Here is a 114,069-nt window from a genome sequence, read left to right as displayed (position 1 = left end):
ATCACGGGCAGCCCGGCGGCGAGCGCCTGGACGGCGGTCAGGCCCCCGGCGTTGTCCACCAGTGCCCGCGCGGCTCCCATCAGGCCGGGCATGTCGTCCTGCCAGCCGAGCGGCAGGACACCGGCGAAGCCGGTCAGCGAGGCGCGCAGCCGCTCGTTGCGGCCGCACAGCACCACGGGCAGGTAGCCGTCGCGGGCCAGGCGGCGGGCGGTGGTGACCGGGCGGGACGCGACGCCCCAGGCGCCGGCGGACATCAGGACGGGCGTCCGGCCGGGGTGGAAGTCCTCGAAGAACCGGCGCCACCGCTCGGCTCCGGAGGCGGGTGCGGTGAAGCGTGGCGCGACCACCGGGCCGGTGACGTCGGCGGGCCGGCCGGTGGCCAGGCGCACCTCTTGGGCAGCCCGCTCGGTGAGGCACAGGAAACGGTCGTTGCCGGGGTGCAGCCAGTGCCGGTGGGCGCCGAACTCGATCATGTAGACCACGCTCGGCACGGGCAGGAGCCGGTTCGCCCTGAGGTGGCCGGTGAGCTGGGCGGCGAGGTGGAAGACGGGGACCACCACGTCCACCCGGTCCCGTTCGACCAGTTCGCGCAGCCGGTCAGCGGCGAGCCGGGCCAGCGGGACACCGCTGGGGCGCGGCCCCCGTCCGGGGCGCAGGAACGCCCGGTACACCAAGCCGTAGGTCCAGGGAGCGTGCCGGACCGAGACCCGGTAGCCGCGCCGCAGCCATCCGCCGAGGCCGCGGGGCAGCAGCGAGAGGATGTCCACGGTGCTTGCCCGGTGACCGGACTCGGTGGCCCGGCGGACGAGTTCGGTGGCCACCGTGTCATGGCCGGCTCCCATGCTCGCGCTCACGACCAGCAGACGCGCGCGAGGCGGGGCCGGGCTCGTGAGGGTGCCGTGTACCTCAGTCATGGCGTGCGCGGGCGGCGAAGAAAGCGATGAATGACCGCATGGCAGATGCTATTTCCCGGTTCCTTCCTGGTGAACCGGGTGGGCGGTCCGGGTCCCCCGAAGGGGGTGCCGGCGCGGGTTCGTCACCGGTCCGGTCCATCGCCGCACCGCTGTCTGTCGTGCGGTGGCAGTCGCGCTGGGCCGTACGGGTGGAGACGGGCGTGTCGGGTCCGGGGCCGGCGGAGGCCGAGGCATAGATGGCAGGGGCGGGCCGGGAGCGTGAACGGCCCGCCGGCCCCAGTGCCCGGTCCGGAGCGAGGAGGATCCTGCTGTGCCTGTTCCCGTGGAGATCGATCAGCGTTCGACGGACTACAGCCTCGAACGCGCCTACTGGCTGGCGCTGGCCGCGGACCTCGCCTACAAGGACGAAGCCACCATCGAGGCGCAGGCGAGGCAGTGGGGGTTCGACACCGTCCGGCACCACGAGACACGGTTCACTCCGCCGTTCCCGCTCCAGGACACCCAGGCCTACACCATGGCCGGCGACAACATGATCGTGACCGCGTTCCGCGGGACCGAACCGCGGCAGATCAAGGACTGGCTCTCCGACGCCACGACCCCGCCCCGGCAGGGACCGGCGGGCACCGGGCACGTCCACGACGGCTTCGGCGAGGCGCTGGAGTCGATCTGGCCGGACGTGAAGAACACCCACGCCGAACTGCGCACCAACGGCCAGACCGTCTGGTTCACCGGACACAGTCTGGGCGGGGCGCTCGCCATGCTGGCCGGCGCCCGCATGTACCTGGAGGACCCGCGCCTGGCCGCCGACGGCGTGTACACCTACGGCCAGCCCCGCACCTGCGACGCCGCCCTGGCCAGGGCCTACAACAAGGGCTACAAGGGCCGGATGTACCGGTTCGTGAACAACAACGACGTCGTCCCCCAGATGCCGCCCGCACCCCCCTACTCCCATGTCGACGCGCTGCGCTACATCGACTCCCACGGCAAGGTCCGCGACGAGATGCCGGTGATCGGCGGACTGTTCGACCACGCGGCGGGACTGACCGCCGACCCGCTGGCACCCGCGAGCGACGGTCTGCGCGACCACTTCATGCGCAGCTACCTCACCGCGCTGGAGAAGAACCTCTCCTGATCCCGGCCCGCGCAGGCGAGGCCCGCGCCCTACGGGTCGGTCGGCTCCCACCCGTGACCGCGGCCGTCGTACGGCAGTGTCGTGCCCGGCAGCGTGTACTCGTCGCGGTGTCCGCACATGCCGAATCCGGCGGGCCGGGTGGGCGCGGCCCGGTACGCGGTCGCGTCGCCGAGGCAGGCGGGCTCGCCGGTCTCCAGCGCGTCGAGCTGGGCGCCGGTGCGCTCGGTGGTGGCCAGGGCGCCGCGCGCCACAGCTCGCGCCGGCGGGGCACCTCGGCGCGGACCTGGCGGGCGGCGGCGCGCTGGAAGTCCGGACAGGGCCCGGTGTCCCCGGCGGCGAGGGCCTCGCGCAGCACCAGGTAGCCCTCGACCGCGAGGTCCCTGCGCCGCCGGGCCGCCGCCTCCGTCCGGGGGCCGGTGCCCGGTGGCAGCGCGGCCGCCGCCGCGTACCGCTCGGGATCGGCGAGCACCTCGGGCGGGAAGGTGAACACCGCGTCCCCGGCCTCGGGCAGGCCGCTGTTCTGCATCAGCACGGTGACGCGCAGCCCGCCGCCCCGCACCATGCGGTGCACGGTGCCCGGGGTGAACCAGGCGACCGTGTCCGGCCGGAGGGGGATGTCCCGGTAGCCGTCGGGGCCGAGGGTCTGCACCGCTCCCCGGCCGCCGGTGACGACGTACGCCTCGGTGCACACCAGGTGCAGATGCGGGCTGCCGCCGCACACACCGTCGGCGGCCTCCCGGTCGTAGGCGCCGAGGTGGGACAGGCCGACCGCCCCGGGCAGCGGGCGGGGCAGCCGGGGGTCCGGCCCGGTCACCACGGCAGGGCCGCCAGGTGGGCGGCGATCCGGTCCCGGTCCCAGGCGCCGTCGGCGATCACGAGCCGGTAGCGGTAGCCGAAGGACTCCCCCGGTTCCAGGGTGAACTCCTCGAAGAACGCCCAGGAGAAGGCGACCGTGGGGATGGGTTCGGCGCGGACGAACCAGTGGGACTCGTGGATCGCCGACGCCTCGTCCAGGTTCTCCGGCGCGTGCGCGAAGACCAGCGTGGAGTGCCCGTCGGTTTCGTCGTGCTCGGCGGTGAAGGCGAGCCAGGGACTGCGACTGCCCATCAGTTCGGCCGCGCCGGCGTCTCCGGTGCCGGGGGCGAGGACCCGGCCGCCGGTGAAGTCCCGCGGGCCGCGCCACTGGAGACCGGTGTACCCGGCCAGTGCGCGGCCCGCGGTGGTCGGGGAGCCGAACACCAGGGGCTGCTTACGGATGTTGGTGAGCCGGATCGACCAGTCCAGGGCCCAGGCGCCGGCCTCCTCGTCGAGGGAGTGCACCACGATGCCGCGCTCCTCACGGGCCCACTCCTGCCCGCCGTGCGCGACCCAGGTCAGCTCCTCGGCGACGGTGAGCCGTTCGGGCTCGGCGGTGAGGGAGGTGAAGCCGTCGTGACGCATGGAGCCGACCCGGTCGGGCAGCGCCAGGTAACCCCGGCCGGGTACATAGCTGTTGCCGCCCCAGAAGTTGTGCCCGGAGAGGTGACTGGCCGTCATCTGTACGCCCTTGTGCCAGCGGTGGTCGCTCGGGCGGTACCCGGTGACCGTGCGTCCGGACAGGGTGCGGACCGGGTGGGCGTAGGGCTTGGGGGACTCGAAGGGGTCCGGGTCGGGGCGGTAGACGTAGCGGAGGATCTCGGTGCCGTCCGGCGCCCGGACCGCGAGGTGCTCGCCGTGGACGTGGCTGACGCGGATGCTCACGCGCGCTCCTTCGGGGCCCAGTCGGGGTGGCCGCCGTGCATGGCCGTGTAGTAGGGATCGCCGGGGCCGATCTCGCCGGCGCGCACGGGCTGCCCGGTGAACGCCGCCTTGTACAGGGCGGCGGCGAACTCCACGGCGGCGCGGGCGTCCCGTCCGCTGCCGGGCGGCCGCACCCCCTGGTCGTAGGCGTCGAGGAAGGCGCCGAGCTGCGCGGTGTGCGAGCTGGGCACGTTGCGCGCGGGGGCGCGCCAGGCGGTGACGCGCTCGGGGTCGACGTGCGGGGCCGGTGTGTAGACCCAGTCGTCGTTGCCGTGACCGTACAGGTGGGTCAACTCCACGGTCGCGTCGGCGCAGTCGACGCGGATGCGGCTCACCTCCTGGGGGGAGAGCACGCTGTTGACGACGGTGGCGAGCGCGCCGTCGCGGAAGCGGACCAGGGCGGTGGAGACGTCCTCGCTCTCGATGTCGTGGACCAGGCGGGCCGCCATGGCCCGGACCTCCTCCCACTCGCCGAGCAGGTGCAGCAGCAGGTCGTACTGGTGGATGCCGTGGCCCATGGTCGGCCCGCCGCCCTCGGTGGCCCAACGGCCGCGCCACGGCTCGGCGTAGTACGCGGCGTCCCGGTGCCAGGTGGTCTGGCAGTGCGCCACCAGCGGGGCACCCAGCTCGCCGCGCGCGATGAGGTCGCGGGCGTGTACGGCGCCCGAGCCGTACCGGTGCTGGAAGACGACCGCGGCGTAGGCGCCGGACGCCTCCTCGGCGGCGGCGATGTCGTCCAGTTCGGCCTGGGACAGACAGAGCGGTTTCTCGCACAGCACCCAGGCGCCCGCCTTGAGCGCGGCCACGGTCTGCCCCCGGTGCAGCGCGGGCGGGGTGCCGATCAGCACCAGGTCCGGCCGGGCCTCGTCCAGCATGGCCTGGGTCGAGGTGAACCCGGCGATCCGCGCGCCCGCGAGCTGCCGGAAGGCGTCCAGCCTGCCCTCGTCCAGGTCGACGGCGGCGACCAGTTCGACCCGCTCCGCGTGGGCTCTGAGCGCGGGCAGATGGCCGCCGGTGACGATGGCACCGGTGCCGATCACGGCGACGCGGCGGCGGGGTGCGGGCAGGGGCATGCGGCGCTCCTCGGAGGGATCGGCAAGACGCGGGCAGCCATGGAAAGCGCTTGCTGTCGTACGAGGACGACCCTAGGGGCGAGGAGCGGTCAGGACAAGCCCCGGACGGAGAGCCCGTACGGGCGGCGATCGGGCGCCTTGGTGCCGATGCCGTTCCATACCCTCCGGGGTCGCGGTCCGGCCCTTACGCGTGGGCATTCCTCAGGAACACGCATGCGGCCGGGGCGACTCGCGCTCCGTACGAAGGTTCACACGCGTCGAGAAGACGGCGGCCGACGACGGCCGGCCGCCGTCAGGAACGCACCAGGCGCGCGATCGCGTCGGACGCCTCCTTCAGCTTCCGCTCGCGCTCCTCGCCGCCCTCCGCGACCGCGTTGCTCACGCAGGTGGCCATGTGTTCGTCGAGCATCTGCAGCGCGAACGACTGCAGCGCGCGGGTCACCGCCGACACCTGGGTGAGGATGTCGATGCAGTAGGTGTCCTCGGCCACCAGGCGCTGGAGACCGCGGACCTGGCCCTCGATGCGCCGGAGCCGCATCATCACGTCGTCCTTGTGCTTCTTCTGCCCCGCCATGACTCCGCTTCCCTTCCCTCTCCCGAGGGATGCCCCGCACCGCGGCGAGCTCCCTCCAGAAAGATACCCGCGGCCCGTATGAAGCACCCACGACCGACCGGCCCCGCCCGGCGCGCCACGCGAAGTCGGCGGCCTCAGCGGCGTCTTGAGCGGGCGTCAGGACGCGGATGAACCCCTGATGGGCATACCCCCCGGCTGTATACGGCCAATGATCCTTCCCCGCCTTGCTTCTGTGCGGGCGCGAGGGTATACATAGCTTCACCGATACCCCGTAGGGGTATGCAACCGGCCGCGGGCCGCCACCTGGTCCGCCGGCTCCGCAGTCCCCTGCCGAGGAGCATGATGGCAACAACCACCCCAGACCTGGCCCAAGTCGAGCTGACCATCGGCGGGATGACGTGCGCCTCGTGCGCCGCCCGGATCGAGAAGAAGCTCAACCGCATGGAGGGAGTCGAGGCCACCGTCAACTACGCCACCGAGAAGGCCAGGATCACCTACTCCCCCGTCCTGCAGGTGGCGGATCTGATCGCCACCGTCGAGGCCGTCGGCTACACCGCGGCGCCGCCCGCGCCGGCCGTCCCGGAGGGCGGCGAGGCGGACGGGACCGGCGGCCGGGCGGACGACGAACTGCGCTCGCTGCGCGAGCGTCTGATCACCGCCGTGGTGCTGGCCGTGCCGGTCATCGTCCTGGCCATGGTGCCCGCCTGGCAGTTCGACTACTGGCAATGGCTCTCCCTCACCCTGACGGCGCCGGTGGTCACCTACGCCGCCTGGCCCTTCCACCGCGCGGCCTTCACCAACCTGCGGCACGGCGCCGTCACCATGGACACCCTGATCTCGGTCGGCACCGCCGCCGCGTTCCTGTGGTCCCTGTGGGCGCTGTTCTTCGGCTCGGCCGGCACCCCGGGGATGACCCACGGCTTCGAGCTGACCATCTCCCCCTCGGACGGCGGCGGGAACCTCTATCTGGAGACCGCGGCCGGGGTGACGGCCTTCCTCCTGGCGGGCCGGTACTTCGAGGCGCGCTCCAAGCGCATGGCGGGCGCCGCCCTGCGGGCCCTGATGGAGCTGGGTGCCAAGGAGGTCACCGTACTGCGCGGGGGCCGCGAGGAGCGGATCCGGATCGAGGACCTGGCCGTGGGCGACCGGTTCATCGTCCGGCCGGGCGAGAAGATCGCGACCGACGGCACCGTGGTCGAGGGCAGTTCGGCGGTCGACGCCTCCATGCTGACCGGCGAGTCGGTGCCCGTGGAGGTCGGCGAGGGCGACGCCGTCACCGGCGCGACCCTGAACGCCGGCGGCCGGCTCGTCGTCCAGGCGACCCGGGTCGGCTCCGACACCCAACTGGCCCGGATGGCACAGATGGTGGAGGACGCGCAGAACGGCAAGGCCGCCGCGCAGCGGCTCGCCGACCGGATCTCCGCCGTCTTCGTGCCCATCGTGATCGGGCTGGCCGTGGCCACCCTCGGCTTCTGGCTCGGCAACGGCGCGGGCGCCACGGCCGCGTTCACCGCGGCCGTGGCGGTGCTCATCATCGCCTGCCCCTGCGCCCTGGGCCTGGCCACCCCGACGGCCCTGCTGGTCGGCACCGGCCGCGGTGCCCAGCTCGGCATCCTCATCAAGGGGCCGGAGGTGCTGGAGACCACCCGGAAGGTCGACACCATCGTGCTGGACAAGACCGGCACCGTGACCACCGGCCGGATGAGCCTGCTGGCCGTGCACCCGGCCGAGGGCGTGGACGAGCGCGAGGTGCTGCGGCTGGCGGGCGCGCTGGAGCACGCCTCCGAACACCCCATCGCCCAGGCCGTCGCCGCCGGTGCCGCCGACCGGGTCGGCACGCTGCCGGCCCCGCGGGACTTCCGGAACCTGCCGGGGCTCGGTGTGGAGGGCGTCGTGGACGGGCACCGCGTCCTCGTCGGCCGGCAGAAGCTGCTCGCCGAGCGGTCCATGGAACTGCCCGCCGGCCTGGCGCGGGCCGGTGCCGACGCCGAGGCCGCGGGCCGTACGGTCATCACGGTGGCCTGGGACGGTGAGCCCCGCGCCGTCCTGGAGGTCGCCGACGCCATCAAGGAGACCAGCGCCGAGGCGATCCAGCGGCTGCGGGCGCTCGGGCTGACCCCGATCCTGCTCACCGGGGACAACGAGACCGTCGCCCGGTCCGTGGCCGCCGAGGCGGGCATCGACCAGGTGATAGCGGAGGTCATGCCCGAGGACAAGGTGGACGTGGTCAAGCGCCTCCAGGACGAGGGGCACTCCGTCGCGATGGTCGGGGACGGTGTCAACGACGCCGCGGCGCTGGCCCAGGCCGACCTGGGCCTGGCCATGGGCACCGGCACGGACGCGGCCATCGAGGCGGGCGACCTCACCCTGGTCCGGGGGGACCTGCGGGTCGCGGCGGACGCCATCCGGCTCGCCCGGCGCACCCTCGGCACCATCAAGGGCAATCTGTTCTGGGCGTTCGCCTACAACGTCGCCGCCCTGCCGCTCGCCGCGACGGGACTGCTCAACCCCATGATCGCGGGTGCCGCGATGGCGTTCTCGTCGGTGTTCGTCGTCAGCAACAGCCTGCGGCTGCGCCGGTTCCGGGCCGACGCCTGAACCACGGCACGGCGGCGGGGCGGTCCGGCACGGGCCGCCCCGCCGCCGTCGTATGTCCGCGGGTGTGTCAGGTCAGGGACTCCCGGATCCGGCGCAGGATGTCCTCCAGGATGCCCCGGGAGGTGGCGAAGTTGAGGCGTACGAAGCCCTCACCGCCCGGTCCGAAGGCGCGGCCGTCGCTGAGCAGGACCCGCGCCTCGTCCCGGAAGAAGGTGTACGGGTCGGGCTCCAGCCCCAGTTCCCGGCAGTCCAGCCAGGCGAGGAACGTGGCCTGCGGCATCCGGTAGCGCACCCCGGCCGGGAGCCCGTCCCGCACCAGCGCGGCGTTGCGGGCCAGGACCTGCCGCAGCCGCGCCAGCCAGTCCTCCCCGTGCCGCCAGGCGGCCAGGGTGGCGGCGACCCCGAAGGTGTTGGGCTCGCCGTACAGATGGGTGGGTCGGGCCAGCGCCTCGCGCACCCCGGCCGCGCCGACATGGGCGACGGCGCAGCGCACACCGGGCACGTTGAACGCCTTCGTGGCCGAGGTCAGGGTCACCGTCCGGGCGGCCACCTCGTCGGCGAGGGAGGCGAACGGGATGTGCCGGTGCGGGTCGTGGACCAGGTCGGCGTGGACCTCGTCGGCGACCACCAGCAGATCGTGGCGCAGCGCGAGCCGGGCCAGCGCCCGAAGTTCCTCGCGGCCGAGCACCCGCCCCGTCGGGTTGTGCGGGTTGACCAGCAGCAGCAGCCGGGAACCGCCCGCGCGCAGTTCCCGGTCCAGCCGGTCGGCGTCGAACGTCCAGCCGTCGCCGTCCGGCGTGCAGGGCACCGCGTGGGCGCGCCGGCCCATGCTCGTGATGGTCTCCAGGAACGGCGGGTAGGCCGGGGTGTGCACCACGACGCCGTCGCCCGGTCGCGTGGCGACGTTCAGCACTGCTTGCAGGCCCTGGTCGATGTCGGTGAACTCCCGTATGTGGGCGGGGTCGAGTCGCCAGTCGTGGCGTGTGCGCATGCGCTCGGCGAAGGCGGTCCGCAGCGGGTTCTCCGCGGGCCGTCCGTCCCAGGAGGGGTAGCCGAGGTCCTCCTCCGCGCACCGCAGCAGGGCCTCGCGCACGGCCGGGGCGGGTGGGAAGTCCATCTCCGCGATCCAGGCCGGAAGGACGTCCGGCTCGGCACGGCTCCACTTGGCGCCCGGGCGGCGGGACAGAGCGCGGACGTCGAGGTCGTCGAAGTCATCGAGGTCGTCGGACATGAGGGGCCTTTCTGTTGCCGTGCGTCGTTCCGAGCGGGGGTGCTGGTGGGTGGTGCCGCCCGGCCCCCGTGCCACGTCGGAGGGGCGGGCGGCGGCGGAGTCGCGCGCGGAAGCGGTCCTCGATCGGACCGTCCCGGGGCGGTGCGTGGCTCATGGCGTTCTCCGGATGCGGCCGGACATCACCGGACCGGTGGCCGGCGTCGGTGCGGTGGCGGCGGACGCGGCACGGCCGACGCGGCACGGCGGACGCGGCACGGCGGACGCGGCACGGGAGTAACGGGCCGGCCCATGGATATCGCGGCCAACGCCCGGAATGTCGCGGATAATCGCCGGTTAACGGGACGTCAATGCCCGGGCGACGCCGACGGCGGCCTCGTCCCGGCATTTCGGAAATCGCAGCGGGACACGGCCGGCCCGGGCCGGTTCGGAGAAGTCGCCCAAAAGCCGCTCCCGCCTGCGGATTGGAGTCCCGTTCCGCACCACTTATACCCATACCCCCTAGGGGAAGCAAGGTGTTTGAGCACGGAGAAGGGCCCGGCCCGCCCTCGGTGACGCATCGGATTACCGCTCGATAAGCGGCCCCCGACCTTCTGTGCCCGGCGCGGGTGTGAGCGGCTTCACTCCTCTCTTTTCCCCGCGCGACCTCCTCTCCGCCCCTCGTTCCACTCTCCGGAAAAGAAATCTTCCCCCGTTGACAACGCCTACCCCCGTAGGGTTTCCTCGGCACGGTCGCAACAGAGCACAGTCGGCGCCAGGTCGAGTACCGAGGCACAGAAACTGACGTTCGGTTGAAGATGGGGGACGGCAACGATGGAGACATCGACGACGCACGAACCGGGCGCGACCGCACACCGCTGTCTGTGACGGCGCCGGAGCACACCGACACCTCCGCGGCCGACCGACCGGGCCACCCGCTGTCCCCGAGCCGGCTGATCCCCTCGCGTGTGGCCACCGAGCCGCACCCGCGCGCCCGCCATGTGCCGGGCGCGGTGACTTCTTCCTTCTGATTCCCGCCCACAGCCAACGGATTCACTGCACCCCGGCACACCGGCCTGCCGCCGTTCACCCAGGGCCGGCGCAATCCCAGGCACGAGTCCGCCGTGCGCTCACGCGCGTCGGCGGACGGTCAGCGTTCTCATACCCGCACTGGACGAGAGGACTCATGGACATCATCGGGAAGCCGTACGCACACGAGCGCTTCGCCGCGGTGGCGGCGGCTCGTGGCGAGGCGACAGCGGTGGAACACGACGGCCACCGGATCAGCTACGCCGAACTCGACGCGGACGCGAGCCGGTTAGCCCGGCGGTTGCGCTCGCGCGGAGTGGGGCGCGGATCGGTGGTCCTGGTCCACCTGGAGCGCTCGATCGACCTCGTCGTGTCGTTCCTCGCGGCACTCAAGGCGGGGGCCGCCTATCTTCCGGTGGACCCGGACGTGCCCGACGACCGGCTCGCCGCCTACGTCAAGGAGACGGGCTGCGCGGTCGCCGTCACCCGCCCCGAGCACGCCGGCCGGTTCACCGGGCTGCCGGTGACGGCCCTGGATCCGCGGGCCGCCGGCGCCGAGGACTCCCCCGGCGCCGCTCCGGCCGCCGCGGTCGAGCCGACGGACACCGCCTACATCATCTACACCTCGGGCTCCACCGGCTCCCCCAAGGCCGTACGGGTGTCCCACGCCTCCCTCGCCTATCTGTGCCACAACGTCAACGAGCGGTACGGCGTCACACAGCGGGACCGGGTGCTGCAGTTCGCCGCGCTCTCCTTCGACACCTCCATCGAGCAGATCCTCAACACCCTGCTCAACGGCGCGACCCTCGTCCTGCCCGAGTACGCCTGGGCACCGAGCGAACTGCCCGGGCGGCTGAGGTCGCTCGGCATCACGGTCATGGACCTGACCCCGCCGTACTGGCGCGCCTTCCTCGCCGAACTGGCCCGTGACCCCGGGGAGTTGCCGGTGCGGCTCACCATCGTGGGCGGCAGCGCGGTGCACGCCGAGGACTGCCGGACCGCCCTGCGGCTGATGCCCGGCTCCCGCCTCGTCAACGCCTACGGGCTGACCGAGACGACGATCACCTCCTGCACGATGGAGATCACCCCCGAGGTGCTGCCGGCCCAGGGCCCGGCGCCCGTCGGACGGCCGCTGCCGGGGACCGTCGTACGGGTCCTGGACGAGCGGCTGGCCCCGGTCCCGCCCGGGCGGCACGGCGAGATCCACCTCGGCGGTCCCGGCGTCGCCCAGGGCTACCTCGGTGACGAGGCGCAGAGCCGGAAGCGGTTCGTGACCCTGCCGGACGGGGCGGACGGCCCGGGGACCGTGTACCGCACCGGCGACCTGGGCGGCTGGACGGCCGACGGCAACCTGGAGATCGTGGGGCGGGCCGACCGGCAGATCAAGATCCGCGGCTTCCGCATCGAACCGGCCGAGATCGAGGCGACCTTGTCGGCGCACGACCTCGTCGACGACGCCGCGGTCATCTCCTTCACCCACCGGGGGGAAGACCAGCTCGTCGCCTATTTCACCGCCCGGCGCGCCCCGGGCGCCCTCGATCCCGGGGAGCTGCGCGCCTTCACCGCCCGCCATCTGCCCGCCTATATGGTCCCGGCCCGGTTCGTCCAGCTCGACGCGATGCCGACGACCGCGCACGGCAAGACCGACCTCGCCGCGCTGCCCGATCCGTCCGAGCTGCCCGCGGCCCCTCCGGCGGCCGGTGCCGGGGCGTCCCCGGCGAGCCTGGTCGAGCGCGCCGTCGCCGGCCTGTGGTGCCAGGTGCTCGGTGTGGAGTCGGTGGAGCCGGACGACAACTTCTTCGACCTGGGCGGGAATTCGATCCTCGCGGCCGAGCTGATGGCGAAGGTGCGGGCCTCGCTCGGCGTCCTGATCACCCAGGTGCGCCCCCTGATCCGGCTGCTGCTCGACGACGCCACCCTGCGCGGCTTCGCCACGGCGGTGGAGTCGGCCCGGGCCGGCACGCTCAGCGCGGACGGCGCGGCCCCGGCCGATCTGTGGGCGGACACCGCCGTCGGCGTGCCGGTCCAGGCACGGCCCACCGAGACCGCCTGGGCGGACCCGGCCCATGTCCTCCTCACCGGGGCCACCGGCTTCCTGGGCGTCTACCTGCTGCGCGACCTGCTGCGGAGCACCGGCGCCACCGTGCACTGCCTGGTGCGGGCCCGCGACGCCCGGCATGCCGTCGAGCGCCTCCAGGGCACCGCGCGGCGCTATCTCGCCGAGGACCTGGCCGAGTACGTGGCGTCCGGGCGGATCTCGGTCGTGCCGGGCGACCTGGCCCAGCCCCTGCTCGGGCTGACGGAGGCGGAGTTCGACCACTTCGCCAGGACGGTCGACGTCATCCACCACCCGGGCGGGCTGGTCAACTTCATCTACCCGTACTCCCATATGCGCCCGGCCAACGTCGAGGGCACCCGGGAGATCATCCGGATGGCCGGACGCCACCGGAACATCCCCGTGCACTACGTCTCCACCATGGCCGTGGTCTCCGGCTTCGGCACCGCCGGTGTCCGGCACGTCACCGAGGAGACTCCGCCCGGCCACCCGGAGCGGCTGTCGGTGGGGTACGTCGAGAGCAAGTGGGTCGCCGAGGGGCTGCTGCTGAACGCGGCCGCGCAGGGTCTGCCGGTCGCCGTCTACCGGGCCGCCGACATCTCCGGCGACCGCGTGACCGGCGCCTGGAACACGGCCACCGAGATGTGCGCGATGAAGAAGTTCATCGTGGACACCGGGACCTCCCCCATCGCCGAACTCCCCCTGGACTACACGCCGGTGGACTGCTACTCCGCCGCGCTGCTGCACATCGCTTCGAGCAGGCTCCCGGCCGGCGAGATCTACCACCTGACCAATCCCGGGAAGGTGAACGTCTCCCTGCTGGCCGACCGGCTGCGGGCACACGGGCACACCATCCGCGAGATCCCCTGGGAGGAGTGGGTCGACGGGATCGTCAGGATGGCCGTCGAGCGGCCCGACCACCCCATGACCCCGTTCGCCCCGCTGTTCATCGACCGCTGCTCCACCGGCGAGATGAGCGTGGCCGAGATGTACCTGGAGACGACGTTCCCCGTGTTCACCCGGGACAACGTCGACAACGCGCTGCGCGGCAGCGGTATCGAGATCCCGCCCGTGGACGCGGACCTGCTCGACCGCTACATCCGGTACCTGACCTCCATCGACTTCCTGTGAGGTGGACGTGTTCATCCGTACGCTGGCGCGTGCCGGCGGTTCATGGGAGTCGCTGGACGTCCTCGGCGGCCCGGCGGACGGGCCCGTCGCCTTCGGGGGCGACCTCGGCCCCCAGTCCCTGCTCGCCGCCTACCGGCGCGGCCTGTACCCGTTCCCGGCGGCGACGGCCGAGCAGCGGATCGTCAACGAGCTGATGTACGAGGCCGATGTCGAGGCCGGTGCGGTGAAGGTGCTGCCCGGCCGCGACGACCCCTTCTCCATCGCCTGGTGCTCCCCCGACCCGCGTCCGGTCATCCACGTCGGCCAGGCCCGCCTCCAGCGCAGCCTGCGCCGGCAGCTGCGCAGCGCGCCGGACTGGACCACCACGGCGGACGTGTGCTTCGAGCGGGTGGTCCGCCAGTGCCGCGCCGGACGCACCGAGCAGTGGCTCACCGACGACCTGCTGCGCGGCCTGTGCGTGCTGCACGAACTCGGCCACGCGCACAGCGTCGAGGTGTGGGAGGGCAACGAGCTGATCGGCGGCACCTTCGGCGTCCGGATCGGCCGCGTGTTCAGCGCCGACTCCCAGTTCACCCGGCGCAGTGGCGCGGGCAAGACGGCGGTCGCCGACCTGACCCGGCGCTTCGCCGCGGCCGGCGGGCTGGCCGTCGACGTCCAGCGCGACGGCGACCACGTCCGGCTCCTGGGCGCGCGGCCCGTCCCCCGGGCGCGCTATCTCGCCCTGCTCGCCGGCCGGCACACGGCCCGGCCGCTGCCCACCGAGCGGCTGCCCGCCCGCCGGCTCGCCGGATGAGGACCTCGCCGACCACCGTGCCCGCACCCACCGACGGGAGAGACGCCATGAGCACCACCGGCACCGGCCTGCGCGCGGTCAGCCTCGCCGAGCGACCCGACCTGGAAGAGGCGATGCTCACCATGGAGTCGTCGTGGCCCGCCTACATCCGCCCCGATCCGCTCCTCGTGGACTGGGCGCTGCGCCGCCACGCCGGGCACCAGTTCGTCGTACTCGACGAGGAGGACCACGTCGTCGCCCGGGCGGCCAGCGTGCCCTTCGCCTGGGACGGCGACCCGGACGGACTGCCCGACACCGGCTGGGACGAGGCGTTGCGCCAGTGCCTGTCCGACACCGTCGCCGGCCGCGACCTGACCACGCTGTGCGCGCTGGAGGTCGCCGTCGTCCCGGACCGCCTCGCGCGGAACCTGTCCGGGTACACGCTGCGCGCCCTGCTCGACCACGCCCGCGCCGCCGGGTTCCACGACGTGGTGGTGCCGCTGCGGCCCAGCGGCAAGCACCGGCATCCGTGGCTGCCGCTGGCCGAGTACGTAGCGCTGCGCCGGCCCGACGGGCTGCCCGAGGATCCCTGGCTGCGGGTGCATGTGCGGGCGGGCGGCGAGGTGCTGCGGGTGTGCCCGGCGTCGATGACGATCTCGGGGAGCCTCGCCCAGTGGCGGGAGTGGACGGGCCTTCCCCTGGACACCGACGGCCCGGTGGAGCTGCCCGGCGCGCTGACCCCGCTCACCGTGAACACCGTCCACGACCACGCCGTGTACGTCGAACCGAACGTCTGGGTCCGGCACCGCCTCACCGGCGGGCGCCCCTGACCGTCCGGCACACACGCGCCGGCCTCCCGTACCGATGCGGGAAACCGGCCGGCCTTCCCCCGAGCGACACCCACGACAAAAGGAGTACGACCATGAGCACGACTCCCCAGGACGTCCTCGCCACCGGCAAACTGGATCTCCGGGCCGCCCTGATCGAGCGGATCGGCGGCTACATGACGGCGCACGGCATCGGTGTGGCCGCCGAACTGGGCCTCGCGGACCTGATCGGCACCGGTTCGCGCACCAGCCGGGAGCTGGCCGACGCGACCGCCACGCACGAGCCCTCGCTGCGGCGGCTGCTGCGCATGCTGGTCGCCGTCGGCATCGCCGAGGAGCCCGAGCCGGGCCGCTTCGCGCTGACCGACATCGGCTCCCAGCTGCGCTCCGACTCCCCGGACTCGCTGCACAAGTTCGCCAAGATGTTCTGCCACCCCATCTTCTTCACGTCCTGGCAGAGCCTGCGCCACACCGTCACCACCGGTGAGCGCGCCTTCGACCACGTCCACGAGACGGGCATCTACGACTGGCTGGCCCGGCACGGCGAGACCAGCACCCTGTTCAACGAGGCGATGAGCGAGGAGTCCCGGCTCTCGGCCGCGCAGCTCGCCGCGGGCTACGACTTCCCGGCGACCGGCACGGTGGTGGACCTCGGCGGCGGCGACGGCACCCTGCTCACCGCGATCCTCCAGGCCCGGCCGGGGCTGCGGGGCATCGTCTTCGACAGCCCGAGCGGTGTCGCCGAGGCGCCCGCCACCCTGGGCAAGGCCGGAGTCGCCGACCGGTGCGAGGTCCGCTCCGGGGACTTCTTCCAGTCCGTGCCGGACGACGGCGACCTGTACATCATCAAGAGCGTGTTCCAGGACTGGGGCGACGACGAGGCACGCGCGATCCTGCGCACGGTCCGGGCCCGCATACCCGCCTCCGCCACCTTGCTGATCGTCGGCACGGTGCTGCCCGAGACCGCCGACACCTCCGCCCCCGTCGCGTACTTCACCGACGTCAACATGATGGTCACGACCGGCGGCCAGGAACGTACCGAAGGGGAGTTCCGGGCGCTGCTGGAGGAGACCGGGTTCACCGTGCGGTCGGTCGGGGTGGGGCAGGCCGGGCCGCTGTCGGTCATCGAGGCCGTCCCCGCCTCCGCGGCATGACGGCGCGGGAGACGCCGGAGCAGGGCACCCCGGCCGGCGCACGGCGGCCGGGGTTCGCCACGGGGCTGTTCCTCGGCCGGCCGGACACGGATCTCCTCACCGGGCCCGCGGGTGACGCCCGGCGGCCGGCACCGGCGGAGGAGCGCTTCCTCGCCCGCCTGCGCGACTTCTGCGAGAAGGAGGTCGACAGCGCCGCGATCGAGCGCGCGGACCGTGTCCCGGACGAGGTGGTCGAGGGGCTGAAGGACATCGGCGCGCTCGCCATCCGGCTGCCGCGCCGGTACGGAGGGCTGGGCCTGTCCACCCACTGTTACCTGCGCGCGCTGATGCTCACCAGTACGACGCATCCGGCGCTGAGCGAGCTGCTCGCGGCCCACCAGGCGATCGGGCTGATCCAGCCGCTGCTGCTGTTCGGGACCGACGAGCAGAAACGCGCGTTCCTGCCGCGGTGCGTGCGGGAGATCTCCGCCTTCGCCCTCACCGAGGCCGACATCGGCAACGACCCGTTCCGCATGCACACCACGGCCGTGTACGACCCGGCCATGGACGGCTATGTGCTCGACGGGGTGAAGACATGGACCACCAACGGGGTGATCGCGGACCTGCTCGTGGTCATGGCCGTCGTACCCGCCGGGGAGCGCGGCGAGGGAGGGATGACGGCGTTCGTCGTGGAGGCGGACGCGCCCGGGGTGACGGTGGAGCGGCGCAACTCCTTCCTCGGGCTGCGCGGTCTGGAGAACGGCTGTATCCGGCTGCACCGGGTCGCCGTCCCGGCGGGCAACCGGATCGGGGCGGAGGGCGAGGGGCTCGCGATCGCCCTCGCCGCGCAGGACACCGGGCGGCTGTCGCTCCCGGCGGTGAGCGCAGCCGCGGCCAAGTGGAGCCTGAGGATCGCCCGGCAGTGGAGCGCGGCCCGGGTGCAGTTCGGGCGGCCCATCGCCCGGCACGACGCGGTGGCCGGGAAGGTGTCCTTCATCGCCGCGACCGCCTTCGCGCTGGAGGCGCTGGTCGAGGTCATCGCCCGGCGCGCGGCGGCCGGCGGCACCGACACGCGGCTGGACGCGGAACTGGCCAAGCTGTTCGCGTCGGAACAGGCCTGGGTCATCGCGGACGAACTGGTGCAGCTCCGGGGCGGCCGCGGCTACGAGACGGCCGAGTCGGCCGTCGCCCGGGGCGAACGCGGCCTCCCGGTCGAGCAGCTGCTGCGAGACGTCCGGGTCGGCCGCATCTTCGACGGCTCCAGCGAGGCCCTCAGGGCTTTCCTGGCCCACGACTTGATCGAGGCCCACCGGGCCGCGGCCGGCGAGCGGGATACGGCGCCTGGCCGGGGAACGGCACAAGCCGGGAAGACCACGCACGCCGGAGAAACGGCAGCAGTCGGAGGCACCGCACGCGCCGAGGACACCTCTCGAGCCGGAGGCACCGCCCGCGCCGAAGACACTCCCAGTACCGGAGACACCACGCCGGCCGGAGACATGGCCCGAGTCGGGTACACGGCCCGAACCGGAGACACCGCGCGGGCCGAAGACACCGGGCGAACCGGTGGCACCACGCCAGCCGGGCACACCGCCCGAACCGGAGACCCAGCAGCCGCGACGCGGGCCGCAGGTGCCGGGATGCCGGCCGGACCGGACGCTTCGGCGGGCCGGCTCGACGCTGTCCTGGACGGCCACCTGGAGTTCGTCGCCCGGACCAGCCGGCGGATCGCCGGTGAACTCGCGGTGGTCGCCGCCGAGTCCGGGCCGGAGGGCGAGGGTCTGGACGGGCGGCAGCGGTTCCTCGGGCGGATCGTCGACATCGGGGCCGAGCTGTACGCGATGAGCGCGAGCTGTGTCCACGCCCGGGCGCTCGGCGGCGCCGACGGCTCCCCGGCCGAACTCGCCGACGCCTTCTGCCGTCAGGCGCGGCTGCGGGTGGCCGAGTCGCTGGCCCGGCTCGGGGAGAACACCGACGCCGCTGACCGCGCGGTGACGGGACAGGTCCTGGAGGGCCGCTACGCCTGGCTGGAGGAGGGGGTGGTGGACGTCTCCGTCGACGGGCCCTGGATCGCCGAGCAGCGGCCCGGGCCGGCGACGGGCCCGAATCTACGGCGCGTCATCCGGCCGGCGGCGACGCCGAGGACCACCCGGCCGTCGACCGACGAAACCACGAGGAGGACCCCGTGAACACCGTGACGGACGTCCTGGAGGCGGCGCGGCTGCGGATCGCCGAGGACGTCGAGCCCAACCGTTTCCTGGAGGTTCTGGAACAGGGCCGGATGCCCGGGGAACGGCTCAAGTGGCTCGCCGGGGAGCTGTACCACCTGGTGAGCAGCGACCGCCGCAGCTTCGCGCTGCTCGCGTCGCGCTTCCCCGGCGCACCGGCCGGAGACCTGTTCCTGGCCATGGCCCAGGGCGAGGCCCAGGCCCTGGACCTGCTCGGGGGCTTCGCCGCGGCGCTCGGCCTCACGACTCAGGAGCTGCGGGCCTACGAACCGCAGCCGCTCGCCCAGGCATATCCGGCCTATCTGGCGCGTGCGGCGCTGTTCGGCACGGCGAGCGACACCGCGCTGGCGCTGCTGGCGAACGTGGCAGAGTCCACCGGGACCTATGCCCGGGTGGCCGACGCCCTGGTGGCGCGGTACGGCTTCGAGGAGGGCGCGCTGGAGCACTTCCGCTACTTCGCCGACACCCCGCAGGCCCTGCTGGACCAGGCGACGGCGACCCTGGCGGACGGCCTGGCCGGCGGGGACGACCCGGTGGCCGCCGTGCGCTGCGCGTGGACCGTGCACGGGCTGGAGGCCGCGTTCTGGAGCTGTCTGGCACGCGGCCTCGGCACGGGCTGAACGCACCCGTCCGCAGGCTCTCCACCCGGCTTGACACCCATACCCCCCACCCGTATTTTCACTGCAATACCCGGTAGGGGTATTCCTGTGTGCCCGGTGGCCGTGCCACGGCGCGGCACGGTCTTGCCGCAGGTCTCGACGAGGAGAGGAGTGCTGATGTCTTCGACAGGAAGTCCGCAGTTACGAGCAGGGGGCAGGCAGTGGGCCGCGTTGGGCCTGCTGGTTCTTCCCGCGCTCCTGCTGTTCATGATGCTGACCATCCTGTTCCTGGCCATCCCCTATCTCGCGGCGGATCTGCGGCCCAGCAGCACGCAGACACTGTGGATCCTGGACATCTACGGCTTCCTGATGGCCAGCCTGCTGGTGCTGATGGGCACGGTGGCCGACCGCTTCGGCCACCGGAACCTCCTGATCACCGGGGCACTGCTGTTCGGGCTGGTCTCGGCGGCGGCGGCCTTCACGGACTCGCCCGAGCTGATGATCGTCTGGCGTGCGCTGCTCGGCGTGGCGGCGGCCATGCAGATGCCGACCACGCTCGGCCTGATCTTCACGATGTTCCAGGACCCCAGGCAGCGGGGCGTCGCCATCGGCACCTGGGCGGCGGCCATCTCGGCCGGTGTCGCGCTCGGCCCGCTGCTCAGCGGTCTGCTGCTGGAGGCGTTCTCGTGGCGGGCGACGTTCTTCGTCGCCGTACCGGTGATGGCGGTCGTGGTGATCGGCGCGCCCCTGCTGCTGCCGGGCCGGCAGGGCCCGAGCGCGGGCCGGCTGGACCTGTTCAGTGCGCTGCTCATGCTGCTGACGCTGCTGCCGCTGATCTACGGCGTGAAGGCGTTCGCCACCAGCGACTCACCGCTGGTGCCGGCCCTGGCCGTGGTGGTGGGCCTGCTCTTCGGTGTGGTGTTCGTGGTCCGCCAACTGCGCTCCGCCGAGCCGCTGCTGGACGTCCGGCTGTTCAAGAACCGGACGGTCAGCGGGGCGCTGGGCGTCTTCATCCTCTCGGCCATGGGCCTGGGCGGCGTGTATCTGATGTTCACCCAGTACCTCCAGCTGGTGAAGGCCCTCTCGCCGCTGAAGACCGGGTTCGCGATCCTCCCCGCGGCCCTCGTCCTGATCGTGGTCGCGATGCGCTCCCCGGTCCTCGCCCGGCGCGTCCGGCCGGGGTATGTCATCGCCACGGGGCTGGCCGTGCAGGTCGTCGGCTACATCCTGTTCACCCTCGTCGACAGCACCACCGCACTGCCGTGGGTGATCGTCGGCTTCATCGTGCTCTACCCGGCGGTCTCCCCGTCCATGGCGCTGACCACGGACCTCGTGGTCGGCTCGGTGCCGCCGGAGAAGGCGGGCGCGGCCGGCGGCCTGGCGTCGACCGTCAACGACCTCGGCATCTCGCTGGGCGTGGCCGTCATCGGCAGCATCGGCACCGCCGTCTACCGCGCCGGCGTCGACGACAAGCTGCCCGCCGGCCTGTCGGACCCGGCGGCCTCCGCCGCCCGGGAGAACCTCGACGGCGCCGTGGCCGCCGCCCGGGAACTGCCCGGACAGGTCGGAGACCAGTTGCTGGTCGTGGCGCGGGACGCCTTCACCAGCGGGCTCAACGTCGCCGCCGGCACGGCCGCGGTGATCGCGGCGGCGGGTGCCGTCGCCGCGGCGCTCTCGCTGCGCCACGTACCGCCGACCGGCTCGGCGGTGCCCGACGCCGGGCCCGCCGAGGCGAGCCCCGCCCCGTCGGTCCCCGCCGCCGACTCCGACTGACCGGCGGCGCCCGGACGAACCGACCGGAACGACGGAACGGCACCAACAGACCCGTACCTACAGCGATTTCCAGTGAACACCGCCGGACGAGGCGGCCGGAGCGGTCCGACACCCGCGCCGGCCGCCGCGTCCGGCCCCCTCGTCAGGAGGCACGCAGTGTCAGTGATTCCCTTCAGCGCAACCCCCACCGAGACGCTCGACAACAAGGGCGGCCGGTGCATGTACGCGCAGGTCGAACGCCTGCGGTCGCTGGGGCCCGCCGTCCCCGTGCGGCTGCCGGAGGGGGTGGCGGCCTGGTCGGTGTCCCGGGGGGACGTCGTACGGATGCTCCTGACCCACCCCGGTGTGTCCCGCGACCTGAAGAAGACCGTGCCGGCTTATCAGCCCGGATCCGTGCCGTGGCTGTCGCCGTGGGTCGACCTGGACTCGATGGCCACGGCGGACGGGCGGGAGCACGCGCGGCTGCGCAAGCTGATCACCCCGGCCTTCACCCCGCGCCGGGTGGAGCGGCTGCGCTCGCACATCGAGGCGGACGTCACCATGCTGCTGGACCAGCTGGCCACCCGGCCCGGCGACGAACCGGTGGACCTGCACGAGGAGTTCTCCTACAGCGTGCCGACCCAGGTGATCTGCGACCTCTTCGGCATCCCGGACGACCAGCGGCCCGAGGTGCTGCGGGTGTTCCGGGAGGTCGCCCGGACCGGCCTGTCCGAGGAGGAGTCGGTCGCGCTGTACAACGACCTGGTGGCCGCGATGCACCTACTGATCACCACCAAGCGGACCGCCCCGGCGGACGACCTCACCAGCTTCCTGCTCGCCGCGCGCGAGGAGGGCGAGGAGTCGCTGAACGAGCACGAACTGGTGTCGACGCTGCTGCTGATGATCGGCGGCGGCAGCCAGACGACCATCAACCTCCTGGACCACACCATCCGCGAACTCCTGGCCCACCCCGACCAGTTGAGCATCCTCCGGGCACACCCGGAGCGCTGGGCCGACGCCGTCGAGGAGTCGCTGCGCCTGCACTGCCCGGTGATGCACCTGCCGATGCGCTGGGCCAAGGAGGACATCGATCTCGGCGAGGGCGTGGTGATACGCGCCGGGGACGCCATCCTGATCTGCTACGGCGCCCACGGCCGGGACCCGGGGGTGCACCGCGACCCGGAGACCTTCGACATCGACCGGGAGGACAAGGACCACATCGCCTTCGGTCTCGGCGCGCACTTCTGCCCGGGTTCGCACCTCGCCCGGCTGGAGGCCCGTATCGCGCTGCCCGCCCTGTTCGACCGGTTCCCGCGGCTGGCCCTGGCCGTCGACCCGGAGGACGTGCCGCCCGGGCAGACCTTCATCGGCAACGACGTCTCGTCCCTGCCGGTCTTCCTGCGGCACAAGTGAGCACGCGCCACGACACCGAGAGAACGAGAACGGGAGGTCCCGCATGGCGATCGACGAGAGCCTGCTCGAGCGGACGGCACACCTGCTGAACCGGGCCCGCTATCTGAACCTGGCCACCGCGCGGGACGGAGCCCCCTGGGTGGCCACCCTGGAATACGTCTGGTTCGCCGGTCCGTTGCGCTTCGTCTTCGGTTCGTCCACCGGCGCCCGGCACAGCGGGGACATCCGCGCCGACCCCCGGGTGAGCGGTTCGCTGTTCGTGCCCGAGGGGGCCGCCGGGGTGGCCGTCGCGTCCGTCGACGGCGCCCAGTTCACCGGCCGCTGCGCGGAGATCGGCCCGGAGCAGCTGGAGGCGTACCACGCACCCTTCTACGAGACGGTGTTCCCCGACGCCGGGGAGCGTGCCCGGTGGCAGCTGGCGCCGGAGCGGCTGCGGGGGGCCGCGCCGCACCGCCTGTACCGGGTCGATGTCGACCGCTGGTGGCTGATCGACACCCGGCACTGGGAGGAGGACCGTATCGACCGCCGGATCGAACTGCCCCTGGACGCCGGCGCCCAGGCCCGGCTGTCCGCCCACGCGCGCGTGCACGCGGTGTCCCCCTGAGCGGGGTGAACATGATCCGGCCGGGCCCGCCGACGGGGGTGGGCGAGCCCGGCCGGATCGCTCCCCGCACCGCGACGGGGAGCGTCCCGGGGACCGGCCTCAGGCGGCGCGGCCGGACAGCGCGTAGCCGGCGTCGTCGACGGCCCGGGCGATCAGGGCGTCGTCGGGGTTGTCCTTGGCGACCACGGTGACCCGGCCCGTCTTCACGTCCACCTCGACCGACAGCACGCCGTCGACCCCGCTGACGGCCTTGGTGACCGCGGCCTCGCAGTGGCCGCAGGTCATCCCCGTCACGGCGTAGACGGTGGTGGTGGCGTCGGTGGTGATCTGGGTGGTGGCCGAGCCGGAGTGGCAGCTGCCGTCGGGGCTGCAGCAGGACGACATGGACTTCCTCCTGAGGGTGGTGATGAATGGAGCGCGTCAAATACCCCTAGAGGGTTGGGGTATTGGCATGCGCTGACGAAGCACAGGTATACCCCCTACCCCTATCCAGCGGCAAGTCGTCCGGCCGCCGGAACGGGCGGCGCGGCCAGGTGTCCGGCCCGGTGCAGCCGCGCGACCAGGGCGGCGCAGCCGAAGCCGGTCGCGGCCAGCACCACCCACGGCAGCCAGCGCAGCCCGGTGTCGAACAGCGCCCCGACGGCCAGGTTGCCGAGCGCGACCGCGATGCCGGAGGCGGTGTTGTAGGCGCCGTAGTAGGTGGCGACGAGCCGGTCACCGGAGAGCCGGACCACGGTGTCCATCTCGAACGGGTAGAGCAGGGCGCCGCCCCAGGCCAGCAGCACCGCGCACCCCGTCAGGGCGGCCACCCCGGCCACGGGGGCATGCGTGCGGGGCAGCAGGGGCAGGAAGGCGGCGCCCATGACCGTCAGGCCGTGGACGACGGCTCGCGGACCGGACAGGGCGCGCTGCGCCCACGCGGTCAGCTTCGCCTGCCCGGCCAGCGCGGCCAGCGCCGAGACGGCGAACACCGCGCCCGTCACCACGCCGGTCCGGGCGCCGAACAGGTCCCGGGCGTGCAACGGCAGGGCGAGATACACCTGGAAGGCCAGCACGTAGGAGCCGCTCATGGCGGCGGCGAACAGCAGGAAGGCCCGGTTGCCGGCCACGGTGCGCCAGTCGGCGGCGACCGCCCGCCAGGCGGGTCCGGCGCTCCGGCCGGCCGGGGGCCGGGCCGGCAGGGCCCGGGCCTGGAGTACGGCCAGGGCGCCGAAGACGACCGCCGCGACCGTGCACACGGCGCCGAAGTCCCAGGCCAGCAGGGCCAGTCCGGCGAGCGGGCCGATCAGGATGCCCGCCTGGTAGAAGACGTTGAAGGCGGCGAACGCCGCGACTCTCCGTTCCTCGCCGGCGTCGGCCGCGAGATAGGCGCGCACCGCCGGGTTGAACAGCGCGCCCGCCAGGCCGGTCAGCGCCGAGGCCGCCACCAGGACGGGCAGCGATTCCGCCACCGCCAGCAGGGCGAACGCGGCCGCGCGCAGGGCGCATCCGGCGAGGATCGGCGGCTTGCAGCCGTAGCGGTCGGCCAGGGTGCCACCGAGGAGGAACATGCCCTGCTGGGAGACGTTGCGCACGCCCAGCACCAGCCCGACGGCCCAGGCCGCCAGGCCGAGACCGTGGGCCAGGTGGTCGGCCAGGTAGGGCATCAGCATGTAGAAGCCGAGGTTGATGCCGAACTGGTTCACCATCAGCAGCCGGGCCGGCCGCCCGAAGCCGGCCGTCCGGGCCCACGGCCCCCTCACCGGGCACCAGCCTTCGCCGGGACATCGGCCTTCACCGCGGCATCGGCCTTCGCCGGGGCACCGGCCTTCGCCAGGGCGCGGGCGAGCGGATCGCGGACCCGGGCGCACCTGGTCCAGCGCGTCACCACCCGCGCGTCGGGCTCGGCGATCTCGTCGGGTTCCGTCGGCGGGGCCGGCCCGAGGAGCCCGTGCTCCCGGCACCAGTCGTCGTCGTAGACGGTGTGAAGGTAGCGGTGCGGGCCGTCGGGGAAGACGGCGGCGATCCGGGTCCCGGCGGGGTGGTTCCGGGCCGCCCAGCCCGCCACCAGCGCCACCGCCCCGACGCTCCAGCCGCCGGAGACGCCGTACCGGCGGGCGAGGCTCCGGCAGGCCCGGACGGCTTCGGCCGGGCCCACCCAGTGGACCTCCGAGAAGGCCGCGTAGTCGACGTTGTCCGGGTGGATGCTGGAGCCGAGCCCGCGCATCAGCCGTGGCCCGGCCGGCTGGCCGAAGATCGCCGAGCCGACGGCGTCCACGCCGACGAGCGTCAGCCCGGGGCAGCTCTCGCGCAGCGCGGCGAAGATCCCGGCGGAGTGTCCGCCCGTGCCGACCGCCGCCACCAGCACGTCGACGCGGCCGAGTTGGGCGATCAGTTCGGCCGCGAGGGGCCGGTAGGCGGCGGGGTTGTCGGGGTTGCGGTACTGGTCCGGGCAGTACCCGCCCGGGGTGCGGGCCAGCAGTTCGGCGACCCGCGCGCGGCGGGCCTCCTGCCAGCCGCCCTCGGGGTGCGGCGCGGTGACCCGGACGACCCGTGCGCCGAGCGCGGTGAGCAGGCGGGCGACGGGGGGTTCGAGGCCGGGGTCGGTGACGACGGTGACGGGGTGGCCGTAGGTCAGCCCGGCCAGGGCGAGGCCGAGGCCGAGGGTGCCGCTGGAGGACTCGACGACCGGCGCGCCCGGCGCGAGGTCGCCACGGCGCCGGGCCTCGCGGAGCATGTGCAGGGCCGGCCGGTCCTTGAGGCCGCCGGGGTTGGCTCCTTCCAGCTTGGCGTGGAAGCCCCGGCCGGGCGGGGCGAAGGGTTCGCCGATCCACAGGACCGGGGTGTCGCCGACGAGTTGGGCGGGGTGCCGGGCGGCCGGCGGGCGGGGTGTGCGCGTGCGGAGCGGCGCGAGCGGGGAGAGGGGCATGAGGGTACGGCTCCTTCGCGCCCGGCCTCGGTACGGCGGGCGCTGTGCAGAGTGGGGGGCATGGCGCGCGGGCACTCCCCGGCCCGCCTGACGGGTCCGGGGGTGCGGGGGCCGCCCTATTGCCGCAGCACTCGGACGACCGCTAGCGAGGGGCCGTTGGCGCGGTCGATCGGGACACCGGGGGGCCTGCGCCGGCCGGGGTGCGTCGCCCGCCCGCGCGGCACGGCGGGCAGTGCCGGCGGGGGCTGCCCGCCGTCGCGCCCGGTGTCGTCCAGGGCCGCGCGCGGCCGGTCCGCCGTGTGGTCCAGATGACCGTCCGCCGTGTGCCGGTGCCGGGGCGGGCCGGTCGGATCCGTGCCGTCGGCGGTGTCCGCCGGGTGCGCAAGCTCCCCCGCCGCCACGGCACTCGGGCCGGAACCGGCGAAGGAGCAGGCGTGCACCGAACCGGTGAGATGGGCGGCGATCACCAGGACCAGCCCGATCAGCAGGGCGGCGCGGCGCAAGCGCCCCGCGCTCCCGTCGCCGCCCCACGTTCCGATCACATGCGCAGGGTAGTGGTGAAGTGACCCCCTGTCACATCGCGGCGCGCCCGCCGGCCCCCCGGCAGCCGCAGAGCCGGCCGGGGTCCGCTTGACCGAGATGGGCGGCCAGGGCCTGGAGGAGGGCGATCGCCGCCATGCGGGTCACGGGGTGCCCGGCCCCCTTGCGGAGCACGGTCCATACGGCCGGTCCGCCGCCCTCCGGCGCTCGCCGTCCGGAGGTGTTCAGCCTGGTGGTCATCCTGAGGGTCCTCTCGTCGCGCACTGGCGGTGACACGACCCAACGCATACCCCCGGCCCGTATCGAGAGGCAAGACGTTCCCCGACTTGACTCTGTACCCCCCTGGGGTATGTTGAAGGTCATCGGGCCGCCTGTGGGCAGCGAACAGACGAGGAGTCACCATGAACACCGGGCTGCGGATCACCGCCTACGCCGCCGCGCTCGCCGCCGCGTTCGGCATCGCCTACGGCGTCGGCGGCGGCGTCGGCGAGATCTCTCTCCGGACCGAGGGCGCGGCACACGACGGCCACACGGGCGCCACACCGGGCGGGAAGACCGCCGCGGGTCCCGGCCCGGCGGCGGCCCCCGGCGGACTGCAGACCTCGGAGCGGGGCTACACCCTCGACCTGCGGACCCCGGCCGTCACGGCCGGCCGGAAGACCGACCTGCGGTTCGCGGTCGTACGGGACGCCACCGGGCGCCCGCTCACCGCCTACCAGGAGGAGCACACCAAGGAACTGCACCTGATCATCGCCTCCCGGGACCTGACCCACTATCAGCACCTGCACCCGACGCGCGCCGCCGACGGCACCTGGTCCGCGCCCCTGACGCTGCCCAGGGCCGGGGTCTACCGGGTCTTCGCCGACTTCACCCCGGACGGCGGCGAGGGACTGACCCTCGGCGCCGACCTCACCGCCTCCGGTGCCTACGCGCCCACGCCCCTCCCCGCCCCCGCCGCCACGGCCGAGGTCGACGGGTACCAGGTCAGCCTCCGCGGCCGGCTCTCCCCCGGCCGGGACAGCGAACTGACGCTCGGCGTGACCCGCGGCGGCAAGCCGGTACGTGACCTCCAGCCCTACCTCGGCGCCTACGGCCACCTGGTGGCGCTGCGCTCCGGAGACCTCGGCTATCTGCACGTGCACCCGAACGGCGAGCCCGGGGACGGCAGGACGCGGCCGGGACCGGACATCTCGTTCACCACGACGGCGCCCAGCACCGGCACCTACCGGCTGTTCCTGGACTTCAAGCACGCCGGCCGGGTCCACACCGCCGCGTTCACCGTGCGGGCCGGCCGGCCCGCCGAGCGGCCGGACACCCCGGCGACGCCCGCTCCGGAGTCCGGGGAGCACTCCGGGCACCGTCACTGAGCACGGGCTGTCACACGGTCCGGACCGTGTGACAGCCGTGGCACAACTGGGCCACGTGATCGTCAACTGCCGCCCGCTCCCTGCCTGTTGCCGCCTAGCATGAGGTCCGACGCATGACGGCCGGGCGACCCGCGGGGGGACTTCGTGGAGCTGGGAGGGTCGGCGGCGCGCCTCGGCTGCGCCGTCGCGATGTGCGGCTTACTGCTGGCCGGCTGTACCTCCGGCGGGGACGGTCCCGGCCGGCCGCCGGCCGGGACGAGGAGCGGCGGGGGCGCCGGCACCGGCCCGTCGCCGACCGCCGTGGTCGACGCCGACCCGGCCAGACTGCCCCGGACCCGGGACCAGGCCGCCGCCCTGGTCCGCGGCATCATGCCGGGGCCCTCCGCGTTCGGGCCCGGCACCGTCCGCCATGAGCCGTACGAGAGCGACCCGCGGCGGTGGGCGGTGCTCGGGGATTCCTGCGTCTGGGAGCAGCGCCCGCTCCCGGACGACGTGCTCGCCACTCTGACCCGCCACTACGAGATTCCGGCGCGCGGCGGCAGGGGGCCGCTGCGTCTGAGTGCCGTGGTCACGGTGCACCGCTCGGCCGAGCAGGCCGACTGGGAGAACGCCGAGGTGCTGGAGGAGATGATGCGCTGTCCCTCCCAACTGCTGCGCCCCGGTGAGGTGCTCCGGGACCTGACCGACGTGCCGAACGCCCTCGGCGACTCGGGCAACGGTTTCGCCGACGACGTCCTGGCCGAGTCCGGCACCTACACCGGCGACGATGTCGGCGGCCCGCACCCGTACGTCTGGGAGCAGACCCGCGTCGGCCAGTTCACCCTCGCGGTCTCCGCCCGGGGCGCCAAGGGCTGGACCCGGCGCGGCCTGCTGGACCTGCTGCGCGAGCCGTACGCCACGATGCGCGGCAGCCTCCGCGGCGCGATCGAACGCCGAACGCCGGCCGGGTCGGTCCCGCCTCCGGCGACAGGGACCGACACCCCGAGGACGACCGGACCCACCGGCCCGGAGGCGACCGGGTCCACCGCCCCCGAGGCCGCCGGGATCGCGCGACCGACGGCAGCCAGGGCGACCGGGGCAACCGGCCGGGCGGCAACCGGGACCACCGCCTCCGAAGAACCCGGACCAGCCGCCCCCGAAGGCGGTCGCCGATGACCGAGAAGCTCAGGCCCTCCGACCCCTCCCGCATCGGTGGTCACCGGCTGCTCGCGCGGCTCGGCGCCGGCGGCATGGGGGTCGTCTACCTCGGCCGGGCGCCGTCCGGGGAGCTGGCCGCCGTCAAGGTGATCCTGCCGGAGTACGCCGACCAGCCCGAGTTCCGCGCCCGGTTCCGCCGCGAGGTCGCCGCGGCCCGCCGGGTGGACAGCCCCTGCGCCGTGCCGGTGACCGGCGCCGACCCGGACGCGCCCGCGCCCTGGCTGGCCACCGCCTTCGTACCGGGCCCCTCGCTCGCCGAGGCGGTCGCCGCCCGCGGGCCGCTGCCGCCGGCCGCGGTGCGCGTGCTCGGCCGGATGCTGGCCCGGGCGCTGAGCGCCGTGCACGACGCGGGACTGGTGCACCGCGACGTCAAGCCCGGCAACGTCCTCCTCGCCCTGGACGGCCCCCGCCTGATCGACTTCGGTATCGCCCGCGCCGCCGAGGAGACGGCCCTCACCTCGGACGGCATGGTCGTCGGAACCCCCGGCTTCCTGGCACCGGAACAGGCACGGGCCCGCCCCGCCACCCCCGCCAGTGATGTCTTCGCCCTCGGCTGCCTCCTCTCCTACGCCGCCACCGGGCGCCCGCCCTTCGGCACCGGGGCCGTGGACGCCCTGCTGTACCGCACCGTCCACGACGAGCCCGACCTGGAAGGTCTCCCCGACGGTCTGCGCGAGCCGCTGGAGCGCTGTCTCGCCAAGGACCCGGCCGCCCGGCCCACCGCCCGCGAGGTGGACGAGGCGCTCGGCGGGGACACGCCCTCCGGCGCCGCCGACTGGCTGCCCGACGACGTCGTACGGCTCGTGGCGGACCGGTCCGCCGCGCTGCTCGCCCTGCCGGACATCGAGGCGACGGCCCTCGACGCGGGGACGGACGAGCCGCCGGCGGAGGTTCCCGGGGACGCGGCCTCGTCGTCGCGCCCCGGCGGCCGCCGCCGCTTCCTGCTCCTCGGCGGCGCGGCCCTGCTCGCGGCGGGCGGCGGCGCCGCCTTCTGGGCGAGCCGCCGCGACGACGCGCCCGCCCCCGCCGCGCGCCGCGTGCTGCTGGGCGTCCAGGCCGATCTGACGGGGCCGCAGAAAGCCGTCGGACAGGCGCAGGAACGCGGTGTACGGCTGGCCGTCGAGCAGTTCAACGCGCGGAAGGACAAGCCGTTCACGCTCACCCTCACGGTCGCCGACGACGGCGGCGACGAGACGCGCGCGGTACGGGCCGCCCGGTCCCTGGCCGCCGACCCCGACCTGCTCGCCGTCATAGGCTCGACCGGTGACCGGACCACCGGCGCGAGCCTGGACGCCTACGACGCCCGGCTCGTTCCCCAGCTGACGGCGTCCTCCGCGCAGGCGGTGTACGGCGTGTCGCAGCCGCGCCGCTTCCTCCAGGCCGTGCCCGGGTACATGGTGTCGCCCGCGCTGATCGCCGTTCACCTCGCCAAGGCCGGCGCCCGGCGGGCGGGCCTCCTGATCGACCGCGACGGCGGCATCCCGTCCTGGGAGATCGGCCACACCGCGTTCCAGGCCCTCGGCACCCTCAGGATCCCGGCCGAACCACGGGTCGTGCCCCGGCTCGCCGGGGATCTCGCCCCGGTGGTCGCGGAGATGCTCGCGCACGAGCCGGACGCATTCCTCTACACGGGCACCCCGGCGCGTGCGGCGGCCGTCGCCCGCGCGCTCGCCGAGCGGCGCTTCACCGGCGTGCGCGCCCTCGGCTACCCGGCCGCCGGCCAGGAGTTCCTGACCGCCGCGGGTCCGGCCGCCGAGGGCTGGCAGGTCTTCGCGCCGTACATCGACCCGTCGGCCGCGCGGGTGCGCGGCTTCGCCGACGCCTACCGCGGGCGCTACGGCTCCGCTCCCCCGTACTGGGCGGCGGAGGCCTACGACGTGGCCCGCATGGTCGTCGCCCGGCTCGCCGGGGCGGGCGGCCGGGCCTCCCGGACCAGGCTGTACGGCCTGCTGGCGAAGGGCACGTACAAGGGGCTGGTGCGCACCTATGCGTTCGACGACAGCCGGCAGCTCAAGGGATACGGCCTGTTCCGCTACGAGGTGAGGGGCGGCCGGTACGCCTACGCGGGCGAGGCGGCGTTGTGATGCGCCCGCTCGCCGCGGACGACCCGGAGGACATCGGCGGGCACCGGCTGCTGGCCCGGCTCGGCGCCGGCGGCATGGGCGTCGTCTATCTCGCCCGCAGCGGGGGCGGGGCGCTGGTCGCGCTGAAGGTGATCCGCGCCGAGCACGCGGCGGATCCCGCCTTCCGGGCCCGGTTCCGGCGCGAGGTGACGGCCGTACGAGGGCTGTCGGGGCGGTGGCTGGTGCCGGTCGTGGCCGCCGACCCGGAGACCCGTTCGCCCTGGCTGGCCACGGAGTTCGTGCCGGGCCCGGCCCTGGCGGAAGCGGTCGACGGGCATGGACCGCTGCCCGTGGCCGCGGTGCGTGCGCTGGGCTCCCGGCTGGCCGAGGCGCTGACCGCCGTGCACGCGGCGGGTCTGGTGCACCGCGATGTGAAGCCGGGCAACGTGCTGCTGGGCCTCGACGGTCCCCGCCTCATCGACTTCGGCATCGCCCTCGCCGCCGGGGCCACCGCGCTGACCGCGCCCGACGCCGTCGTGGGCACCCCGGGCTTCCTGTCACCGGAACAGGCCCGCGCCCGCGCCGAGGGGGTCGGCCCGCCGAGCGACGTGTTCTCCCTCGGGTGCGTGCTGGCGTACGCGGCCTCGGCCCGGCGTCCGTTCGGCACCGGACACGCGGCGGCGGTGCTGTTCCGCACGGTGCACGAGGACCCGGACCTCACGGACGTGCCCGCCGGACTGCGCCCGCTGATCGAGAGCTGCCTCGCCAAGGACCCCGCGCGCCGTCCGACCGCCGCGCGGGTCCGGGCGGCGCTCCAGGACCCCCGGACGCGGCTGGCGCGGGACGCCGGTCCCGCCGGCGGCGGGACCGAGGCCTGGCTGCCGCCCGCCGTGCTGCGCCTGGTCGCCGAACGCTCCGCCCGCGCACTGGACATACCCGCCCCTCGCCGGGCGGCACCCGAGGAGGCGGTCACCGGCCCGGCGCCGACGGCCCCGGCCGGGCAGCGCGCGCCGGGCCGGCGGCGGGTGCTGGCGGCGGGGGGCGCGGCGGCCTCGGTGCTGGCGCTCGGCGGCGGGACCGCCGCGTATCTGACGCTCGGCCAGAGGTCCGGTGCCGAACTGCCCGTGTACACCCTGGGCTTCCAGGCCGACCTGAGCGGTGCGGACAAGATGGACGGCGTGGCCCGGGAGCGCGGCGCGCGGCTCGCCGTGGCGCACCACAACGCGCGCGCGGGCATCGCCTTCCGGCTGGCCCTCGACACCTTCGACGACCGGGGCGACGCCAACCGGGCCCGGCAGGCCGCCGAGCGCTTCACCAAGGCCGCCGTGCGCGCGGTCCTCGGACCGGACACCCCGACCGCGGCACGGGCCGCCGCGCCGCGCTATCAGACCGCGCGCACCGCCATGGTCCTGGTGTCCCTGGACGATGCCCGGCTGGACGAGGACGACACCCTGCGGACCCTGCGCGTCACCCGCGCCCCGGAGCGGTTCCTGGCGGTTCCGCTGGCCGCGTACCTGACCTCCGTACGGCCGGTCGGCCGTACCGCCGTGATCGACGACAGGGCGGCGGGCCGCGTGGGCTCCGACCTGGCCGACTCGCTCACCCAGCGTCCGCCGAACGAGGGCACGACCCGCGTGTACCCCGTGCCGGCCGAGAGCGACGACTTCTCCCCCGCCGTCCGCGCCGCGCTCGCCGACCGGGCCCAGGCCGTCGTCTTCACCGGGACATCGGCGGACCGCGCCGCGCGCTGCGCCCGTGCCCTCGCGGAGGCCGGCTTCACCGGGCCGCGCCTCGGCACCTGGCACATCATGCGACCGGACTTCCTCCGGGCGGGCGGCGCGGCGGCACAAGGGTGGGTGTTCGGCGCCCCGTTCACCGATCCCGGCAGCGTGTCCGGCGCCTTCCGGACCGCCCACCGCGCGGCCTACGGCACCGCGCCCGGCCGCTGGGCCCCGGAGGCGTACGACGCGGTGGGTCTGGTCGCCCGGGCCCTGGAGTCGCTGGGCGGCCGGGCCGGCGTCACCGCCGGGGCGGTCGCCGAGCGACTGTCGGACCTCACCTACCAGGGACTCGCCAAACCCCTCCGCTTCACCGCCGGCAGCATCGACGCACCGCAGGGCGAGGGGTACTTCCTGTATCAGGCGGAAGGGAACGTCTTCCGGTTCCTCGGGCGGTCCGACCGGTTCACCAAGCAGGGATAAAAAATCGAATGCAACCTTGTGCGCGGGCTGTGAGTCTTCTCATCGATCACACCGTGGTCGCGTCTACAAGGAGACCATCATCAGCGCCATACGCAAGACCCTCACCGCCACCGCCGTCGTCGGTGCCGTCCTCGCGGGCTCCGCCGCCTGCGGAACGGTGGAGCAGCTCTCCGCCGGCCAGAAGCTCGACAAGGCCTTCGACAAGCTCGGCGAGAAGAAGACGCTCTCCTTCGAGCTGGACCTGGACACCGATGCCGCGACCCTGAAGGCGCTGGACGCCAAGTCCGAGCCGGAGCCCGGCGACGAGATCCCCGACGAGGCCGCGAAGCTGCTCAGCGACGCGAAGATCACGCTCACCGTGGAGTCGAAGAAGCCGCTCGCCGAGTCCGGTGAGAAGGACCTCGTAGGCATGGCCATGAAGGTCAGCAGCCCGGACGGCGACCTCGCCGAGTACCGGATGATCGGTGACTTCATCTACCTCCGCGCCGACGCCGACACCCTCGGCAAGCTGTCGGGCAGCCCCGTCCCGTCCGCCGACGAACTGCCGCCGGAGGCCGGCGCCCTCAAGGACGTCCTGCAGGGCAAGTGGGTGAAGTTCAGCGTCAAGGAGATGGAGAAGGCCGGCCTCGGCGGCGGAGAGGACGAGGACGCTCCCTCGCCCGCCCCGTCCCTGGACGCCAAGACGCAGAAGAAGCTCATGAAGTCCCTGCGCGAGGTCGTCGCCCGCGAGGTGAAGCTGAAGACGGCCGACGGCGACGGTGACACCGAGCATGTCACCGCGACGGCCCCGTTCCGTACGCTGATGACCAAGATGATCGGTGAGATCCGCCCGCTGGCGAAGGACCTGCCGCCGGGCATGGACCTGCCGACGGAGAAGGACCTGAAGGACGCCCCCAACGCCAAGGTGACGGCGGACTTCACGCTGAAGAACGGTGAGCTGTCCGAGGTGAACGTGGACCTCGCCAAGCTGGCCGAGACCGCCAAGGTCAAGAAGCTGGGCCTGGTTCTGCGGATGAGCGACGGCATCAAGCCCACCGCGCCGGCCGACGCCAAGGTGCTGGACATGAAGCAGATCATGCAGGGCATCTTCTCCCCGCCCGGCATGAGCGAGGAGGAGTTCGGCGACGAGGACTTCGGCGACGAGGAGTTCTGATCCCGCCGGGCGTACGGGGAGGGTGCCCGGGCGGACACCCTCCCGCCCTCGTCGCGGGGGCGCCGGCCCTCAGACCAACAGGCCGCGCGTGTCGACGCCGTGGAGTTCCATCCAGGCGTTCAGCCGCACGGGAGTCTCCGTGTAGACGGAGCGCTGCATCATCGAGTACGGGGTGTCGACCGGCTTGGCGAGGTGGGAACGGATCGCCTCGAGGTTCAGCAGCGGCAGTGCCGGCGCGTCGGGGTCGGCGACGATCCGGCCCAGTTCCCGGTTGACCGCCTCGTCGTACCCGGGGTCCTGGGTCGAGGGGTAGGGCGCCTTGCGGCGCCGGACGATCGACTCCGGCAGCAGGTCCTTGGCCGCGTGCCGCAGGAGGCTCTTCTCCCGCCCGTCGAACGTCTTCACCGACCAGGGCGCGTTGTAGACGTACTCGACGAGCCGGTGGTCGCACAGCGGGACCCTGACCTCCAGGCCGGTCGCCATGCTCATCCGGTCCTTGCGGTCCAGCATCATCTGCAGGAAGCGGGTGATGTTGAGGTAACTCGCCAGTCTCATCCGCCGTTCGTCCGGGCTGTCACCGGGCAGGTGGGTGACCTCGCCGGCGGCGCTGTGGTACTGGTCGGCGATGTACTCGGCGAGACTCAGCTCCTTGACCAGGGCGGGGTCCAGGAAGCTCGTGGCCTGCTCGCTCACCGGCACCTTGTTGATCGCGTGCCAGGGGTAGGTGTCGGCCTGCGAGGCGACCGGGTCGTGGAACCACAGATAGCCCCCGAAGACCTCGTCGGCGGACTCCCCCGACAGTGCCACGGTCGAGTTCTCGCGGACGGCCTTGAACAGCAGGTAGAGGGACGGGTCGTGGTCCCCGATCCCGTACGGGAGGTCCCAGGCCCGCAGGACCGCGTCACGCACGCCGGGCTCGACGAGCCGGGCGGTGTCGAGCAGGATCTCCCGGTGGTCGGTGCCCACGTGCCGGACGAGTTCGGTGACGAACGGGGCGTCGGGCGCCTCCCGGAACGGCTCGGGCCGGAAGTTCTCGGCGAGCCCGGCGAAGTCGACGGAGAACGTGCGGACCCGTCCCCCGCCGTCGGCGTCCAGCGAACGCTGGGCGAGCGCGGTCAGCGCGCTGGAGTCCAGGCCGCCCGACAGCAGCGTGCACAGCGGCACGTCGGAGACCATCTGCCGGGTGACCGCGTCCTCGAGGATCTCCCGCACCTTCGCGACGCTGGCGGGGATGTCGTCGGTGTGCGGGCGGGTCTCGAGTCTCCAGTACGCCTCCTGGCGCAGCCCCGTGCGGCTGACGCGGACGATGTGGCCCGGCCGTACCTCGTACAGGTTCCGCAGCGGGGTCCGTCCGGGCACCCGGGCCAGCGCGAGCGCGTCGCGCAGGCCGTCGAGGTCCATGACCGCGCTGCTGAGCGGGTTCGCCAGGATCGCCTTGGGCTCCGAGCCGAAGAGCACTCCGGCGGGGGTGGGGTAGTAGAAGAGCGGCTTGATCCCGAGGCGGTCCCGGACCAGGAGGAGTTCCTCGGTCCGGGTGTCCCACAGGGCGAAGGCGTACATCCCGTTGAAGCGGTCGACGAAGGCACTGCCCCACTGGAGGTAGGCGCGGAGCACGACCTCGGTGTCGCTCCTGGTGCGGAACCGGTGCCCCAGGAGGACCAGTTCCTCGCGGATCTCCTTGAAGTTGTACACCTCGCCGCTGTAGCTGACGACCACGAGCGGCTCCCCGTCCGGGCCGGTCTCCGGGGTGCGCATCGGCTGCCGGCCGCCCTCGATGTCGATCACCGCGAGCCGGCGGTGTCCGAGCGTCACGTGCCCGGCGCTCCAGATCCCCTCGTCGTCGGGGCCCCGGCAGGCCATCGTCCTGGTCATGGTCTGTGCCGCGGCGACCTCCCTGACGAGGTCGCGTTCGAAGTCCACCCATCCAGCGATTCCGCACATAGGAACGCCCTTCACTACGGGTTGAATGACACGTCGGCCGGCTACGCGGTGACCTTGGCCGTTCGCGCCGGCGAGGTCTTGGCCAGCCGGTGCCCCAGTTCGGACAGGCCCAGCGCGAGCACGGCCACGGCGGCGCCGATCAGGCTGATGTTCCGGGCCCCGATGGTGCTGATGCCCACCGCGCCGATGACGCCGGACAGGGCGATGGCGAGGTAGAGGAACGCGGCGTTGAGGGAGATCAGGAGGGGAGCCGACTCCGGGTTGAGGGTGATCAGGCGCGACTGCTGCGGCGCGGTGATGCCCCACGCCGCGACGCCGTACACCACGATGACGACGGTCGCCGCGGCGAACGAGCCGGTGGCGAGCGGCAGCACGAGGAGGCTGGCCGCCAGCAGGGTGACCGCGCCGCCCACCACCACCCGTGCCCCGAACCGGTCGGCGAGCGTCCCGGCGTAGAAGTTGCCGACCATGCCCGTCAGGCCGAAGGCGAACATCAGGATGGCCAGTTTCCTGCCGTCGCCGCCGGTGGCGGGGGCGAACACCTCGGCCATGTAGGTGTAGACGATGTACGCCGCGGTGAAGGCGACGAGCGTCGCGGCGAGCACGGCCACCGCACGGCGGTCGCCGAGCGGCGCGAGGCGCTGGCGCAGACCTCCCGGAGCCCCGACGACCACCGCCGGCACGAGGGTGAACACGCCGGACAGGCTCAGCACGGTGAGGAGGGCGATGAACCACATCGTGGCCCGCCAGTCGAGGACGCTGCCCACGACGGTCCCGATCGGAGCGCCCAGTGCGGTGGCGGCGGTGAGTCCGGTGGTGACGGCGGCGATGGCCCGGCCGCGGCGTTCGGGCCCCATCAGCGCCGAGGCGGTGACACTGGCCGCCGGGATGTAGAGGCCGGCACCGACGGCGGCGACCACCTGGGCCGCCAGGACCACGGGGAACGACGGTGCGAGACCGGTCCCCACGACGCCGAGCAGGTAGACCAGCACGGACAGCTTGAGCACCTTGTGGCGTGGCCAGGCGGCGGTGAGCGTGCCCAGGATCGGTGCCATCACCGCGCAGGTCAGCGCGAACACGGTGACCACCTGTCCGGCGGTGGTGATGCTGACGGACAGGGAGTCGCTCAGCTCGGGCAGGACACCGGCGAGCACGAACTCGTCCGTACCGATGGCGAAGGCACCGAATGCCAGGACGAGGACTCCCCGCCACGGCGCGGCGGACTCTCCCTCGTCGGTCTTCCCCTCAGGCGTCCCGCTCTTGTGGTCCGGGACGGACTTACTCACGATGCACCCTCCTCGATTTCGGTACCGATCGGTACCATATTGGCGGACGGTATCGGTCGGTACCGTTTAGCGTCAAGGGCGACTACCCTGGTCACATGCCGACTCGCGCACGTGACCGCCTTCTCCAGGCAGCCGATGAGCTCTTCTACGAGGAGGGCATCAACGGCGTGGGCCTGGAGCGCCTTCTGAGCCACTCCGGGGTCGGCCGCGCCTCCCTCTACCGGCACTTCGACGGCAAGGACGATCTGGTGTCCGCGGTCCTGCAGCGCCGGGACGAGCAGTGGAGGCAGTGGCTGCGGGAGCGGGTGGAGGCCCGCGGCGGCACACCCCTGGCCGTCTTCGACGCCCTGGCCGAGGGGGCTGAGGACAGCGCGTTCCGCGGCTGCGCCTTCATCAACGCCATGGCGGAGAAGGCGAAGGAACCCGGCAGCGCCGTCCACCGGCTCGCGGTCGAGCACAAGCGCAAGGTGGCCGACTATGTGCGCGGCGTGATCGAGGACGCCGGTCACGCCGGGGCGGCGGAGCTGGCGGAACAGTTCACGCTGCTCATGGACGGGGCCGTGGTCACCGCGATGAGCGAGCGCAGCGTCGAACCCTTCCGGCGGGCGCGGCAGATGGCACAGAGACTGCTGTCCTGACCGCCGTACCGCTTCGCACGCGGTGCCCGTCCGGCCGTCGGTCACATACTCCAGAGTTTGATTCGCATCGAAAGTGACGATGCTCATCGAAGGAGGATGCGACAGCCGCTGCGGCGGCCGGGATCGCGGGAGGTGCGGGTGCGCTCATGACGGAGACCGTGCGGACCACCGAGACGCCATGTCCGGCCTCACCCCTTGCCGTGGCGGCGGCCTCGCGGTGGCCGTGGCGCGCCACGCCGCCCCCGGTACGGGCCCCTTCAAGACCCTCGCGCGGCCCCTGGGCCGCCGGCCGACGATGTCGGCCGTCACCGGTCCCGCCCTCCCGGCGGCGCCCGCCGTCGCGGCTCGGCTGACCGACCGGGGCCGCCCCGGGCGGCCGGCCGGAGCCACTCGCCGGTCTCCGGCCCGCGGGTGAATACGGATGATTCCGAACCGGATTGCCCATGGTCCCGCACTCCTCAAAAGAGGTTGCTCTCCCTGGAATGGAGCGGGCCACCCGAAAGGGTCCGCCCGGTGAATTCCTCCGTTTCGTCAAAAAACTTCACCTGCCACACGCCACTCACGATACCCGCAGGAAACACCGTTGACATATGACGCGACCGTCAGTAGCGTGACCAGCACGGCATGACATGAAATTCGCCCGCACCGGCGGTGCGCTATTCTCGGGCAATTCCTGCGACCGATCCGGTACGACCCCCCTCCGGGGGCACACGGAAGGTGACATGGCCGTCCAACCCCTCGACAAGAGAAGCGAGTGGATCCGGAGTGCGGTACCCCGGGTGAACCCCCGGATCCGCCTGGTGTGCTGTCCCTACGCCGGCGCTTCGGCCAGTGCCTACAACGCGCTGTCCGCGGCCCTGCCCGAAGAGGTGGAGGCGCTCTCCGTCCAGTACCCGGGCCGCCCGGGCAACCGTGGCGAGCCGCCGGTCAGGGACGTCGGCGCACTCGCCGACCGCATAGCCGCAGAGGTCCGCCCCTGGCTCGACAGACCGGTGGCCGTCTTCGGCCACAGTTTCGGCTCGGTCGTGGCCTTCGAGGTCACCCGGCGCCTGGAGGCCGCCGGCGCCGCCCCCCGGCAGCTCATCGTGTCCGGGCGCCGCTCGCCCTCGGACGGGCTCGGCAGCCACACACCGCACGACGACCAGGAGATCATCGCCGAACTCAAGGAGCTGGGCGGCATTCCTCCCCGGTTCTTCGAGAAACAGAAGTTCCTGGAGCCGATTCTGGCGGTCGTGAAGAACGACTATCACGCCAATTCGACCTATCTCGCCCCCGAAAACGCGTCGGTCGGCTGTCCCATATCCTTCCTGTCCGCCGACGCGGATCCGTATCTGACCGGCGGCGGGGAGCAGGGATGGGAACGGCACACATCTGCGGGTTTCCGGATCAGACGCTTCTCCGGTGGCCATTTCTTCCTGAACGAAAAGGTAGCGGAGGTCGCCGAGGAGATCGCCGGGATCCTCCGCAACGAACCTCTTTGACCGTCTGACTCGGGATGGTGAGCGCAGTGGAGAACATGCTCGCGTACGCAGGCTTATCCGAGCTGTCGGCCGAGGACAACGAGAGAACTCGTCGCGAGCCGACGGCACGCGGTCAGGACGTCGGCGAGGACCTGCTTCTCGGGGTGTACGACCACGTCCTGTCGTACCACGCGGCGACCACGACGGAGATCGCCACGGCGCTCGGGGTGGCGAGCGCCGCCGTCGACCGGGCGATGCGGGAACTGCTGCGGCTGAGACTCGTCCGGCACTGCAAGGAGCAGGACACCTTCCTGGCGGCCGACCCCGACGCCGCCGAGACGGAACTCGTCCTGCCCCTGGAATCCGCCATACACGAGAAACGGCGCGAACTGGTCGCCATCCACCACCAGCTGGAACGTTTCTCCAAATCTTTCAAGCGGCATCAGCGCACCCAGCGGACAAGCCGGCTGGTGGCGACACTGGAGAACCAGCGCGAGATCTCCCTGAGGCTGATGGACTCCATCCGCCAGTCCTCGGGGGAGATCCTCACGATGTGGCCGGTGTGCAGCTATGAGACACAGATCCTGAAGGACACCCTCCGGCTCTCCTACGAAGCGGTACGGCGCGGGGTGCGGCTGCGCACGCTGTACCCCCACTCGGCCAGGTCCCATCCCAGTTTCCGGGCGATCCTCCAGCAGGACCTGGACTCGGGCGCGGAGGTCCGCACGTCGGACGAGGTGCAGCACTTCGTCATCATCGTCGACCAGGAGACGGCGTTCCTGCCCACCGACTCCTCCGACGGGGCAGCCTCCGCGGTCACCGCCGTCTACGAACCGGCGATCGTGAAGGTGCTGTGCGGCATCTACCGGAACACCTGGCAGCCGGCCTGCGTCTTCGACGGCAACGCCTCCAACGGCACCTCGCTCAACAACGTCCGCAACGCCATCCTGAAGATGCTCGCCTGCGGTCTCAAGGACGACGTCATCGCCCGCCGGGTGGGGATATCCTCCCGCACCCTGCGGCGCCATATCGCGGCGATCATGGAGGAGCTTGGGGCGGAGAGCCGCTTCCAGGCCGGCGCGGCGGCCGCGAGCGCCGGCCTGATCGGCACCCTCGGCGGCGGCTGACGGCATCCGGCCGGCGGGCTCTCGCGCGTCCGGACGGGGCCCGGTGCGGGGTGACGCCCCGCACCGGGCCCCGGGGCCGTCAGAGCACCTCCCACAGGCGCGTACGGATCCGGGCGGCCGCGGTCCTGCCGTAGGTCTCCTCGATCCTGATCGCCAGGTCGGCCGCGGAGAGCTTGTACTCCTGCGTGCCGACCGACTCCAGGACGACGGTGGCCAGCGCGCAGCCGAGCTGGGCCGAGCGCTCCGGCGGCCAGTCCCAGGCCGCGCCGGCCAGGAAGCCGGCCCGGAAGGCGTCGCCGACACCGGTGGGGTCCTGGGCGCGGTCCGTCGGCACGGCCCGGACCGCGTGCCGCGGCCCTCCCTTCCCGGTGATGGTCACGCCGTCGGCGCCGGCCGTGACGATCCAGGTCCCCACGCGTTCCAGGATCTCCTCGTGCGTCCAGCCGGTCCGCTGCCGGAGCAGGGCGGCCTCGTACTCGTTGGTGAACAGGTAGCGGGCGCCGTCGATCAGCCGCCTGGCCTCCTCGGCTGTGACGCGGGCGAGTTGCTGGGAGGGGTCGGCGGCGAACGGGACGCCGAGCGCGCGGCACTCGTCGGTGTGGCGGAGCATCGCCTCGGGGTCGTTGGGTCCGACCACCACCAGGTCCAGCCCGCCGGGCTGCCGGGCGGCCGGTTCGAGCCGGATGACACGGGCCTGCGCCATGGCTCCCGCGTAGAAGGTGGCGATCTGGTTCTGGTCGGTGTCCGTCGTGCACACGAAGCGGGCGGTGTGCAGGGTGTCGCTCACGTGGACGAGCCGGGTGTCCACGCCGTTCGTCTCCAGCCACCGGCGGTACTCGGCGAAGTCGGTGCCCACGGCTCCCGCCAGCAGCGGGCGCAGGCCCAGCCGTCCCAGTGCCAGGGCGATGTTCGCGGCCACTCCCCCGCGTCTGATCTCCAGGGTGTCCGCCAGGAAGGAGAGCGAGACCCGCTCCAGGTGGCCGTCGACCAGCTGGTCGGCGAACCGGCCCGGGTAGACCATCAGATGGTCGGTGGCGATGGATCCGGTCACGGCGATACGCACGGTGCTTCCTCCTTCGGCCCGCCCGGGCGCACGAGCGCCGGGGGGCGGTTCGGACCGTCCGCAACACGGTGCGCGGACGGTCCGTCAGGGGTCAGTCCAGGCCGGCGGCGGCGCGGAGGGCGTCCACCCGGTCGGTGCGCTCCCAGGTGAACTCGGGCAGCTCGCGGCCGAAGTGCCCGTACGCGGCGGTCCGGCCGTAGACCGGGCGCAGCAGGTCCAGGTCACGGATGATCGCGGCGGGCCGCAGGTCGAACACCTCGCCGATGGCCTGTTCGATCCGTCCCGCGTCCACGGTGTGGGTGCCGAAGGTCTCCACGAAGAGGCCGACGGGCTCGGCCTTGCCGATGGCGTAGGCGACCTGGACCTCGCAGCGGGAGGCCAGGCCGGCCGCCACGACGTTCTTGGCGACCCAGCGCATCGCGTACGCAGCCGAGCGGTCCACCTTGGACGGGTCCTTGCCGGAGAAGGCGCCGCCACCGTGCCGGGCCATGCCGCCGTAGGTGTCGATGATGATCTTGCGGCCGGTCAGGCCCGCGTCACCCATCGGGCCGCCGATCTCGAAGCGGCCGGTCGGGTTGACCAGCAGGCGGTAGCCCTCGATGTCGAGCTTGATGTCCTCCGCCAGCAGGGCCTTCAGCTCCGGTTCCACGACGAACTCGCGGATGTCGGGGGCGAGCAGGGTCTCCAGGTCGATGTCGGAGGCGTGCTGGGAGGAGACGACCACCGTGTCCAGACGGACGGCCTTGTCACCGTCGTACTCGATGGTGACCTGCGTCTTGCCGTCGGGACGCAGGTAGGGGACGGCACCGTTCTTGCGGACCTCGGAGAGCCGGTGGGACAGGCGGTGGGCGAGGCGGATCGGCAGGGGCATCAGCTCGGGCGTCTCGTCGGTGGCGTAGCCGAACATCAGGCCCTGGTCGCCCGCGCCGCCGGTGTCGACGCCCTGCGCGATGTCCGGGGACTGCGCGCCGATCGACACCGAGACACCGCAGGAGGCGCCGTCGAAGCCCTTCTTGGAGGAGTCGTAGCCGATGTCGAGGATCCTGCCCCGCACCAGCGCGGGGATGTCCGCGTACGCGGCGGTGGTGACCTCGCCGGCCACATGCACCTGACCGGTGGTGATCAGGGTCTCCACCGCGACCCGGGAGGACGGATCCTGTTCCAGCAGCGCGTCGAGAATGGTGTCACTGATCTGGTCGGCGATCTTGTCGGGGTGGCCCTCGGTCACGGACTCCGAGGTGAACAGGCGACGGGACACATCGCTCCCTGTGAGGGGTGGGCCGGTGCGCGGGGCGCACCGGCGGCGGATACGGGCACGGCGGGCGGGAGGAGACGGGGCGGGGTCAGTCGTCCGGCCGGTCGCGGTGGTGCCCGCACGGGGCGGGCACCCCGATGGCCGCGGCGACGACGAAGCCCTTCTTGTGGGTGATGGACAGATTGAGGGCGCCGATGCCCCGTTCCCGCGCGCGCTGGGCGGCGGTCCCCGACAGCCGTACCACGGGGGCCCCGTCGTCCGCGCGCAGGATGGCCACCTGGCGGGGGGTCACTCCCGCCCCGACGCCGGTGCCGATGACCTTGAGCGCGGCCTCCTTGCCGGCGAAGCGGCCGGTGAGGAACTCGCGGGCACGCTCGGCGCCGAAGGAGTCCGCGAGGGCGAGTTCGTCGGCGTCGTAGACGTAACGGCGGAACCAGGGCCGGCCGAGCAGGTCGCCGAGTTCGTCCTCGGTCATCACGTCGATGCCGATCCACATGGCTCGCTCCCTGTCTCCTGCCCCGGCCCCGGTGCGGGGACCGGGGTCATGCGAGGAAAGTGTGTTTGGCAACGCCCTGGAAGACCGCCAGCCGCTGGATGTGGCCGGTGCCCTCCATGAACTCGAAGGCCCGCGCGTCGCGGTACAGCTTGCCGAGCCACGGGTCCTCGAGGAGGGAGGCGGGTCCGAGGAGGTCGGCGGCGGCGAGGGTGGCGCGTTCGGCCAGTTCGGCGGCGCGTGTCTTGACGCCCGCGATGCGGTCGGAGCGCACCTTTCCCGCGTCGATCGCGGACGCGATGTCGTAGTTCTGCCGCCGGGTGGCCTCCAGCCGGTCCCGCAGGTCCTCCAGCCGGCCGCGGGCCGTTCCGGTGAGGGCGGGGCGTTCGCGGCGGACGTGGTCCAGGACGGCGCGGGTCAGGCCGAGGGCGGTGCCGGCGAGGACCGGGCGGAAGCGCTGGAGGGTGCGGATGGCGCCCACCAGTCCGCGGCGGCTGGGCCTGAGCGTGTCGTAGCCGAGGACCTGCTCCCGTTCGATCCGTACGCCGTCGAGCGTGATGGCGGAGATGCGCGCGCCGCGCATCCCGACGGTCGGGATCAGCTCGGCCCGGAAGCCGGGGTCCCGGGTGTCGACGAGCACGGCCTCGATGCCCAGCGGTCCGGGCGCCCGGCGGCAGAACACCACGCCCAGCCGGGCGAAGGCGGCGTTGCCCACATAGCGCTTGGCTCCGCTGAGGCGGAAGCCGTCGCCGTCGGGGGTCAGGGCGGTCTCCAGCTCGGTGGCCGCGGATCCCTTCGCGGGCTCGGTGAGCCCGAAGAACGTCCAGGTCGCCTCGGGGCGGCTCAGCCGCTCGTAGTAGGCATGCCGCTGTTTGTCGTCGCCGAGCGCGTCCACCGCGACCCCGGACATCAGCGGGCCGGGGCAGGCGAGCATGAAGCCGGCGTCGCCGTAGCTCAGTTCCTCGATGGTGACGGTGTGCTCCAGGCAGGAGCGCATGTCGTAGGTGTGCCCGTCGATGCGCAGCGGAGCGTCCAGGTACTCCACGGGGATGGTGCTCAGGCGCATGAGATCGGCCGCGGGGAGGTGCAGCCACCGGTCGATGGCCGTGGGATCGCGGTCGATCTCCATGCCGGGGTCCCGCAGCTGCGCGGCCGCGTCCCTGACATGGGAGCGCAGCACCTCCGTCCGGCGGGGCAGCGGGGGCTCACTCACGGCCGGCTCCCTCCTCGGGCTCTCCCGTGTGCAGATAGGTGTTGCCCAGCAGTTCGGCCGCGTACAGGAGCCGGCCCGGTCCCTCGGCCGCGAAGCTGCTCGCGCCGTACAGCACGAGCGCGGTGCGGCCGGCGGCGACCAGGTCCCGGTGGATCCGGCGGCGGCGCCCGGCGGTGGGCCGGGGCAGGTCGAGGAGGTCCCGGGTCTCGGACAGGGCCAGGGCCACGTCCGCGACCGTGCCCCGTACGAGCTGGCGGCCGAGCAGCGGGGCGCCTTCCGAGGTGCGCCCGTCGAGGCGGCTGACGGCGCCGTCGAGGACGTCGCGCAGCAGCCGCCAGTGCAGCCGCACCAGCGCGTCGGAGAAGACCCGCGCCGCCGGGTCGCCGGCCGGTGGTGCGTCGCGTACGGCGGCGAGGGTGCCCGAGGTGCCGGGGACCGGGGTGCCCGCGGGCAGGCGCTGTGCGGAGGCGATGGTCCAGCCGGCCGGGGAGGACACCGTGCCGCCCGGCGCGGCCTGTTCGTGGCAGTCGTCCAGTTCCCCGGCGAACGCCTCCAGCCACCCGATGACCGGGGCGGGAAGCGTGGTGTCCGTCGTCGTCATCGCTCCTCCCGCGCCGCGTCCCGGGCCCGGTCCGAGTGCAGTACCGCGATGTGGGTGCCGCCGGAGAGCGGGTCGGTGTCGCACAGCAGCACGGTGCCGTAGCGCTCCCGCCAGTCGGTCCAGTGCCGGGCCAGCGCCAGCCAGACGCTGGTGCAGTAGGTGCCCGGGTTGCAGCGGAAGGAGGGGACGTCCTGGCCGAGGGGGTCGCGGTCCAGCCAGGGGCCGGTGACCAGCAGCGTGCCGTCGGGGTCCTTCGCGGTCAGCTCGCCGAGCCGGGTGGCGGCGGACTCGGTCGCCGCGACGGACTCCACCCGGGCGATCCGCGGGCCGCCGTCGGTGCCGAGGACCAGCAGGACCCCGGAGTCGACGAGGTGGTTGTCGTGGACCAGGGGGAACCGGGTGGGCAGGGTGGTCTGTTCCAGGACGGCGAGCACGGCCCGCCGGGAGCGGCCCGCCCGCTGGAAGGCCGAGACGACGCGCAGCGCGGTGAACGGCGCGGCCAGTCCCTGCTGGTGGATGCCGAAGTTGACGGCCCGGCCGCCCAGCAGCCGGTCCAGGTAGGGCGCCATGGCGGTGAACGGGGTGATGTCCGGCAGCGCGTGCGCCACGATCACCAGGTCGGGTTCGCTGTCGCGGACGTCGGAGGCGGCCACCAGCCGGTCGACCAGGTCGCGGTGGCTGACGTGGGGCGCGGAGCGCAGCAGCGTCTCGTCCACCTCCAGGCCGAAGGGCTCGACCAGGTCACGGTAGTAGGAGAGGTTCGACAGGGTCGCTTCGGGGGACCTGCGGGGCGGTGCCACCACCCCGCAGGCCGCAAGGAGGGCCGGCATGCGCGATCCGCCTCAGACTCCGCTGGTGGTCTGCTGGGACAGGACGTAGTCGGTGAGGGTGCCGACCGATTTGAAGTCGTCCATGTCGAGGTTCTCCGGGTCCACGGACACGTCGATGGCGTCCTCCAGCGCCATCAGCATCTCCAGGACCGAGGTGGAGTCCAGGTGCAGGTCCTCGAAGAGCCGGACCTCTTCGGTCAGGCCGGTGACGGGCTGCTCCAGCACCTCGCTGAGCGCCTTCTCGACGGCGTTGACCACGTCGTGACGTTCCATTGCCGATGTTCTCCTTCGGTGCCGGGTTCCTTCAGTGGCGGGTGAAGTCCACGAGGCGCTGCCTGTCGAGCAGGTCCTCCTTGCGGTCCCGTTCGCGGACGAGGTGGGCTCTCCCGCCGTGCACGAGGACCTCGGCGGGGAACCCGTGGCTGAGGAAGAGCCCGGGTGAGGCGGTCGGCCCGTAGGCGCCGGAGAGTTCGACGCCGATCAGGTCGCCGGGCTCGACCGGCGGCAGCTGGACCTTCTTGCCGATGACGTCGTTGGGCGTGCACAGCGGTCCGGTGACCGTGTAGGTGTCCGCGGCCTCGTCGCCGTGCCGGCTCAGCGACCGGATCGGGAAGTTGCGCTTGACGAAGCTGCCGATGCCCACCGCGGCCATGTGGTGGTTGGTGCCCCCGTCGGCGATCACGAACTTCTCGCCCAGGGACTCCTTGACGTACAGCGCGCGCACCACGTAGGTGCCGCAGGCCGCGACGAGGTAGCGCCCCAGCTCGTTGATCAGGCGGCAGCGGGGGTACTTGGCGGTGAACGAGGCGACGGCCTCGTTGATGCCGGCCACCGTGGTCTCGATGTCGAGGCTCTTCTCGTTGTCGAAGTAGGCGACGCCGAATCCGCCGCCGAAGTCCACGGTCTCGGGGACGATGCCCAGCCGGTCGGACAGCTCGGCCGCCAGGGCGAGGATCTCGCGGGTGTTGTGCACGAGGTCGTCGGCGTTCAGGAAGCGCGTCCCCATGTACGCGTGGAAGCCGCGCACCCGCACCCGGCGCAGTGCGGCGATCAGCTCCCTCGAGCCGCGCAGTGTGTCGGCGTCGATGCCGAACTGCCGCGGCTTGCCGCCCATGGCCAGGCCGGAGCCCTTGGTGTGGAAGTCGGGGTTGATGCGCAGCAGCGCGGTGACGTCGTCGCGCCCCAGCTCGCCCGCGATCTCCTCCAGGAGCGTGACCTCCTCCAGGGACTCGCACACCACCGCGTGGATGCCGGCGGTGACGCACGCCTCCAGCTCGGCGCGGGTCTTGCCCGGTCCCAGGAAGATGACGTTCTCGGGCGCGATGCCGGCCCGCCGTACCGTCATCAGCTCGACCATCGAGGAGATCTCGGCCCCGGCGCCCAGCGAGGCGAGGTAGCCGCACACGCTGACGTTGGGGTTGGCCTTGAGGGAGTAGAAGATGTCGACGGCGGGGTGCAGCCGCTCCCTCAGCGAGGTGTAGACGGAGTGCAGTACGTCGGCGTCGTAGAGGAACAGCGGGGTGCCGAACTCCTCCGCGATCCGTGACACCGGTATGCCCTGTACGTGGAGTTCCCGACTGCTCATGGCGTCCTCCCGGCTGTGTTCAGTCGGTCGAGCGCGGCCTCGACCCGGCGGTCCAGCGCGTCGAGTCCCTCGCGGTCCCCGGCGAACAGCATGGTGTAGAGCCGGCCGTTGAAGTGGGGTGCCGGCGTGGTCGGTCGGCCGGCGAGCACGTCGCCGGCCTGGGCGTTGACCGTCCCGAAGCAGGTGATGACGAGCCCGTCCCCGTCGTGGGGCGGTTCGGCGAGGGTGCCGAGCGCGTCGGTGACCGCCTCGAACGGCAGGGGTTCGGCGAGCCGCAGCGGGTAGTGCCTGGCCAGTGCCGCTCCTCCGGGGCGGCCGAAGCGCTCGGTGACCCGTCCCTGGTAACTGGACATGTTCAGCCGGGCGTTGATCTCCAGGACCGGGTAGACCAGGTCGTCGGCCCCGAGCAGGGCGTCCACGCCGACGACACCGAAGAAGCCGTCCGCGTACAGGCGTCCGCCCAGTGCCACGGCCGCCGTCGCCAGCTCGTCCTGCTGGGCCGGGGTGAGGTCCGCGGGCATGACGTGGCCGAGGTGCACACCGCCGGAGGTGAGGGCCTGCTTGACGAAGTCCAGGCGCACCCGGCCGCGGCGGTCGACGGTGAACTGGTAGTTGAGGTCGAAGCGTTTGGGCAGGAACGCCTCCACGACGACGTGCAGCGCGTCGTCACCGCGGTTCGCGGCCCTGCGCTCGACCATGCGCAGCAGCCGGTCGGCCTTCCTGCGGCTGTCCAGGACCAGCAGGCCCTTGCCCGAGACGCCGTAGGCGTCCTTGACGATCACCGGCCGGTCCTCGCCCAGTTGCCCCTCGAGGGCGTGCCGCAGCTGCCCCACCGTCTCGCAGCAGTGGCCGGGGATGGTGCGCAGCCCCAGCTCCTCGGCCACGCGCCGGCTGTAGATCTTGCTGTTGACGCGTTCGTAGGTGGCGGCGTCGGGCACCGCGGGGCGCAGCCCGGTCAGCTCGCCGATGCGCTCCTCCTGGACGGAGTTGCCCATGGGCATCAGATAGGCGCCGTCCCGGGCGATCCGGCGCAGCCGCTCCAGGAGTTCCGGGGAGTCCAGCACGGCCGCGCCGGTGCCGCCGGCCGCGGCGGGCGCGGCGGTGACCAGCTCGGTGGGGGCTCCCAGGCCCGTCTTCTCGGCGTAGCTCCGGTAGCCCTCGTCCAGCGGGCGGTCCAGGAGCAGGTAGTCGGCGGGCTCGGCCAGGAGGGCGCCCAGTTCCTCCATGCGCTGCACGGTGGCGGCCGTGGCCGAGCCCCGCGCCGCCGGGAGGCCGGTGTAGGAGCGCGCCCACTGGTTCTCCACCTCGAAGTTGCACAGCCATACGAACCGGGCGTCCCGGTCGCCGGTGAGCGCCTCTTTCAGGCCCGCGGTGTAGCCGTCGTCGAAGGACATCGCGTTCACCGCTTCCTGTGCCTGATGACCATGGCGCCGAAGGTGGCGCCGAGGCCGACGGAGACCAGGACGTAGTAGCGGCCGTCGGCCAGGCGGTCCTGGTCGCGCAGGGTCGTGTAGTTCACGAAGACGTCGGAGGCGTAGGTGTGGCTGTAGTGGGCGACGTTGTCCAGGAAGAACTTCTCCGGGTCGGCGCCCATCTCCTTGATCGTCTGGCGCCAGGAGACCATGTTCACGTTGTGCGGGACCACCAGGTCGACGTCGTCGAAGGAGAGTCCCGCCGCGTCCACGGCCTCGTTGATCACCTCGCCGAGCACGGTGCCGTAGACCTGCCCGAAGCCCTGTGTCTCCTCCTTCGTCATCTCCAGCCCGGCGGCGTACTCGCCGAGCGTGCGGGTCACGAAGGACAGCACCTCGTCGCCGGGGCCGCCCACGGTCACCAGGCAGGCCGCCGCCGCGTCGGCCATGACGGCGCTGTTGGGGATGAGCTGGACCTTCGGCGAGTACGCCCGCTCACCGGTGACCATGAGGGCGTACGCCCCCTCGGGCGCCTCGGCGCGCAGCAGTTCGCCCGCCAGGTCGATCGCGCCCAGGCTGCTGACGCACGCCTGGTGGGTCAGCGCGAACGCCTCCGCGTCGTGCAGCCCCAGGCCCTCCCGGATCGTCGCGGCGGTGTCGACGTCCGGCGGGGCGACGGCCTGCACGGTGTGCGCGTAGATGACGTACTCGACCCTGCGTCCCTCGGGCAGCGCCGCCAGCGCGCGGCGTGCCGCCGGGAGCACCAGGTCGAACAGGCCGGTGCCCGGGTCGAAGCGGAGCCGGTCCAGACCGTAGATCTTGCGGAAGACGCCCACCTCGGCGCGTCTGAGCCCGAGGCTCGCGGCCACGTCGTCGATCCGGACGCTGCGTTCGGGGAGGAACGACTCGATCCTCTCCAGCGTCGTCGCGGTGCTCACCCGGCCTCCTCAGCTGCCCGCGTACTCGGCCCGGACGAGCCAGCTGCGGGCCACGCCCCGGCGGTCGCGCGGCTGCACCTCGTACGGCCAGCGGCCCTCGCCGGCGCCGGGGTCGCCGGGCTCGCGCAGATCCCGTACCTTCCAGCCCGAGGCGGCCAGGAAGTCCTCCGGCTCGTCGGTCCCGAACAGCCACGGCGTGCCGTCTTCCTTCAGGCCCTTCAGGAACGACTGGGAGAACGGGCTGCGTAGCAGCGCCTTGCTGACGAAGTCCACGGCCAGCCAGCTGCCGGGGGCGGAGGCCGAGCCCAGGGTGCGCAGCAGGTGGACGACCTGTTCCTCGGTGAGGAAGAACATCAGTCCCTCGGCGATCCACAGCGTCGGCCTGGCCGGGTCGAAGCCGGCCCGCTTCAGGGCGGGCAGCCAGTCCCGGGCGAGGTCGGCCTTCACCTCGACGCGCTCGACGGCGGCCCGGCCGCCCAGCCGGGAGAGGCGGGCGCGCTTCTCCTCCATCAAGGCCTCGTGGTCGATCTCGTACACCGTCGTGCCCGCCGGCCACGTCAGGCGGAACGCCCGGGTGTCCATTCCGGCGGCCACGAGGACCACCTGCCGCACGTCGCCGTCCCGCAGCACGGTGTCGACGCTGTCGTCGAAGTACCTGGTGCGGATCGCGATGAACGGGATGAGTCCGCCACCGCCGTACTTGTCGAGCAGTTCGAAGCCGCGCGGCGCCGCGAGGGCGCGGGCGAACGGGTCCTCGAACATGGCGTCCCCGGTGCGCTCCGACTCCAGGGCGCGAGCGGCCGCCGTCCACTGGGCCGTATACGAAACAGCTTCCACGTCCCTTACCTCCGTAAGAAGTCAGACCGCCGCGAAAAAGGCCTTCTCGATGGAGGAGAGGGTCTGGAAATCGCGAATGTCGATGTTGTCGAAGTCGATCTCGACGCCACTGGCGCCCTCGATCGCGTAGACGAGTTCGACGAAGGACAGCGAGTCGACCAGGCGGCTCTCGATGAGGTTCTCGTCCGGCGCGACGTCATCCCGTTCCGGGTGCCGGCTCAGAATCCACGAACGTATTTCCTCGATGCCTGCGGAAGCCATTTCAACTCCTCAGTCGTTCAAGCCGATTCGAGTTGTTGCTGTGCTTCCCTCTCCGTGGCCGTGTCGCAGAAGGCGACCGCCACGGCGAAGGGATCGTCGTGCGCGATGCTCACTTCGATGTGTCCGACACGGGCGTCCCGTGCCAGTCGTGCGGCGCGGCCGCTCAGCCTCACCACGGGCCGCCCGCCGTTCTCCTTCAGGATTTCGATGCCGAGCCACGGCATGGGCTGCCCGGCCGCATGGAACAGTTTGAAGACGGCCTCCTTGGCGGCCAGCCGTCCGGCGATTCCCGGAATGTCCGGCCCGCTCTCCGTGACGCAGAGCCCGAGTTCCTCCTCCGAGAGCATGCGGGGGAGAACGGGTTCCGCCTCCGGCGTCAGGAGCCGGCTCACCCGGGCGAAGGGGACCAGATCGATCCCGACTCGCCCCGGGAGCATGTCAGGAGACCCGTTCGGCTGCCGCCCGGACGGCTTCCAGCGCCTGGTGCGCGTCGCCGTCGTGCTGGTCCAGCAGGACCGCCAGCCAGCGCTCGAGGCCGAAGGCGACACAGCTGGTGTAGGCGTGTTCGTCGCTGTTCTCGCGGCGGATGTTGCACCGTTCCCCGAAGAAGTTGCGGTGCGTGTTGACCGAGGCGATGGCCAGGTCACCCGCCTGGAACTCGTACTTCACGGGGCTGAGCCTCGACAGCAGGGCGCGCGCGCCGTCGTTCTCGAAGAACGGGTCCGTCGCGGCCACCTTTTCCAGGCCGAGGGACAGGGCCCCGGAGAACTCCAGGATCCGTTCGGTGAACCGGGCGATGGTGTCCTGGGTGTGCTCGTACGAGCCCAGCGCGACGATCTCGCGCATCTGGAAGCTCAGCAGCCGGCGCAGCCCGCCGTAGTGCTCCTCGTTGCGGAAGCACCGGTTGACCAGGGTGATCAGGGTCTCGTCGGGGACGTGGGAGTTCTCGTGGTGGAGGTAGGCCCCGTAGCAGGTGGCGTGCGGGAGCCCGAGTCGCGCCCCGAGCAGGCTCTCGGGGGCGAACCCGCCGTCCGAGGGCTTGCCGGAGCCCGTGTCGAGGTCGAGGCCGGTTCCTACCAGGGCGAGGTGGGGGAAGTTCGTGTAGACGTCGAACTTCTCCAGGTCCCGGACCGGGTAGACCGGCGGCGGGAGGATCTCGCGGGCGCCCTGTGCGCGTCCCCAGCCGGAGAAGACGGCGTCCAGTTCCCTGAGGAGGTCGGTCTGGTCCGGCGGGAGGATGACGAGCGCGTCGCCGGTGCCCAGGTCGAACCGTGTGGTGGGCGGCATCAGATGATTCCCGCCTTCTGAAGGAACTTGGTGGTCTTGCGGAAGACGCTCTGCTCGAACTTCGCCCGGGCCGGCGCCTGGAGCAGTTCCCGGCGGAGCTCCTGCGGCTTCTCCACGCCCGCGTCCCGGTAGACCTGCGGGTTGAAGAGCGACTCGAAGCTGTACGTCATGTACCGCTTGATGTAGGCCGACACATCGGCCAGTTCCTGCTCGGTCGAGTTCTTCTTGACCTCGGCGAAGAGGGCGGAGACCAGTTCGCGGCCGAAGGCGATGTGCCGGGACTCGTCCTGGTGGTGGATGCGGTTGATGGCCCGGATCGTCTCGTGCAGGCGGGTGTCCAGGGCCATCTTGGAGTTGAAGTGGTCGACCAGCTCCTCGAAGATGAGGATGCGGGCGAACACCAGCAGGCTCTCCACGTCCGAGCGGGGTATCTCCACGCTCGCGCCGGCGGGCTGACGGTAGATCTTCTTGCCGTAGCGCAGGCAGAACTCGGCGAAGAACCACATGTGCTCGTTCTCCTCACCGATGAAGTGGTGGAAGAACTCGGACGGGGTCTCGAACCCCGAGGTGTGGATCCTCTTCGTCACTTCGATGAGAAGTTCACGGATTCCGTGGACGTTGAGGCTGTAGAAGTTGATGCTCTCGTAGCGGGACAGCGCGTAGAGCTGTTCCTGCGTCAGCCTCTCGGCCGCGGCCGTTCCGTACGTGGTGGTGAGCTCGGGACTCATCCACCACATGTTCTCGGGAAGTCGGTCCGGCCACTCGAAGAGCTTGTAGGGATTGTAGTAATCCTCGACCGACTTCGAGCTCAGCCGCTCCAGAATATCCAGGAAACGGTCATTCTGATCTATCAGAACGCTGACCACGCCGCTTGTCCTCCGAGTCCGTCCGAAGCAAGTGCCCGCTGACAGGAGACTTCTTGGCATGTACCGAATTTCCGGTGCCGCCCAAGACCATATGTACGATGCATGGCTCATGCAATGACCGAAAGCGGACTGTCCTCGACCGGTCAGCCGGCCCCCGGCCCGTCACCGGGGCGTAACCGCGGCCTTACCCCGACGCCACGCGGATACCGTGCGCGGGGACGGAGCGGGCGACGAGCGTGGGCCGTCAGGGCCGGGCAGAGGGGTGAGGGTGGGGACACAACCACAGTCCAAGGTCTACGGGGAAGCCGTCGAGGACTTCTGCCGGATCTGCGGGTTCGACAAGGAGCGGTTCTGGGTGCGGTTTCGCGGGGCCGGTCTTCTGGAGCGACGGCGAGCCGACCGAGAGCGTCTGTCCTTGCTGCGGCACCGAGTCGGGGATCGGCGACCTCGGCACACCCGGCGATGTGCGGAAGCTTGAATGGATTCGGACCCTGCGCGGCTACTGGGTGGGCATCGGAGCGCCGTGGGCCGTGCCCGAGGCGAGGCCGGCGCAGTGGGACATCCTGGAGCAGTTGAGCGGTCTTCCGGCTGCATGGCGCTGACCACGACGCCCGCACCGAACACGCATCGCGACCTGCCGGGCCGTCGGGCCTCGTCCCCCCGACGGCCCGGCGGGTCCGGCGTCGCGGGTGCTCCTGCCGTTCACCAGCGCAGCGCCGTGAAGTCGACCGGCCGGGGCCGCAGTCGGCTGGTGCGTTCCGTCAGGTCGCGCAGGCGGCGGGACATCTCGTCGGCCGGCAGGCGGCGGCGGTCGCCGTGGCCCGGCAGCACCCATTCGAACCGGAGCCGGTCCGCCGTCCGGGCCAGGGACGCGGCCAGTTCCTCGATGGAGTACCAGGTCACGCTGTCGGCGACCTCCAGGTCCCCGGTGGTCCGCGACCAGTAGAAGCTGTCGCCGCTGAAGCAGTACCGGTCGTCGGCGAGGTACAGCACGCTGCCCCGGGTGTGTCCGGGCAGCGGGTGGACGGTGACGCCTTCGGCGATCTCCTGCGGTTCCAGGCCGCGGATCACCTGGTCCGCGTCCGGCGCCGCGTCCAGGTCGCCTTCGTGGATCCACAGCCGGGCACCGAAGTGGTCGGCGTAGCGGCGGCCGTGCGCGGCGTGGTCGCGATGGGTGAGCAGCACATCGGTGACGGGGCCGCCGGCCGAGTAGCGCTCGGCGAGTTCACGGCTCCAGCGCGGGGTGTCGATCATCATCCGGGTGCCGGACGGCCGCAGCAGCAGGTAGGAGTTGGCGCCGGCGGTGTGCGTCGAGTTGTGGCCGCAGATCAGCACGCCGTCGTCCAGGGCCAGCGGGAACGGGTCGAGCGACGGGTCCACGCGGCCGGTCGTCGGCCTGATCGAGCGGGTGTGGCAGGCGAAGACCGCCGCGTGCAGGCTCCGGTTCTCGGCGTCGTCGGCGGGCGGGCGCAGGATCCTCGACTTCCCGTCGGCCTCGTCGATCAGCTCGGGCGCGAACTGGCGGGCCACGTCGCAGTTCGTGCAGCGGTCGTCCACAAACCATCCGTCCACGGCTGGGCTCCTTCCTCACGGGCGGCCCCCGGCCGGGGTCGCCCCCTTCCAGGGGTATCCCGCCGACCGCCCGAACCGGAAGCCCCTTCCGATCTTGTACTTTCCGCCCCCGGGCGCTCTGAGCGACCGGACGCGACACGGTCCGCGGCGGATGACCTCCGGGCCGGCTCAGGGCCGTACGCCGAAGCCGCCCCGGCCGTCGAACCGCACCTCGTACACCGCGTCGAACCCGTCCGCCACGGAGGGTCTGCGCAGCCTCTTGAGGGTGGCGAGGACGCCGATGTCGGGAACCCGGCCGCGGCCCTCGCGGGCGGCGTTGCGGCGCAGGGAGCCCGGCACGTCGGGCGGGAACCAGAAGGCCGTGACGGTGGCCCCGTGGGCCCGGGCCGCCGCCACCAGCGGGGCCCACTCCTGCGGTGACGGGTTGGTGTTGTCCACGGCGACGGGCCGGCCCGCCGCCAGGTGCTCGGTGACCAGCCGCATCTGCCGGGCCTGCTTGTTCCTCGCGCCGCGCGGGAACAGGTCCTTGCCGACCAGCTCGTACCGGTCGGACAGGCACCGCGCGTAGAAGGTGGACTTCCCGGAGGCCTGCAACCCGACCAGTACCGCCAGGTCCGTCTGTACTGCCAGGTCCGCCTGTGCCGTCATACCGCCACTGTGGCACGCCGCCGACCCGGCGACGAGCCTTGCCGGGGGGCGGCCCTCAGTTCTGCCCGCTGCCCTCCAGCAGGCCGGTGACCTGCGGGCGGACGGCTTCCCAGGCGGTGGCCGGCAGGTCGCCGAGGGCCGTGTCGCGCAGGGCGTCGAGGGCGTCCCCAGCGCCGGTGTCGCACCGGGTGGTGCCGGTGAGCACGTCGTAGCCGTCCCGTACGGCGACGCGCAGGCGGCGCCGCTCACCGTCCTCGGCGTGCAGGGCCGAGGCCACGACGAGGGGCGGCTCCCCGCCTGGCTCGGCGGGCAGCTTGCGGTAGGCCGAGGCGAGGGGCGCGCGCCAGCGCAGACCGAGCAGCACGGGGCGCTTGGCGACCACCTCGGCCAAGTCCGCCTCGCGGACGCCGTCGGGCTCCAGGACCGTGGCCCGGGCGTCCAGGGCCAGGGCGGGCGGCAGCAGACAGCGCAGCGTACTGCCGACGATGTTGCCGCCGACCGTCGCGGTCCGCCGCACGGCGCCGGTGCCGATCGTGGCGGCGGCCAGCCGCAGGACGTCCGGCACGGTCGCGTCGATCCGGTGCAGCAGCACGGCGCCGCCCAGGGTCTGCCGCCCGACGACGTTCGCCTCCGGCACCTTGCGCAGGGACACCGCGAGTTCCGGGAATCCGTCGCGCTGCCAGGTCGCCCAGACGAGCGTCGCCCCGCCGATCGGCACGGCCCCGTCGGCGAGGCACTGCCGGGCTTCCGGTACGGACGTGGGCAGACGCAACAGCACAGCGGCCGACCTGCCTTTCTTGAACTCGGGACGCGAGGCGTTTCTGGGCTCGGGACGCCGGGCGGACGGCCGACGGCCACCCGCCCGTCGACAGCGCAGTCTTCTCGCGCGGCGGGGGGCGCGTACAGGGCTCACACGAGCATGCGGCGCGCGCTCACGCCGCGCCCGGCCGGCCGCCGGAACGGAGGGGGCGTGTCCCCCTCGGGGAGGGTGGAATGGCCGGTGAGCGGCGGGTGTTGGAGAGGCGGGAGGCGGCTGTCGCCCTCGTACCGCATGCGGCGTACCCCGTCTGCCGGGGCGGCCGTGCCCGACGGAAGGAAGCACCATCCATGGCCCGTGACGCGCGCACGATCACCAACCCGGCCACCCTGCACGACCCGACCCCGTTCGGCTACAGCCACGCCGTATCGGCGCCCGGCGCGCTCGTCTTCATCGCGGGCCAGTACGCCTCCGACGCCGACGGCGCCCCGGTGCCCGGTGACTTCGCCGCGCAGGTGGAGCTGGCCTTCGACCGGTTGCGGCTGGTCCTGGAGGCGGAGGGGCTCGGGTACGAACACGTGGTCCGGCTCGGCACGTTCGTCGTCGACCACGACGCCGCGAAGCTGGAGGTCCTCGGCAAGGCCCTGCTCGCGCGCTTCGGGGACCGGCTGCCGGCCCAGACACTGAGCGGCGTGGCGTCCCTCGCGCTGCCCGGCATGCTGTTCGAGGTCGACGCGGTCGCCGTCCGCCCGCCCGCGCCGCAGGTGTGACGGGGGCCGCCCTCATCACTCCGTTCCGCTCACCGCCGTAGGCCCCGGGCGCCGGTGCCCGTACCGACCGCAGCGGCCGAGGGTACGGCGCACGGCCGGCGGCTACGACCCGAACGGCGACCGGCACCGGTGCGCACGCTGCCGACCGGGTCCGAGTGTCCCGCCGTACGGGCCGTCAGGACACGGCCCGCCGGAAGCGCCGTACCCCGACACCCCGGCCCGGCGTGGCCGCATCGCCGTACCCGAGCCCCCGCCGCCGTCACTTCCCGGCCGCCACCGCCCTGAAGACGCTCAGCGCTTCCCGTACCGACTCGGCCATCTCCCGTTCCCCGTCGTCCGCGAGCCAGCGTTCGAAGCCGATTTTGAAGACGGCCACCCCGGCCTCCGCGGCCAGACCGGCGGCGGGCTCGGTGACGCCGCGGCGGCGCAGGGTCTCGGCGAGGGCCGCCGACAGGGAGGCGAGTTTGATCAGCTCGCGCTCCCGGAGTTCCGCGTTCGCCGTGATGACGGCGTGCCGTGCCCGCGCGAAGGCCCGCCGGCCGGCGAATGCCTCGCTGACCGCGTCGAGTCCGCGGGCCAGCGCGTCGATGGGCGCCGCGCTCTCGGGGGCGCCGGCGACCGCCCGGACGAACAGTTCCTGGAGCTCGCCGGCGCCGGAGAACAGCACCTCGCGCTTGTCGGCGTAGTGGCGGAAGAAGGTCCGCTCGGTCAGCCCGGCCCGTTTGGCGATCTCGGCGACCGTCGTCTGTTCGTAGCCCCGCTCCCGGTAGAGCTCCAACGCCGCCTCCGCCAGGCGCCCGCGCGCGTTCGGCTCCCATCTGCTCATGACCGGAATCCTAACGATGTCAGTGACTGTCATCGAGTGCTAGGGTCGATGACAGTCACTGACATCACTAGTCGGGAGTTCCCCATGCGTTTCTTCGTGACCGGTGCGTCCGGCTGGATCGGCTCCGCCCTGGTGCCCGACCTCTTGACCGCCGGGCACCAGGTCGTCGGGCTGGCCCGCTCCGACGCCTCCGCCGCCGCGCTGACAAAGGCCGGGGCCGAGACCGTCCGCGGCAGCCTCGACGACCTCGACGTCCTGCAGGCAACGGCCGCCGCCTCGGACGGCGTGATCCACCTCGCCTTCAAGCACGACCTCGCCTTCGGCGGCGACTTCCAGGGGGCCGGCGAAGCCGACCGCCGCGCCGTCGACGCCCTCGGCGAGGCGCTCGCCGGCACCGGCCGGCCCTTCGTCCTGGCCTCCGGACTGGCCGGTCTCGCGCCGGGGCGGGTGGCGACCGAGCGGGACATGCCCCCGGCCGACGGCTCGGCCGCCGCCATCCGGGGGGCCACCGCCAAGGCCGTGCTGGCACTCGCCTCGCGCGGTGTCCGCTCCTCCGTCGTGCGGCTCTCCCCCACCTGCCACGGCGCCGGGGACAACGGTTTCATGGCGATGCTGGTCGCCACCGCCCGTGCCAAGGGCGTCTCCGGGTACATCGGCGACGGCGCCAACCGCTGGCCGGCCGTGCACCGGCTCGACGCCGCGCGGCTGTTCCGGCTGGCGGCCGAGAAGGCACCCGCCGGATCGGTGCTGCACGGCGTCGCCGAGGAGGGCATCGCCCTGAGGGACATCGCGGAGGTCATCGGCCGCCGTCTCGGTGTGCCGACGGTGTCCGTGGCGCCCGAGGACGCGGTCGGCCACTTCACCTGGATGAGCCACTTCCTCGGCGTCGACGCCGCCGCGTCGGGCACCCTGACCCGCGAACTGGTGGGCTGGGAACCCGTACACCCCGGGCTCCTGGCGGACCTGGACCAGGAGCACTACTTCCGGGCGCCTGCCGACGCCGGGTGACCGGGCAGGAAGAGGTAACCGGCCGGAAGGCGGCAGCCGACCGGGAAGCGGCAGCCGGCCGGCAGGCGGCATGAAAAAAAGTCCTGCCGGGCCAAGGGGCCCGGCAGGACTCGTCTCTCGTCGCGGTCGCCGCTAGCCGCGGCGGCCCGCCGGATCGTGGGCGGTGGTGTCCCGGTCCTCGTCGCGCGGGACCGTACCGGAACCGGCGGCCAAGGCGCCCGGCGTCTCGGCCCGGTCCCCGTGGCCCGGCCACCAGGCGGCGTGGCCGATCAGGGCCGTGAGGCTCGGGGTGAAGAACATCGCCATGACGAACGCGGCCACCACGATGCCGAAGGAGACCGCGAAGCCCATCTCCGACAGCAGCGAGTTGCCCGCCAGCATCATCGTGGCGAAGGTCGCCGCCAGGATGAAGCCCGCCGCGGCCACGGTCGGCCCGGCGTGCCGCAGGGCCATGCCGGCCGCCTCGCGCGGCTCCCGGCCCGCCCGGGCCTCCTCACGCAGCCGGGCGATCATGAGGATGTTGTAGTCGGTGCCGATCGCGACCACGAAGAGATACATGATCACCGGCAGCATGAACATCAGGCCCGCGTGGCCCTGCCCGTCCTGGAAGATCCACACGGTGGCGCCGAGGGTGGCGCCGAAGCCGAGGCCCACGGAGGCGATCAGGTACCAGGGGGCGACCACACTGCGCAGCAGCAGCCCCAGGATGATCATGATCAGGAGGGCGGCGACCGGGAAGACCGTCCGGTAGTCGTGGTTGACCGCCGCGTCGATGTCCTTGTAGATCGAGGACATGCCGCCGACGACCGCCTCGGTGCCGTCGGGCGCCGCCGAGTGGGCGACGTCGCGGACCCGGCCCACGGCGTCGATCGCCTTGTCCGTCGACGCCTCGTACTTCAGCGTGACGGTGAAGTCGGCGGTGGTGCCCTCCTTGTTGAGCTGGGTCATGCGGGCGCTGGCGACGCCGTCCACCTCGCCCAGCTTCCGCGCGTACTCCTTGAACCGGGACCCGTCCAGCTGCTTGCCGTCGGTGCTGGAGAGATACACGTCGGTGGGCGCCGCCGCGCCCGCCGAGTACGCCTTCTGCATCTCGTCCTGGACGACCATGGACTCCTTGGTCTTGGGCATGGAGCCCGAGGCCAGGTCGAAGGTCGCCTTGTAGCCGAGGGTGCCGATGGACAGGATCAGCAGGACGAGCCCGGAGACGACGGCGGTCAGCGCCGGGCGGCGCTGGACACCTCGGCCGAGGGCGGCGAAGCGGGCGTTCTGCGGCTCCTTCTGCCAGGACTTCGACGGCCAGAAGACCTTGGGCCCGATCAGCGAGACCACGGCGGGGATCAGGGTCAGGCCGGCGACCAGGGTGGCGCCGACCGCGATGGCGAGCGCCGGGCCCATCTGCTTCAGGAAGCCCAGCGTGGACAGCACCAGGGCGAGGAAGGCGATGATGACCGCTCCGGCCGCCGAGGCGATGGCCTCGCCGACCCGGTCCACCGCGTTGATCATGGCCTGCTTGGGTTCGTCCCCGGCGCGCAGACTCTCGCGGTAGCGGAATATCAGGAACAGGAAGTAGTCGGTGCCGACGCCGAAGAGCACGACGATGAGGATCGAGGAGATCGAGCTGTTGGCCTGGAGGCCGAACAGCTTGGTGGCGTAGGCGATCAGACCGTTGGCGACGGCGGACACCAGGCCGATCAGCACCAGGGGCAGTACGGCGAGGATCGGCGCCCGGAAGATGATCAGCAGGGTCACCAGGATGATGACGAAGGTGCCGATACCGATCAGCGCCTCGCCGCGCTTGGACGAGTCCTGCTGGTCGAGTGCCTGTGCCGCGGAACCGCCGAGCTTGACGTCGAGATGTGTGCCCTTGGCCAGTTCCTTGGCCTGTTCACGCAACTCCTTCGCCGCGTCGGCCTGTTTGGGCTGACCGGCGTTCTTGCTGTCCATCTGCACCAGGGTCATGGTGTACTTGCCGTCCTTCGACGGCGGGCCGGGGACGACCTTCTGCACCTGGTCGATGTGCTTCTTTCCCAGCTCGGTGGTGATCCGGGCGACATCCTTCTGGTCGGCGGCGGTGAGCTTGCCGCCGTCGGTGCGCTGGTAGAGCGCGATCGCGGACGGGGTGAAGGCGCTGGGGAACGCCTTCTGCTGGAGATCCGCCGCTTTGATGGACTCGTAACTCTTGGGTAGGAAACTGCTCTCGTCACTGTTCGAGGGCAGGCTCGGTGCGGTGGCGACTATCGCCACCGCGGCGATCAGCCACGCCACGATCGTCCAAATGGGATGACGGACGACGGCGGTGCCTATTCGTCGGAACATGCGGAGGGTCCTCCTGGGAAGGAAGATCACCGCAGCCCGGGGAGCGGTCCCTGGCATCGGCGACCCCGACCGGCACGCATGGAACGGGCCGGTCGCATGGTTGTCTTGGTGTCACATCCTAGTGACCGGCTCCACATATCCCCTCATCGGCAGGCCCGGCCCGCGGCAGAACGGTCGAATCACCGGCATATGCCCCGGACATACGGTGCCGTGGCCGGGATGAACGGGCGGGGCGCGGTGGTTGAAGCGGACGCGGGACACGACCGGCAACACCTACCCGAGGGAGTGGACATGACCGTCCAGGACATCGACCGGTTGGCCTTCGTCACGGAGTGGGAGGAGTGGCACCGGGCCAAGGAGGAGGTGCTGGCCGCACCGCACGGCTTCCTCGCCATCACCGGCCTGCACTGGCTGGGCCCGGAACCGGCCCGGTTCGACGACGCCCCCGGCGCGTGGTCGGCGACCGCGGACGGAGTGGTGGTCGAACTGGCCGAGGGCGAGGAGCTGACCGTGAACGGCACGGTGGTGCGCGGCCGTTACGCGTTCGGGGTCATCCCGGAGCGGGAGAGCCGGTACGCCGACTGGGGCGAGGCCCGGCTCGAAGTCGCCCGGCGCGGCGGCCACGACATCCTGCGGCCCCGCCACCCGGACAACCCGCTGCGCACCGCCTTCCGCCACACCCCCGCGTACGCCCCGGACCCGCGCTGGGTCGTCACCGGCCGTTTCCTGCCCTACGACGAGCCTCGGCCGGTCACCGTCGGCGCCGCCGTGGAGGGGCTGGAGCACGTCTACGACTCCCCCGGCGAGGTCGAGTTCGAGCTGGCCGGCGCGCGGCACCGGCTCACCGCGTTCAACGGCCGCGGGCCCGGCGGACTCATGGTGCTGTTCACGGACGCCACCTCGGGCGTGACGACGTACGCGGCGAACCGCTCGCTGTACATCGACGCGCCCGGCCCCGACGGTACGGTCACGCTCGACTTCAACCGTGCCGGAAACCTCCCGTGCGCCTACACCGACCTGGCGACCTGCCCGCTGCCGCCCGCCGAGAACCGGCTGCCGGTGGCGGTGGAGGCCGGCGAGCGCATCCCGCTGGAGCGCGGCGGACAGCCGTGAACCGGGCGGACGCCTGGTGAGGGGCCGGGTGGGGCACGGGGCCCGTGGCCCGGGCCGGGAGTGACAAAACCGGGCCGCCGCGCGGCCGGAAGTGACGAGCGGAGGGTCCCGTCGCCTGGTCGGCACTGACGAGCGGAGGGGCCCACCGCGCGCGGATCGCAAGCGGAGGGGCCCACCGCCCGGCCGGGAATGACCAACCGGGTGCCCACCGCCCGGCCCGGAGTGACCAGTGGCGGGGGCCCACCAGCCGTCCGGGCATGGCGAGCGGGGCGTCCCGCCGCCCGGCCGGGAATGACCAGCAGAGGACCCCGGCCGGAAATAACGAACGGGGCATTCCCCCGCCCCGCCGGCACTGACGAACGACGGTACCGAGGGAGCCGGTTGTGGAGTGGTCGGAGCGGGTGGTGGTCCGGGGCGGGGTGCGGCTGGCCTGCCGTGACGGGGGCGGTCCGGGCCCCGCCGTGGTGCTGTTGCACGGGCTGGCCGGCCACGCCGGTGAGTGGGACGCCCTGGCGGAGAGGCTGTCGGGGCGTCACCGGGTGGTGGTGCTCGACCAGCGCGGGCACGGCGCGAGCGAGCGGTACCCCGGCGATGTCTCGCGCGCGGCCTTCGTGGCGGACGTGGTGGCGGTCGCCGCGCGACTGGGGCTGGACCGGCCCGTGCTGGTCGGGCAGTCGCTGGGTGGTCACACGGCGCTGCTGACCGCCGCCGCCCACCCCGCGCTGGTCCGCGCGCTCGTCCTGGTCGAGGCCGCGCCCCGCGACCCCGATCCCCGCGCTCCCGCGGCCGTCGGCGCGTGGCTGGACTCGTGGCCGGTGCCGTTCCCCTCCCGCGCGGCGGCGGTCTCCTTCTTCGGCGGCGGCCCGGTGGGCGAGGGCTGGGCGGCCGGCCTGGAGCGTCACGAGGACGGCCGGCGCCCCCGGTTCGACCGGGACGTGATGGTCGCCGCGCTGGCGGAGGCCGTCCGGCGCTCCTCCCTGCCCGCGTGGCGGCGGGTCGGCTGTCCCACCCTGGCCGTGTTCGCCCGGTCGAGCCTGATCCCGGGGCCGGACATCGACGCGATGCTCGCGGCGCGACCGCCGACCGTGGCGGTGAGTGTCCCCGGCACCGGGCACGATCTGCACCTGGAACGGCCAGAGGTCCTGCACGAGCTGCTGGAGGGGTTCCTCGCCGGCCTCGTGTGACGGACGCGCCGAGCCGAATCGCGGAGAAAACCGCCCGTACGGTCCGCCGGGCGGGACGCACGGCCGGGTCAGCAGGCGATGCCCGACAGGTCCTCGGACCGCCGCCGGGCCTCGGCGATCACCCGGGCGCCGCGGTCCGGCGCGGTGTCCAGCCGGGTGAGGACGGGCGGGGCCGCGATCGCGGCGAGGAGGTGGCCGTACAGCGCCGCCGTGCGGTCGTCCAGGTCCGCCCAGCCGGCGAGGGTCTGCGAGACGAACTGCGCGCCCACCCAGGCGCCGAGGAACACCTGGGCCGTCTCCTCGGGCACCACGTGCGGCAGCACCTCGCCCCGTTTCTTGGCCTCGGTGAGCGCGTGCGAGGTCAGTCGCGCCCAGGCCGGCCAGGCGCTGCCGAGCACGTCACGGCCGGGCCGGTCGGCGGAGATCCGGACGCCGGCGAGCAGGAAGGGTTCCCGGGGCAGCCGCCTGGCCAGGGCCATCCCCGCGTCCACCCACTCCTGTAACTTCAGCTCCCGCGGCAGGTGGTACTGGGGCGTCAGCTGTTCCTGTAACACCCCTTGGGCGAGGGCCGCCTTGGAGTCGAAGTGGAAGTACAGGGCGCCCTTGGTGACACCGGCCCGCTTGAGGATCTCGGAGATGGTGGCGGCAGCGTATCCGCGCTCGGCGAAGACCGCTGCCGCGGCCCGCAGCACGGCGCGCCGGGTCCGGACGGCTCGGTCCTGCTGAGCCACACACCCTCCCCCGGGTCGGAAACCAAACCAAACAGTACGTACTGTACCGCACGGTGGGTCAACACCACGGCGGTCCACGGCCGTTGGGGGCGGACCCGGCGGCGGGCGAATTCGGTTGCGGCGGGGCGGGTGGGCCGGGTGGGGTACTGCCATGAACGGTGCCACGGGGCAGGCGCGACGGGCCGGTGCGGAAGCGGCGCGCGGGGTCACGGCGCGCCCGGCCGCCTGGCGCCGTACGGCCGTGCTCGCGGCCCTGATGCTGGCCGCCTTCACCCTCAACACGGTGGAGAGCCTGCCGGTCGGACTGCTGGAGCCGGTCGCCGCGAGCCTGCGGGTGTCCGTGCCGGCGGCCGGTCTCCTGGTCACCGGGTACGGTCTGACTGTGGCCGTGGCCTCCGTGCCGCTCGCCCATGTCCTGCGGGCGGTGCCCCGGCGCCATGTGCTCGCCGGGCTGCTGGCCGCACTGGTCGTCTCCAGTGTGGTGTCGGCTCTGGCCGCCTCCTACGGCGTCCTGCTCGCCGCGCGGCTCCTGGCCGCCCTCGCGCAGGCACTGTTCTGGGCCGTTACGGGTCCGGTCGCGGTGAGTCTGTTCGCGCCGGAGGTACGGGGGCGGGTGGTCGGGGCGCTGTCCGTGGCCGGCTCGCTCGCCCTGGTGCTCGGCGTTCCGGCCGCGACCTGGCTGGGCCGACTGGACGGCTGGCGGCTGCCGTTCGCGCTGCCGGCCGCGACGGGGCTGGTCTGCCTGGTGACGATCGCCGCCCTGCTGCCGGCCTCGCGCCCGGAGGAGGAGCCCGCCGCGTACGCGACCGGGCCCGACGCCCGCCGGTTCGGGACCGTACTGGCGGCGGGGTTCCTCTCCGCCACCGGCGCGTTCGCGGGATACACGTACATCGTGGCGTTCCTGGACCGGGTGAGCGGTTTCGCCCCGGGCACGGTGAGTGTGCTGCTCTCGGTCTTCGGTGCCGCGTGCCTGGCCGGGGTGAGCGTCACCGCCGTGGCGCTGGACCGCTTCCCGCGCGGGGCGCTCACCGCCGCCGTGACCGTGCAGACCGTGGGCATGCTCGGCCTGGGCGCGGCCGGTGACCGGCCCGCGGCGGCGGTGCTGTTCCTGGTGCTGACCGGCGGGGCGCTCGGTCCGGTGTTCATGGCCGCCCAGAACGCGATGCTGCACTGTGCCCCGGGCCGTACGGACCTCGCGCTCGCGGCGAACTCCGGCTGTTACAACGCCGGGATCGCGGCGGGCGCCGCACTGGGGGCGCTGGTCCTGTCGCACGCCGGCCCGCGGGGCGTCTTCCTCGCCGGCGGGCTACTGACCGCGGCTGCCGGTGTGGTGCTGCTCGGCGGGCACCTGCCGGGCCGGCGACGGCGACCCGCCGGCCGGGCCGGGGCCGCACCGCGCCGAGCGGCCCGCCCGGGCAGGTGTCGGGCGGGGACTCGGGGGCACCGGCGGTGTATGGACGTACTACGCTCTTCGGCCCGGGCCGCGGACAGCAGACCCATGGCCGTGGCGGCCCGGGCCGGCTTCGCGGCGCGCGGGCTGCTCTACGTACTGGTCGCGGTGATCGCGCTGCGGATCGCCCTGGGGGGTGCCGGCGGGGAGCGGCAGGCCGACCGGGGCGGCGCGCTCGGCGAGCTGGCCGGGCGGCCGTTCGGGGTGGCACTGCTGTGGCTCGTGGGCGTCGCACTGGCCGGGCTGGCCGTATGGCAGCTGTCGGAGGCGGTGTTCGGCGCGTCGGGCCCCGACGGCTCGAAGGTCTCCCGGCGGGTGGCGGCCCTGTTCCGTTGCCTGTTCTACGGTTTCGTCTCCTACTCGGTGCTCGCCTACGCGGCCGGGGACCGGGGCAGCGGCAGCGGCTCCTCCGACCGGCAGACCGACGATGTGACCGCCCGGGTGCTGGAGTGGCCCGGCGGGCAATGGATCCTCGGCGTGGCCGGGGCCGGCGTGGTGGTCGCCGGGCTGTGGGTCTCGGTGCGGGCCGTGCGCCGGAAGTTCCTCAAGGACCTGCGGGCCGAGGCGCTGTCCGGGCGGGCCCGGCCGGTGGTCGAGGCCCTCGGGGTGACCGGGGGCGCGGCCCGTGGGGTCGTGTTCGCGGCGGCCGGTGTGTTCGCCGTCGTCGCGGCCGTGCGGCATCAGCCGGGGCAGGCGAAGGGCATGGACGACACGCTGCGCGCGTTCCGGGACCTGCCGGCCGGACCGTGGCTGCTCGCGCTGGTCGCGCTGGGTCTGGCCGCGTTCGGCCTCTTCTGCTGGTGCGAGGCCCGCTGGCGCAGGGTCGGGCACGGCGGCCGGCCCGCCGACGGGGTCAGTCGTCGGAGTCGGGCCTGGTCCGGGCCGCGGCGTACGCCTGGGCCGGGGTCATGGCGACGCCGTCGAGCGTGACCGTCTTGTAGGGGCTGACCTTGGCGCAGGTCTTGCCCTGGTCGGCGGTGGAGGCGTGGGCGCCGCCGACGGCGGCCTGGGTGCCGGCGGGCGCCGGGGAGGCGGTGGCCGGGCCCGGGTAGTGGTCGCCGCTGGGCCAGTCGCTGCCGACGACCAGGGTCAGGCCGGTTCCGGTGCCCTGCTTCAGGCGGGCGGACGGCAGGCCGAGCGCATGGGCGACGGTCCGGGCGGCGGCCTCGCGGCCGGGGCCGTAGGTGAGAGTGGTGGTGGTCGCGGGGCCGGGCGCGTTGCCGGTGGTGGCGGAGCGGAAGCCCTGGCCGGTGAGGGCGTCGGCGAGGGCCCGGGCGCGGCCGGTGATGCCGGTGCCGTTGCGTACGGTCACCGCGATCCGCGCGGCGGGCTCGGCGCCGGCGGCGGCCTGGGCGGTGGCCGTGGGTTTCGCGTCGGAGCCGGTGGTCAGCGGCCGGTCGCCGGCGATGGCGGCGAAGAGGGACGCGGCCCCGGGGCCGGCCACCACCCGGTCGGGGTCGGCCGGGTCGGGGGCGGTCTGCATGGTCGCGAAGGTGATCCGCCGGGCGGGCACCTTGTTCACGTCGGCCGCGAGCCCGATCAGCTTCTTGACGCTGCCCAGGCCGTCGTCCACGGTCAGCGCCTTGGTGGCGGCGTCGGCGAGCCGGTAGACCGCGCCAGGGTCGGTGAGCGTGCCCGCGCTCTTGAACTTGCGGATCATCGCGCTGAGGAAGATGTGCTGCGAGACGGTGCGGCCGAGGTCGCTGCCGTCGCCGAAGCCGTGCCGGGAGCGCACGAACTCCAGGGCGGCGACGCCCTTGAGGGTGTGGGTGCCCCGGGACAGCTTCAGGTGGGAGTAGGTGTCGTAGACGTCGTCGCTGACGCACACGGAGACACCGCCGATCGCGTCGGACATCTTGACCACGCCGGAGAAGTCGAGCTTGACGAAGTGGTCGACGGGGATGCCGGTGAGCCGGTGCACGGTGGCCACCTGGCAGGCGGGCCCGTACCGCAGGGCGCTGTTGACCTGGCCGTAGTAGCCGCTCGTGGACCGGCCGGTCTCGCCGTCCCGGCAGGCCGGCACCCGGGTCATGGTGTCGCGGGGGATGCTCAGCACGGTGGCGTCGGAGCGGTCGGCGGAGATGTGCAGCACCATCTCCACGTCGGCGTTGCCGCCGGTCTGCACCCCGGTTCGCGAGCAGCCGCCGCCGAGCCGGCAGTCCGTCGTGCTGGTCCGCCCGTCGGAGCCCATGACCAGGATGTTGAGGGGGGTGCGGCCGAAGGCGTCGGCCTTCTCGGTGCCGCCCTTGCCGTCCAGCGAGACGCTGCGGAGGTTGCCGTCCAGATGCCGGTAGAACAGCCAGCCCGCGCCGGCGGTGATCACGACGATCAGGGACAGGGTGATCGCGGCGGTCCGCAGCAGCCGTCGGCCGCGTCCGGTCGTACGCGCCTCGGGGGGCCGTGTGCCGGCGCGTGCGCCCATGGTTCCCCGGCCGCCCGGGGAGCCCGCCCGGTCCGGCGCGGCCGTGCGCGGGCGGGGCACGCGGGTGCCCCGGCTGCGGGTGCCCCGCCCGGCCGGTCCGTCCCACGGGTCGGTCATCTTCCACTCCCCCGAACGGTCGGGTCTGCGCGATCTTGATTGCGTGGTGGCGCAATGTAGCAAACCCACGGCCGGGCCCGTACGGGTCCGTACGCGGCGCACCGCCCGGGCGGCACACCACGCCGCCCGGTCCGGCTGGGCAGCGGGGAGTCTACGGGCACGGGCCGGGTGCCCGCCGCCGCTCCGGCGGCCTACGCGGTCCGCGCCGTCGCGCCGGGCAGCTGCGGGCGTACCTCGTCCGCGTCCGGGGCGGGGGTCCGGTCGGCCAGCCGGGGGAAGGAGCGGGCGGCGGCCAGGAAGCAGAGGGTCGTCAGTACGAACGGCCAGGTGAACGCCCGGCCGCCGGAGGGGGCGAGCAGATGCGCGACGGCCGGGGTCACGGCGGTCGCCGTGGCGGCGCCGAGCAGCGCGTACAGCACGGTGGCCGGGGCCGGCGCGAGGAACACGCCGCCCAGGGCGATGGCGACGAGCACCGCGTTGCAGCCCATCGTGCCGTCGGCGATGCCGGCCGCCGGTGCGCCGAGCGCCCACGCGGTCAGGATGCCCGTGGCGCTGCCGGCACAGGCCAGCAGGCCCACCACCCGGCCGGCCAGGAACAGCCCCGCGAGCAGCAGCGCCCCGGCGTACCACTGCTCCAGGAAGAAGACCTGGGAGATGTTGCGGAAGAAGGCGCGCCACAGGTCGTCCGGGTGCGGCCCGGTCGGTCCGGTGGCCGGGCCGGGCAACGCCGCGAGGCCGGCGTCCTGTGGCCGGACGCGCCGGAAGGCGGGCGCCGCGATGGTGACCGCGCTCGCCAGCAGGCAGTACGGCAGGGTGAGCGGCGGCAGCCGCCACCCGTGCAGCAGCCGGACCACGGCGGCGGTGGCGACCGCGGTGACCACGCAGCCCGCGGCGGCGAGCAGCGCCGTGGAGAGCCGGCCCGCGCCGAGGAACACCGCGCACCACAGGGCGACGAGGCAGGAGTTGTACCCCTCCAGTCCCTGCTCCACCCGGTCCCGGGCGACGTGCAGCAGCCGTGCCGTGCCGGTGCCCAGGGCGGCGCCGCCGAGGGCGTAGCCGCCGTAGCGCCAGTCGGCCGTGGCCAGGGCGAGGCAGAAGACGGCGCCGGTCCGCACGTCGGCGAGGAACATCACCTGGGCCGGCCCGCGCAGCAGCCACCGTCCGAAGCTCTCGCCCCGCCCCCGACGCCACCACCGGACACCGTCCGACCGCCGCACGTTCCGCCCCCTCACCGATACACCCCACGATTCCGTACTGCGGTAGGCATCTTCCGGCATACGGTATCGACTTGTCGAGATGTCCCACCGGGGCGGGGCCGATTTCAGGGGTGCGGCGGCGAGTGGCAAGGCATGGCAAGGCGTCGGGGGGGCGCGGGGTTGCGCGGAAAGGAGGCAACTCACGGCCGGTCCGACGGATATGCGCCGGTGCGCGGCACGGCGGCCTGCATCTTCCGCGCGATCCGGGGCAGCCGCCCGCTGAGGAATGCGCGGGGCAAGGCCCGGCAAGGCCGATAGGGAACGCCGGCGGCGGACCCGGCCGGGAACGCGCGGGTCCGGGCCCCGGAACGGCGAGTGGAGACGAGGAAACGCGTGGCGGACACGGCGGAGATGAACGAACAGGCGGGACCGGAGCGGCTGTCCGTCTTCCGGTCCACCATCGACGGGGTCGCCGTCGTCACGGTGACCGGCGAGATCGACCACCACACCTCGGGGATGCTCCGGGACGCCCTCACACCGGTGGGCCCCGCGCCGGGGACCCGCACGGTCGCGGATCTCAGCGGTGTGCCGTTCATGGACTCCAGCGGCATCAACGTCCTCATCGCCGGACACCAGGCCCATCAGCCGACGGGCTGGCTACGGCTGGCGGGCGTCCGCCAGTCCGTCCTGCGCACGCTGGAGATCGTCGGCCTCACCCCGCTGATCGCCTGCTACCCGAGCGTCCGTGACGCGCTGGAGGAGGACTGACGGGCCGCCGGTGGCGTCAGGACTGCGGGCGCCGCCCGTGGTTGGCCGGGTGGTTGCGGCGCGACTTCTTCTTGCGGCGTCGCTTCGAGGACATGGGACACCTCCCTCCGCGCCTTCCATGGGCCGGCGTCGGCCCGGAGACCGGAACAGCAGCACACTATCCCGGTATGTCCCTTCGTACACTCTGGAAGTGATTGATCCGCTTATGATGCGGAACGCCGGACTCTTCCTTCCGGTTACCCGTCCCGCCAAGGAGCAGACGTCATGACCGGTGACCCGGAGCCGATCAGCGCACAGGCCCGCCGTGCGCTGGAGCAGGAGCTGGCCGACCTGCGGGACGAACGCCGGCTGGTCGCCGGAACGCTCCGGGAGTCCTCCGCGTCGGTCGGCGACCAGGCCGACCAGGCCGACCAGTTGCGGCGCGCCGACCAACTGGGGCGCCTGGACCGCCGGATCGAGGAGATCACCGAGCGGCTGCGCGAAGCCGCGTCGGCCGGTCCCGCCCCGACCGACGTGGTGGGCGTGGGCAGCACGGTGACCGTCCGCTTCCCGGACGGCGAGACGGAGACGCTGCGGATCGGCGAGGTGGCCGAGGCGCTGGACCAGACGCTGGTCACCGCCGACAGCCCGCTCGGCCGGGCCCTGCTCGGCCGCCGGCCCGGGGACACCGTGCGCTACGACACCCCGGACGGGCCGGCGACCGCGGTTCTGGTCTCCATCGGCGAGCCGCCGTCCTCCTGACGGTCCCCGGTTGTCACCCGGCCGGTGCGGGGGCGGAGCCGGCGGGTGCCTCGGGGGCGCCGCGGCGCACCGAGCAGTGCAGCGAGTCGTCCCGCACGTCGGCGACGATGGTGTCCCCGGGTTCGGCCTCGCCGCCGAGCAGAAGAGTGGCGATGCGGTTGTCCAGCTCCGCCTGGATGGTGCGGCGCAGCGGGCGGGCCCCGAACTCCGGCTGGTGGCCGTGGGCGATGAGCAGTTTCTTGGCGCTCTCGGTGACCTCCAGCTCCAGGCCCTGGGCGCGCACCTTGTGTTTGCTCTGGTCGAGCAGATGGTCCACGATCCGGCCCAGGTCGTCCTCGGTGAGACCGTGGAAGATGATGATGTCGTCGATCCGGTTGAGGAACTCCGGCAGGAACCGGGCGCGCAGATCGTCCATCAACTCTTCCCTGAGGTCGGACACATCGCCCTTGTGCTCCAGGATGCGGTGCGCGCCGATGTTGGACGTCATGATGACGACGCAGTGCCGGAAGTCGACGGTGCGGCCCTGGGCGTCGGTGAGCCGCCCGTCGTCCAGGATCTGCAGCAGGGTGTTGAAGATGTCGGGGTGGGCCTTCTCCACCTCGTCGAAGAGCAGCACGCTGTAGGGCTGGCGGCGGACCTTCTCGGTGAGCTGGCCCGCCTCCTCGTAGCCGACGTATCCGGGGGGCGCGCCCACCAGCCGGGCGACGGTGTGCTTCTCCTGGAACTCGCTCATGTCGAAACGGATCATGCGGTCGGCGTTGCCGAACAGCAGGGCGGCCAGGGTCTTGGCGAGTTCCGTCTTGCCGACACCGGTCGGGCCGAGGAAGAGGAAGGAACCCACGGGCCGGTTCGGGTCGCCCATGCCGGCGCGGTTGCGGCGTACGGCCTGGGAGACGGCGGTGACGGCCTCGTCCTGGCCGACGATCCGCTCGTGCATCTCCTCTTCGAGCCGCAGCAGTCTCTCCTTCTCGCCGGCCGTGAGCTGGGAGACCGGGATGCCGGTGCGGCGGGAGACGATGTCGGCGATGTCGGAGGCGGTGACGGAGACGACGCCCTCGCGGCGCTCCTCGATGCCGGCGAGTTCGCCCTCCACCTCGGCGATCTGCCGCTTGATCTCCGACGCCTTCTCGAAGTCCTCGGCGGACACGGCCTGGTCGAGTTCCCGGCGCAGCTTGGCGATGTGGTCCTCGCGGCTGACGATCTCGGTGGAGCGCCCGGTGCCGCGCAGCCGTACCCGGGCGCCGGCCTGGTCCATCACGTCGATGGCCTTGTCGGGCAGGAAGCGGTCGCTGACATACCGGTCGGAGAGTTCGGCCGCCGCGGCCAGCGCGCCGTCCTCGAAGCGGACCTGGTGGTGGGCCTCGTAGGCGTCGCGCAGTCCTTCGAGGATCTGCACCGTCTCCTCGACGGTGGGTTCCGGGACCAGCACCGGCTGGAAGCGGCGTTCCAGGGCGGCGTCCTTCTCGATGTACCTGCGGTACTCGTCGATGGTGGTGGCGCCCACGACGTGCAGTTCGCCGCGGGCGAGGGCGGGCTTGAGCATGTTGCCCGCGTCCATGGCGCCCTCGCCGGTGGCGCCGGCGCCGACCACCGTGTGCAGTTCGTCGATGAACAGGATGATGTCGCCGCCGGCCGCCTGGACGTCCTCGATGACCTTCTTCAGCCGCTCCTCGAACTGCCCCCGGTACTGGGCTCCCGCGACCATGCCCGACAGGTCCAGTACGACGACCCGCTTGTCCTTCAGGGTGTCGGGGACCTCGCCGGCGACGATGCGCTGGGCGAGCCCCTCCACGATCGCGGTCTTGCCGACGCCCGGTTCGCCGATCAGCACGGGGTTGTTCTTGGAGCGCCGGGAGAGGATCTCCACCGTCTGCTCGATCTCCTCGGCCCGCCCGACGACCGGGTCCAGCTTGCCGGCCTTGGCCTCCTCGGTCAGATCGCGGCCGAACTCGTCCAGGGTGGTGGCCGGCCGGCCGCGCTCGGCGGGGGCCGCCTCGGGGCGCGGTGCCGACTGTTCGGTGAGGCCGGCCAGCCGCCCCGGGTCCAGGCCCTCGGCCCGTAGCAGCCGGGCGGCGCCGGTGTCGCTGTCGCCGATCAGGGCGCCGAGGATGTGCTCGGGGCCGATGTAGGACACGCCGGCGGCCTGCGACCGGGCGAAGGCGGCGCGCAGCGTGCGCTTGGCCGCGGGCGTCAGGCCCGGTTCCGCGGAGGGCGTGCCGGACTCGCGGGGCAGCACCTTGGCCAGCTCGGCGGCGAGGGTGTCGGGCTCGACGCCCGCCTGGGAGAGCAGCCGGCGCGACGGTTCGACCCGGGTGGCCGCCCACAGCAGGTGTTCGGTGTCCAGGTCGGAGGTGCCGTCGGCGGCGGCCCGCTGCGCGGCCAGGTTGAGCAGTTCCTGCGCGGACTCGGTCAGCAGCCGTCCGATGGGGACGCGCTGCACCGCCGGGGGCGATGACGCCGGCGACATACCGAAGAACCGGTTCAGCAGCTCGCTGAAGGGGTCCGACGAACCGAACGGTGCACCGAACGACATCGACATGACAGCTCCTGGCGCGCGTGGGGGGCCGGCCCGTCCGCGGCGCAACTCCGCGAGCGGCGTCCGCGAGGGCAATCCGCGCTGTCGGCAACGCGAGGGACCCACGAGGGGTCCCTACATCACTGAAACCCCCGCCGGACGGCACCGCAAGCGGAGGGAGGGGGCGGGGCGGGTGGCCGGACGGCCGGTGGCGGGTGGCCGCAAGGCCGCCGGGCCGTGGTTGGAGGAGTGGGGGTCAGACGGGGGGTGTGTGGCCCTGGAGGTAGTGGCGTACCGGGGGCGGCAGGGGGGTGTCGGCGGCCTGCTCCGCCGATGCCCAGCGCAGGTGGTCGGGGGTGAGGCGGCCGCCGTCGGACGGTGACTCGGTCAGCAGGCGGCACAGGATGGTCGTCCCGCCGTCGGCGTCCCCTTGGTCCAGCGCCTCGGTGCCGTCGACCAGGTACCCGGTGAGCTCGTAGACGACCCGCGCGGCGGTGGCCTGGGGTGTCTCGGCCGGCTGCGGGATGCCCGAGGGCAGCCCCCAGCCGCCCTGCTCCGGGACCAGCAGCAGCCGCCCGTCGGACACGACGACCGCCCGCACCACACCCTCGGCCCGCTCCGCTGTCATCCGGCCCACCACCCCTCCCCAGGCACCTACCGCCTACCCGGGCAAGGGCGGGTGATGCCTCGTGAATCCCCGGAATTCACAGGCGAGTTGGCAGGACCGGGTCAGTACAGGACCGGCAGGTCGGCGGGGCGGATCCGCAGGGTGACCGGCAGGGTGGCGTCCACCTCGCCGTCGGCGCCGTAGGGGACGGGCCGGCCCGCCTCGATGCGCAGCTCCCGGCCGCGCAGGACCCGTACCTCGGGGCGGCGGACGTGGGCGCCGGTCCGCAGTTCGTTCATCAGGGCGAAGAACAGCCGGCGCGGGGCCTCGCGGATCAGCACGATGTCGAGCAGCCCGTCGTCCACCCGCGCGTCGGGTGCGATCAGCCGGCCCGAGCCGTAATAAGGGGAGTTGGCCGCCACGACGGTGTAGCCGCGGTGGGTGTGCTCCGCCCCGTCGACGGTGACGCGGTAGTCGGCGGGCCGCCAGGAGGTGACGGCGCGCAGTCCGCCCGCGTAGTAGGAGGCGGCGCCGCGCAGCAGCCGGGCGTTGTTGGCGTGCCGGTTGGCCTCCGCGTCGACACCGGCGTACACGCTGCCCAGCACCACCGTGCGCGGGTGGGTGGCCGACTCCACCTCGATGGTGTCGACGGGCCGGGGCTCGGCGTGCAGCAGGATGTCCGCCAGCGCCTCGGGCTCGGCCGGCAGACGCAGCGCGCGGGCGAAGTCGTTGCCGCGTCCGGCGGGTACGAGGCCCAGGACGGTGCCGGTGCCGCTGAGCGCGCCGCCGATGCCGCCGGCGATGCCGTCGCCGCCCACGGCCAGCACGATCCGGCCGCGTTCACCGGCCGTACGGGCGATGTCCTGGGCGTGGGCGAGGCTGTGGCTATACTCCGTCTCCAGCCCGGCCCCGGCCTCGCGGAGCAGCCGGGCCAGCCGGAGCAGGGTCGCCGCCCCGGTGGAGCCGCCCGCGGTGGGGTTGACGACGGCGGTGAACTGGCGCATCGGTGGGCCTCCGAGGCAGGCGGTCGGATCGGGCGGGGTCAGTCGGTGGGCAGCAGGACGCCGGGGTTGAGCAGGCCGTCGGGGTCCAGGCGCCGCTTGACGGCGCGCAGCGCCGAGACGCCGAGCGGGCCGGCCTCGCGGACGTACCAGTCGCGGTGGTCGGTGCCCACCCCGTGGTGGTGGGAGATGGTGCCGCCGGCGGCGAGTACGGCCTCGTTGGCGGCGTGCTTGGCGGGCGTCCAGTGGGCCACCGGGTCCTCGCCCTGGGCGCTGACGACGGTGAAGTACAGCGAGGCGCCGTTCTCGTACACGTGGGAGATGTGGCACATCACCAGGGGCGGGGTGCCGGCCTGGGTGAGGGTGTCGGTCAGGGCGGTACGGACGGCCGTGTACAGCTCGGGGATCCGGGACCAGAACGCGGCGGTCTCCAGGGTCTCGGCGAAGGCGCCCACGTCGAGCAGGGCGTCGCGCAGATACGGCGCGGAGTAGCGGCCGTGCGCCCAGCGTTCGCCGGGTTCGGCGCCGATCAGGGTGCCGCCGCAGGCCGTCAGGACGTCAGCGGCCCGGGCACGCCGGTGCGCGGTGTCCTCCGCCGTGCCTTCGTAGCCGGTGATCGCCAGGCATCCGGCGCCGCCCTGTTCCGGGCCGGTGCCGATCGCGTCGGGCTGGGCGAGTCCGATGAGCGTCTCGGTCTCGTCGGACAGGCGCAGCACGGTCGGCCGGGGCCCGTCCTGGGCGAGCCGGCGCAGCGCGTCGGTGCCCTCCTGGAAGGAGCCGAACCGCCAGCCCTCGTACACCCGGGTCTCGGGCAGCGGGCGGATCCGTACGGTGACGGAGGTGATGACGCCGAAGGCGCCCTCCGAGCCGAGGATCAGCTGGCGCAGGTCGGGTCCTGCGGCGGAGCGCGGGGCGCGGCCGGTGTCGAGGGTGCCCTCGGGGGTGGCGAGGGTGAGGGCGAGCACCATCTCGTCGAAGCGGCCGTATCCGGCGGACGCCTGTCCGCTGGAGCGGGCGGCGGCGAATCCGCCGATGGTGGCCCACTCGAAGGACTGCGGGAAGTGGCCGAGGGTGTAGCCGCGTTCGTTGAGCCGGCGTTCGGCCTCGGGGGCGCGCAGGCCGGGCTGGAGGACGGCGGTGCGCGAGACGGGGTCCAGGTCGAGCAGGCCGTTCATGCGGCGCAGGTCCAGGGCGACGAACATGCCGCGGTGCGGGGCGAGTCCGCCCACCACGGAGGTGCCGCCGCCGAAGGGGACGACGGCCAGGCCGTGCGCGGCGCAGGCGCGCAGCACGGCGAGGACCTCGTCGTGACCGGCGGGCAGGACGACGGCCTGGGGTGTGCCGGCGACGTCTCCGGCGCGGATGCGCAGCAGGTCGGGGGTGGACTTGCCGCGGGTGTGCCGGATGCGGCTCTCGGCGTCCGTGCGGACGTGTTCCTCGCCGCCGACGGCCTCCGCGAGGGCCTTCAGGGCCGCGGGCCGGACCGTGACGGCGGGCGGGCGGAGGTCCGCCAGGCCGGGGGCGGGCGTGCTGCGCGGCTTGACACCGAGCAGGTCGCGCAGCAGCCCGGTCACCGAGTCGGGCAGCGGTGCCGCCTTGGCCGGGTCGCCCCAGCCGTTCCACAGCATGTCCATTGAACGGTCGTCCTCACAGGGTCGGTGGGCCGGGCGGTGGCGGTCATCGTGAGCCGTGCGGGAGCGGTGCCGCTTCCGTCCCGCTCCCGGGGCGTTACACTGTGACACATGACGCCTATTCGTCACAACGGTTCGGACGGCGATCCCGTGCTCGACGCGGTACGCGACTGTGTGCTGGCCGTCGGGGTGCGGCGCACCACGCTCGCCGACGTCGCCCGCCGCGCCGGGGTCTCCCGGATGACGCTCTACCGGCGCTGGCCGGACCTGCGGACGCTGGTGGGCGATCTGATGACCCGGGAGTGGATCGACGTGGCCACCCGGGCGATCCCGCGGCCCGCGCCCGGCGTCGCCACGCGCACCCGGATCGTGGACGGGCTGGTGGCCGGCGTCGAGGCGTTCCGGGCGCATCCCCTCTTCCGCAAGATCGTCGACGTCGATCCGGAACTGCTGCTGCCCTACGTCCTCGACCGGCGCGGCGCGAGCCAGGAGGCGCTGCTGGCGCTGCTGGGCGACGCGCTGCGCGAGGGCCACGCGGACGGCTCCGTACGGCCCGGCCACACCGAACGGCAGGCCCGCGCCCTGCTGTTGACCGTGCAGTCCTTCACCCTGTCCCTGCGCACGATGACCGACGAGGACGATCCGGAGCTGGACTCCGCCGCGTTCCTCGGTGAGCTGCGCACCCTTCTGGAGAGGACCCTGACGCCATGAGCGACACCGAGGCCGCGCCCGGCTCGTCCCTGAGCGCACACCGGCGCCGCCGGGAACTGGCCGAGGCCGCCGACGGCCGGGTGGCCGACGTCCTGGTGGTCGGGCTCGGCGCGACGGGCGCCGGGGCGGCCCTGGACGCGGCGGCCCGCGGGCTGGACGTCATCGCGGTGGACGCCCACGACCTGGCCTTCGGCACCTCCCGCTGGAGCTCGAAGCTGATCCACGGGGGGCTGCGCTATCTGGCCTCGGGGCAGTTCGACGTCGCCCACGAGAGCGCGGTGGAGCGCGGGGTGCTGATGACCCGTACGGCGCCGCACCTGGTGGCCGCCCAGCCGTTCGTGCTGCCGCTGACCCCGCTGGTGTCCCGGGCCCAGGCCGCGCTGGCGTGGGCCGGCTTCCGGGCCGGGGACATGCTGCGGGTGGCCGCCCGTACACCGCGGCAGGTGCTGCCCGCGCCGCGCCGGCTGCCGGCGACCGAGGCCCGGCATCTGGCGCCCTCGGTCCGCGCGGCCGGACTGCGCGGCGGGCTGCTGTCCTGGGACGGCCGGGTGACCGACGACGCCCGTCTGGTGACCGCCCTGGCCCGGACGGCCGCCGCGCACGGCGCGCGGGTGCTGACCCGGGTGCGGGCGCTGGAGCTGACCGGGGCGGGCGCCCGGATCCGGGACGAACTCACCGGCGAGGAGGGCGAGATCCGGGCGCGGGCCGTGATCAACGCGGCCGGGGTGTGGGCGGGCGCCCTCGCCGAGGGCATCCGGATCCGCCCGTCGCGCGGCACCCATCTGGTCCTGCGCTCCGAGCGGCTCGGCGCCCTGCCGGCCGGGCTGCACATCCCGATCCCCGGGGAGACCAACCGCTTCGTGCTGGTGCTGCCGCAGGGAGACGGCCGGGTCTACGTCGGGCTGACCGACGAACCGGTGGACGACGGGGTCCCGGACGTGCCCGAGGTGCCCGAGACCGACATCGGCTTCCTGCTCGACGTGCTCGGTTCGGTGCTGGACGCCCCCGTGGCGCGGGAGGAGGTGGTCGGCGCCTTCGCCGGGCTGCGTCCCCTGCTCGACACCTCGCCCGGCTCCGGGGCCGATACCCGGGCCCGCACCTCGGACATCTCCCGCCGGCACGCGGTGCTCACCTCGCCCGATGGTGTCACCACCGTGGTCGGCGGCAAGCTGACCACCTACCGGCGGATGGCGCAGGACGCCGTGGACGCCGCCGCCGAGGCGAGGGGCCTGCGCGCGGCCCCCTCCCCCACCGCGGCCCTGCCGCTGGTCGGCGCCGCCGCCCCCGACCGTCTGCGCGCGCTGCCCGCACCCCGCCGCCTGGTCCACCGCTACGGCACCGAGGCCGTGGCCGTCCACGCCCTCGTCACCGAGAACCCCGGCCTGGCAGAGCCCGTGCTCCCCGGCCACCCCGTCACCCGCGCCGAACTCCTCTGGGCGATCCGCCACGAGGGCGCCCTGGACGACTCCGACCTCCTGGACCGCCGCACCCGCATCGGCCTGGTCCCCCAGGACCGCACCGAGGCACTGCCCGCCGCACGGGAGGTACTGGAACGGGCGGCGCCCGTGCTCCCCTGACTGCGGGCCCACCGAATCCGGCACCAGCCCCAGCCCGTCCCGCAGAGCGGCGAGCGGGCCGCAGGAATCGGTGCGCGCGGCATCCGCCCGGCAGTGGGGCGCTGCCCGCCGGCTGGGCGTTGGAGGGCGGCGTGGCCGTCCTGTTCACGGACGGGGGTCTGACGGAGGCGGTGTCCCGGAGGCCGGACGCCCGGCTGTACCGGGTGGAGCCGGACGGGCGGGGCGGGGCGGAGGAACGGGCCGTTGCCTGCCGGCCGCTGCGTGCCGTGCCCTGACGACCGTACGGCTTCGGCGGCCCGGGGCCGGGTCACAGGAGGCGGTGGATGTCGCCGCGGACTCGGTAGAAGCCGCCCGACGCGGGGTGCAGGGCGTCCACGACGTAGCGGGCGCCGGGTTCGCGTATCGCGCGGGGGAACTGGACGTTCCAGGAGTGGTCGTAGCCTTCGGAGACGACGTGCACCCGGACCCGGCCGGCCTCCTGGACGCATTCGACCACGATCGCTCCGGCGGGTGCCCGGTCGACCGTGGAGACCGCGGTCACGGCCGTGGCCGGGGCGTACGTCGGGGTGGCGGCGGCGAGCTTGACGTCCCGCACCACCGGGACGGTGCCCTGCTGGGCCGCGGCGATCGCCGCCTCGCTCGCGTCGACGCAGACCAGGGAGCCGTCGGTGGTGACCAGGTACAGCCGCTCGTCGCGGTACTGCATCGACAGCGCCGAGCCGCCGCCCGTGCCCAGCTTCCACAGCCGCGTGCCGTGCTGGTCGAAGCAGTAGACGGAGGAGGCCGCGTCCCCGGCGAAGACGAAGCGGCCGCCGGGTGAGGTGGCGCACGAGTACACCGCGCTGTCGCAGGCGTACGTCGCCTCGATCGCGCCGGTGGCCTTCGACAGCCGCTGGACCACGCGGTGCGCGGTGCCCGCGTACACCGCCTCCCGCTCCTGCCAGCCGAACAGCACGCCGCCGTTGGTGGGCGTGTGCCACAACTCGCCGCCGCCGTCCGGCGCGTAGGCGGTGACGCCACGCTGGTGGCCGTGGTAGACGGCCCGGTCGTCGGCGCGGACCATCCAGGCGTGCTCGCCCTGGCTGCGGCGGGACCACTGGTGTTCGTCCTCGTGGTCGATGACGGTGAGCCGGCCGGCGCGGTCCGAGACGTCCAGGACGCCCTCGTGGATGTCCAGCCAGAAGATGTCGACGTCGGCGGCGATGTCGTAGGCGGCGAAGGGCAGTTTGGAGGACAGGTCGTACACCGTGCCGTCGTCGCAGCCGGCGTAGATCCAGAAGTCGTCGGCAACCAGGCACTTCACGCCGTCCGGCAGGCTGAAGCGGGCCAGCACGGCGCCCTCGTGGTCCAGGGTGTAGACGTCACCGGCCTGGTTGCCCACCCAGCAGCGCTCGTCGTCCACGTGGATGCCGAACGCGGCCGAGCCGGTGCGGAACCGCCACAGCACCGGTGCCACGGCCCGCGCCGTGGAGGGTGCCGAGCTGACCTGACGTCGGGTCACCGCACGCGGCGCGCGCTGCCCTTGGACGGCCGGCGCGTACCCCTTGCGGATCTTCTCGCCGGCCTTCTTCGCGGCGGCGGCCCGCGCCTTCTCCTCGGTCGGGAACGTCGTCGTCTGCGTCTGCCCGGCGGCGCCGATCCTGCCGTAGCGCACCGTCACGACCCGGCCGTCGACGGTCACCTCGTAGAACTTGTGGGCGCCGCCGCCCTCCTGTGACAGCTCCAGGTACGTCGTCGACACCGCGGACCCCGTGGACATGGCAGACCCCTCCCCAAGACGGACCCGCGGCCGTTCCGGCGGGTCCCCGACTGCTGTTCACGTTAGGGGCACCCACTGACAACGGCCCCGGCCCGGGATGCGAGCCGGCCGTCCTACCGGTCGCCGCCGGGCGGCAACTCCTCCAGTCCGCCCAGGAGTTGGCGCAGGCAGCGGAGTGCGAGCGCGGCCGGTGACCCCTCGCCCGTGACGCCCGCCTCCGTGGCGGCCCAGGTCTCCAGCGCGATGCGGATCGCGTCCGTGGCGGCCGCCGCGACCAGGCGCACCTGCAAGACCTCCAGGCTGCCGTCCGCCAGCCGGGTGACGACCGGGACGAGCCGTTCCTCCGACTCCTGGTTCACCCGGTACCAGACCGCGCGCAGCGCGGGATCGTCCGCGGCGGCCCGCAGCAGTCCCCGCGTCCGCTCCAGCGCCGCGGCGGCCTCCTCGTCGGGTGCCGCCAGCGACTCCTCGACCGCCGCCTCCAGCGCCCGCGGCAGACCCGCCCCGGGCTCGGCCGCCTCCAGCAGCGCCCGCCACCGGTCGGCGCCGGCCGCGAGCAGGGGGCTCACCGCGTCCTGCTTGGAGCGGAAGTAGCGGTAGAAGGTGCGCAGCGCCACGCCCGCGTGCCGGGCGATCTCCTCGGCGGTGGTCGCGTGCGGCCCCTGCGCGGCGAACAGCTCCGCCGCCGCGTGGGCGATGTCCAGCTGGGTCGCGGCCTTGCGGCGCTCGGTGAGGGAGGTGGGGGGCTTGGTGCTCATCCCAGAAGAGTACGACCCGACGAGCCTGGGCGGCACGCGATGCCGAAATGGCAAAACGTGCCACCTAGGCGTAACGTGAAGGCTATCGGGCGCCGGACGGCAAGAGAACCGGCGTCGTACAGGGCCCGCCGCGCCCCGGCGGGCCGGGCAGGAGAACACATGAACCGCTACGAAGGCCGCCGCGCGCTGATCACCGGGGGCGGCTCCGGCATCGGCCAGGCCACCGTGCTGCGCGTCCTCGCCGAGGGCGGCAGCGTGGTGGCCGCGGACGTGAGCGAGCGGGGCCTGCGGGACACCGCGGAGAAGGCGGCCGGGTACGCGGACCGGCTCACCACCGTCGTCATCGACGTCGCCGACGAGACCTCCGTACGCGCCGGTGTCGCCGCCGCGACGGCCGCGCTCGGCGGGCTGGACGTGCTGGTCAACGCCGCCGGGATCCTGCGCTCCTCGCACTCGCACGAGACGAGCCTGGAGGAGTTCACCCGCGTCCTCCAGGTGAACCTGGTCGGCACGTTCCTCGTGATCCGCGAGGCGATCCCGGCGCTGCTGGCGGGCCGGGACGCGGCGGTCGTCAACTTCAGCTCCACCTCGGCCGTCTTCGCGCACCCCTATATGGCGGCGTACGCGGCGAGCAAGGGCGGCATCCAGTCGATGACGCACGCGCTCGCCTCCGAGTACGCGAGCCGGGGCATCCGCTTCACCGCCGTCCAGCCCGGTTCCATCTCCAGCGGGATGACCGACGGCAGCGGCGCCAGCGGGCTGAGCAACGGGCCCGGGCTGCCCGCCGACGCCGACATGAGCCTGTTCGCCAAGCTCTCCCCGGCGCTCGGCCAGGGGTTCGCCGGCCCGGAGACGGTTGCCTCCGTCGTGGCGATGCTCGGCTCGCGGGACGGCGCGTTCATCACCGGGACCGAGATCCGCGTCGACGGCGGCACGCATTTCTGACCGCGGTACGGACCTGAACCGCCGTACGGACCTGTACCGCCGTACGGACCTGTCCCGGGTCAGGCGAGGGCGATCAGGTCGCGGTGGCCCTCGCTCCACAGGTCCTCGCCGGCGGCCGGCAGCAGGACCCGGTCGGGGCGCAGGGCGTCGATGGCGCCCTCGTCGTGGGTGACCTTCACGATCGGTGGGTGACCTTCACGATCGCGCCGGGATACGAGCCGACCGCGTCCAGCACCTCGGCGCGGGAGTCCGGGTCGAGGTGGTTGGCCGGCTCGTACAGCAGCAGCACGTTCGCCCCGGAGTGGACCAGGCCGGCCAGTGCCGGCCGGGTCTTCTCGCCGCCCGACAGCACGCCGCGGGCTTGTCGGCGTCGTCCCCGGTGAACAGGCAGGCGCCCAGGACGCGCCGGGCCTCGCCCGGGGTCAGGTGCGGTGCGGCCAAGGCCAGGTTCTCCAGGACCGTGCGCCGGGGGTCGAGCGTGTCGTGCTCCTGGGCGAAGCGGCCCAGCCGCGGCGCGTGCCCGTGCACCACGCGGCCGGCGTCGGGGCGCTCCGCGCCGGCCGGGATCCGCGGCAGGGTGGTCTTGCCGGCGCCGTTCAGGCCGAGCACCACCAGTCGGCCGCCCCGGCCCACGGCGAGGTCCACCCCGGCGAGGACGCGGTGGCCGCCGTAGGACGTGGCGAGGCTGATCGCGCCGAGCGGTGTCCGCCCGCAGGGGGCGGGTTCGGGCAGCCGGATCCGCGCCGTCTTCTCGGCGCGCCGCCGCGGCTCCAGCCCGGCCGGCATCCGGTCCGCGCGCCGGGCCATGGTGGCGGTGGCGGAGCGGGCCTTCATCCGGTCGGCCTGCGCGGGCGCCGGCACCGGCGCACATCGTTTTCGGGCGGGCGGCGGCCCGGCGACCGACGGGGCGGGGAACGGCCCGAGCGCAATGGATTTACCGTTCCCCGCCCCTGCCGGGCGGCCCGCCGCCGCCTGGGCGGCCGAGACGGCGTGCCGGTCCGTGGGGGACGGCCGGCGGACGTGCCCGCACCGCCGGTCTGTTCCGACTCTCCGTCCCCGGTGGTGCGTGTGCCACCTGACGGGAGCCGGCTGGGTGAGGTCCTCGGGCGGCCCCCGCCGAACCGTCGGCCGACGGCCGGAGAGCGACGGCTCGTAACCGGAGGGTGGTGCTCAAAGGGCGGGCCGCCCCGGCCGCGCCTACCACCCCGGGCCTGCGGGAACTCCCGTGACCCTCCGGGAAGTTCCTGTGGGAGGCTGGGCCCGGCCGTCGCGGACCGAGGCCGGGCCGGCCGCCGAGAGGAGCACAGCGTGACAGAGAACGGCTACGAGGCCGTCACCATCGACACCAGCAAGCCGCACCCCGCGCGGATCTACGACTATCTGCTGGGCGGCAAGGACAACTACGAGGTGGACCAGCGGGCGGGCGACGCACTGGCCGCCGCGGCCCCCGAGGCACGCATCGGTGTCCGGGCGAACCGCGCCTTCCTGCAGCGTGCCGTCCGGTACGTGGTGGGCAGCGGGATCCGGCAGATCCTGGACATCGGCACCGGGCTGCCCACGTCCCCGAACGTGCACGAGGTGGCCCAGACGGTGGCGCCCGACGTCCGCGTGGCCTACGTCGACAACGACCCGATCGTCGCCGCGCACGGCAACGCCCTGCTCAGCCGGTCCGGTACGACCCGTATCGTCCTCGGCGACCTGCGCGACCCGCGCGCCGTGCTCGACCACCCCGACGTCCGCCAGCTCATCGACTTCGATCAGCCGGTGGCCCTGCTCCTCGTCGCCATCCTGCACTTCCTGGCCGACACGGACCGGCCCGCCGAGGTCGTCGCCACGCTGCGCGAAGCGCTGCCCGCCGGGAGCTTCCTGGTGCTGTCGCACGCCACGGGCGACTTCGCCGACCGCACCGACGCCCAGGCCGTCTACACCAACGCCACCGCGTCCCTGAACCTGCGCGGCCGGGCCGAGGTGGAGCGGTTCTTCGACGGTTTCGAGCTGGTGGAACCGGGCCTGGCCCAGGTCCCGTTCTGGCGCCCGGACACCCCGCCGCCGCCCCGCTCCGAGGAGATAGGTTTCTACGGCGGCGTGGCCCGCAAGAAGCCCTGACCGCCGCGAGACGTCCCGACCGGCCGGACCACCCTCGCCCCTCACTCCCGCAGTGGCACCGCCGGTCCCCTCACCCCGGCCGGGCGGCCGGCCACCGCCTCCTCCCCCGGCCTGCATGGTGCCCGGACCCCCCCCGGTGCGACGCTGGAGAGGAAGGTGTCCGACGAGGGGACCTGGGAGGGCCGATGGGACGGGACGTCCCGGCGCTCGTCTTCACCCGCGAGGACCGCCGCCGGTACCGGATCAAGATGCAGGCGTGTCTGGAGGCGTTCGCGCAGATGCTGCGCGAGGCGCGTTTCGAGGCCGAGCGTCCGCAGGTCGGCCTGGAGATGGAGCTGAACCTGGTGGACGACGCCGGCGAGCCGGCGATGCGCAACACCGATGTGCTGGCGGCGATCTCCGACCCCGCGTGGTCCACCGAGCTGGGCCGGTTCAACCTGGAGATCAACGTGCCGCCCCGGCGGCTGACCGCGGGCGGTCCGGACGCCTGGGAGGGGGAGATCCGGGCCGCGCTGAACCACGCCGACGAGCGGGCCCGGTCGGCCGGCGCCCGGCTGATCATGATCGGGATCCTGCCCACCCTGCGGCAGGAGGAGATCGGCGAGGACGCGTTGTCGGAGAACCCCCGCTACCGGCTGCTCAACGACCAGGTCTTCGCGGCCCGCGGCGAGGATCTGCGCATCGAGATCGACGGAACGGACCGGTTGCGGACCTACGCCGACACGATCACCCCGGAGGCCGCGTGCACCAGCACGCAGTTCCACCTCCAGGTGTCGCCGGAGGAGTTCGCCGGCTACTGGAACGCGGCGCAGGCGATCGCCGGGGTGCAGGTCGCGCTCGCGGCCAACTCGCCGTTCCTGTTCGGCAAGGAGTTGTGGCACGAGACCCGGATCCCGTTGTTCGAGCAGGCCACCGACACCCGGCCGGAGGAGATCAAGGTGCAGGGGGTGCGGCCGCGGGTGTGGTTCGGGGAGCGGTGGATCAACAGCGTCTTCGACCTGTTCGAGGAGAATCTGCGCTACTTCCCGGCCCTCCTTCCGCTGTGCGACGCGCAGGACCCGATGGAGACACTGGACCGCGGCGACGTCCCCGAACTGGCCGAACTCACCCTGCACAACGGCACGATCTACCGCTGGAACCGGCCGGTGTACGCCGTCGCCCACGACCGTCCGCACATCCGGGTGGAGAACCGGGTGCTGCCCGCCGGCCCGACCGTCGCCGACACCCTCGCCAACGGGGCCTTCTACTACGGTCTGACCCGGGCGCTGGTGGAGGGGGACCGGCCGGTGTGGTCGCGGATGTCCTTCGCCGCCGCCGAGGACAATCTGCACACGGCCGCCCGGCTGGGCATCGACGCGCCGCTGTACTGGCCCGGGATGGGCGAGGTGCCGGCGCCGGAGCTGGTGCTGCGCCGGCTGCTGCCGCTCGCGCACCGGGGCCTGGAGCACTCCGGTATGGACGCGGCCTGGCGGGAGCCGCTGCTCGGGGTGATCGAGCAGCGGTGTGTGACGGCGCGCAACGGAGCGGTGTGGCAGAAGGAGATGTGCCACCACGTCGACGCCACCGCGCACGCCGGCCGGCATGAGGCGCTGCGCAGGATGACCGAGGTGTACATCGACTACATGCACCTCAACGCCCCGGTACACACCTGGCCGGTCGACTGAGACGGCCGGCGCCGGCGCGCGGGACGGCGACCGCCCACCGGGTCGTGACCGGGCAGTGCGGGGGAACCACGGCAGGCCGCCTGGCGGACCAACGGGGCTGCCGTGGTTTCCTGTTGGCCCGAGTCCAGGCCCAAGGAGCAGCCCATGACCAACGCCCCTGTCCCCTTCCAGGTGTACGAGGCGGGGACGTACCTGCACGGTACGAAGGCAGACCTCGTTCCCGGGGATGTGCTGACCCCCGGCCACGCGTCCAACTACGAGGAAGGGCGCGTCTCCCGCCATGTCTATTTTTCCGAGACGCTGGACGCCGCCGCCTGGGGCGCGGAGCTGGCGGCCGGCGACGGGCCGGGCCGGATCTACGTGGTGGAGCCGACCGGTGAGCTGGAGGACGATCCCAACGTCACCGACAAGAAGTTGCCGGGCAACCCCACCCGTTCCTACCGCACCCGCGAGCCCGTGCGCGTCGTGTCGGAGCTGAAGGACTGGGTCGGGCACTCCCCCGAGCAGATCGAGGCCATGCTCGAGGCTCTGGCCGAGCTTCGCCGCCGCGGCCTCGCCACGATCCTGGACTGACGGGCTCGGCCGGTACCGCGGCAGCCTCCGTTCGGCGGTGGCCCGGGAGGGTCAGGCCGATGCCCGCCGCGGCCGGTCCAGGGCGGCCCCCGTGCACTCCGGGACGTCCGGGAGGTGGTCCTTGGCCCACTGCGCCAGTTCGCGGAGGGCGGGCTCGAGGGCGGCGCCGGCCTCGGTCAGCCGGTAGGAGACGCGCAGCGGGGGGCCCTCGTCGACCTCGCGCAGGACGAGGCCGGCCGCGCCCAGTTCGGCGAGCCGGTCGGAGAGCATGCGCTCGCTGATGCCGGGGACGGCCCGCCGCAGGTCGGTGAAGTAGGCGGGCTGTCCCACCAGGACGGCCACGATGGGCCCGCTCCAGCGCTTGCCGAGGAGCTGGAAGACGCGGGTGATGCCGTCGTCCACCCGCTTGCAGGCCGCACTGTCGTGGTTCTCGTCCATGTCGTCAGGGTACTACCCCGCCGTAGGGTGCTGAAGAAAAGTAAGTTCATGTGCTAAAAGTAGTCCAGTACGAAACATCAGCCCGCGCTTCCGGCGTCCGGCTGTTCCCGCTCTTTTCTGGAGACACCCATGGCCACCCTGCTCCACATCGATTCCTCCGTGTTCCCGGCCGAGGCGTCGGCCTCGCGTGTCGTCACGGAGGCCTTCCGCAAGCACTGGCAGGAGGAGCACCCCGAGGGCACGGTCATCTACCGCGACCTCGCGGCGCAGCCCGTTCCGCACATCACCGCCGACACCCACCTCGCCGGCTTCACCGACCCGGACACCCACACCCCCGAGCAGGCCGCCGCGTTCGCCGAGCGCGTCAAGCTGATAGAGGAGCTGGAGCAGGCCGACGCGGTGCTGATCGGCGCGCCGATGTACAACTACACGATCCCCTCCACCCTCAAGGCCTGGCTGGACAACGTGATCCTGATGGGCCGCACCGCGGGCGAGACCCAGTCCGCCAAGGGCACCCCGGTGACCGTCGTCGCCAGCCGGGGCGGCTCCTACGCGCCGGGCACCCCGCGCGAGGACTTCGAGTACGTGCAGAACTACCTCAACGCCGCGCTCGGCACGGGCCTCGGCCTGGACGTGGACTTCATCGTCCCCGAGCTGACCATGGCGACCGTGAACCCGGCGATGGCCGAACTGGTCCCGCTGTACGAGGCCTCCCGTGACCGTGCCCTGGAGGACGCCGCCACCAAGGCGCGGGAGCTGGCCAAGCGCATCGCCGCCGCCTGAGCGCACCCCCGCCGACACATGACCCGGGACCGCCCACGAGGCGGCCCGGGGTCATGTGCGTCCCGGTGCCCCGCGAGCGGCACAGCCACCGGGCCGCAACCCGCGCGAGCCCTCGTCGCTGCCACGACTCCCCGTCGCAGAGGCCGGCGACGACAGCCGAGGCGGCCGACGCCGACGGCCGGCGTCCCGATCACCTCGCTCGCGGTGGGGGCGACCGCCCACCACCTCGACCTGGGCGCGGCACTGACGCACGCGCCGGGGCCCTCCCCCGAGGGGCCGGCCGGGGCGGCAGCGTGGCCCTCGACGGCCTGCCCGGCCCGCCGAAGTGGAGCAACGCCCACTACGCGCGTGTACGCACCGGCCGCGCCGCGCCCACCGATACCGAGCGCGCCGCCCCGGGTCCGGCGGCCGACCGCTTCCCGCTGTTCGGCTGAGCCCCGCCACCGGGGCGAGGCGGACGCCCCGCCCGCACGGCGCGCCCGCGCCGCCTTCCGTAGGCTGAAAGGCGTCCGATTCCGGGAGGTCTGCCGCAGGCGGGAGAGAGCCGTGATCGAACTCGCCGCGGTGTTCGCCGTCGCGGGAGCGGCGAGCAACGCCGTGGGCACCGCGTTCCAGCGCAAGGCGGCGTCGGCCAGCACCCGCGGCGGGCTGCGCCTGCTCGTGGAGCTGGTGCACCGGCCCATCTGGATGATCGGCATGGCCGGTGTGGCCTGCGCCGCGCTGTTCCAGAGCCTCGCCCTGGTCAACGGCCCGCTGGCCCTGGTACAGCCGCTGTTCATCCTGGAACTGCCCTTCGCGCTGCTCGTCGCCGCCCCGCTGATGCACCGGCGGCTGCCACGCTCGGGCTGGTGGGGGGTCGGCGGCTGTGTCGCGGGCCTCGCCGTCCTGCTGCTCGCGGCGGCCCCGCACGGGGCGACCGACCAGGCACCGCTCGCGCGGTGGCTGCCGGTCCTGCTGCTGTGCGCCGGCGTGATGGCCGCTCTGGTGGGACTGGCCGGCCCGGGCCGCCCGCCCGCCCGGCGCGCCGCGCTGCTGGCGGCCGCCTCCGCGACGGGCAACGCCCTGACCGCCGCCCTGCTGAAGTCGGCGAGCGGCACCTTCGCCGACCACGGCCTCACGGCGTTCCTGCGGTCCTGGCAGACGTACGGTTTCGCGCTCGCCGGTGTCGCCGCCGTACTGCTGCTGGAGAACGCGTTGCAGGCCGGTCCGCTGGCCGCGGCGCAGCCCGCGCTGACCATCGGCGACGCGGTGGTGAGCCTGACCCTCGGCATCGTCCTCTTCGGCGAACGCGTCCGCACCGGATGGTGGCTGGTGCCCGAGCTGTGCGGGGCGCTGCTGATCGTCGTGGGCGTGCTGGTGCTCAGCCGGGCCGTGCAGCGCATCGAGGTGGTACCGGTCCCCGCAGCGGAGCGGAACGCGGCCTCGTGAGACCGCTCAGGGAGCCGCGACCAGCGGGGGCGCGCCCCAGTCGGAGCGCAGCGCGCCCTCCAGGGCGCGCGCGGCGTCCGCGCCGACGCGCTCCACCAGCACCGACTCGATCACCCCGATCGTGGCCTGCGCGCGCTCGTGCACGCGCCGCCCCTCGGCGGTCATCCGGATCAGCCGCCGCCGGGCGGAGCCGGGGTCGGGTTCCTGCTCCAGCAGGCCCATGCCGATGAGTCCGTGCACCGCCTGATGGGCCGTCTGCCGGGTGACACCCATCCGCCGGGCGAGTTCGGAGACGGTGGTGCCCTCGGCGTCGAGCATCGCGAAGACGGACGCCTGCGCCGTGGTCACCGGCTGCTCGCCGGCCGCCTCCATGCTGGCGAACAGGGCGTCCTCGAACCAGCGGCGGGCCTCGGACAGGAGCTGGGGCAGGTTGGCGGCGCGATGACTCATGGCTCCTCGGATGATCGGATACCCAGCGGATTATCCTCCTACCCGCCGGCTTCCCGGGCGCAGTGCCGGGTGACGAACCCGGCCGTCCGCGCGAAGACCCGCTCGACCTCCTCCTCCGCGAGCCCCAGCCACAGGTGGTTCGCGCCGGGCACCCGTACCTGCTCGACCGGCACCCCCGCCGCCCGCAGCGCCGTCGCGAGGCGGTCGCTCTGCGCGCAGGGCACGAGCTCGTCCTCGGTGCCGTGCAGCAGCAGGAACGGCGGCGCCGCCGGCGTCACCCGCAGGGCGGGGCTGGCGTCCCGGGCCGGGCCGGGGGCGGCGGCCGGGGCGGCCCCGAGCAGCAGCGCCTCGCGCGAGGCGGGGTCCCGCGGGTCGAAGCGGCCCGGCGGGTGGTCCTCGGCGAGGCGGGTGAGGTCGGTGGGCGCGTACCAGGTGACGCAGCCGCGCACGGTCACCGCCGGCGCTCCGGCACCGGGCGCTCCAAGGGTGAGCGCGGTCAGCGCGGCCAGGTGACCGCCCGCGGACTCGCCCCACAGGACCACCCGGTCCGGGTCCAGGCCCAGCTCCCCGGCCCGGTCGCGCAGCCAGACCAGCAGGGCGCGCAGGTCGTCGAGCTGGGCCGGGTGCCGGGCCTCGCCGCTGAGCCGGTAGTCGGGGCAGACCACGGCCACCCCGGCCCCGGCCAGCCGGGCGAACGGCCCAGGCAGCCAGTGCCGGAACCGCGGCCCGGGGTCGTCGCGCAGTCCGGTGCGCCAGCCGCCGCCGTGCACGAAGACGACCACGGACAGCGGACCGTCCGCCGGTTCGGGCAGCCACAGGTCGGTCTCCAGCGGCCGGCCGCCGTCGGGCACGGCGTAGACGGCGCCGCGCAGCAGCCGTACCCCGGGCGCGGGCCGGGCGGGCGGCGGCAGGGGCAGCCGGGCGGGGTCCGGGGGTGCCGGCAGCCGCGCGGGGAGGGACGGAGCGTCCTGGGACACGGCTTCTTCCCGCATGGGGTCCTCGGATGGCATGGGGTCGTGTGGCATGGGGTCCTCGGATGGCATGGGTTTGCTCAGTGGGCGAGGCGGGGGAACAGGGTCCGGGCGTTGGCGGTGGTCAGGGAGCGCCGGTCGGTGCCCGGCACCGGGGCGGGCTCGGTGTCGAACGACGCGGCGTGCGACCGGGCCGCCTCGGCCGGAGTCCGGCGGTAGTCGCTGCCGTACAGCAGCCGGGCCGGGTCGGCCGGGCGGAGCAGGGCGGGCACCTGGCGCGGGAAGGCCGGGCCGGCGAGGTCGTAGTAGAGGCGGCGCAGCTGGGCCGCGGCGTCCGGTACCGGCGCCTCGCCCGGCATGAACGGCCGTGAGAAGCCGTCGATCCGGTCAGCCAGGACCGGCAGCGCGCCGCCGCAGTGCGGTACGACGATTCTGAGGCCCGGGTGGCGTTCGAGGGGTCCGGCGGAGATCAGGTCGGTGAGGGAGCGGGCGGTGTCGAAGACGAACTCCACCATGGGGCGGGGCCGGCCGCGCGGACCGCTCCCCGCACACCGGGGAGGCGGGGTGGACGAAGACGACGGCCCCGCGCCGGCCCGGCTCGGCGAACACGGGTTCCAGGCGGGGGTCGCCGAGGTGGACGCCGTGGCCGTGGGTCTGCCTCGCGGGCCGGCGCGCGGGCCGCGGCCCGGTCGCCGAAGTGCGTGCCCGGGGGACGACACGGACAGTACGGCGGTGTCGATGCCGCCGCGGCCCATCAGCTCCAGGTGCGCCCGGGCCGACCACCGCGGCCGGGCGGGCATGCCGTCGGGCCGTTCGTGTCCGGCCGCCCTGGCCCGGTGGACGTAGGAGTCGGTGACGAAGTGGGCGTGGACGTCGACGAATCCCGGACGGTCACCGGCGCGCTGCTCGCGTGGCGCCATGGCCGTCAGCTCCCGGTGCGCCACTGGTGGTCGGGGCGGAACCGGACGTCGTACTGTTCGGGCACGGTCCGGAACTTCTCCGGCTCGGGCACGAACGGCCGGGCCGGCAGGCCCAGTTCGCCGGCCGGGGTGCCGAGGGACTCGAAGAACCGCTCGAAGGTACCGCCCGGTCCGGCGGCCACGCCCACGACCTGCGAGTGGTGGCGTTCCATGCGGTAGGCGTGCACGCAGTTCTTCGGCACGAAGCCGAAGTCCCCGGGCGTGAGCAGCTTCTCGTGCTGCTCGCCCTCGAGGTCCTCGACGAAGAGCCGTACGGCGCCCTGGGTGATGTAGAAGACCTCGTAGGTGTCCGCGTGCGAGTGGGCGGGGATCACCTCGCCCTTGGGGCCCTCGCAGGTGAAGAAGTTGAAGGTGTTCTCGGTCTGCTCGCCGCCCGCGTAGATCGTGATCAGGTCGCCGAACAGGTGCGCCCGGTCACCGAGGCCCTTCTCGATGAAGTAGGGCTTGCCCGGCTCCGGGGGGATGAAGGAGCGGGCCCGGTGACGGGTGGCGTATTCGATGGTCATGCGAAGCCTCCGGTTCGTACGCTTGCTATGTCAGGCTACCTGACATAGAGGCTGCGGCCAACGGCCCGGGGCCCGGATTCCGGTGCGGCGGCCGTCAGCGCGGCCGGGTCAGCCGTACCTCCTCCACGCCCAGCAGCCCGAGCAGCGGGACCCGGCCGACCCGCTGGCCGGGGTCGACCACCAGTCCGGAGCCGCGGACCAGGTCCAGCAGCAGCTCGGCCAGGGGCATGACCATGTGGCGGCCCCAGCAGCGCTCCGAGACATGGCCGAAGGGCAGGTAGCCGGGGGTGGTGTCGGGGTCGAGGCGGTCCCAGCGCTCGGGGCGGAAGGCGTCCGGGTCGTCCCAGAGGGCGGGGTCGCGGTGGGCGAGCAGGGGCAGCAGCAGGACGTCGTCCCGCTCGCCTATCCGGGCGTCGATGGCCGGGTATTCGGGGGAGGCGTTGCGCAGGATGTTCCACGACGGCGGCAGCAGCCGCAGGGACTCCAGGACGATGTTCCGGTTGGACGTGCCCTCTTCAAAGGGGGCGCCGAGCCAGAGGGCGTTGGCGACGAGGGTGGAGACGGTGAAGCACACGGGGGCCGCGGCCCTGCGGTACATCCCCATGGCGTAGCGCCGTTCCTGGTAGCCGCGGGCCCGCGCGGCGCGGTTCGCGAGGCCGGTGAGCGGGGCGCCCGGCCGGGGCCAGCCGGGCAGGGCGGCGCCGACGGTGATCACCGACCAGGTGAGTTTCGGAGTGAGTTCGAGGGTGCGGCTCATCAGCATGCGCAGCCGGTGCGGGTCCTGGCCGAGGATGAGATCGCGCAGGAAATTGTGCCCGGTCAGCGGCCAGGGGCCGGTGAGGTCCACGTTCCCGGGCAGGGGCCTGGCCAGGGCCTCGCGCACGTCGTTGCCGAGGGTGCGGGTGACGGCGGACGCCTCGGAGCGGCTGATGGACCGGCCGTGCAGCGGCTTGAAGGTGGGCCGCTCGGTCTCGGTGGCCCGGCGCGCGGCCAGGATCCGGTCGGCGATCTCGTGCCCCGCGACCCCGACGGTGTCCGGTTCGAGGCGGAAGACGTCCCGGCCCAGGTGGTCGCCGATGAGGGCGGCGAGCCGCGGGGCGAACACCGTGGTGCGCGCCCGCGTGGTGGATGACGGCGGCATGGCTCCTCCGATACGGGACGGGACGGGGGAAGTCGGGGAGGCGGCGGACGTCGCTGCCCGGCCGGACCGCGCGGCGGCACGACCGGGCAGCGACGTGATCACGTGCGCGCGGAGCGGGATCAGTACCAGAGGTACCAGGCGTTGGCCTTGAGGCTCTTGCCGGCGGCGACCCGGTTGCGGATGGCGAAAAGAAGCTTCATCACTGCACCTCCCCTCGGGGGACGGACGAGTGACACGCGGCGACTCCGGGTGGGCCGGTGAAGATCACGTGTCGGCGACTCCCGGAGCCTTCCCAAGATCGTTCACGGGATAATCACCAGGCCGGCCAAAACCCCGGTCAAGAGGCTGCTTTCGGACTTTCGTCGATCACCGGCGCTCCGCCTTGCCCCGCCGCGCCGAAGCCCGGCGGCCGCGCCCCGCGCACTGGTGGGTGACCGTGCGCGCGCCCGGATGCCGGACGGCCGGTCGCCGGGAGCGGACACCGGGCGTGACCCGGACCGGGCGGCCCGGCGTCCGGAGGTTGGCCGGATACCCACGCACGGGACGGCGCCACGCGGCCGCACGACCGGACGACCGGACGACCGGACGACCGGACGACCGGACGACGGTGCCGCGGTCGTCCCGGGTGGCGCGGGCCGCCATGCCATAAGGTCGCCCGCATGGCAGGCAGTCAAGGTGAATCGGGCTTCTGACGGGCCGAGTTGCGCGGTCCGGACGGGGACGCGCTGCCGCCCAGCGTGCGGCAGCGAACAACATGGTACGAGCGGTACAAGCGGCGGCAGCGGTTCGGGCACTACCTGTCGGAGGCCGTGCTGCTGCTGTTGTCCGCGTCCATACCGGCGTGCGCGGCGGCGGGTGCCGCGGTGACGGTGACGGGGATCCTCGGCGCGCTGGTGGTGGTGTCGGCGGGGCTCCGGCAGCTCTTCCGCCGGGGCGAGAACTGGGTGCGGGCGAGTTCCGTGCTGATGGCGATCCAGGGCCTCGGCCCTGCTGGCGTCGAGGACCGAGGAACTGGCGGGGTCGGAGGGCGGTGAGTGGGCGGACGCACGGCGGTTCGCGTCCCAGGCCCCGGTGCCCGGCCCGCCGGTGACCGGTGGGTGAGCACGCGTCGGGGCCCGGGAGCCGCCGGTGGGTGAGGCCCGCTCCCCGCGTCGGCCGGGCCGCCGACGGTCCCGGCCCGGCTGCTCCACCGTGCTCAACTCACGTTCGGGAGGCGGGCGTCGACCTCGATCTCTATCTTCATGCGGGGGTCGGCGAGGCCGCACTCCAGCATGGTGGCGGCCGGCCGGACGTCGCCGAAGCGGCGGCGCAGCACCGGCCAGCAGGGCTCGAAGTCGGCGCGGTCCGGGAGCAGGTAGCGCACCCGGACCACGTCGGCGAAGCCGCACCCCGCCTCGGCCAGGGCGGCGCCGATGTTGCGCAGACACTGCTCGGCCTGCTCCACGACGTCGTCGGAGATCGTCATGGTGGTGTAGTCGAACCCGGTGGTTCCGGAGACATGGACCCGGTCCCCGTCGACCACGGCGCGGGCGTAGCCGATCCGCTCCTCGAAGGTGGATCCGCTGAGAATCGCTCGTCGTTGCGTCATGCGCCGAAGGTTAGGTGATCACCCCGGCCGGGTCCCATCGCCGTTTCAGGGGGTGGGCCGTGGGCAGTCGACGTCCGTCGCCGGCAGGCGGCCGGTGGCGAGGTAGGCGTTGACCGTGGCGTCGACGCAGGGGCTGCCGTAGACGCCGTAGACCGCGTGCTGGTCGGCGTCGCGCAGGGTGACCAGGCGGGAACTGGGCCAGTCGCGGCGCACCGCCCGGGCGCCGGGGTAGGTGGTGCGGGGGTCGCCGGTGGCGTTGACGAGCAGGGCGGGCAGGTCGGCGCGGACGGCGGTGGGGTGTTCGCGCGGCGGGTCCCAGAACGCGCAGGCGTTGATGTTGCGGGTGACCGGTGCGAACAGCCGGTCCCCGGCGCGGCGCAGGTCGCGCCAGTACGTCTCCGGGTCGCGGGGCGCGGGCACGTCCCCGCACAGGATGGACGCCTGCGCGCTGCCGTAGCCGGACCCGTGCCCGGTCAGCGCGAACTCCAGCGTCGAGGCCAGCCACGGGGAGGGGGTGGTGACGGTCCGGCCCTCGGCGGCGCGCCGCAGGTCCCGCACGCCCGCGGCGAAGTCGCCGTAGGCCGTGGGGTTGTCCTGCGAGAGACCGTTGAAGACGATGACGGGCAGGTCGTGGTCGTCCACCCGGTAGCCGCCCACCCGCAGGGGCGTGCGGGCGGCGGCCGACCGGGTCGCTTCCACGGTCGCCAGCACGGCGGCGCGGGTGCGGCCCAGTCCGTAGGCCGCGTCGTGGGCGGCGGCCCAGTCGGCCCAGTCGCGCAGGGCGTGCCGGTTGGCGTCCTCGGCGTCGCGCAGCAGCCGGGGGTTGTAGCGTGCGGGGTCGATCACGCCGTCCAGGACGACCCGGTCGGTGCGTCCCGGGAACATCGTGGCGTAGACCTGGCCGAGGTAACTGCCGTAGGAATAGCCCAGGTAGGAGATCCGGCGCTCGCCCAGCGCGGCCCGGATCACGTCCATGTCGCGCGCGGTGTTCCGGGTGCTGGAGTACGGCAGCAGGTCACCGGCGTGGGTGCGGCAGCTGCGGGCCAGGTCGGCGGCGAAGCGGACTTCGCGCTCGAAGCCGGCGCGGTCGGTACCGGCACCGCGGATCATGCTGCCGGTGGACCAGCGACAGTCCAGCGGGGTGCTGCGGCCGACGAAGCGGGGGTCGACACCCACCACGTCGTAGCGGGCGGCGACCTCACGCATCGCGCGGCGCACGAAGGGCGGGTCGCCGAGGGTCGGGCCGCCGGGGCCGCCGCTGTTGAGCAGCAGGGCGCCGACGCGGTGCGCGGTGTCGGTGCCTCGGATGCGGGAGATGGCGACGGTGAGGGTGCGGCCGTCGGGGCGGTCGTAGTCCAACGGGACGGTGACGTCGGCGCATTGGGCGCCGGCCTGTTCGAGTTCCCTGCCGGTGGCGTCGTCGGGGCCGAGCAGGCAGCTCTTCCAGTGCAGGTGCTGGTGGTGGTAGCGGGCGAGGGGGTCGGCGCCGGGACGGGCCGGGGCGGCGGAAGCGGGGGTGGGGGCGGTGCCCAGGGACAGCGCGCCCGCGAGGGCCAGGGCGACGGCGGATACGGCCCGCGCGGCGCGGTGGCGTGGGCGGCGGCGGCCCGGGGAGGTGGTGCCGGTCATGCCGGGGTCCTTTCGGTGGGCGTTTTCTCGCAGAGGGCCTTGTCGACGATGTCGAGGAAGTCCAGTTCGGCCTGGAGCGTGGCGGGCACCTCGTTCAGGGCGACGGCGACGGTGCGGCCGTCGGGGCCGGCGGCGACCAGGGCCCGGTGGCCGCCGGGCACGGTGCCGGCGTGGCCCCACCAGGTGGAGCCGCAGGACAGCGGTGAGGAGATCAGGCCGAGCCCGTAGCGGGCGCCGGGCCAGAGCCGGTCGGGGTCGGCGGCCACCGTCCGCCGCATCTCGGCGAGTTGCGGCGCGGGCAGCAGCCGGCCGGTGAAGAGCGCGGTGGCGAACCGGGTCAGGTCGGCCGGGGTGGACACCAGGGCGCCGCCGACGCCGCCGAAGGTCGTGTTCCAGGCGGTGCCGTCCACGCGGCGGCCGTCGGCCGCGGTGAAGTAGCTGTGCGAGTGCGGGCCTTGCAGGCGGGTGTCGTCGCCGGGCCAGTAGGTGTCGCGCAGGCCCAGCGGCGCGATGATCCGGCGGGTGATCTCCGTCTCCGGGCGGTGACCGGTGACCTCGCGGATGATCAGCCCGGCGACGAGGTAGTTGGTGGTCGCGTAGTGCCAGGGCCGGTCCGGAGGCGGCAGCCGCAGGGCGCGGGCGATCAGCTCGCGCGGCTCGAAGTGGCGGTAGCGCACCCGCTCGGGGTGCTGCCACTCGGGTGCGTCGAGGTAGTCGGGCAGCCCGCTGGTGTGCCGCAGCAGCTGTCGTACGGTGATCCGGCGGCCGTCGTAGTCGCCCGCGCGGATCAGTCCGGGCAGATAGTGCTCGACGGGCGCGTCCAGGGAAAGCCGTCCCTCGGCGGCGAGTTGCAGCACGACGGTCGCGGTGAAGGTCTTGGTGACGCTGCCGGCGCGGAGCCGGTCGGTGGTGTTCATGGGGCGGCCGGTGCGCAGATCGGCCGTGCCGCCGGTCACCGTCCAGCGGGCACAGGGCGCCACCGGGCGGGGGTCGGTGACCAGGACGGCGGCGCCGGCGATCCGGTCGTGCGTCACCAGGTGGCGCACGGACCGGCTCAGCTCCGGATGCGGGCCGCACGCGCGGGGCGCGTCCCGGGCCGGGTGCGCCACGGCGGCGGGGGCGGCGGTCAGCAGACAGGTCACGGCCAGGGCCACCGGGCCGGTGCGCCGGCGAACCACGCGGCGCGGTAAGGAAATCACCATGTGACAGCACGCTAGGCAACGCCCGCCGCGTGCTCATTCCGGCAGGCAGGCGGATCGGTCCTGGTGCCGCCCCCAGCACGGACCGGAGGACAACCCCCCGTTCCCGCTCGGGCCGCCGGGTGAACCGGCGTGTACGAGCCGGGCTCTCGCACGCCAGTACCAAGGGTGAACCGTGGACGTTGCCCCGCCGTTCGGGTACGGGCGGCTGACAGTCTGCTGGAGACGATCCGGCCCACGGCCCGACGGGGCCGGGAGCAGCGGCGCGGGTCCGCTCGTGGCCGTTGGGGGCAGGCATGACGCTGGAGGAAGTCGTGGACGGTTCCGCCTGCGGACCGGCCCGGGAGGAGGGCCGCCGGGGCGTGCCGCGGCACGTGGCCTGCGTGATGGACGGCAACGGCCGGTGGGCGGCACGGCGGTCGCTGCCGCGTACGTCGGGTCACCGCGCGGCCGAGACGACGGTGATCGACGTCATCGAGGCGGCCCGGTCGGCCGGGGTGGAGTGGCTGAGCCTGTACGCGTTCTCCACGGAGAACTGGCAGCGGCCCGGCGCCGAGATCGACTTCCTGATGCGGCTGGTCCGCCGCGTGGTGCGCAAGCACGCCCCGTTGCTGCACGCGCGCGGGATCCGCTGCCGGTTCCTCGGGGTGACGGACCCGCGCATCCCTCCGCCGCTGGCCCGGGACTTCGCCGATCTGACCACCCTGACCGCCGGGAACCGGGGCATGACGCTGACCGTGGCGTTCGATCACGGCGGGCGCCGGGACATCGTGGCGGCGGCACGGTCGCTGATCCGCAGCGGGGTGCCGGCCGAGGCCGTGGACGAGCGGTGCTTCGCCGCTCATCTGCCCTTCCCCGACACCCCTGATGTGGACCTCGTCATCCGGACCTCCGGGGAGCAGCGCATCTCCAACTTCATGCTCTGGCAGGTCGCTTACGCGGAGCTGATCTTCTCCCCGGTCCTGTGGCCCGACTTCCGCGCACCGCACTTCCTGGAGTGTCTGCACACCTATCAGCGTCGCGAGCGCCGTTTCGGCGGCGTACGGCCGAACGAGAACGGAGAACGACGACCGTGACCGAGACGGGCGCCGACGAGCCCCAGCACACCACCGGCGCCGACCAGCTCTTCGGCCTGGGCAGCCGGTTCCGCGGCTTCTTCAACGACCCGCGCTGGGCCCTGGCCATCATCCGGGCGACCGTACTGGAGGCGGCGCACCCGCAGATCGGTGCGGCCCTCGCCGACAACTCGACGTTCGTGACCCACCCGTGGCGGCGGCTGCGCAACACCGTCACGAGCCTCCAGCGCATGTCCGGCGCCGACGAGGAGGCACGGCGCAAGGAGGCGGCGCGGCTCAACCGGCTGCACAGCCGGATCAGCGGCACCGACGCCCGGGACCGGCCCTACGACGCGATGGACCCGGCGGTGCGCGCCTGGGTGGTGGCCACCCTCTTCGAGAGCAGCGTCGCGATGTGCCGGTTCGGCGGGCAGCCGCTGGAGCAGGACGCCATCGAGGAGCTGTACGGCGAATTCCGGGGCTACCTGGCCGCGTTGGACGGTGACGCCCGGCATCTGCCGCCCACGGTCCACGAGTTCTGGCCGTACTACGAGCGGGTGGTGGCGGAGGAGCTGGAGCACACGGAGGCGATGCGCATCATCCTCTACCGGCTCTTCGACCATCTGCCCGCGCCGCCGCTGCTGCACGGCCTGCCCACGCTGTGGGCGGCCGGCCGGGCGCTCGTCGGACCGGTCATCGGCGCGGTCACGGTGGCGTCCCTCCCGGAGCCGTTCCGCCACCGGGCGGGGCTGCCCGAACTGCCCGGCGCCCGGACGCTGATGCAGAGCGCCTATCTGGGCGCCGGTCTCGCCCGGTTCCTCCCGGAGGGCTGGCTGCGCACCGAGACGGTGCTGGACCTGCTCGCCCTCTCCCCCGACAGCGACGACCCCCGGGCCCGGAGCCTGCGCGCGCTGCGGGACCGGATGCGGCGGGCCGGGGCCCTGGTCCGGCTGATCACACCGCTGCCGCCGGAGCCGGAGCACGGTGACACCGGTCTTCGGCGCGGCGCGGAGGAGTTCTTCGCCACGGTGCTGGACCAGACCGGGGACGGCTATGTGGACTGGCCGGACCTCGCCGCGATGGCCCGGGAACTCGCCGGCCGCCTCGACCTGGACGAGCCGGCGGAGACCCGGCTGTACGACGCCTTCGCCGACTGGTGGCGGGAGCTGCAGACGGCTCTGGACACCGACGGCGACGGCCGGGTCAGCTGTCGGGAGTACACCGAGGCGGTGCCGTCGCTCGCCGGTCCCGCCCTGATCCGGGTCGCCGAGGTCCTCTTCGACGTCACCGACGCCAACGGCGACCAGCGCATCGACGCGGCCGAGTACCGGGCGCTGTTCCGCCGGGGCTTCCACCGCGACCTGACCGGCACCGACGACGCTTATCCGCGCGGCGCGTTCGTCCGGGACTTCCTGTCCTTCATGTCGGGCCGGGCCCGCTCGACCCCGTACGACCCGCTGCTCGCGGACGCCTGACCCACGGCCCCGGACGGGGGGCCGCCGGGCGGCGCCGGGTCAGCCGAGGCCGAGGACGCTCAGGGTGCGCTCGGCCATGCGCCGCTCGCCCAGGGCGTTGGGGTGGACGGGGACGACGCTCCGTCCGAACAGCAGCGGTTCGATCCACCGGGTGCCGGCCGGCCGGCAGGCGTCGTGCCCGGCGGATGCCTCGGCGAAGTCCACGTACACGGCCCCGGTCTCCTCGGCGGCGCGCCGCACCACGGCGTTGAGGTGGGCCTGGAGGGAGTGCAGGTAGGGCACGTCGCCCGCGGCGAGGGGCAGCTTGACGAAGCAGGACGGGTCGGCCTTGGCGGGCGTGATCCACGGGTAGCCGAGCACGGCCACCCGGGCGTGCGGCGCCTTGGCTCGGACGGCGCCGAGCGCGGCCTTCAGCGCCGGGTAGGTGCCGGCGTCGATCTGGTCGTCGAAGGTCGTGCCGTACTTGTCCTCGCACGGGCTGCCCTGGCCGCCGCTGAGGATACCGGCGGTGCCGCAGGCGAGCACGGCGTTGATGAAGGTGCCGTTGTCGTTGCCGCCGATGGTCAGCGTCACCAGGTCGGTGTCGGCGGTGACCGCGTCGGTCTGCGGGGCGACGCCGGGGTACTGGGACTCGGTGAAGTGCTTGGTCTGGGCGGCGCCGCAGGTGACGTCCGTCAGCCGGGCGCCGGTGCGATCGGCGATGACGTGGGGGTAGTTGGCGGTGGACCGCAGACACAGCGGGCTGCCGAGGTCGACGGGCAGCACACCGGACGCGGCGCTGTAGCTGTCGCCGAGGGCGGCGTAGTCCAGGGACGTGGCGGCCTGGGCCGGGGCCGCGCCGAGGCCGAGGGCCAGGGTGCCGAGGGCCGCGGACGCCGCGGTGAGGACACGACGCAGAATTGGCAGGGGCATGACACGCTCTCTTCCGGAGAGGGCCGGGGCGCACGGGCATGCCGGTGCCACGGGCGCGCCGGGAGGGATTGCCGAGAACGATTACCGAGGAGTTCTACCGATAGGTAATGTGAGGCCACTGCAACAAGAAAGCAACATTCCGGACCGAACTTTTGAAACACGTACGGTCTTGATCCGCTTACTGGCCGCCAACTCGGTATCGATCGTCCCGTTATGCGAAGTTTTTACTACGCAGGGTGCGATTTCCGCCGCGTTCGGGGCACCCGGCGACCAGGAGCACCACTACCCGCTGGAGGCACGCCATGATCGCCCTCGGCATCATCCTGCTCATCATCGGCTTCATCACGGGCATCTCGATCCTGTGGACTATCGGCATCATCCTGCTGGTGGTGGGAGCCATCCTGTGGATCATGGGGTCCATGGGCCACGCGGTCGCCGGCCGTCGTCACTTCTGGTAGCCGCGGTCCGACGCGGTCCCCTCACGCCGGTGCCCCCGCTCCTCGAGCGGGGGCACCGGCGTGATCGCGGTCAGGCGCAGGTGCCGCTGGGGCGGGCCCGGGTCACCACGTCGCCGGTGCCGGTGGTCGCGTCCAGCCAGACCACCCGGGTGCCGTCGGCCGCCGCGGCGGAGAGCTGCTCGCCCCGGTTGCAGGAGACCCGGACGCGGCGGGTGCCGTCGCCCTTGTGGTCCGGGGTGAACTGCCAGAGCTTGGACAGCGCCGCGTTGGAGATCCCGCCATCGGGCGTGCGGGCGACCATCGTCACCGCGTCCGCGCCGGCCGTCACCTCGGAGACGTTCAGGGCGTCGGGCCCGGTCTCCGGGCTGAGGTCGGTGACGTCCGAGCCGTCGAGTGCGGCGCGGCGCAGGGCGGTGGTGCCGTTCTGGCCGACGGCGTCGAGCAGCCAGTAGACGTGGTCGGCGGTGATGGCCGTCGGGCCGAGCGTGGCGTCCGCCTCGGCCTTCTGGAGCACGGTCTCCTGGCCGGTGGCCACGTCGATCAGGCGGGTGGTGGACTCGTACGCGGCGCGGACCCGCTGCCGGTCCTGGTAGACGATCCTGCCGTGGCCGACGGCCGGGAAGGTCGCGCGGTGATAGGTGCCGCCGCCGATGGTGACGACGTTCGCCGGGTCCTTCAGGCTCAGGTAGGCCACGCCGGCCCGGCCGCCGTGGTTGTAGTAGGCGAAGGTCACCGTGTCGCCGTCGACGCCGAGGGCCGAGCCGGCGCCGCGGCCGTGCCACAGGGTGCGCACCGGGCCGCCCGCGAGGGGCCGGGCGAGGATGTCCACGCCGGCGGCCCCGTGGGCCTGCCAGACCACCGTCTTGCCGTCGGTGGCCGGATTGACGTGGTAGCGGCCGTCGTTGGGGCTCATCAGCTTCAGCTGCCCCTTGCCGTCGGTGCGGCCGGCCCACACCGAGTACGGCTCCGAGCCGGACTCGTCCGACCGGGCGGCGGCCCACCAGCCGCCACCCGCGCCGACGTGGGAGTCGTAGGTGGTGACGCGGGGCAGCAGTACGTCGGAGTCGATGCCGAGGGCCTTCTCCCAGTGCGGGACGATGCCGTGCGCGGTGAACGCCTTCCGGACGGCCGTGAGGGCGCGCCCGCCGGCCCCCAGCTGCCTGGCGGCGGCGAGGACCGCGTCCCGGCCCTGGGTGAAACCGTCGAGCGGGGTGAGGTACTCGGTGAGCGCCTTGTAGACGACCGCGTCGGCGAGTTCGGGGCCGATCTCCTCGCGGATGTCCCAGAGCGCGCCGGCGAAGATGGTGGAGTTCAGGTGCACGCCGCCGTTGTCGGTGCCGAAGCCGACGCCGAGGAAGGAACCGGCCGTCGTACGCCCGTCGTTGAGGTCGCGGAAGGCGCAGCCGCGTGGGTCCTTGGTGCGGCACAGGGTCTCGCCCACCAGCCCCGAGTCGGGGTCGTCCATGGGCAGCCGGCGGGCGTCGGCCTCGATGGCGTTGCCGAAGTAGTCGGCGATGGCCTCGTTCATGGCGCCGGACTGGCCCGCGTACACCAGGTCGGCGGAGGCCGAGACGACCGCGTGGGTCATCTCGTGGCCGACCACGTCCAGGGCGGCGGACAGCGGCCGGTACTCCTCGTCGCCGGAGCCGTAGACCATCTTCTGGCCGTCCCAGAAGGCGTTGACGTAGGGCTGCCCGTAATCGGTGGCGCCGACCACGGAGTTGACGCTCATGCCGTGTCCGTCCAGGCTGTCCCGGCCGAACTTGGTGCGGAGGTAGTCGTAGACCTGGCCTGCGCCCCAGTGCGCGTCGACCGCGCCGGTCCGGGTGGCCTCGGCGTCGAACTCCGGTGCGGGTGAGGCGACTTCCCTCAGGTCGTCGGGCCAGGCGCCGGACAGGTCGCTCGCCCAGTGGCCGCCCGCGTCCCAGGTGGCGAGCACGTGGTCGGGGTCGCTCTGGATGCGGGTGCGGTCGCGCAGCACATAGGCGTCGCGGGTGTCGTCGTGGGTGACGGCGAGCGGGACGGTGGTGCCGTCCAGCCGGACGCCGCTGCCGGTGGTGCCGTCGGGCGCGGGTCCGTCGGCGAGGGCGGCGCGGGCCGCGGGCCCCTGGGCCGTGGCGGGTGCGGTGAAGGTGCGGATCCCGCTGTACTGGAGGACGGGGTAGCCGGCCCGGGCGTCGATGTACACCTCGCGCAGCACCGGTTCGCCGCCGGCCGGGCCGGTGCCGCGTACGGTGATGTGCCGGGTCAGGACGCCGGTCCCGCCCGGTATGACGACCAGGCCGTGGGCGGTTCCGGTGAGCGCGGTGTCCGCGTCCTCGTCGTCCGGGCCCGCGGTGAAGTCGCGGGCGGCGAGGTCGCGTCGTACGGCGTCGACCGCCCGCTCCACCGCCAGGGTGTCGTCGATGCCGGCGGTCGTGCCGGTGCGCAGCCCGGTGAAGTACCGGCCGGAGGTGCCGGTGACGGTCCGGCGGCCGTCGTGCCGCTCCATGCGGACGAGGTACTGCCCGCCCAGCACCGGGACCCCGTGGTGGGTCTGCTGGAGGCGTACGGTCTCCCGGTCGCCGGAGGTGAGGGTGCCGGCGGGCCTGAGGTCGCGTTCGGGGTCGGTGATCCGGTAGCGGTCCTTGCGGGCGGCGAGGTGGGCGCGGGCGGCGTCCGCCGCCGTGCGGGCCTCCGGTGCCTGTTCCCGGATGCCGTCCACCAGCGCGGGCGGCGCCGGGTCCGCACCGGGCCCGGGCGTCGCGGAACCCCCGTCCGCAGTCGTCGCGGGTGCCGTGGCCGCCGCGGGTGCCGCCGGCGCGGCGGCGGCCGCCGAGACGACGAGTGCGGCGGCGCCCACGAGCGCCGCCGCACCGGATATGCCGTTCAGCCTGGTTCTCGCTCCTGCCGCCGGTCGCCCGGCGCGTGTTCTGGAATGACGCACTGTCTCCCCAACCCCCCACATGCGTACGTCCGTCACCGGCGACGGACCGCCGCCGGTGACGGTCATTGGACGCGGTGGTACGCCCGCGCATCAACAGTCGTGACGCGACGACGGGCGATTTCCGGCCCCGGCCGGCGGCTACTGTCGCCAAAGCGCCCCGGAATTGTCCGTGATCCGTAACAGGCGGATCCCGTGATCTTTCCCGCCCGTCCTGCCAGGTGCACGGAAATCGAACGCGCGACGGACACACCAAGGGGCGGGGCGGACATGGCACGGCATGGCGGACGGGGTTGGTACGGCCGGGTGATCGCGGCGGCGGTCGGGGTGACGGCGGTGGCCGCCGTCACGTCGGTGTGGTCGGCGCAGGCCGGTCAGAGCGGCGGCGGGGCGACCGCGCCGGGTGTCTCCGCCCGGCCCGCCACGCCGAAGGCCACGCCCGTGTCCCCGTCGATCGTCCACGCCTCCGACGGGGGCGCGCACGCGGTCAACATCACCATCGACGACGGCCCGGACCCGGTCTGGACCCCGCAGGTGCTCGAACTGCTGCGGGACAACGGCGTGAAGGCGACGTTCTGCATGGTCGGCCCGCAGGCCCAGGCTCACCCCGATCTGGTCCGGCAGGTGGTGGCCGCCGGTCACCGGCTGTGCGACCACACGGTCTCGCACGACACCGGCATGGACCACGAGTCCGAGTCGTACCAGGCGCGGCAGATCCTCGACGCGGAGCGGCAGATCACCGAGGCGTCGGGCGGGGTGCGGCCGATGTACTACCGGGCCCCGGGCGGCGCCTTCACCCCCTACAGCCGGAAGCTGGCGGCCTCGCACGGGATGCGGCCCCTGGGCTGGAACGTCGACTCCAAGGACTTCGAGCGGCCGGGCAGCGAGGCGATCATCGCCACGGTCCAGGGCGAGCTGTCCAACGGCCCGACGATCCTCTTCCACGACGCGGGCGGTGACCGCTCTCAGACGGTGGCCGCGCTGCGCACCCTGCTGCCGTGGCTGAAGGAGCAGGGGTACTCCTTCGGTTTCCCGGTGCGCTGACGCGCTTTCCGGGCGCTTTGTCCGCTTGGGCGTTGCACGGTGTGCGTCGGGTGGTCACAGAGTGGTGGAGACCTCTTGTGGGGGTGTGAACGAAGCCTTTAGCCTCCGAGGCGTTGTGCACAGCGAAACCATCATTGCGCATGCTGCAACGCCTCATCGGAGGAGCAGTCCATGAAGCTGTCCGTCCGCCTTGCCGGGTTCACCGCGCTCGCCGCCGTCCTGGCCACCGCCTGCGCGCCCCAGACCTCCGGCACCTCCTCCTCCGGCAAGGACGAGAAGACCGGGACCCTGCGCGTCTGGCTCTTCCAGGAGGTCGACAACCAGCCCAAGCAGCGCGTCGTCGACGCGGTCCTCGCCGATTTCGAGAAGGCGCACCGGGGCGCCGAGGTCACCGTGGAGTACATCCCGGTGGAGACCCGGGCCCAGCGGGTCAAGGCCGCCTTCAACGACCCCAGGTCCGCGCCGGACGTCATCGAGTACGGCAACACCGACACCGCCGGCTATGTGAAGGACGGCGGACTCGCCGACGTCACCCGGGACTTCGACGCCTGGAGCGAGGCCCGGGACACCGACCCCACCGCCCGGCGCTCGGTCACGGTGGACGGCAGGGTCTACGGGGCGCCGTACTTCGTCGGCATCCGGGCGCTGTACTACCGCACCGACGTCTTCCGCCGGCTCGGGCTGCGGGTACCGCGGACGCAGGCCGAGCTGATCTCCACCGCCAAGCGCGTCCGCGCCGCGCGCCCCGATCTGTACGGCCTGGCCGTCGGGGGTGCCTACACCTACGGCGCGCTGCCGTTCCTGTGGGCCAACGGCGGCGACCTGGCCACCGGGAAGGGCGGCGGGTACGCCTCCGCCCTCGGTACTCCCGCCGCCCGCGCGGGCATCGAGGCGTACACCTCCCTCTTCGGCGACGACAACTGCCCCGCCGCCAAGTGCGCGAGCTGGACCGGCAACGACACGGTGACCGCGTTCGCCGCGGGCAAGGCCGCCATGGCGATCGGCGGGAACTTCAGCCACGCCGCCGTGGACGCCGGGAAGGCCAAGGGGAAGTACGCGGTGGTCCCGCTGCCCGGGGTGAGGGCCGGCTCGATCGCGCCGGCCTTCGCGGGCGGCAACAACATCGGGGTGCTGAAGAGCACGTCGCACCGCACGCTCGCCGTGGACCTGATGAAGCGGCTCGCCTCGAAGCAGGCGCAGGGGCGGCTGTTCGACGCGATGGGCTTCCTGCCGACCTTCACGGACGTACGGGAACAGGCCGCCGCCAAGGAGCCGTTCGTGAAGCCGTTCGTCGACACCCTCGCCGCCGGCACCAGGTTCGTGCCGGTCACGCCCGCCTGGGCGCAGATCGACTCCTCGCTGGTGCTGCCGACCATGTTCCAGGAGATCGTCAGCGGCCGGAAGGACGTGGCGGACGCCTCGGCCGACGCGGCGAAGAAGATGGACGACGCGTTCGGGTCCGCCGGATGAGGCGGACGACGGTGGCACCCCCGGCGAAGCGGAGCGCCCCGGCGACCGGCGCCCGGCGGGCCCCCGCGACGACGCCCTCCCGCCGCCGGGGCCCGCGCCCGCGCGGCGGCTGGACCCCCTGGCTCTATCTCGCGCCGGCCCTCGCCGTCCTCGGCGCCCTGCTGGTCTACCCGGTCTACCAGCTCGGGCTGATCTCGTTCCTGGAGTACACCCAGGCCCAGGTCAGCGGCGGGGAACCGACCCGCTTCCGGGGCCTGGCCAACTACACCGACCTGTTCGCCGACGACCAGTTCGGTCAGGTACTGCTGGCCACGGTCGGCTTCGCGGCGGCCTGTGTGCTCGGCACGCTGGCGGTGGGCTGCGCGCTCGCCGTCCTGCTCACCCGGGTCCGCGCGCTCCCCCGGCTCGCGCTACTGCTGGCCGCGCTGGGCGCGTGGGCGACACCGACGATCACCGGCTCCACCGTCTGGCTGTTCCTCTTCGACCCCGACTTCGGCCCGGTGAACCGCCTCCTCGGGCTCGGCGACTTCTCCTGGACGTACGGCCGTTACAGCGCGTTCCTGCTGGTGCTGCTCGAAGTGGTGTGGTGTTCCTTCCCGTTCGTGATGATCACGGTCTACGCCGGGATCCGCGCCGTTCCCGGCGAGGTGCTGGAGGCCGCCGCGCTGGACGGCGCCTCGCAGTGGCGGATCTGGCGCTCGGTGCTCGCGCCGATGCTGCGGCCGATCCTCGGCATCGTCACCGTCCAGTCGGTGATCTGGGACTTCAAGGTGTTCACCCAGATCTACGTGATGACGGGCGGCGGCGGCATCGCCGGGCAGAACCTGGTGCTGAACGTGTACGCCTACCAGAAGGCGTTCGCGTCCTCGCAGTACAGCCTCGGTTCGGCGATCGGCGTCGTGATGCTGCTGCTCCTGCTGGCCGTCACGCTCGGCTATCTGCGGCTGCTGCGCCGCCAAGGGGAGGAACTGTGAGTCGCGTACGCCTTCCGGTACGGCGCCCCTGGCGGCTGGCCGCCGAGGCGACCGCGCTGCTGGTCGCCGCGGTCGTCGCCTTCCCGCTGTACTGGATGCTCCTCGGCGCCTTCCGGCCGGCCGGGGAGATCGAGTCCACCGAGCCACGGCCCTGGACGGCCTCCCCCACCCTGGACTCCTTCCGACGCGTGTTCGAACAGCACGAGTTCGGCCGGTACTTCGTCAACAGCCTCGTCGTCGCGGGGAGCGTCGTCGTCGCCTCCGCGCTGATCGCGTTCCTCGCCGCGACCGCCGTCACGCGCTTCCGGTTCCGCTTCCGGACCACCCTGCTGATCATGTTCCTGGTGGCCCAGATGGTCCCGGTGGAGGCGCTCACCATCCCGTTGTTCTTCCTGATGCGGGACTTCGGGCTGCTGAACACGCTGGGTTCGCTGATCCTGCCGCACATCGCCTTCTCGCTGCCGTTCGCGGTCTGGATGCTGCGGGGGTTCGTACGGGCCGTTCCGGAGTCCCTGGAGGAGGCCGCGTACCTCGACGGCGCGAGCCGCGCGCGGTTCCTGTGGCGGATCCTGCTCCCCCTGGTCCTGCCGGGCCTGGTGGCCACGAGCGTGTTCTCCTTCATCTCCGCGTGGAACGACTTCCTGTTCGCCAAGTCCTTCATCATCAGCGACACTTCGCAGTCGACGCTGCCGATGGCCCTGCTGGTCTTCTACAAGCCCGACGAACCGGACTGGGGCGGTGTCATGGCGGCGTCCACGGTGATGACGGTCCCGGTGCTGGTCTTCTTCGTGCTGGTCCAGCGGCGCCTGGTCTCGGGCCTGGGCGGAGCGGTGAAGGACTGACGCGCCGCGCCCCACCCCGGGAAAATCGCTGGCCACACCCTCGTACGCGCTGCTGGGATGGGGCGATGCAAGACGAACACACAGCGATGGTGGACCGGGGAGCGTACCCGGACGCCGTGACTCCGTGGGAGACGGAGTCCTGGCGGACGGCGGTGCTGGACTGGGTGGGCGGGCACCTCACCGAGCGGGGGCTCGGCGTGAACGGCCCGCTGCGGGTGCGGCTGCGGCCCTGGTCGGTGCTCGTCCGGGTGCCCGTCACCGGGGAGGGCGCCGTCTGGTTCAAGGCGACTCCGCCGAGTGCCGCGTTCGAGGGTCCGCTGACCGCCGCGCTGGCCCGCTGGGTGCCGGACCACGTGCTCAGCCCGCTGGCCGTCGACGCGGGGCGCGGCTGGGTGCTGCTCCCGGACGGCGGGCAGCTGTTCCGGGCGGTGCTCGACCGGGAGCCGGTGGAGCCGCGCGAGTGGGAGTCGCTGCTGGGCCAGTACGCGGGGATGCAGCGCGACCTGGTGGCGCGCGCCGCCGAGATGGAGCGGCTCGGGGTGCCCTCCGCGCGGACCGCCGACCTGCCCGTGGTGTTCGACCGGCTGCTCGACGCGAACACCGCGCTCGGCCCGGACGAGCGCGTCCGGCTGAAGGCGCTGCGGCCCCGGCTCGTCGACTGGTGTGCCGAACTGGCCGCCGCCGGCATCCCGGACACACTGGACCACGCCGATCTGCACGACGGGCAGCTGCTGCGGCCGGCACCCGGCCGGTTCACCTTCTTCGACTGGGGCGACGCCGCCGTCACCCACCCGTTCTGCAGTCTGCGCGTCCCCGCCGAGCGGGCCCGCGACCGCTACGGGCCCGAGGTGCTGCCCCGGCTGCTCGACGCCTATCTGGAGCCGTGGACCGGCGCCGGCCGCACGCCGGCCGGGCTACGGCGTGCGGCGGGACTGGCCTGGCGGCTGAGCGCGCTGGGCCGGGCCGCCTCCTGGGGCCGGATGTTCCCCGCCGCCCCCGGCACCGCGCCGGGGGCGGAGGAGAGCGCCGAGTGGCTGCGGGAACTCCTGGCCGAACCGCCCTTCCCGGGCTGACCAGCCGCCGGTCAGGGCAGCGGGGTGCCGCCGGTCGCGTTGAGGATCTCGCCGGTGATGTAGCCGGCCTGGGGCGAGGCGAGATAGACGTAGGCCGGCGCCAGTTCGGCGGGCTGGGCCGGGCGGCCGAGCGGGCTCTGCTTGCCGAACTCGGCGGTGTCGGGCATGGTCGCGGGGATCAGCGGGGTCCACACCGGGCCCGGTGCGACGGCGTTGACCCGGATGCCGCGCTCGGCGACCATCTGGGCCAGCCCGTGGGTGAACGTGACGATGGCGCCCTTGGTCATCGCGTAGTCCAGCAGGTGCGGGCTGGGCTGGTAGGCCTGTACGGACGTGGTGTTGAGGACGCAGCCGCCGGCCGGGATGTGCGGCAGGGCGAACTTGGTCAGCCAGAACATGCCGTACAGGTTCGTCCGCAGCACCCGGTCGAACTGCTCGGTGCTGATGGCCTCGATGCCGTCCGGCTGGGACATCTGGTAGGCGGCGTTGTTGACGAGGACGTCGATGCGGCCGAACTCGTCGACCGCCCGCGCGATCAGCGCGCGGCAGTTGTCCTCCTCCCTGATGTCGCAGGACACGGCGACGGCCTTGCGGCCCGCGTCCTCGACCAGACGGGCGGTCTCGCGCGCCTCGTCCTCCTCCTCGGCGAGGTGGGTGAACAGCACGTCGGCGCCCTCGCGGGCGAAGGCGAGCGCCACCGCCCGTCCGATGCCGGAGTCCCCTCCCGTGATCACGGTCCGCAGCCCGTCGAGCCGGCCGGCGCCGCGGTAGGACTCCTCGCCGTGGTCGGGCGGCGGGTCCATGGGGCCGGTCCAGCCCGGATGGGGCTGGTCCTGGGAGGGGAAGTCGGGGCGGGCGTGCTGGGTGACCGGATCGGGCCGGTCACCGTGCTGGTCCGTCACGGTGGCCTCCTGTGTCTCTCGAGAACGGGACAGGCGGCCGGGTTCCCGCCTGGCGGCGGGTGAAAAGCGTTCCGAGCCGGTCAGACGGTCGGCGCTTCCGGACCGGCGGCCCGCATCGCGTCCCGGCGGGCGAGGTTGTACAGGCGCAGCAGATGCTTGGCCACGGCGCAGGGCGTGGCGTCGGCATGGCACTGGCGGCACGTGTTCATGTGGTGTTCGTAGGTGAAGCGCGCGTTTTCCAACGCGTCATTGACAGATGACATGGACTTCTCCGGGCAGGGCGCCGTCCGGGGACGACACCTAGTTGACTGACTGGTACACCCGGAACAAGGTGATCATGTTACTGCCGGTACTGGGAAACTCGTACAGTCTCTGCCCTTCTCACCTGGGACTTTTCACCCCGGCGGGCCGAAGCCGATGTTCCGCTTCGTCGTTGTCCCCGGTGATCCCGTACCGGACGTACCACTTCTCCCGGGGCCTGGACGGTACGGCTTCGAGGCGGCGCTGTCCGGGCGCGGCCACACGCCGGCCGACCTCGGTGCCTACCACGAGCCGGCCACCGACCTGGCCCTCTTCCACCGTCAGAGGCGTGCACGCCGAGCTCGGTGACGCGCGGGCCGGGGACCTGATCCCGGCGTGCCGAACGCCCACGGCGGACGGGGCCCGCGGGACGGCCCCGTCCCGCGCCGAGGCGTGGGACGGGGCCGGGTGGTACGAGCGAGCGACGGGCCGGAGCCCGGGGTCAGGCCAGGTCGCTATCAGCCCCAGCCGATGACGGGCTCGGCGGCGGCACGGAGGCGGGTGATGCGCGACCTGGTGTTCCTTCGTTCTCGGGTGGGTGTGACGTGCGAGCGAAGGGCGGCGGGTCCTTTGTGCGTCCGGGCCCCGGGGCCCGCCGCCGTCCTCGTGATCACTACCCTGCCGCCCCGTCGGTGCCGCCGGAAGGCCTTGGGCCTGGCATCGAGCTGCCCGGCACCTTCAGGACAGGAGCCCCCGCACCGACGAGGGGCCGTCCACGGGGACGTATCCCTGGGCTCCGCCGAAGCGTGACCGGCTACCGCACCTCCCGCAGGGCCCGCGCGTGGTTCAGGAAGGCCGTGAGTCCCACCTCGAAGGCGCGGTCGGCGCGGCCGTCGCCCGCCGCCTCGAGGGCCTCGGCCAGGCGCGGGGTCGGAGTGCCGTCCGCCAGCTCCCACATGGCCTCGGGGGCGGCCAGGTCGAGGGCCGAGCCCAGCACCAGGTTCTCCAGGGCGACGATCAGCGGCATGATCGTCGTCGGCTCGAAGCCGGCCGCGAGCAGGACGCCCACCGCGCGTTCGTACTGGGCGAGGACCCGGGGCGCGCGGACGGGTGAGGTCATCAGCAGCGGGATCACCCGGGGGTGGGCGGCGAACGCGGCCCGGTAGGACCGCGCCCACGCCTCCATGGCCGCGTCCCACGGGGTCAGGTCCAGGGTGGCGGGGTCGATGGCGGCGCAGACGCGCTCGCGCAGCAGCTCCACGATGCCGTCCCGGCCGTCCACGTGGTGGTACACCGAGCCGGTCTGCACGCCGAGCCCGCGGGCTATCCGCGGCACGGTGAAGTCACCGGTCTCGTCGATGAGCTGGAGCGCGGTGGTGGTGATGCGCTCGCGGTCGAGGAGCGGTGTGCGCGGCCGTCCCATGGTCAGCGTCTCCCTGAGGTCTTCCCGGATGCCCAGCGGCAGGTTACATTGCGGAAACCGAAAGCCTTTAGGTTTACGGCTCCGGGCGCCCGCCATCCCCTCGTGCACCCGCAAGACGCCGGCTCGGACGGCCCACCCCGGCCGCGCCCGCCGGCGACCCGCGCACCCCGCTGCCCCACCACCGGGACCTGCTCCCCTCCGCTGTCAGAAGGGCTCCCGTATGTCCGTGACCACCGCCGGACTCCCGGAGAAGGACGCGCCGTCCGACGCGCCCGGCCTCCGGTCCGGCACCCTCGGCACCGCCGACATCGCCTTCTTCGTCGTCTCCGCCGCCGCGCCGCTGACCGTCATGGCCGGCGTCGCCCCGCTCGCCCTCCTGCTGGGCGGCGTCGGCGCGCCCGTCGGCTATCTGCTGGCCGGACTGACCCTGGCCGTCTTCGCCGTCGGCTTCACCACCATGAGCCGCCATGTCACGAGCGGCGGCGCGTTCTACGCGTACATCACCCGGGGCCTCGGCCGCCCGGCCGGGATCGGTGCCGCCCTGCTCGCCCTGGTCGGCTACAACGGCATGGAGATCGGTGTCTACGGCCTCCTCGCCACCACCACCCGCGACACCGCGCACGCCCTCTTCGGCGCCGACGTGCCCTGGCTGCCGGTGGCGCTGGCCGGCCTGGTGCTGATCGGCTACGGCGGCTACCGCTCGATCGACTTCGGCGCCAAGGTCCTCGGGGTCCTGCTGGTCGCCGAGACCGGGATACTCGTGCTGCTCGCGGGCGGGGTGCTGGTGCGCGGCGGCGCGCACGGCCTCTCCCTGTCCTCGCTCGCCCCGGCGCATGTGTTCGTGCCCGGCACGGCGGCCGTCCTCGCCTTCGCGTTCGCCGCGTTCACCGGCTTCGAGTCGACCGTCATCTACCGCCGCGAGGCCCGCGACCCCGCGCGCACGGTGCCGCGCGCCACCTACGCGGCCGTCGGCTTCCTCGGCCTGTTCTACGCGTTCACCGTGTGGATCGCCGTCCAGGCGTTCGGCGACGACCGGGTCGTACAGGCCGCCGGGGAGGACCCGGCCGGGCTCTTCTTCACCGCGATCACCACCTATGTGGGCGGCTGGGCCGCCGACTTGATGCACGTCTTCATCGTCACCAGCGTCCTCGCCTCGCTGCTCGCCTTCCACAACGCCATCAACCGTTACGCGCTGGCGCTGGCCGAGGAGGGCGTGCTGCCCCGCCGGCTGGGCCGCGTCCACCCCCGGCACCGCTCCCCCTACCTGGCGGGCCTGGCCCAGACCGCCCTCGGCGCCGTGGTCGTCCTCGCCTTCCGGGCCGCCGGCGCCGACCCGTACCAGCAGTTGCTGCTGTGGGT

At 73.3% G+C, this 114,069-nt stretch carries 103 protein-coding genes and 3 pseudogenes (2 of these 106 only partly in view); 47 read left to right on the top strand and 59 right to left on the bottom strand.

All coding sequences use genetic code 11. The features are described 5' to 3' along the window. Nucleotides 1–914 carry the 5' portion of an MGDG synthase family glycosyltransferase gene (locus IE251_RS17560; protein ID WP_234470985.1) on the bottom strand. It extends 232 nt beyond the left edge of the window, so only the first 914 of its 1,146 coding nucleotides appear in the window; the start codon lies at nt 912–914; its stop codon lies off the left edge, out of view. A 310-nt stretch (nt 915–1,224) separates the two neighbouring features. Between IE251_RS17560 and IE251_RS17555 the strand changes: the two genes are divergently transcribed. After that, the gene (locus IE251_RS17555) at nt 1,225–2,046 is read left to right on the top strand and encodes a lipase family protein (protein WP_189753907.1); all 822 of its coding nucleotides are present in this window, start codon (nt 1,225–1,227) and stop codon (nt 2,044–2,046) included. Nucleotides 2,047–2,075: 29 nt separating this feature from the next. Here IE251_RS17555 and IE251_RS17550 read toward each other — a convergent pair. The 4 genes and pseudogenes from IE251_RS17550 to IE251_RS17535 form a co-directional block, all read right to left on the bottom strand. Further along, nucleotides 2,076–2,863, bottom strand: a pseudogene (locus IE251_RS17550) (cupin domain-containing protein). Then, nucleotides 2,857–3,786: a DUF6807 domain-containing protein gene (locus tag IE251_RS17545; RefSeq protein ID WP_189753906.1), complete on the bottom strand. Its 930-nt coding sequence runs from the start codon at nt 3,784–3,786 to the stop codon at nt 2,857–2,859. Before IE251_RS17545 ends, IE251_RS17550 begins: the two are co-directional and overlap by 7 nt. Further along, nucleotides 3,783–4,898, bottom strand: a complete 1,116-nt coding sequence (locus IE251_RS17540) for a Gfo/Idh/MocA family protein (protein WP_189753905.1) — start codon at nt 4,896–4,898, stop codon at nt 3,783–3,785. Before IE251_RS17540 ends, IE251_RS17545 begins: the two co-directional genes overlap by 4 nt. Nucleotides 4,899–5,190: 292 nt before the next feature. Continuing rightward, complete coding sequence (locus tag IE251_RS17535; protein ID WP_189753904.1) at nt 5,191–5,472, bottom strand: metal-sensitive transcriptional regulator; 282 nt, start codon at nt 5,470–5,472, stop codon at nt 5,191–5,193. Between the two features lie 342 nt (nt 5,473–5,814). Here IE251_RS17535 and IE251_RS17530 point away from each other — a divergent pair, with 342 nt between their 5' ends. Then, complete coding sequence (locus IE251_RS17530) at nt 5,815–8,070, top strand: heavy metal translocating P-type ATPase (protein WP_189753903.1); 2,256 nt, start codon at nt 5,815–5,817, stop codon at nt 8,068–8,070. A 67-nt stretch (nt 8,071–8,137) separates the two neighbouring features. Here IE251_RS17530 and IE251_RS17525 read toward each other — a convergent pair whose 3' ends face one another. Further along, the gene (locus IE251_RS17525) at nt 8,138–9,301 is read right to left on the bottom strand and encodes a MalY/PatB family protein (RefSeq protein WP_189753902.1); all 1,164 of its coding nucleotides are present in this window, start codon (nt 9,299–9,301) and stop codon (nt 8,138–8,140) included. Between the two features lie 1,162 nt (nt 9,302–10,463). Here IE251_RS17525 and IE251_RS17520 point away from each other — a divergent pair. From IE251_RS17520 to IE251_RS17480, 9 genes are all read left to right on the top strand, one after another. After that, nucleotides 10,464–13,493 carry a non-ribosomal peptide synthetase family protein gene (locus IE251_RS17520; protein ID WP_189753901.1) on the top strand — a complete coding sequence of 1,010 codons (3,030 nt, stop codon included), beginning with the start codon at nt 10,464–10,466 and terminating at the stop codon, nt 13,491–13,493. Nucleotides 13,494–13,500: 7 nt separating this feature from the next. Continuing rightward, a complete protein-coding gene (locus tag IE251_RS17515; RefSeq protein WP_229896810.1) occupies nt 13,501–14,286 on the top strand; it encodes a leucyl/phenylalanyl-tRNA--protein transferase in 786 nt (261 codons plus the stop codon). A gap of 47 nt (nt 14,287–14,333) precedes the next feature. Then, nucleotides 14,334–15,095 (top strand): N-acetyltransferase, encoded by a 762-nt coding sequence (locus IE251_RS17510; RefSeq protein WP_189753900.1) that lies wholly within the window; start codon nt 14,334–14,336, stop codon nt 15,093–15,095. A 92-nt stretch (nt 15,096–15,187) separates the two neighbouring features. Then, entirely contained in the window at nt 15,188–16,246 is a 1,059-nt protein-coding gene (locus IE251_RS17505; protein ID WP_189753899.1) for a methyltransferase, read from the top strand. After that, nucleotides 16,243–18,411 carry an acyl-CoA dehydrogenase family protein gene (locus IE251_RS17500; RefSeq protein ID WP_189753898.1) on the top strand — a complete coding sequence of 723 codons (2,169 nt, stop codon included), beginning with the start codon at nt 16,243–16,245 and terminating at the stop codon, nt 18,409–18,411. The genes IE251_RS17505 and IE251_RS17500 overlap by 4 nt, the downstream gene beginning before the upstream one ends. Continuing rightward, nucleotides 18,408–19,070: a thiaminase II/PqqC family protein gene (locus IE251_RS17495; RefSeq protein ID WP_189753897.1), complete on the top strand. Its 663-nt coding sequence runs from the start codon at nt 18,408–18,410 to the stop codon at nt 19,068–19,070. Before IE251_RS17500 ends, IE251_RS17495 begins: the two co-directional genes overlap by 4 nt. Nucleotides 19,071–19,226: 156 nt before the next feature. After that, nucleotides 19,227–20,822 carry an MFS transporter gene (locus tag IE251_RS17490; protein WP_189753896.1) on the top strand — a complete coding sequence of 532 codons (1,596 nt, stop codon included), beginning with the start codon at nt 19,227–19,229 and terminating at the stop codon, nt 20,820–20,822. A 156-nt stretch (nt 20,823–20,978) separates the two neighbouring features. Then, nucleotides 20,979–22,214, top strand: coding sequence for a cytochrome P450 family protein (locus IE251_RS17485; RefSeq protein WP_229896809.1), 1,236 nt, complete (start codon nt 20,979–20,981; stop codon nt 22,212–22,214). A gap of 43 nt (nt 22,215–22,257) precedes the next feature. Continuing rightward, entirely contained in the window at nt 22,258–22,818 is a 561-nt protein-coding gene (locus IE251_RS17480; protein ID WP_189753895.1) for a pyridoxamine 5'-phosphate oxidase family protein, read from the top strand. A gap of 99 nt (nt 22,819–22,917) precedes the next feature. Here the strand turns inward: IE251_RS17480 and IE251_RS17475 are convergent, their stop codons facing one another. From IE251_RS17475 to IE251_RS17455, 5 genes are all read right to left on the bottom strand, one after another. Beyond that, entirely contained in the window at nt 22,918–23,202 is a 285-nt protein-coding gene (locus IE251_RS17475; protein ID WP_189753894.1) for a heavy-metal-associated domain-containing protein, read from the bottom strand. Between the two features lie 101 nt (nt 23,203–23,303). Further along, nucleotides 23,304–24,560, bottom strand: coding sequence for an MFS transporter (locus IE251_RS17470; RefSeq protein WP_373302014.1), 1,257 nt, complete (start codon nt 24,558–24,560; stop codon nt 23,304–23,306). Then, nucleotides 24,557–25,726 carry a PLP-dependent cysteine synthase family protein gene (locus IE251_RS17465; protein ID WP_189753893.1) on the bottom strand — a complete coding sequence of 390 codons (1,170 nt, stop codon included), beginning with the start codon at nt 25,724–25,726 and terminating at the stop codon, nt 24,557–24,559. The genes IE251_RS17470 and IE251_RS17465 overlap by 4 nt, the downstream gene beginning before the upstream one ends. Before the next feature lie 116 nt (nt 25,727–25,842). Beyond that, the gene (locus IE251_RS17460) at nt 25,843–26,268 is read right to left on the bottom strand and encodes a hypothetical protein (RefSeq protein WP_189753892.1); all 426 of its coding nucleotides are present in this window, start codon (nt 26,266–26,268) and stop codon (nt 25,843–25,845) included. Nucleotides 26,269–26,299: 31 nt separating this feature from the next. Further along, nucleotides 26,300–26,506: a hypothetical protein gene (locus IE251_RS17455; protein WP_189753891.1), complete on the bottom strand. Its 207-nt coding sequence runs from the start codon at nt 26,504–26,506 to the stop codon at nt 26,300–26,302. Nucleotides 26,507–26,667: 161 nt separating this feature from the next. On the opposite strand from IE251_RS17455, the gene IE251_RS17450 reads away from it, so the two are divergent. The 5 genes from IE251_RS17450 to IE251_RS17430 all read left to right on the top strand — a co-directional run bounded on the left by IE251_RS17450 (nt 26,668) and on the right by IE251_RS17430 (nt 34,247). Next, a complete protein-coding gene (locus IE251_RS17450) occupies nt 26,668–27,633 on the top strand; it encodes a DUF8832 domain-containing protein (RefSeq protein ID WP_189753890.1) in 966 nt (321 codons plus the stop codon). 144 nt (nt 27,634–27,777) lie between these two features. After that, a complete protein-coding gene (locus IE251_RS17445) occupies nt 27,778–28,788 on the top strand; it encodes a hypothetical protein (protein WP_189753889.1) in 1,011 nt (336 codons plus the stop codon). Further along, a complete protein-coding gene (locus IE251_RS17440) occupies nt 28,785–30,914 on the top strand; it encodes a bifunctional serine/threonine-protein kinase/ABC transporter substrate-binding protein (protein WP_189753888.1) in 2,130 nt (709 codons plus the stop codon). Before IE251_RS17445 ends, IE251_RS17440 begins: the two co-directional genes overlap by 4 nt. Further along, entirely contained in the window at nt 30,914–33,094 is a 2,181-nt protein-coding gene (locus IE251_RS17435) for a bifunctional serine/threonine-protein kinase/ABC transporter substrate-binding protein (protein ID WP_189753887.1), read from the top strand. The genes IE251_RS17440 and IE251_RS17435 overlap by 1 nt, the downstream gene beginning before the upstream one ends. Before the next feature lie 157 nt (nt 33,095–33,251). Continuing rightward, nucleotides 33,252–34,247 carry a hypothetical protein gene (locus IE251_RS17430; protein ID WP_189754021.1) on the top strand — a complete coding sequence of 332 codons (996 nt, stop codon included), beginning with the start codon at nt 33,252–33,254 and terminating at the stop codon, nt 34,245–34,247. A gap of 69 nt (nt 34,248–34,316) precedes the next feature. On the opposite strand, the gene asnB is transcribed toward IE251_RS17430, so the two are convergent. Continuing rightward, nucleotides 34,317–36,188: an asparagine synthase (glutamine-hydrolyzing) gene (asnB, locus tag IE251_RS17425; RefSeq protein ID WP_189753886.1), complete on the bottom strand. Its 1,872-nt coding sequence runs from the start codon at nt 36,186–36,188 to the stop codon at nt 34,317–34,319. Between the two features lie 41 nt (nt 36,189–36,229). Next, nucleotides 36,230–37,474 carry an MFS transporter gene (locus IE251_RS17420; RefSeq protein WP_189753885.1) on the bottom strand — a complete coding sequence of 415 codons (1,245 nt, stop codon included), beginning with the start codon at nt 37,472–37,474 and terminating at the stop codon, nt 36,230–36,232. Nucleotides 37,475–37,569: 95 nt separating this feature from the next. Between IE251_RS17420 and IE251_RS17415 the strand changes: the two genes are divergently transcribed. From IE251_RS17415 to IE251_RS17405, 3 genes are all read left to right on the top strand, one after another. Further along, entirely contained in the window at nt 37,570–38,112 is a 543-nt protein-coding gene (locus IE251_RS17415; RefSeq protein ID WP_189753884.1) for a TetR/AcrR family transcriptional regulator, read from the top strand. Between the two features lie 779 nt (nt 38,113–38,891). Further along, entirely contained in the window at nt 38,892–39,593 is a 702-nt protein-coding gene (locus tag IE251_RS17410; protein ID WP_189753883.1) for a thioesterase II family protein, read from the top strand. Nucleotides 39,594–39,607: 14 nt separating this feature from the next. Beyond that, on the top strand, nt 39,608–40,699 hold the full coding sequence (locus IE251_RS17405) for a helix-turn-helix transcriptional regulator (RefSeq protein WP_189753882.1): 1,092 nt from the start codon (nt 39,608–39,610) through the stop codon (nt 40,697–40,699). Between the two features lie 79 nt (nt 40,700–40,778). Here IE251_RS17405 and IE251_RS17400 read toward each other — a convergent pair whose 3' ends face one another. From IE251_RS17400 to IE251_RS17315, 18 genes are all read right to left on the bottom strand, one after another. Then, nucleotides 40,779–41,762 carry a carbohydrate kinase family protein gene (locus IE251_RS17400; protein ID WP_189753881.1) on the bottom strand — a complete coding sequence of 328 codons (984 nt, stop codon included), beginning with the start codon at nt 41,760–41,762 and terminating at the stop codon, nt 40,779–40,781. A 91-nt stretch (nt 41,763–41,853) separates the two neighbouring features. Next, nucleotides 41,854–43,020, bottom strand: coding sequence for a methionine adenosyltransferase (gene metK / locus IE251_RS17395; RefSeq protein WP_189753880.1), 1,167 nt, complete (start codon nt 43,018–43,020; stop codon nt 41,854–41,856). A gap of 85 nt (nt 43,021–43,105) precedes the next feature. Then, a complete protein-coding gene (locus IE251_RS17390; protein ID WP_189753879.1) occupies nt 43,106–43,513 on the bottom strand; it encodes a holo-ACP synthase in 408 nt (135 codons plus the stop codon). Nucleotides 43,514–43,559: 46 nt separating this feature from the next. Next, complete coding sequence (locus tag IE251_RS17385) at nt 43,560–44,723, bottom strand: acyl-CoA dehydrogenase family protein (RefSeq protein ID WP_189753878.1); 1,164 nt, start codon at nt 44,721–44,723, stop codon at nt 43,560–43,562. Then, nucleotides 44,716–45,324 carry a hypothetical protein gene (locus tag IE251_RS17380; RefSeq protein ID WP_189753877.1) on the bottom strand — a complete coding sequence of 203 codons (609 nt, stop codon included), beginning with the start codon at nt 45,322–45,324 and terminating at the stop codon, nt 44,716–44,718. The genes IE251_RS17385 and IE251_RS17380 overlap by 8 nt, the downstream gene beginning before the upstream one ends. Beyond that, on the bottom strand, nt 45,321–46,154 hold the full coding sequence (locus IE251_RS17375; RefSeq protein ID WP_189753876.1) for a beta-ketoacyl-[acyl-carrier-protein] synthase family protein: 834 nt from the start codon (nt 46,152–46,154) through the stop codon (nt 45,321–45,323). Before IE251_RS17375 ends, IE251_RS17380 begins: the two co-directional genes overlap by 4 nt. Nucleotides 46,155–46,166: 12 nt before the next feature. Then, nucleotides 46,167–46,427, bottom strand: a complete 261-nt coding sequence (locus tag IE251_RS17370; protein ID WP_030788613.1) for an acyl carrier protein — start codon at nt 46,425–46,427, stop codon at nt 46,167–46,169. Nucleotides 46,428–46,458: 31 nt separating this feature from the next. After that, nucleotides 46,459–47,739 carry a type III PLP-dependent enzyme gene (locus tag IE251_RS17365; protein WP_189753875.1) on the bottom strand — a complete coding sequence of 427 codons (1,281 nt, stop codon included), beginning with the start codon at nt 47,737–47,739 and terminating at the stop codon, nt 46,459–46,461. Then, nucleotides 47,736–49,133 (bottom strand): preATP grasp domain-containing protein, encoded by a 1,398-nt coding sequence (locus tag IE251_RS17360; protein WP_189753874.1) that lies wholly within the window; start codon nt 49,131–49,133, stop codon nt 47,736–47,738. Before IE251_RS17360 ends, IE251_RS17365 begins: the two co-directional genes overlap by 4 nt. 5 nt (nt 49,134–49,138) lie before the next feature. Then, nucleotides 49,139–50,089, bottom strand: a complete 951-nt coding sequence (locus IE251_RS17355; protein WP_189753873.1) for a 3-oxoacyl-[acyl-carrier-protein] synthase III C-terminal domain-containing protein — start codon at nt 50,087–50,089, stop codon at nt 49,139–49,141. A 9-nt stretch (nt 50,090–50,098) separates the two neighbouring features. Further along, complete coding sequence (locus IE251_RS17350; RefSeq protein WP_189753872.1) at nt 50,099–50,926, bottom strand: class I SAM-dependent methyltransferase; 828 nt, start codon at nt 50,924–50,926, stop codon at nt 50,099–50,101. A 21-nt stretch (nt 50,927–50,947) separates the two neighbouring features. Next, nucleotides 50,948–51,187 (bottom strand): phosphopantetheine-binding protein, encoded by a 240-nt coding sequence (locus tag IE251_RS17345; RefSeq protein ID WP_030788598.1) that lies wholly within the window; start codon nt 51,185–51,187, stop codon nt 50,948–50,950. Nucleotides 51,188–51,204: 17 nt separating this feature from the next. Then, complete coding sequence (locus tag IE251_RS17340; RefSeq protein WP_189753871.1) at nt 51,205–51,624, bottom strand: holo-ACP synthase; 420 nt, start codon at nt 51,622–51,624, stop codon at nt 51,205–51,207. 1 nt (nt 51,625) lies between these two features. Continuing rightward, entirely contained in the window at nt 51,626–52,474 is an 849-nt protein-coding gene (locus tag IE251_RS17335) for a class-II aminoacyl-tRNA synthetase family protein (RefSeq protein ID WP_030788591.1), read from the bottom strand. After that, complete coding sequence (locus tag IE251_RS17330; protein WP_189753870.1) at nt 52,474–53,340, bottom strand: diiron oxygenase; 867 nt, start codon at nt 53,338–53,340, stop codon at nt 52,474–52,476. Before IE251_RS17330 ends, IE251_RS17335 begins: the two co-directional genes overlap by 1 nt. Nucleotides 53,341–54,042: 702 nt before the next feature. After that, a complete protein-coding gene (locus IE251_RS17325) occupies nt 54,043–54,912 on the bottom strand; it encodes an MBL fold metallo-hydrolase (protein ID WP_189753869.1) in 870 nt (289 codons plus the stop codon). 168 nt (nt 54,913–55,080) lie between these two features. After that, a complete protein-coding gene (locus IE251_RS17320) occupies nt 55,081–55,560 on the bottom strand; it encodes an ATP-binding protein (RefSeq protein WP_189753868.1) in 480 nt (159 codons plus the stop codon). Between the two features lie 55 nt (nt 55,561–55,615). Then, complete coding sequence (locus IE251_RS17315) at nt 55,616–56,338, bottom strand: FAD binding domain-containing protein (protein ID WP_189753867.1); 723 nt, start codon at nt 56,336–56,338, stop codon at nt 55,616–55,618. A gap of 329 nt (nt 56,339–56,667) precedes the next feature. On the opposite strand from IE251_RS17315, the gene IE251_RS17310 reads away from it, so the two are divergent. After that, nucleotides 56,668–57,087 carry a RidA family protein gene (locus IE251_RS17310; protein WP_189753866.1) on the top strand — a complete coding sequence of 140 codons (420 nt, stop codon included), beginning with the start codon at nt 56,668–56,670 and terminating at the stop codon, nt 57,085–57,087. Between the two features lie 259 nt (nt 57,088–57,346). Here IE251_RS17310 and IE251_RS17305 read toward each other — a convergent pair whose 3' ends face one another. Beyond that, nucleotides 57,347–57,913, bottom strand: a complete 567-nt coding sequence (locus tag IE251_RS17305; RefSeq protein ID WP_189753865.1) for a TetR/AcrR family transcriptional regulator — start codon at nt 57,911–57,913, stop codon at nt 57,347–57,349. 84 nt (nt 57,914–57,997) lie between these two features. Here IE251_RS17305 and IE251_RS17300 point away from each other — a divergent pair, with 84 nt between their 5' ends. After that, nucleotides 57,998–58,921 (top strand): SDR family oxidoreductase, encoded by a 924-nt coding sequence (locus IE251_RS17300; protein WP_189753864.1) that lies wholly within the window; start codon nt 57,998–58,000, stop codon nt 58,919–58,921. A 132-nt stretch (nt 58,922–59,053) separates the two neighbouring features. On the opposite strand, the gene IE251_RS17295 is transcribed toward IE251_RS17300, so the two are convergent. Next, nucleotides 59,054–61,237: an MMPL family transporter gene (locus IE251_RS17295; RefSeq protein WP_189753863.1), complete on the bottom strand. Its 2,184-nt coding sequence runs from the start codon at nt 61,235–61,237 to the stop codon at nt 59,054–59,056. Nucleotides 61,238–61,528: 291 nt separating this feature from the next. Here IE251_RS17295 and IE251_RS17290 point away from each other — a divergent pair, with 291 nt between their 5' ends. Together IE251_RS17290 and IE251_RS17285 are read left to right on the top strand one after the other, a co-directional pair. Beyond that, complete coding sequence (locus IE251_RS17290) at nt 61,529–62,350, top strand: DUF1684 domain-containing protein (RefSeq protein WP_189753862.1); 822 nt, start codon at nt 61,529–61,531, stop codon at nt 62,348–62,350. Nucleotides 62,351–62,733: 383 nt separating this feature from the next. Next, on the top strand, nt 62,734–63,534 hold the full coding sequence (locus tag IE251_RS17285) for an alpha/beta fold hydrolase (protein WP_189753861.1): 801 nt from the start codon (nt 62,734–62,736) through the stop codon (nt 63,532–63,534). 68 nt (nt 63,535–63,602) lie between these two features. On the opposite strand, the gene IE251_RS17280 is transcribed toward IE251_RS17285, so the two are convergent. After that, nucleotides 63,603–64,265 carry a ScbR family autoregulator-binding transcription factor gene (locus IE251_RS17280; RefSeq protein WP_189753860.1) on the bottom strand — a complete coding sequence of 221 codons (663 nt, stop codon included), beginning with the start codon at nt 64,263–64,265 and terminating at the stop codon, nt 63,603–63,605. A 256-nt stretch (nt 64,266–64,521) separates the two neighbouring features. Between IE251_RS17280 and IE251_RS17275 the strand changes: the two are divergent. Both IE251_RS17275 and IE251_RS41070 read left to right on the top strand, forming a co-directional pair. Next, nucleotides 64,522–65,931 (top strand): annotated as a pseudogene (locus IE251_RS17275) (MFS transporter); the annotation flags it as partial. After that, complete coding sequence (locus IE251_RS41070; protein WP_229896827.1) at nt 65,920–66,645, top strand: DUF1206 domain-containing protein; 726 nt, start codon at nt 65,920–65,922, stop codon at nt 66,643–66,645. The pseudogene IE251_RS17275 and the gene IE251_RS41070, both read left to right, overlap by 12 nt. Here the strand turns inward: IE251_RS41070 and IE251_RS17270 are convergent. Together IE251_RS17270 and IE251_RS17265 are read right to left on the bottom strand one after the other, a co-directional pair. Then, nucleotides 66,569–68,254: an LCP family protein gene (locus IE251_RS17270; RefSeq protein WP_189753859.1), complete on the bottom strand. Its 1,686-nt coding sequence runs from the start codon at nt 68,252–68,254 to the stop codon at nt 66,569–66,571. The two genes, IE251_RS41070 and IE251_RS17270, sit on opposite strands and share 77 nt — an antisense overlap. Before the next feature lie 191 nt (nt 68,255–68,445). After that, a complete protein-coding gene (locus IE251_RS17265; RefSeq protein WP_229896808.1) occupies nt 68,446–69,471 on the bottom strand; it encodes an urea transporter in 1,026 nt (341 codons plus the stop codon). 372 nt (nt 69,472–69,843) lie between these two features. Between IE251_RS17265 and IE251_RS17260 the strand changes: the two genes are divergently transcribed. Beyond that, the gene (locus IE251_RS17260) at nt 69,844–70,218 is read left to right on the top strand and encodes an STAS domain-containing protein (protein WP_373302012.1); all 375 of its coding nucleotides are present in this window, start codon (nt 69,844–69,846) and stop codon (nt 70,216–70,218) included. Between the two features lie 16 nt (nt 70,219–70,234). Here IE251_RS17260 and IE251_RS42400 read toward each other — a convergent pair whose 3' ends face one another. Then, nucleotides 70,235–70,312 (bottom strand): hypothetical protein, encoded by a 78-nt coding sequence (locus IE251_RS42400; RefSeq protein WP_465964370.1) that lies wholly within the window; start codon nt 70,310–70,312, stop codon nt 70,235–70,237. Between the two features lie 170 nt (nt 70,313–70,482). Here IE251_RS42400 and IE251_RS17255 point away from each other — a divergent pair, with 170 nt between their 5' ends. Beyond that, nucleotides 70,483–70,959: a GreA/GreB family elongation factor gene (locus IE251_RS17255; RefSeq protein WP_189753857.1), complete on the top strand. Its 477-nt coding sequence runs from the start codon at nt 70,483–70,485 to the stop codon at nt 70,957–70,959. Between the two features lie 13 nt (nt 70,960–70,972). On the opposite strand, the gene IE251_RS17250 is transcribed toward IE251_RS17255, so the two are convergent. The 4 genes from IE251_RS17250 to IE251_RS17235 all read right to left on the bottom strand — a co-directional run bounded on the left by IE251_RS17250 (nt 70,973) and on the right by IE251_RS17235 (nt 76,716). Beyond that, nucleotides 70,973–73,498: an ATP-dependent Clp protease ATP-binding subunit gene (locus IE251_RS17250; RefSeq protein ID WP_189753856.1), complete on the bottom strand. Its 2,526-nt coding sequence runs from the start codon at nt 73,496–73,498 to the stop codon at nt 70,973–70,975. 232 nt (nt 73,499–73,730) lie between these two features. Then, nucleotides 73,731–74,102, bottom strand: a complete 372-nt coding sequence (locus tag IE251_RS17245; RefSeq protein WP_189753855.1) for an NUDIX hydrolase — start codon at nt 74,100–74,102, stop codon at nt 73,731–73,733. 101 nt (nt 74,103–74,203) lie between these two features. Beyond that, on the bottom strand, nt 74,204–75,085 hold the full coding sequence (locus IE251_RS17240; RefSeq protein WP_189753854.1) for a diacylglycerol kinase family protein: 882 nt from the start codon (nt 75,083–75,085) through the stop codon (nt 74,204–74,206). Nucleotides 75,086–75,123: 38 nt separating this feature from the next. After that, the gene (locus IE251_RS17235; protein ID WP_189753853.1) at nt 75,124–76,716 is read right to left on the bottom strand and encodes an FAD-binding oxidoreductase; all 1,593 of its coding nucleotides are present in this window, start codon (nt 76,714–76,716) and stop codon (nt 75,124–75,126) included. 108 nt (nt 76,717–76,824) lie between these two features. On the opposite strand from IE251_RS17235, the gene IE251_RS17230 reads away from it, so the two are divergent. The 3 genes from IE251_RS17230 to IE251_RS17220 all read left to right on the top strand — a co-directional run bounded on the left by IE251_RS17230 (nt 76,825) and on the right by IE251_RS17220 (nt 79,276). After that, the gene (locus tag IE251_RS17230; protein ID WP_189753852.1) at nt 76,825–77,424 is read left to right on the top strand and encodes a TetR/AcrR family transcriptional regulator; all 600 of its coding nucleotides are present in this window, start codon (nt 76,825–76,827) and stop codon (nt 77,422–77,424) included. Further along, on the top strand, nt 77,421–79,001 hold the full coding sequence (locus IE251_RS17225) for a glycerol-3-phosphate dehydrogenase/oxidase (RefSeq protein WP_189753851.1): 1,581 nt from the start codon (nt 77,421–77,423) through the stop codon (nt 78,999–79,001). Before IE251_RS17230 ends, IE251_RS17225 begins: the two co-directional genes overlap by 4 nt. A 131-nt stretch (nt 79,002–79,132) precedes the next feature. Next, nucleotides 79,133–79,276, top strand: a complete 144-nt coding sequence (locus tag IE251_RS17220) for a hypothetical protein (protein WP_189753850.1) — start codon at nt 79,133–79,135, stop codon at nt 79,274–79,276. Between the two features lie 32 nt (nt 79,277–79,308). On the opposite strand, the gene IE251_RS17215 is transcribed toward IE251_RS17220, so the two are convergent. Together IE251_RS17215 and IE251_RS17210 are read right to left on the bottom strand one after the other, a co-directional pair. Continuing rightward, complete coding sequence (locus tag IE251_RS17215; protein ID WP_189753849.1) at nt 79,309–80,760, bottom strand: WGR domain-containing protein; 1,452 nt, start codon at nt 80,758–80,760, stop codon at nt 79,309–79,311. Nucleotides 80,761–80,873: 113 nt separating this feature from the next. Continuing rightward, entirely contained in the window at nt 80,874–81,518 is a 645-nt protein-coding gene (locus IE251_RS17210) for a TetR/AcrR family transcriptional regulator (protein ID WP_189753848.1), read from the bottom strand. A 159-nt stretch (nt 81,519–81,677) separates the two neighbouring features. On the opposite strand from IE251_RS17210, the gene IE251_RS17205 reads away from it, so the two are divergent. Continuing rightward, entirely contained in the window at nt 81,678–82,463 is a 786-nt protein-coding gene (locus IE251_RS17205) for an SDR family NAD(P)-dependent oxidoreductase (RefSeq protein ID WP_189753847.1), read from the top strand. A gap of 59 nt (nt 82,464–82,522) precedes the next feature. Here the strand turns inward: IE251_RS17205 and IE251_RS17200 are convergent. Then, a pseudogene (locus IE251_RS17200) lies at nt 82,523–83,312 on the bottom strand (ATP-binding cassette domain-containing protein); the annotation flags it as partial. Between the two features lie 459 nt (nt 83,313–83,771). Here IE251_RS17200 and IE251_RS17195 point away from each other — a divergent pair. From IE251_RS17195 to arr, 3 genes are all read left to right on the top strand, one after another. Beyond that, nucleotides 83,772–84,569: an SAM-dependent methyltransferase gene (locus IE251_RS17195; protein WP_189753846.1), complete on the top strand. Its 798-nt coding sequence runs from the start codon at nt 83,772–83,774 to the stop codon at nt 84,567–84,569. 185 nt (nt 84,570–84,754) lie between these two features. Then, a complete protein-coding gene (locus IE251_RS17190; RefSeq protein WP_189753845.1) occupies nt 84,755–86,233 on the top strand; it encodes a glutamate-cysteine ligase family protein in 1,479 nt (492 codons plus the stop codon). 144 nt (nt 86,234–86,377) lie between these two features. Next, entirely contained in the window at nt 86,378–86,806 is a 429-nt protein-coding gene (arr, locus tag IE251_RS17185; protein ID WP_189753844.1) for an NAD(+)--rifampin ADP-ribosyltransferase, read from the top strand. A gap of 51 nt (nt 86,807–86,857) precedes the next feature. On the opposite strand, the gene IE251_RS17180 is transcribed toward arr, so the two are convergent. After that, the gene (locus IE251_RS17180; protein ID WP_189753843.1) at nt 86,858–87,244 is read right to left on the bottom strand and encodes a winged helix-turn-helix transcriptional regulator; all 387 of its coding nucleotides are present in this window, start codon (nt 87,242–87,244) and stop codon (nt 86,858–86,860) included. 129 nt (nt 87,245–87,373) lie between these two features. On the opposite strand from IE251_RS17180, the gene IE251_RS17175 reads away from it, so the two are divergent. The 3 genes from IE251_RS17175 to IE251_RS17165 all read left to right on the top strand — a co-directional run bounded on the left by IE251_RS17175 (nt 87,374) and on the right by IE251_RS17165 (nt 89,455). Continuing rightward, entirely contained in the window at nt 87,374–88,027 is a 654-nt protein-coding gene (locus tag IE251_RS17175) for an FMN-dependent NADH-azoreductase (RefSeq protein ID WP_189753842.1), read from the top strand. 293 nt (nt 88,028–88,320) lie between these two features. Beyond that, the gene (locus IE251_RS17170; protein ID WP_189753841.1) at nt 88,321–88,461 is read left to right on the top strand and encodes a hypothetical protein; all 141 of its coding nucleotides are present in this window, start codon (nt 88,321–88,323) and stop codon (nt 88,459–88,461) included. 112 nt (nt 88,462–88,573) lie between these two features. Further along, nucleotides 88,574–89,455, top strand: a complete 882-nt coding sequence (locus tag IE251_RS17165; RefSeq protein WP_189753840.1) for a DMT family transporter — start codon at nt 88,574–88,576, stop codon at nt 89,453–89,455. A gap of 6 nt (nt 89,456–89,461) precedes the next feature. On the opposite strand, the gene IE251_RS17160 is transcribed toward IE251_RS17165, so the two are convergent. The 6 genes from IE251_RS17160 to IE251_RS42100 form a co-directional block, all read right to left on the bottom strand. Then, nucleotides 89,462–89,905: a MarR family winged helix-turn-helix transcriptional regulator gene (locus tag IE251_RS17160; protein WP_189753839.1), complete on the bottom strand. Its 444-nt coding sequence runs from the start codon at nt 89,903–89,905 to the stop codon at nt 89,462–89,464. 38 nt (nt 89,906–89,943) lie between these two features. Then, entirely contained in the window at nt 89,944–90,897 is a 954-nt protein-coding gene (locus tag IE251_RS17155; protein ID WP_189753838.1) for an alpha/beta hydrolase, read from the bottom strand. Nucleotides 90,898–90,956: 59 nt separating this feature from the next. Next, nucleotides 90,957–91,796: an amidohydrolase family protein gene (locus IE251_RS17150; protein WP_189753837.1), complete on the bottom strand. Its 840-nt coding sequence runs from the start codon at nt 91,794–91,796 to the stop codon at nt 90,957–90,959. 5 nt (nt 91,797–91,801) lie between these two features. After that, nucleotides 91,802–92,362 (bottom strand): quercetin 2,3-dioxygenase, encoded by a 561-nt coding sequence (locus IE251_RS17145; protein ID WP_189753836.1) that lies wholly within the window; start codon nt 92,360–92,362, stop codon nt 91,802–91,804. Nucleotides 92,363–92,456: 94 nt separating this feature from the next. Next, on the bottom strand, nt 92,457–93,503 hold the full coding sequence (locus tag IE251_RS17140; RefSeq protein ID WP_189753835.1) for a cytochrome P450: 1,047 nt from the start codon (nt 93,501–93,503) through the stop codon (nt 92,457–92,459). 119 nt (nt 93,504–93,622) lie between these two features. Next, nucleotides 93,623–93,703 (bottom strand): tryptorubin family RiPP precursor, encoded by an 81-nt coding sequence (locus IE251_RS42100; RefSeq protein ID WP_234470579.1) that lies wholly within the window; start codon nt 93,701–93,703, stop codon nt 93,623–93,625. A gap of 537 nt (nt 93,704–94,240) precedes the next feature. Between IE251_RS42100 and IE251_RS17135 the strand changes: the two genes are divergently transcribed. Further along, the gene (locus IE251_RS17135; RefSeq protein ID WP_189753834.1) at nt 94,241–94,537 is read left to right on the top strand and encodes a DUF4231 domain-containing protein; all 297 of its coding nucleotides are present in this window, start codon (nt 94,241–94,243) and stop codon (nt 94,535–94,537) included. Between the two features lie 161 nt (nt 94,538–94,698). Here the strand turns inward: IE251_RS17135 and IE251_RS17130 are convergent, their stop codons facing one another. Genes IE251_RS17130 through IE251_RS17120 form a run of 3 tightly spaced genes read right to left on the bottom strand, consistent with a single transcriptional unit; the run spans nt 94,699 to nt 97,922 of the window. Beyond that, nucleotides 94,699–95,091 carry a RidA family protein gene (locus tag IE251_RS17130; RefSeq protein ID WP_189753833.1) on the bottom strand — a complete coding sequence of 131 codons (393 nt, stop codon included), beginning with the start codon at nt 95,089–95,091 and terminating at the stop codon, nt 94,699–94,701. Between the two features lie 45 nt (nt 95,092–95,136). Beyond that, nucleotides 95,137–96,720, bottom strand: coding sequence for an alpha/beta fold hydrolase (locus IE251_RS17125; RefSeq protein ID WP_189753832.1), 1,584 nt, complete (start codon nt 96,718–96,720; stop codon nt 95,137–95,139). Further along, the gene (locus tag IE251_RS17120; RefSeq protein WP_189753831.1) at nt 96,717–97,922 is read right to left on the bottom strand and encodes a serine hydrolase domain-containing protein; all 1,206 of its coding nucleotides are present in this window, start codon (nt 97,920–97,922) and stop codon (nt 96,717–96,719) included. The genes IE251_RS17125 and IE251_RS17120 overlap by 4 nt, the downstream gene beginning before the upstream one ends. A 293-nt stretch (nt 97,923–98,215) precedes the next feature. On the opposite strand from IE251_RS17120, the gene uppS reads away from it, so the two are divergent. Together uppS and IE251_RS17110 are read left to right on the top strand one after the other, a co-directional pair. Next, a complete protein-coding gene (gene uppS / locus IE251_RS17115; protein ID WP_267925510.1) occupies nt 98,216–98,995 on the top strand; it encodes a polyprenyl diphosphate synthase in 780 nt (259 codons plus the stop codon). Further along, nucleotides 98,992–100,449 carry an oxygenase MpaB family protein gene (locus IE251_RS17110; protein WP_189753830.1) on the top strand — a complete coding sequence of 486 codons (1,458 nt, stop codon included), beginning with the start codon at nt 98,992–98,994 and terminating at the stop codon, nt 100,447–100,449. The genes uppS and IE251_RS17110 overlap by 4 nt, the downstream gene beginning before the upstream one ends. Nucleotides 100,450–100,488: 39 nt before the next feature. On the opposite strand, the gene IE251_RS17105 is transcribed toward IE251_RS17110, so the two are convergent. Then, a complete protein-coding gene (locus IE251_RS17105; protein ID WP_189753829.1) occupies nt 100,489–101,361 on the bottom strand; it encodes an SGNH/GDSL hydrolase family protein in 873 nt (290 codons plus the stop codon). 302 nt (nt 101,362–101,663) lie between these two features. On the opposite strand from IE251_RS17105, the gene IE251_RS17100 reads away from it, so the two are divergent. After that, a complete protein-coding gene (locus IE251_RS17100; RefSeq protein ID WP_167345761.1) occupies nt 101,664–101,819 on the top strand; it encodes a DUF6131 family protein in 156 nt (51 codons plus the stop codon). 70 nt (nt 101,820–101,889) lie between these two features. Here IE251_RS17100 and IE251_RS17095 read toward each other — a convergent pair whose 3' ends face one another. After that, entirely contained in the window at nt 101,890–104,661 is a 2,772-nt protein-coding gene (locus tag IE251_RS17095; RefSeq protein WP_229896807.1) for a M4 family metallopeptidase, read from the bottom strand. Between the two features lie 351 nt (nt 104,662–105,012). On the opposite strand from IE251_RS17095, the gene IE251_RS17090 reads away from it, so the two are divergent. The 5 genes from IE251_RS17090 (at nt 105,013) to IE251_RS17070 (ending at nt 110,145) form a co-directional block, all read left to right on the top strand. After that, a complete protein-coding gene (locus tag IE251_RS17090; RefSeq protein WP_189753828.1) occupies nt 105,013–105,786 on the top strand; it encodes a polysaccharide deacetylase family protein in 774 nt (257 codons plus the stop codon). Between the two features lie 171 nt (nt 105,787–105,957). Then, nucleotides 105,958–107,256, top strand: coding sequence for an extracellular solute-binding protein (locus IE251_RS17085; RefSeq protein WP_189753827.1), 1,299 nt, complete (start codon nt 105,958–105,960; stop codon nt 107,254–107,256). Further along, nucleotides 107,253–108,230, top strand: a complete 978-nt coding sequence (locus tag IE251_RS17080) for a carbohydrate ABC transporter permease (RefSeq protein WP_229896806.1) — start codon at nt 107,253–107,255, stop codon at nt 108,228–108,230. Before IE251_RS17085 ends, IE251_RS17080 begins: the two co-directional genes overlap by 4 nt. Continuing rightward, nucleotides 108,227–109,072, top strand: coding sequence for a carbohydrate ABC transporter permease (locus IE251_RS17075; protein ID WP_189753826.1), 846 nt, complete (start codon nt 108,227–108,229; stop codon nt 109,070–109,072). Before IE251_RS17080 ends, IE251_RS17075 begins: the two co-directional genes overlap by 4 nt. Before the next feature lie 65 nt (nt 109,073–109,137). After that, the gene (locus IE251_RS17070) at nt 109,138–110,145 is read left to right on the top strand and encodes a phosphotransferase (protein ID WP_229896805.1); all 1,008 of its coding nucleotides are present in this window, start codon (nt 109,138–109,140) and stop codon (nt 110,143–110,145) included. Between the two features lie 11 nt (nt 110,146–110,156). On the opposite strand, the gene IE251_RS17065 is transcribed toward IE251_RS17070, so the two are convergent. The 3 genes from IE251_RS17065 to IE251_RS17055 form a co-directional block, all read right to left on the bottom strand. Next, the gene (locus tag IE251_RS17065; RefSeq protein WP_189753825.1) at nt 110,157–111,047 is read right to left on the bottom strand and encodes an SDR family oxidoreductase; all 891 of its coding nucleotides are present in this window, start codon (nt 111,045–111,047) and stop codon (nt 110,157–110,159) included. Between the two features lie 80 nt (nt 111,048–111,127). Then, a complete protein-coding gene (locus tag IE251_RS17060) occupies nt 111,128–111,310 on the bottom strand; it encodes a hypothetical protein (RefSeq protein WP_189753824.1) in 183 nt (60 codons plus the stop codon). Between the two features lie 791 nt (nt 111,311–112,101). After that, nucleotides 112,102–112,710 (bottom strand): TetR/AcrR family transcriptional regulator, encoded by a 609-nt coding sequence (locus IE251_RS17055; RefSeq protein ID WP_189753823.1) that lies wholly within the window; start codon nt 112,708–112,710, stop codon nt 112,102–112,104. Between the two features lie 220 nt (nt 112,711–112,930). On the opposite strand from IE251_RS17055, the gene IE251_RS17050 reads away from it, so the two are divergent. Beyond that, nucleotides 112,931–114,069: the 5' portion of an APC family permease gene (locus IE251_RS17050; RefSeq protein ID WP_189753822.1), read on the top strand. 322 nt of this gene lie beyond the right edge of the window; the window shows 1,139 of its 1,461 coding nt (coding positions 1–1,139); the start codon lies at nt 112,931–112,933; the stop codon falls past the right edge of the window.

The organism is Streptomyces eurythermus, from assembly GCF_014649115.1.
GTDB lineage: Bacteria > Actinomycetota > Actinomycetes > Streptomycetales > Streptomycetaceae > Streptomyces > Streptomyces eurythermus.
Note: the sequence above shows the minus strand (reverse complement) of the source record. Positions and strands in the feature narration are given on the sequence as shown.

Coding starts and splice junctions, on each gene's coding strand:
- IE251_RS17390 (WP_189753879.1), bottom strand. CDS start 43,513: ATGTGGATCGGCATCGACGTGATGACCGAGGACGAACTCGGCGACCTG.
- IE251_RS17250 (WP_189753856.1), bottom strand. CDS start 73,498: ATGTCGATGTCGTTCGGTGCACCGTTCGGTTCGTCGGACCCCTTCAGC.
- IE251_RS17290 (WP_189753862.1), top strand. CDS start 61,529: ATGACCGTCCAGGACATCGACCGGTTGGCCTTCGTCACGGAGTGGGAG.
- IE251_RS17240 (WP_189753854.1), bottom strand. CDS start 75,085: ATGCGCCAGTTCACCGCCGTCGTCAACCCCACCGCGGGCGGCTCCACC.
- IE251_RS17360 (WP_189753874.1), bottom strand. CDS start 49,133: ATGTCCTTCGACGACGGCTACACCGCGGGCCTGAAAGAGGCGCTCACC.
- IE251_RS17455 (WP_189753891.1), bottom strand. CDS start 26,506: ATGACCACCAGGCTGAACACCTCCGGACGGCGAGCGCCGGAGGGCGGC.
- IE251_RS17235 (WP_189753853.1), bottom strand. CDS start 76,716: ATGGACATGCTGTGGAACGGCTGGGGCGACCCGGCCAAGGCGGCACCG.
- IE251_RS17085 (WP_189753827.1), top strand. CDS start 105,958: ATGAAGCTGTCCGTCCGCCTTGCCGGGTTCACCGCGCTCGCCGCCGTC.
- IE251_RS17340 (WP_189753871.1), bottom strand. CDS start 51,624: ATGCTCCCGGGGCGAGTCGGGATCGATCTGGTCCCCTTCGCCCGGGTG.
- IE251_RS17375 (WP_189753876.1), bottom strand. CDS start 46,154: ATGCCGGCCCTCCTTGCGGCCTGCGGGGTGGTGGCACCGCCCCGCAGG.
- uppS (WP_267925510.1), top strand. CDS start 98,216: ATGACGCTGGAGGAAGTCGTGGACGGTTCCGCCTGCGGACCGGCCCGG.
- IE251_RS17230 (WP_189753852.1), top strand. CDS start 76,825: ATGACGCCTATTCGTCACAACGGTTCGGACGGCGATCCCGTGCTCGAC.
- IE251_RS17070 (WP_229896805.1), top strand. CDS start 109,138: ATGCAAGACGAACACACAGCGATGGTGGACCGGGGAGCGTACCCGGAC.
- IE251_RS17160 (WP_189753839.1), bottom strand. CDS start 89,905: ATGAGTCATCGCGCCGCCAACCTGCCCCAGCTCCTGTCCGAGGCCCGC.
- IE251_RS17130 (WP_189753833.1), bottom strand. CDS start 95,091: ATGACGCAACGACGAGCGATTCTCAGCGGATCCACCTTCGAGGAGCGG.
- IE251_RS17440 (WP_189753888.1), top strand. CDS start 28,785: ATGACCGAGAAGCTCAGGCCCTCCGACCCCTCCCGCATCGGTGGTCAC.
- IE251_RS17435 (WP_189753887.1), top strand. CDS start 30,914: ATGCGCCCGCTCGCCGCGGACGACCCGGAGGACATCGGCGGGCACCGG.
- IE251_RS17500 (WP_189753898.1), top strand. CDS start 16,243: ATGACGGCGCGGGAGACGCCGGAGCAGGGCACCCCGGCCGGCGCACGG.
- IE251_RS17535 (WP_189753904.1), bottom strand. CDS start 5,472: ATGGCGGGGCAGAAGAAGCACAAGGACGACGTGATGATGCGGCTCCGG.
- IE251_RS17415 (WP_189753884.1), top strand. CDS start 37,570: ATGCCGACTCGCGCACGTGACCGCCTTCTCCAGGCAGCCGATGAGCTC.
- IE251_RS17380 (WP_189753877.1), bottom strand. CDS start 45,324: ATGACGACGACGGACACCACGCTTCCCGCCCCGGTCATCGGGTGGCTG.
- IE251_RS17525 (WP_189753902.1), bottom strand. CDS start 9,301: ATGTCCGACGACCTCGATGACTTCGACGACCTCGACGTCCGCGCTCTG.
- IE251_RS17320 (WP_189753868.1), bottom strand. CDS start 55,560: ATGACGGCACAGGCGGACCTGGCAGTACAGACGGACCTGGCGGTACTG.
- IE251_RS17190 (WP_189753845.1), top strand. CDS start 84,755: ATGGGACGGGACGTCCCGGCGCTCGTCTTCACCCGCGAGGACCGCCGC.
- IE251_RS17450 (WP_189753890.1), top strand. CDS start 26,668: ATGAACACCGGGCTGCGGATCACCGCCTACGCCGCCGCGCTCGCCGCC.
- IE251_RS17090 (WP_189753828.1), top strand. CDS start 105,013: ATGGCACGGCATGGCGGACGGGGTTGGTACGGCCGGGTGATCGCGGCG.
- IE251_RS17180 (WP_189753843.1), bottom strand. CDS start 87,244: ATGGACGAGAACCACGACAGTGCGGCCTGCAAGCGGGTGGACGACGGC.
- IE251_RS17100 (WP_167345761.1), top strand. CDS start 101,664: ATGATCGCCCTCGGCATCATCCTGCTCATCATCGGCTTCATCACGGGC.
- IE251_RS17175 (WP_189753842.1), top strand. CDS start 87,374: ATGGCCACCCTGCTCCACATCGATTCCTCCGTGTTCCCGGCCGAGGCG.
- IE251_RS17465 (WP_189753893.1), bottom strand. CDS start 25,726: ATGCCCCTCTCCCCGCTCGCGCCGCTCCGCACGCGCACACCCCGCCCG.
- IE251_RS17150 (WP_189753837.1), bottom strand. CDS start 91,796: ATGGCGCCACGCGAGCAGCGCGCCGGTGACCGTCCGGGATTCGTCGAC.
- IE251_RS17215 (WP_189753849.1), bottom strand. CDS start 80,760: ATGTCCACGGGGTCCGCGGTGTCGACGACGTACCTGGAGCTGTCACAG.
- asnB (WP_189753886.1), bottom strand. CDS start 36,188: ATGTGCGGAATCGCTGGATGGGTGGACTTCGAACGCGACCTCGTCAGG.
- IE251_RS17345 (WP_030788598.1), bottom strand. CDS start 51,187: ATGGCTTCCGCAGGCATCGAGGAAATACGTTCGTGGATTCTGAGCCGG.
- IE251_RS17080 (WP_229896806.1), top strand. CDS start 107,253: ATGAGGCGGACGACGGTGGCACCCCCGGCGAAGCGGAGCGCCCCGGCG.
- IE251_RS17245 (WP_189753855.1), bottom strand. CDS start 74,102: ATGACAGCGGAGCGGGCCGAGGGTGTGGTGCGGGCGGTCGTCGTGTCC.
- IE251_RS17210 (WP_189753848.1), bottom strand. CDS start 81,518: ATGAGCACCAAGCCCCCCACCTCCCTCACCGAGCGCCGCAAGGCCGCG.
- IE251_RS42400 (WP_465964370.1), bottom strand. CDS start 70,312: ATGTCCTCGAAGCGACGCCGCAAGAAGAAGTCGCGCCGCAACCACCCG.
- IE251_RS17480 (WP_189753895.1), top strand. CDS start 22,258: ATGGCGATCGACGAGAGCCTGCTCGAGCGGACGGCACACCTGCTGAAC.
- IE251_RS17300 (WP_189753864.1), top strand. CDS start 57,998: ATGCGTTTCTTCGTGACCGGTGCGTCCGGCTGGATCGGCTCCGCCCTG.
- IE251_RS42100 (WP_234470579.1), bottom strand. CDS start 93,703: ATGAAGCTTCTTTTCGCCATCCGCAACCGGGTCGCCGCCGGCAAGAGC.
- IE251_RS17365 (WP_189753875.1), bottom strand. CDS start 47,739: ATGAGCAGTCGGGAACTCCACGTACAGGGCATACCGGTGTCACGGATC.
- IE251_RS17120 (WP_189753831.1), bottom strand. CDS start 97,922: ATGGTGATTTCCTTACCGCGCCGCGTGGTTCGCCGGCGCACCGGCCCG.
- IE251_RS17335 (WP_030788591.1), bottom strand. CDS start 52,474: ATGCCGCCCACCACACGGTTCGACCTGGGCACCGGCGACGCGCTCGTC.
- IE251_RS17505 (WP_189753899.1), top strand. CDS start 15,188: ATGAGCACGACTCCCCAGGACGTCCTCGCCACCGGCAAACTGGATCTC.
- IE251_RS17475 (WP_189753894.1), bottom strand. CDS start 23,202: ATGTCGTCCTGCTGCAGCCCCGACGGCAGCTGCCACTCCGGCTCGGCC.
- IE251_RS17370 (WP_030788613.1), bottom strand. CDS start 46,427: ATGGAACGTCACGACGTGGTCAACGCCGTCGAGAAGGCGCTCAGCGAG.
- IE251_RS17520 (WP_189753901.1), top strand. CDS start 10,464: ATGGACATCATCGGGAAGCCGTACGCACACGAGCGCTTCGCCGCGGTG.
- IE251_RS17155 (WP_189753838.1), bottom strand. CDS start 90,897: ATGCGGGAAGAAGCCGTGTCCCAGGACGCTCCGTCCCTCCCCGCGCGG.
- IE251_RS17255 (WP_189753857.1), top strand. CDS start 70,483: ATGACCGGTGACCCGGAGCCGATCAGCGCACAGGCCCGCCGTGCGCTG.
- IE251_RS17310 (WP_189753866.1), top strand. CDS start 56,668: ATGGCCCGTGACGCGCGCACGATCACCAACCCGGCCACCCTGCACGAC.
- IE251_RS17125 (WP_189753832.1), bottom strand. CDS start 96,720: ATGACCGGCACCACCTCCCCGGGCCGCCGCCGCCCACGCCACCGCGCC.
- IE251_RS17270 (WP_189753859.1), bottom strand. CDS start 68,254: ATGACCGACCCGTGGGACGGACCGGCCGGGCGGGGCACCCGCAGCCGG.
- IE251_RS17225 (WP_189753851.1), top strand. CDS start 77,421: ATGAGCGACACCGAGGCCGCGCCCGGCTCGTCCCTGAGCGCACACCGG.
- arr (WP_189753844.1), top strand. CDS start 86,378: ATGACCAACGCCCCTGTCCCCTTCCAGGTGTACGAGGCGGGGACGTAC.
- IE251_RS17305 (WP_189753865.1), bottom strand. CDS start 57,913: ATGAGCAGATGGGAGCCGAACGCGCGCGGGCGCCTGGCGGAGGCGGCG.
- IE251_RS17205 (WP_189753847.1), top strand. CDS start 81,678: ATGAACCGCTACGAAGGCCGCCGCGCGCTGATCACCGGGGGCGGCTCC.
- IE251_RS17140 (WP_189753835.1), bottom strand. CDS start 93,503: ATGCCGCCGTCATCCACCACGCGGGCGCGCACCACGGTGTTCGCCCCG.
- IE251_RS17490 (WP_189753896.1), top strand. CDS start 19,227: ATGTCTTCGACAGGAAGTCCGCAGTTACGAGCAGGGGGCAGGCAGTGG.
- IE251_RS17530 (WP_189753903.1), top strand. CDS start 5,815: ATGGCAACAACCACCCCAGACCTGGCCCAAGTCGAGCTGACCATCGGC.
- IE251_RS17540 (WP_189753905.1), bottom strand. CDS start 4,898: ATGCCCCTGCCCGCACCCCGCCGCCGCGTCGCCGTGATCGGCACCGGT.
- IE251_RS17510 (WP_189753900.1), top strand. CDS start 14,334: ATGAGCACCACCGGCACCGGCCTGCGCGCGGTCAGCCTCGCCGAGCGA.
- IE251_RS17060 (WP_189753824.1), bottom strand. CDS start 111,310: ATGTCATCTGTCAATGACGCGTTGGAAAACGCGCGCTTCACCTACGAA.
- IE251_RS17145 (WP_189753836.1), bottom strand. CDS start 92,362: ATGACCATCGAATACGCCACCCGTCACCGGGCCCGCTCCTTCATCCCC.
- IE251_RS17295 (WP_189753863.1), bottom strand. CDS start 61,237: ATGTTCCGACGAATAGGCACCGCCGTCGTCCGTCATCCCATTTGGACG.
- IE251_RS17105 (WP_189753829.1), bottom strand. CDS start 101,361: ATGCCCCTGCCAATTCTGCGTCGTGTCCTCACCGCGGCGTCCGCGGCC.
- IE251_RS17405 (WP_189753882.1), top strand. CDS start 39,608: ATGGTGAGCGCAGTGGAGAACATGCTCGCGTACGCAGGCTTATCCGAG.
- IE251_RS17055 (WP_189753823.1), bottom strand. CDS start 112,710: ATGGGACGGCCGCGCACACCGCTCCTCGACCGCGAGCGCATCACCACC.